The following is a 100,665-nucleotide window of genomic DNA, read 5'->3' as shown; positions in this document are numbered from 1 at the left end:
GCTTCGCCCCACCCGGGCGGGTGGGGCGAAGCCGGTCGAGCCGTCGGGACGGGGCGGCCGTCGCCCGGTCGGTCGCCTGCCGTGTCGGCCGTACGCCGGGCACCGTCGCGGCACTCGGCGTGGCCGGGCAGGTCGCGACCTCAGATCGTGGCCGTGTCGATCACGAACCGGTAGCGCACGTCGCTGTTCAGCACGCGCTCGTACGCCTCGTTGATCTCGGACGCGCCGATCAGCTCGATCTCCGCGCCGAAGCCGTGCTCGGCGCAGAAGTCCAGCATGTCCTGGGTCTCCTGGATGCCGCCGATACCGGAGCCCGAGAGGGACTTGCGGCCGCCGATCAGCGAGAAGAGGTTGACGGAGATCGGCTCCTCCGGGGCGCCGACGTTCACCAGCGCACCGTCCGTCTTCAGCAGGGCGAGGTAGGCCCCGAAGTCCAGCGGCGCGGACACCGTGGACAGGATGATGTCGAACGTGCCGGCCAGCTCGTCGAAGGTCTTCGGGTCGCTGGTGGCGTAGTAGTGGTCGGCGCCGAGCTTCAGCCCGTCCTCCTGCTTGCGCAGGGACTGCGAGAGCACGGTCACCTCCGCGCCGAGCGCGTGCGCGATCTTGACGCCCACGTGCCCGAGGCCGCCCATGCCGAGGACGGCGACCTTCTTGCCGGGTCCGGCGTTCCAGTGCTTCAGCGGGGAGTACGTGGTGATGCCGGCGCACAGCAGCGGTGCGGCCTCGTCCAGCGACAGGCCGTCGGGAATGCGGACGGTGTAGTTCTCGTCCACGACGATGTGCGTGGAGTAGCCGCCGTAGGTGGGGTCACCGTTCTTGTCCAGGGCGTTGTACGTGCCGGTGTTGCCCTTGGCGCAGTACTGCTCGAGGCCGGCCTTGCAGTTGTCGCACTCGCGGCAGGAGTCGACCAGGCAGCCGACGCCGACGCGGTCGCCCACGGCGAACCTGGTGACGCCGGGGCCGGTCTCGGTGACGATGCCGGCGATCTCGTGGCCGGGCACCATCGGGAATATGCCCTGGCCCCAGCCGTCGCGGGCCTGGTGGATGTCCGAGTGGCAGATGCCGGCGAACTTGATGTCGATCAGGACGTCGAACTCGCCGACCGCACGACGCTCGATGGTGGTGCGCTCCAGCGGAGCATTGGCGGCGGGTGCGGCGTACGCGGCGACAGTGGTCATGCGGGAGATCTCCTAAGGAGTGGTCCGGTGCCCGGCAGCCTTCGTCCGGGCACGTCGTCCAGCCTGCCCCAGCTCACGCGCCTCACCCAGACCACAGTTCTGCCTACGTCCAGTGGTCCTACTACCGGCGGGGACAGGATGCTGTGCGTACGACGATGGATACTGGGCTCATGGACGAGCAGCCCGCATTCGAGCATCGGCCCGCCGGCGGCGGCTCCGCCCCCGGTGACGGCACGGGGCAGGCCCTCGCACGCGCCGAGCTCAGCGAATTCCTGCGCACCCGGCGTGCCCGGCTGAAGCCGGAGGACGTGGGGCTGCCCGATTTCGGGCGGCACCGCCGGGTTCCGGGGCTGCGCCGCGAGGAGCTGGCCCAGCTGGCCGGAGTGTCCGTGGCGTACTACACACGTCTTGAGCAGGGCAACGGACGGAACGTGTCCGCGGAGGTACTGGACGCGATCGCGCGTGCGCTGCGGCTGACGGACGCCGAGCAGGCGCATCTCACCCACCTCGCGAAGCCCAAGCAACACCGGAAGAAGCCGTCGGCGCGGCAGCAGCGGGTGCGCGGGACGCTGTGCCGGCTGCTCGACACCATGGAGGGCGTCCCGGCGTACATCGTCGGGCGGCGTTCGGAGATCCTGGCCTGGAACCGGATGGCCGCGGCGGTCTTCGGCGACTGGTCGGAGCTGCCGCCGCAGGAGCGGAACTGGGCACGGATGGTGTTCCTGAAGCCCGAGTACCGCGAGCTCTTCGTGGAGTGGGACCAGAAGGCGACGGACATCGTCAGCTACCTGCGGATGGACGCGGGCTGCCATCCCGACGACCCGCGACTCTCCGCTCTCGTCGGTGAGCTCTCCGTGAAGAGCCAGGAGTTCCGGCGGCTGTGGGCCACCCATGACGTCAAGGAGAAGAGTCACGGCGTCAAGCGGCTGCACCACCCGCTGGTGGGTGAGCTGTCGCTCTCCTTCGAGACGTTCGCCCTGCCCGACGACGCCGAGCAGTCGGTGGTCGTGTATCACGCGGAGCCCGGTTCGGCTTCGGCGCAGGCGCTGCGGCTGCTCGCCAGCTGGGGTACGGACGCGACACGGGCGGGCGCGTCCGTACCCGGGAAGCAGTAGTGCCGGCTCACCGCACCGACGGCACGGCCGGGGAGCGGCCTGCCTACTTCGTGCCGAGGTAGTAGCTGACCTGCGGCGGCTGGTTGTACCCGGTGTTCTGGAGGGCTACGCCGAGCCGGTACACCGGGTCGTGCATCAGGGTCGGCAGCCGGAACTCGGTGGGGTGCGGAGTGGTGTGGAGCCGCAGCGCGGTGGAGTCGTCGTTGCGCCAGATCATCTCCTCACGCCAGTCGCCCAGGAGATCGGCGGAGAGCGACGGGTTGCCCTTGGTCCAGTTGTCGGAGCGGGCGCCCTGGTCGTACCAGATGCGGCTCAGCTCGGTGGATCCGGTGTACTTGAGGATCTGTCCGTAGCCGGAGCCCGCGGTACCCGACCAACGGTGGTCCAGCGGTTCCCGGTTGGCGTCGCCGTCCCACCAGATCCCCGAGTTGTACGAGGCCGCGCCGCCGAACGACGGCACGGCGTCGCTGATCTTCGTACCGGCGGCGGTGTACAGACCGCCGCCGCTGGACCAGCACTCGGTGCCCGGGTGCGCGTTCGTGAGGTCGGCGCAGATGCCCCGGCCGACGTCGGTGCCGGTCCGCGTGCCCCACAGGATCTGTCCGGTCCGCGCGTCGTGCATCTCGAACCCGTACGGCGGGTCCGTGTGCTCGTGCACGTTGAACGACTCCAGGCCCGGGCGTGCCGGGTCCAGGTCCCCGACATGCAGCGCGTCACCGTGCCCGAGCTTCGTGGTCCACAGGCCGCTGCCGTTGTCGTCCACGGCCATCGCGCCGTAGACCATCTCGTCGCGGCCGTCCGCGTCGACGTCGGCGACGGCCATTGGTTGCCCTGCTGGTCGTAGCTCTTGCCCGCGTTGGTCGACGAGTTGCTGTCGAACTTCCAGCGGCGGACCAGGTCGGTCCCGTTCCAGTCCCACGCGGCTATCACGATCCGCTCGTAGATCCCACGGCTGAAGATCATGCTGGGTGTGGATCCGTTGACGTACGCGGTGGCGGACAGCCAGCCCTCGCGGTGGCCCCAGGTGTCTCCCCAGTCGGCAACGGTTCCGCGGGCCGGTTCGAAGGGCACGGAGTCCATGACCCGGCCGGTCCTGCCGTTGAAGACCGACAGGAACTCGGGGCCGCTGAGCACGGCGCAGTTCTCGGCGAGTGTGAGGCGGTCGCGCTGCCGATGACCGTGCCCGCGGAGTCCTTCGACCCGTCGGACGTACGCACGGACATCTCGGCCGTGCCGTCGCCGTCGTAGTCGTACACCTGGAACGAGTCGTAGTGCGAGCCGCTGCGCACATTGGTGCCGAGGTTCACGCGGAGGTTGCTGTTCAAGAAGCCCTCGTCGCCGGGGCGACGACCACCCCGCAGCCGCCCTCATCCGCCCTTGTGCAGGCGGTCCTCGATCAGTGCGGCCTCTCCGGAGGTCAGCGCGTCGCCGGTGATCGTGACCCCCAGCGCCGTGGCCAGTGTCCGCCAGTGGATGTCGATCGTGGCCTCGACCAGGGTCGCGAACTCGTCGAGGGCGAGCCGGGCCCTGCGCCAGGCGACCGGCGCGGTGGCCGAGCCGATCAGCAACGCGGGCCACCAGTACAGACCGACGAGGAGATACGGGACCGTCCAGCCCGCCAGGACGCATGCCTCGTCGAAGCGCGCACGGGCGTGGCGGACAGGGGCGTGTCCCTCTTCGGGGACGAGCAGCCAGATCCGGGGCCATACGAGCGACGCGCTGAATCGGTACTGCCCGTGGACCCTGGCCTCGACCAGCCGAAGGCGGTCGCTCATCCAGGTCGGCCGCTGCGGCAGGTACGCCCGCACGGGTTCGATTCCGTGCCGGCTCGCCGCAGCCGTTGCCCGGTGGTGCCTGGCCCACCGGCCCCGGCGCGACTGCACCGACGGGGGCAGGAGGTGCCGTTTGCGCAGCCAGAAGCGTTGGACCAGACGTCCGGTGCCCCGGGCGGCGACGCCCGCGAGTCCGGCCGCGGCGACGGCGAGGGACGCCTCCACCACCCAGCGCACGGGGTGGCCCCGCAGCCGGGCCCACGTCCGTTCGGCTGCGGCAACCAGGGCGTCGGAGTCCAGCGCCTGGCCATGGCCGAGTGCCGCCGCACAGCCGACGACCCCGACCAGCAGCAGACCGGGGAGCAGCACCTCGGTGAACCACCGGGTGGCGATGCGTTTGCCCACCTCGGTGAGAAGGCCGAACATCACCGGGCCGGGGTCATCGGGATGTCGAGCGCGGCACAGGTGGGCGGATGTCCCTGCTCGTCACGGCTCGCCCTGCGGTCGCACCTGGCCTCCGGACAGCGGTATGTCCCGGCTCCGGTCGGCCTGACCGGGGACGGGCCGGGGAGCCCGGCCATGCCGGCTCCGGCGGGCTCCGACCAGGAGCGCCACGTGCCGAGTCCGTCCGTGCCCCGCCACTTCCGGTACGCCGTCAGCGCGGATCCGCCTGCGCGGACCCTGGCGACATCGCGTTCGAGACGGGCGCTCGCACCGGCCTCTTCAGCTTCCTCGCTGATCGCGGGAAGGTGCGCGCACCATGCCGCGAACGCCTCGTCCTCGGTCGGTTCCGACCCTTCCATCAAGCCCCCCGAGTCTGTGCTCACCAACGCCGGACCGGTCTCTCATTTTGCCCTAACGGGCTGTCCGGCGCGCGTAACATGAATGGGATGACCTTCCAACGGGGTGCAGCGGAAAGGGAGTTACGCAGCCGGATCGATCGGTACATGGCAGGCGAGAGACCGGAAGCCGTGTTCGATCCCGAGGCGGACGTACTCGCCTACCGACTGGCCGCGCACACCTCGGCCGGGTCGGCCGAATTCGGTGAGGTGGTACAGCTCCTCGGGCTGGTCCACCTGTGCAGCAACGGCATTCTGCGGCCGGGGGCGGAGCTGCCCGTCCTCCCGGAGACGGCCAGAATGCTGGTGCCCGTCTTCCGCTCCGCCCCGCACACCCTCCCGGTGCTCCTGCTGGTGACCGTCGAGCTGATCGCCGAACTGCCGCCGTACCGCAAGCCGGAGCAGTTGGCGGCGAAGGCGATCAACCTGATGAACCACGGCATCGCCGAAAATGACGTGCCGTCGGTGGCCGGTGCGATCAATCTCTTCCTGGACGCCGTGGCCGCCTCGCCCCTCGACCATCCCGATCGTGACGCCATGCTGACGGGGGCCTGCTCGGGCTGGCTCACGGTGTACCAGCTGACCGGCGATCCGTCCGCCGTCGATCATGCCGTGCGTACGGGCGAGGAGTCGTTCGCGGGGTTGCGGCGTCCGACCCGGGCCGAGCCGGCGACCAACCTCGGTATCGCGCTGCGTCTGCGTTTCGACCGCGACGGCGACCCTGCCGATCTGGACAGGGCGATCGAGCTGCTGGACGAGGGGCTTTCGTGCACACCTCCGGACCATGTCGATCTCGCCGTCCGGCACAACAACCTCGGAATCGCGCTGGGGACGCGGTTCAACCACTCCGGTCGCCGCCGGGATCTCGACCTGGCGGTCACCGCTCTCCGGCAGGCGGGCGACGCCCTCGGTCCGCATCGGCGGGAGCGACCGGGATTCCTGGGTGACCTCGCCTACTTCCACTGGGTTCGCTTCGAACAGACAGGTGACCGTACGGATCTGGAGGCGGCGGCCGAGCTGTTCGCAGTGGCCGTCACGTCGCGCGACGAGGGACTGAGGCAACGGGCACAGGCCTATCTGCGGGCGGCCCGCGACGAACTGGCGAAGCTGCCGTAGCAGCAGGACGGCCGGCAGAAGGGGTGGTGGAGGCGTAAGTGACCGGGTGCGATCAAGCCTGGTGGATCGGGCGCGCCGAGCACGCGTACGACCAAGCGCTGGGCTCGGGCGATCCGAACGATCTGGCCCAGGCGCTCTCCGTCCTGCGTCAGGCGCTCGCCGCAACGCCGTTGGAGCATCCGGACGGTGTGTGGTGCCGCTTGTCCCTGGCGACGGTGGAGACGTACGTCTTCAAGACGACCGCAGACCTTGCCGTGCTCAACGACGCGATCGTCCGGTTGGGCGAGCTGACGCGGGTGCTGCCCCGGGGGGACGTGGACCGCAGGGCCGCTCTGGTCAACCTCGCCTCCGCTCTGGCGGACCGGTACGGCTTCCTCACCGAGCCCGCCGATCTCCTGCGTGCGGTCGACGCGATCAAGGAGGCGCTGGTCACCCAGCCCCATGACGCGTTGCTGCTCACCAACTTGTGCATCCTGCTCCACGACCACTACCGGCGCACCTCGGACCCGGCCGACCTCGACGAGGCCATCGACACGGGTGAGCGCGCGGTCGACTTCGCTCCGCCCGGGGCCGGGTACCGCCACGCGGCACTGGGCAACCTCGGTACGGCGCGGCTGAGCCGGTACAGGCTCCGGGCGGACGTCGACGACATCGACGATCTCGAAGCCGCCATCGCCCTGCTGCGGCAGGCGATCGAGCCCTTGCCCCCTGACACGCTCGACCATGTCGTGCTCCTCGCCAAACTGGCCGAGGCCTGGCGTGATCGCTTCACGGCCCGGGGGGATCCGGCCGACCTCGACCGGGCGATCCACTCCTATCGGCTGGTCACCCGACGACAGTTGGCTCATCGTTCGGCGGACGCCCTCACCGGTCTGGGGAACTGTCTCGGCATCAGGGCTCGGGCCACCGGTTCCGCGCGGGATCTGGACGAGGCGATCGCGACGTGGCGGACCGCGGCCGCGACACCCGGCCAAGCGAGGATGCGCTTCATCGCCGCCGCACTCGCCGCGACGAATCTGAGTGAGCACGGCCGGCCGGCCGAGGCGGTGGAGGACTACGCGACCGCGGTCGGGCTGTTGCCCCTGCTCGCCTGGCGCGGCCTCGACCGCCCCACCCGTGAGAACCTGCTCGCGCAGTCCGCGGGCCTCGGGCCGGAGGCTGCCGCGTCCGCGATCGCGGCGGGGGAACCCGAGCGTGCGGTGGAGCTGCTGGAACAGGGGCGTTCGGTCCTCTGGGGGCAACTGCTGGACACCCGGACCGATCTCACCGCACTGCGCGAAGCGCATCCCGACATCGCCGCCCGGCTCGGCCGGCTGGCGGCCCAACTCGACACGCCGAGCGAGGACCCCGACGACCGCCGGCGTGTGGCCGACGCCTGGGACGTCCTCCTCGACCGCATCCGGACCCTCGACGGATTCAGTCTCTTCCTTCTCCCGACACCGTTCGAGCACCTGTCACGGGCAGCGGCACGCGGCCCCGTGGTGATCGTGAACGTCAGCCGGTTCCGATGTGACGCCCTCGTGGTCGGTGTCGACGGAGTCCGGGTGATCCCCTTGCCCGCCTTGACCTCCGAGGACGTGACCCGCCGTGCGTCCCAGTGTCTGGCGGCGGCCGAGCGGCTGACCCGTGAGGGCCACCGGGCCGCACGGCAGACGATATTCGCCTGCCTCGAGTGGCTGTGGGACGTCTGTGCGAGCGAGGTACTCGACGCACTCGGACACACGTCGCCGCCGCCCCTCCTCGAGGGTGACCGGCCGCGGATCTGGTGGTCGGCGACGGGGATGCTCACCTACCTGCCGCTGCACGCCGCCGGCTATCACGACCCCGACGACGAACGGCGCGGCGACACCGTGCTGGACCGGGTCATGTCGTCGTACACACCGAACCTGCGCGCCCTGGCCCACGCCCTGCGCCCCGACCCGGTGACGCCCGGTGCCGAAGGGCTGCTCGTCACCGCGGTCCCGACCGCACCGCCCTACGCCCCGGCAGTGAGTCCGCTGCCCACCGCGGCTGCCGAGGCCGATCTACTCAAGGCCCACTTCTCCGGCCCGTGCACCACGCTGATCGGTGCGGAGGCCACTCGGTCGTCGGTCGTCCGGGCCATGCGTACCCACCCGTACGTCCACTTCGCCTGCCACGGCGGGCAGGACCTGTCCGACCCGAGCAGCAACGCCCTCTATCTGTACGACGGCCCGCTGCGCCTCACCGACCTGATCACCCTCGATCTCGAACCGGCCAGGCTCGCGGTGCTCTCGGCCTGCGAGACCGCTCTCGGTGGCTACGTACTGCCCGACGAGGCGGTCCATCTCGGCGCCGCCTTCCATGTGATCGGGTACCGCCAGGTCGTCGCGACCCTTTGGTCGGTGAACGACCGCACGGCCCCGACGGTCGCTCTCGCGGTCTGCGAGAACCCGCGGAATGCCGCCGAAGCCGTCCATTGCACCACTCGTCACCTGCGTGATCAGCACCTGGACGATCCGATGGCCTGGGTGCCCTTCCTGCACATCGGCGCCTGAGGGCTGTCCCGGGTGCCGCCCTGTGGCCCACGCTCCTGGGCTGTCGCGCCCGGCCGGGGCAGTTGGGCGCGCCGTACCGCGCCGGATGACAGGGTGACGGCCACACCGAGGACGGCGAAGGCGCCGCAGCCGACGAACACCGGGGCGGCGCCCCAGGCTCCGATCGCGGCACCCACCAGCGGATAGCTGAGGGGCGCGAGCCCGACCATGGTGAGCATGACCACGGAGGTGACCCGGCCGAGATAGGCGGGGTCCGCCGCGGTCTGTACGAGGGTGTTGTTCAGGCTGCCGAAGAGGCCCGCGCTCAATCCGATGACCACGGCCAGCACCACGGCGATCGACAGGGTGGGAACCAGCGCGACGGTGGCCGCTCCCGCGCAGCAGACGAGCAGGGTCCCGGACAGCATGAGTCCGGCGCGCGGCAGCCAGCCCGCGACGGTGAGCAGCGCGGCGCTCGCCGCCGCTCCCGCGCCGAAGCCGCTGACGATGAAGCCGTAGCCCGAAGGCCCCCAGCCGCGTTCCGCGTTGAGCAGCACCATGCCGACGTTGAGAGTACCGATGAGGCCGAGCTCGCATACGGCACCCGCGGCGACGAGCGGGCCGATGAGCCGGTGGCGGCGGATGTAGCGCAGGCCGTCGAGGAGGTCCTCGCGTGCTGTGCCGGGTTCCGGTTGCTTCTCGGCGCGTGCCCCGAGGCCGGCGCGTGCCCCGAGGGGGCGCAGCCGTGTCGTCAGCAGGAGCGGCAGGGACACCGCGAAGAGGAGGCCGGCGACGGCGAAGGTGGCCGCCTCACCTCCGAGTCCCATGGCCAGGCCGCCGATGGGCGGTCCCGCGATCTGGCTGAGGCGCATGGACAGGGAACGCATCCCGGTGACGCGGGCAAGCTGGTCGGGGCCGGTGATCCTCGGCGGAAGGGCTCCGATCGCGGGTACGAACAGTGCGTCCACGACACCGAAGACGAGCGCCACCGCGACCAGGAGCCACAGGGCCGGAGCGGTCAGTGCGACGGCGGCGGCCACCGAGAGGATGAGGACGCAGCGCAGTGCGTCACGGCCGAGGATCACCCGGCGGGGGTCGACCCGGTCGGCCAGCACGCCCCCGCCGAGCATGAGTATCGCCCGGGGCAGCGCCCCGGCGGCCAGGACCAGGCCGACCTCGGTGGGGCCGGCCGCCTTCTGGGCCGACCAGGCGAGTGCGACGAAGTACACGCTGTCGCCCACGAGGGATGCGGTGTAGGCGGTGAGCCAGCGCAGCACGTTGCCGTCGCGATAGGCCGGCGTGGTGGCGCTTTCGGGCAGGTCTGTCTCTGCGGTGGTCATTGCGGGCTCCGGCAGGTCGGGAGTGGACGGCGTCAGGTGCGGAAGGGGAAGCCGTAGACGTGCACAGCCACGTGCTCGCTGCCTCGGTGCCGCCGGCCTCCGCGGAGGCCTGTCCGCGCTCCCGCCAGCGTCGGGACATCGCCGCGAACTCCTCGCTCATCTCGCTGAGTTCGGCGGCGGTCAGGTCGACCATCCACTCGGCGCTGAAGGCCGCGTCGGTCCACTCCTTGCCCCAGGCGGCCTACTCGTCCAGATAGGTGCGGGTACCACGCGACGCGGGTGTCGAACATGCTGCGGGCCACCGCGCCGACAGCCACGGCCCCCTCGGGTGTGTCCGCGAAGTCCGAGTCACGGAAGCCCCAGCCCTCCTCGGACGCCACCTGCCACCACCGCTCCCGGCCGTCGGTGCCCTGCCCGGCCGCCTCCGCCACGAAGCCGTGCTCGGCCAGCTTGCGCAGGTGGTAACTGACCAGCGACGGAGCCTTGTCGACCTGCTCGGCGAGTTGGGAGGCGGTCGCCGTCCCGGCGACGTACAGCAGTCGGTAGAGCTGCATCCACAGTGGGTTGGTGAATGCCTTCAGCCGGGACAGGTCGGTGATCTGATCGGGCTCACGCTTCGGTGCATGGCACTCAACGTAAGTGTGAAATTAAAATTGCGCAATATTCATTTCGTAAAACCTGGCGGCCCGTCACGGACTCGTGCAGGGGGCAGGACCTCGCGCAGCCGGCCGGAACCCGACACGGGACGTTCCGGGGCGGCTCAGGGTGCGGCGGCGACCGGTCGTGTCGTGGAGACTTGAGAGGCTGGACGGCGGCCGCTCCCGGTGGGGAGCCTCGCAGCCGGGATACGCGGAGCACGGCCCGAGTGCCCTCTCCTGCTGCAGCACCGGACCGATGCCGACGAGGAGGACCCGATCAGCACCCCCGGGATGGACCCGCTGGACCCTGCCGGCGTCGTGAACGCGAGGGAGACCCTCTTCGAACTCCTGGGCCGCTCCGGAGTCTTCCGTGACGAGGCCGAAACGCTGATCGCGCTCGTCGAGGCGGGCGCGATCGCGGACGCGCACAGCGAGGTCGCGAAGGTGGAGGACTTCCCCGACGAGGAGGAGCCGTACGCCGTCGGCCGGTACGACGGTGCCCGAGCCGTCGGCGACGAGCTCGCCCGCATCGCCGGGCGAGCCCTTGAGCGTTCCGTCGGACCGACGGAACCCGGCTCCGCGGGGGACGCGGCACGAGGTCATCACCCCGTCGGGCGGGTGGACGTGGAACGTGCGAAGGTCGCCGTGACGCCGCTCTCACTCGCCTTCAGCGATGCCTCGGACCTCGACCCCGAGGTGTCGGACGAGGTCCTCACCGCCGTGCTCGGCACGATGAGCGTCGTGGGACGGATCGGGTACGCGGGCCGCCTGGAACGGTTCACCGAGTCCCATAGGGATCGGCTGGCTCAGCTGTACGCACGTTACGGACCCCGGAGCCGCATCGCCGTCCACGGCCGCTACTCCCTCCTCCACTCCCCCACGAGCATCGCCGTACTCGAACGCCTCATCGCCGCACCGTCGGCGCTCCGGACGGAGTGGGAGCACGCGGAGCTGCCCCCGGCATGGCTGGAGGGACTCGCGACGGCCTGGCGCGCATCGGAGTCTCCAACACCGGGGTGACGCCTGACCGGCCCGCTCTCGGGCCTGGCCCGGAGGACAGCGCCGGACGTCGCCGCACGTCGCAGGCAGCCGTGCGCGGCCTGTCGGCGGCAGGGGCGGGCGCTCCGGACCTCGTCCGTACGCCGGTGCCCGCCCCTCGGCCACACGGTTCAGATCATGTCGGCCTGCTCCTGGGCTCCGTCCAGGAAGCCGCCCGACTGGTGCTGCCACAGCTTCGCGTACGCGCCCTCGGTCGCGAGCAGCTGCTCGTGCGTGCCCTGCTCGACGATCCGCCCGCGGTCCAGGACGACCAGCCGGTCCATGCCGGCGACCGTGCTGAGCCGGTGCGCCACCACCAGGGCCGTCCGCCCCTCCATGAGGGTCCACAGCGCCTTCTGGACGAGGACTTCGCTCTCCGAGTCCAGGGCACTGGTTGCCTCGTCGAGCAGCAGGATCGGCGCGTCGCGCAGAATCGCCCGGGCGAGGGCGACCCGCTGCCGCTGTCCGCCGGACAGCTTGACGCCCCGCTCGCCCACCATGGTATCGAAGCCGTCCGGCAGGGCGTCCGCGAACTCCGTGACATGAGCCGCCTCGGCCGCGCGCCGGATCTCGGCGTCGGTGGCGTCCGGCCGGGCGAACGCGATGTTGTCCCGCAGTGTGCGGTGGAACATCGCCGGGTCCTGCGGCACATAGGCGATCTGGCTGCGCAGATCCGCCTGGCGCAGTTTGCTGATGTCCTGCCCGCCGATCAGGATCCTGCCGTCGTCGATGTCCGTCATCCGCAGCAGCAGCCGGCTGAGCGTGGTCTTGCCACCACCGGACCGGCCGACGAGCCCGATCCTCGCGCCACTGCTCACCTCGAGATCGAGACGATCGAAGAGCGGCTTCCCGCCCGCGTGGGCGAAGGTCACCTTCTCGAAGCGGACATCGGCGGCCTTGGACAGCAGCGGCTCCGGCGACGGCGGGTCGAGCACGGTGGGCTGCGACAGCAGCAGTTCGGTGAACTGCCCGGCCTCCGTCATCGAGCTCTCCAGGCGACGGTAGATCTGGTTGAACTCGAACATGATCCGCGTTGCGTTGGTGTAGTACGTGAAGGCGACCACGACCGCCTCCACGCCGTGTCCGCCCCCGCCGAGGGTGACCGCGAGCAGCAGCCCCATGGCGTTGGTCAGCACGGACATCGGAGCGACCAGCGTGTCGATGCGCAGGTTGCCGTAGTCCCAGGACCGCAAGGTGAGCCGGCGCGACTCCGCGACACGGGACCGGTGCTCGGCGGCCTCGCGTTCCTCGGCGCCGAAGGCCCGGACCGTGTCCATGTTCATCAGGCTGTCGGCGACGTGACCGGACACCTGGGCGATCGCCTCCTCGCGCTGGTCGACGAGTCTCTGACGGCGGCGGATGAGGGGCATCACGCACAGCGCGGTCAGGGCGATCATCGCCAGGAGGCCTACGACGAGCAGCGGTTCGTAGCTCCAGAGCACGACCGACCCGAAGATCAGCGGCACGAAGCTGCCCACGACCGAGAAGGTCAGTGTGTCGATGAACTCCTCGAAGCGGGAGGCGAAGCTCAGCACCCGCTTGGTCAACGACCCGGCGAAGTTGTCGTGGAAGAACGTCGCGTCCTTGGCGAACAGCTCGTCCATGCCGATCACGTACAGGTGCTCGATGCCCCGGGCGTCGAGGCGGTTCAGGAAGTGCAGGCCGATGCGCCAGAACGCCTCGGCGAGCAGCAGGACGCCGGCGAAGCCGAGCACGTAGGGCATCAGCGAACCGAGGGTGGTGTCACCGCCGTCGGCGAGATGGCCCACGAGCTTCGCGACGATCAGCGGCGCGATGTAGTTGATGCCGATGTTGCCCAGTGCCGGCGACAGCATCGCGGGTGCCGTGAGCCATCGGTGCCGGGTCAGCTCCCTTCCGTAGTAGCGCAGCGCCAGGAGCACCGAACCCTTGCCCGGCGATTCCTCGTGTGCTTCGGTCAATCCCATTCCCACCCTGTACGTCGTGCGACGAGCCCGCTCCACGCGTCTTCGGAAAGGCGTCGGTGCGGTACCGGCCGCGGGGCGATTCGGTTCGGCCGCATGCCCTCGGCCGGATCGCGTTCCGACGGACAGGGCATGGCGGCGGAGCCCCCACTCGACTCGCGGTGACGTGTCCGCGCGAGTCGGGGGCCCAGGAACCGAAGTCTCCCGCGACGGCGTCCGGGCGGTCCACGCGTTTTTCTCGGCCACCGGCAGCGCCGCAAACGCGTCATCAGGCCGGGCAGATCGCCTCTGGCAGTCCCGAGGGCAGACCGCGGCGCTCCTCCCGGGTGAGGTCGTGGCCGACGACATCACACAGGTGGCGTTTCCATAGTTCGGGATCCAGATGGATCAGGTCCAGGCGGCCTCGGCCGCTGTTTCCCCCGAAGCCGCTTTCGGACCGGGTCCGCAGCAGCGTCCTGCCGTCCTTCGTGGCCGCCAGGAAGTACTGGTCCGCGGCGAAGCTGTACGTCTCGAAGTGGCTGGGATCCGGCAGTTGCTGGAAGCGCACGGTGTTTCCGGTGGCCAGGTAGAACTCGCCGTCGTTCCCTGTGAAGCTGAAGGAGAATCCGTCGCCGGTGAAGCTGTCGCTCCCGCCCAGCGGCCCGAGCGGGCCGACCACTTTGCTCGGCCGTTGCCCGGTGGCCGCCGACCACAGTTCCAGCATGCCGCCCGGTGCGAAGTACAGTCCCCGGGCCCCCGCTGCCCGCCCCAGCAAGGAGGCCGCGAACAACGCCGCCTCCGTCTTTCCGTCACCTGTGGGGGCCGTTACCAGCACCAGCCCAGGCCCGTGCTCTCCGACCATCGCGGGAAGATGCTCCGCGAGATCCCGCTGCAAGCTGTTCGCAGCGAACGGGAACATTTCACCGAACTCAACGATGGAGAACCGGGCCCGGCCCACCCGCGCCGCCCGCACCAGCCCCGGAGCAGCCTTCATCGCAGCATGCCAGTGGGCATCGACCTCCGCCGCCGTGCCCGACCAGCCAGGACCAGGCAGCCGCGGCTCGATCGCGGACGCCTGACTCGCCAGCCAGTCCGCCACCACCACCAGCCCGGACACCACCACGCCCAGGGCCGCCGGTAACCCACCCCGAGGAACGGCGTACGCACCCATCGCCCGACGCAGTTCCTCGAAATGCACCCGCCGCTGACCATCCCGACCATGCTTACCGAGACCGGGGTTGTAGTCGCTGGCCCGCGCCGCCTCCTTCGCCTTCAGCACCCCGCCGAAGAGGCCGTGATGGCCGCCCAGCAGCGCGACCTGATGGCTCACCGACTTGTGCACCAGGCGCTCGCCGCCCGGATACCCGGCCTCCTCGAAGAGTTGGTAGAGGGCCCAGTGGGAAGCGATCTCGTGGCGGAAACTCTTCTCGCCCTCGGCTCCCGGTGCGCAGACGTAGGCCGGGTCGTCGCGAACCGGCTTATAGCAGACAGGTACCTGGGCCTGGAACGGGGGAGTGATCTTGCCGATGTCATGCAGCCCGGCCCAGAACGAGACCACCATGCGCGCCTCTGCCACACTCAGGCCGAGTGCATCCGCAATGGCAGCCTTCGTCTCGTCCCCCAGAACGACGTCCCACAGCTCCCGGAACACTGCACCAGTGTCCAGGAGATGGCACATCACGGGATACGGCCGCGACAGCCCGCTCTCCTTACCCCACAGCCGAACATCCAGAAGGCAGTCCCCCGAGGCCCCCGCCTCGTCGCGCTTAATCATGAGCACAGAGATAGCACCCCCCACTGACAACAGCCCCAAATAGCCCAACTCGGCGCCGATTTGAGAGGCGCGCCTTACACTCGCTGCGCGACGACAACGAATTGAGATGCAATGCACGACGAGGCTCGGCAAAGAAACGGCAAAGCGGTCAGATAGGGCCAGGTCGTGAAGGGTGCTCTCCGCGCGAGCGACAGCATGGTCCACCTCGACCTCGACGCCAGAGGGATCGTCGGCCTGGTCGCCAAGCGCGGCGCCAGGACCTCGATCCAGGCCGACGGACGCTGGGTGGTGGAGCGCACGAACTCCTGGATGAACGACTTCGGCAAGCTCCGCCGCTGTACCGAACGGCGAAAGGCACCAGTCGAGTTCTTCATCGCCATGGCCAGTGCCATCATCACCGTCCGATGCCTGATCAGACGCGCGTGGATCGTCTATCGCTGGGACACCCGCCCTCGAAGCCCCCGCAGCCGATGACCACCGGCGGAAATGGCTAGCCCGACGCGTTCGCGACTGCCAGACTCGCTCCGTGCGGATGATCATCGAGGACATGGCCAACCGCCTGGCCGAGGTGCCGGGCGTAGTCGGAGTAATGCTCGGCGGCAGCCGGGCACGCGGAGAGCACCGGCCGGAATCAGACTGGGACCTCGGCGTCTACTACCGTGGCGGGCTCGACCTCGCCGCGTTGCGCGCGCTGGCCGGCCCCGATGTGGAGGTAGCCGGCCCAGGCGGCTGGGGACCTTGGGTCAACGGTGGTGCGTGGCTGCAGGCCGACGGCGTGGCGGTGGACTGGATCCTGCGGGACCTGGACCGGGTCGAGCAGGTGTGGGCGGACTGCCGCGAGGGCCGATATGAAGTGGGCGTGCAGGCGGGGCATCCGCTCGGATTCTGGTCACCCTGCTATGTGGGCGAGGTAGTGCTCGGTCAGGTACTGGCCGACTCGACCGGCGAGCTGACGGACCTTCGACGGCGGACCACGACCTACCCCGAGCGGTTGCGAGAGGCGTTGACGGCGGGAGCCTGGGAGGCGGAGTTCCTGGTCAGCGGCGCAGTAAAGGGTGCGGCGCGGGCGGACACGCTCTACGTCTCGCTTTGCCTGTCCCGGGCCGTCGGCATGCTGGTGCAGGCGATGTTCGCCGAGGATCGGCGTTGGTGCCTCAATGAGAAGGGCGCGCTGGCAGTCGCCGAGACACTGCCAGCCGCGCCAACCGACTTCGGCCCGCGAGTCCGCAGCTTGCTCGGGGCGTTCGGCCAGACTGCCGAGATGCTGGCGGCAACAGTGGCGGAGGCACGGGTACTGGTCGAGGAGACCCTCGCCGCACTGAGGAGCCGCGCCGAGTCGCAGCACACACCTTGAACCCAGGGCTCCCGCACGCCACGGAGGCAGCCCGGGACACGCGAAGACCTACTGGCGGGCGCTCTTACAGCACATCGACGTTCGCGCCAGAGAGCCGGTTCCGGCAGTCGAGCACATACGGCGCGTGCTCAAGGACCGTCTCATAGTCGAATTCCGCATGGTCCGTCAGCAGCGGATGCCGTCTATGACATGCGGGTCCGCCCCGCGCACCTCGGCACCGAGGTCGAGCAGTAGCTCAGCGACACGCGCAGACGGCGACTCGCGGGCGTCGGAGGTGTTGGCTTTGTAGGCCAGACCGAGCAGCAGGACACGAGATCCGCTGACGGCCATGCGCCGCATATTGAAGCCCTCCATGAGCCGCCGGACCACGTAGTCAGGCATGTGGTTGTTCACGTCGTTGGCGAGTTCCACAAACCGGAACGGGACGCCGGCCGTGCGTTCCACCTTCCACGACAGGAATGACGGGTCGATCGGCAGGCAATGTCCGCCGACGCCGGGGCCGGGGGTGAACCGCATGTAGCCGAAGGGCTTGGACGCGGCGGCGTCGATTGCCTCCCAGACGTTCACGCCGAGCGGCCGGGCGAGCATCGCCATCCGGTGGCCAGCAGCTCCAGGTCGCTGTGGGTCTGCGTGCGATCGTGGAATCCGCCAGGTAGGCGCCCTCCACGATCCGCCAGGTAGGCGCCCTCCACGCAGCGTATCGCGGCGGGCCTCGACCGCGAGAAGGGTCCTGCTTCTGCTTCTGGACCCCGACGGCGCCCGAGCACCCTGTACGACAGCGCGGAGGCAGTCGCTCGCCAAACACTGCGGCGATTGGACCGAACCAGGGAATCGCACAGCACCATGGGCTCCATCGACGTGATACTCAGCGGTCGCCGCGGAAACCTCCCAACAGGCGCCCACGCCTACCCAGTGGGCCGCGCCCTCGCCGCAGTAGGGCGGGTACCCCACGAAATTCTCATCTCCGCCGTAACTCGCTCCCCGATGGCTGCACCGGCGATCTGAGCAAGCCCCAGATCCTCTGCACCTTCTCGGCCAGGCGTACAGCCACTCCGTTCGAGGCAGACCCCGGGTGATCACAGAGCGTGGCAGCTCTGTGATCACCCAGCCTGTGCCTGTTTCGCGACGCGGCTCCCCACCGCGCCTATCTGCGCGGCCTCTTAGTTAGACACCGTGTAGCCCCGGCGACGAGCCGCGAGGTCGTCCCCGTGATGCGTCGCTCGATCGTGTTCGGCGGAGTCTTGGTCCCGGTACGTCACGAAAGAGACGAGCGCGCCCGCTGGGATCTGGCTGGGCTACGGGGCCGGGTTGTAGGACACGATCGCGTCCGCGCATGGGCCGTCGGCGAAAACGCTCAGCGCCTGGAGTTCCATTTCGTCCGCGGCGAGCTGCCATCGCAGCTTCGTCGCTACCCACTCCCCCACGTAACGGCACTGCGCGTCGGGGGGCTGGCGGCAACCAGGACGACGGGTCCTGATCCGGCTTCTGACGGTTCGTGCGTGCTGTCACCGCAACCAATGATGTTGCGGCGCCCTGGTCGTTCGCGCATGCCTCCCTCCGTACAGGTGCCCACTCCGAGGCGCCAGCTGACGGGGAGCTCATTCGAACCCTGCGGTATTCCTTCCGCTCCGGTGCGCCTGACCGGCCTTGGTGGAGGGGAGTCAGCGGCCGTCTCGTCGCCGCGCGTAACTCCATGCCGCACCGAGGTAGTGCTCCTCATCCGGGTAGGCGGGCTGCGGCGGGCCAAGTCGGCGGGCCCCTTGCACGCACCGTTCGTCGTCGTGGAGGGCGAGCCCGTACACCGCGATGACCTGGACGCGGCGGTCCTCGTCGTCCAGCAGAGCAGCCATGGCATCGGTGAGGACGGGATCGTGGTCCTTGCCATCAGCAAACGTGAGGCAGGCGTCCTGCCGCACCCCTGATTCCGGGTCGCGTATCGGCTCTCGCAGCGCCTTGCGAACGGCATCGGAGAAGGCAGGTGGCGAGGGCCAGGAACTGATCCGCGCGCCACCGCGCGCCGGACTTGGGTGTCATGGTGGCCGGCGTGGGGCAGGAGAGCCGCTTCTGCTCGGGGGTCGGAGTGTAGCCCTCGGAGGCGCGGTGGATGGCCCGGCCGGAGATGTACTGCAACGGCTGCTCGTGGTTGAGGAGGATCGCGATGGCCAGGGCGGCTCCGCCGTCGACCAGGTCGATGCCCAAGGTCACCTCGTCGCCCAAGGCCAGGACGTCGGCGAGGAGTTCGAACAGTTCGGGTTCGTCGTTGGCGACGCGTCGTGACAGCAGCCGACGGCCGCTCTCGTCGATCGCGGCGCAGTGGTGGTGAGTCTTGCCTGCGTCGATGCCCGCCCACATCGCGGCCATGGTGCCTCCCTGCGGTGCGGTGTACTGATGCCTCCCGACGGACGACTTCGCTGTCGATTCCCTACGGAGCGATCATTCGCAATTCCTAATTGGCAGCCGAGTCGTCGTGGGGCGTCGGGCGGCCAATCCGGGGAAGCCACAAGCGGCAGAAGCGTGAAAGCCACACCCGACGCCCCTGGGCGGGTCAACCATACGAAGGGCTCACCACGTCCCGCAGAACAACGTAGGGAAGCGTGACAGTTCCGCAAACGGATCCTGCCGGACAACATGATGAAACAGACTCATCCTCACGGCCTTCGTGCTGAGCGTTGTGTGTTCCTTGGTCGGATCACATGCTCAGCCGAAGACCGCCTGTGTGTACGGCAGTTACCACTCCGAGTGATCAAGTGCGAAGAGCCATTCGGACCCCGAGGTTAAAGATCAAGTTAGGGCGTGTCGCAGAACTCGGCGTCGACGATCTTGAGTATGGACTCCTGGCCCCAGCCCGCGTTGTAGTTGAAGGCGAGCTGGTGGCGGCCGTCCGCGGTGCTCAGCGCCATGGAGAGCCACCCGACCATGCCTCCGCCGTGGCCCCAGAGCGTCGTGCCGCAGCTCGTCTTGAGCCGGGTGAGCCCCAGGCCGTATGACATGCCCGGGGATTCCGGGGCGGACACGGTGGTCTTCATCGCCTTCAGCTGCTTCGGCGGCAGCAGCTTGCCGCGCAGCAGGGCGCTGTAGAAGCGGTTCAGATCGCCCGCGGTGGAGATGATGTCGCCGTCGGCCCAGCCCTGCGATCCGTTCATCTCGGTGATGTCGTCGATCCTGTCGGGCGCCGACTCGAACAGCTTCGCGTAGCCGCGGCTGCTGGGCCGGGGCAGGTGGACGCTGTTGCCGGGGTTCGAGGTGTTCTTCAGCCCCAGCGGCCCGATGATGCGGTCGCGGACCTCTTCCTCATACGTCCGCCCGCCGACCTTCTCGATGATCAACCCGGCCAGGACGTAATTGGTATTGGAGTACGAGTGCTTCTCGCCGGGCTCGAACATGGGCTTGTGGGAGAGCGCCAACCGCACGTGCTTCATGGGCGACACGGTGTCGTAGCGGTGTTTGAGGTAGCCCTCGAACGTGTACTTCTTGAGGTACTCCTCGTCGGCCAGGTAGTCGAACAGGCCGCTGGTGTGGTTGAGCAGCTGCCGGACGCGGATCTTGCGGCCGTCGTTGCCGTTGCCCCGTACGACACCGGGCAGTCGCCGCTCCACGGTGTCGTCGAGGTCGATTCTTCCCTCCGCCTCCATCTGGAGCAGGACGGTCGCCACGAACGACTTGGTGATGCTGCCGACGCGGAACTTGTCGTTCTTGCCGCGCGGCGCACCCGTCGTCAAGTCGCCCACGCCCGACGCCGCCTTCCAGACGCCGTGGCCGTCACGCGCCTGCGCCGTGATGCCGGGGATGCCCGACGCCACGGCATCGTCCATCGCGCGCTGCGTGGCCCGGTGCCCCGTCCCCGCCGCGGAGGCCGTGTCCGATACCGCCTGGGCGGGTGCTACAAAGGCGGTCGCCGCCATCGCGGCCGCCGCGATGCCCGCTCCGAAGGCCTTCGTGCTCTTGCGCAAAGCCATTCCGTGCTCCTTGCAGTCCTGTGCGCTGTCGTGTGCGGCCGCGCCCGTACGACTCGTCGCGGGAGGGCCGTGTGGGTACTAAGACCGCGCACAGGCCGAAGCGGTTGAGACGGATCGCGTCAGGTGCGGCCCAGACCCGCGTCGCGGGCCTGGGAGACGGCAGCCGCCCGGTGGGCCACCTGGAGCTTGGTGAAGATACGGCTCACGTGGTTGCGGACCGTGTTCTCCGAGAGCACCAACTCGCGTGCGATGCGCCGGTTGTCGAGGCCCCGGGCGACCATGTCGAGCACTTCACGCTCACGCTCCGTCAGGTCCGGGAAGGGCCGGGCCGACGCCGGCCCCCGGTCGCCGACGAGCAGCGCCCCGATGCGGCCGGCGATCTCGGGGCCGAAGACCGCACCGCCGAGCGCGACCGTGCGTACGGCGTTGAGCACCGCTTCCCGCCCGACGCCCTTGACGAGGTAACAGCGAGCCCCGGCACGCAGCGCCGCCAGCAGGCAACCGCCCGGGCTTCCCGGCGTCCAGGTCCATGTCCGCCACCGGCTTGGGGAGGACTCCTTGCGCATCGCGACCACGGGCCGGGCGGTGATCGCTCAGCACCGGCGTGCTCCGCGCGGGTCCGGCCAGACCGTCCGTGACGACGGGCATGTCATCGCACTGGAGCGGGCGGCGCTGGCCTCGTTCACCGACCGGGCCCCTTGCAAGACCAAGGTCCGCAGGCCGCCGTCGGCCGCTGCCCTTGCCGAGGCCGAGCACCTGCGCGGCCAGCCGGCCGCCGGGAATCCGGCAGAACGGGTCGTGGTCGATCTGTCCACCTATGCCGCCGTGGCCGACCGGTTGCGGAGTGCCCCCTCATCGAAGGAGGAGAGTCCGGAGTGAGTACGTCACCGATGCAGATGAGCGAAGCACGCCGTTTCCAGCGGCTGCGAGGTCATCTGTCCTATCTCAAACTCAACGACGCCGCCGAGGCCCTGAACCGGGTGCTGGACCAGGCCCGCACCGAGCGGATGTCCCTGACCGCCGCGCTGGAGCGGCTGCTGGAGATCGAGGTCGAGGCCACCGAGGGTCGCCGGCTTGCGGCTCAGGAACGGTTCGCCTGCCTGCCCGAGCCATGGACGCTGAATGACTTCGACTTCGTCGCCCAGCCGGGTGTCGATGAGAAACTCATCCGCGATCTGGCCACCCTGCGGTTCCTCGACGACGCCTCCAACGTGCTGTTCGTCGGGCCGCCGGGCGTCGGCAAGACCATGCTGTCCGTCGCGCTGGGGCGGGCCGCGGTCGATGCTGGGCACCGGGTCTAATCCACCACCGCTGCCGAGCTCGCGGCCGGGTGTCACAAGGCCGCGCTCGAGGGTCGCTGAAAGACGTGCATGCGGTTCTTCGCCGGCCCGAAGCTGCTGATCATTGACGAGCTCGGCTATCTGCCGCTGCCCGAGGACGGTGCGTCCGCGCTGTTCCAGGTGATCAACCAGCGGTATCTGAAGTCGTCCACGATCTTGACGAACAATGTCGGTATCGCCGACTGGGCCGGCGCCTTCGGGGCTGCCACCGTCGCGGCCGCGATGCTCGACCGGCTCCTGCACCGGGCCGCCGTCGCGGGCATCGACGGCCAAACCTATCGGCTCCGCGGCCACCAGAACCAGGAAGAGAACCTGAGCAAGGGAGTCAAAGCCCGTGTCTCACGAAATCGAATCCCCTGTCCCGGTCAACTGCCCAGTCTGTGAGCGGCAGTTCACCCCAAGCCCTCGGAAAATCTATTGCTCTCCCCGCTGCAAGGCCCGGGCCCACGGCCCGGGCCCGGCCGCCCCGGAACTTCATCTCTGTCCCGTCTGCGACGGGGAGCTCATGGCCAACCCCCGTCTGCGGCAGGTGTATTGCTCGCCAACATGCCGCAGCGATGCGGAGAAGCAACGCAACCACCAACGAGATGAACAACGTGCCCGACGCTTGAGCGAACAGCCTCGCAAGCTTCCCGCACCGCCCGCCATGACCCGACAGGACCCTCTCGTACCAGCTGCCCTGCGCAACTGCCCGCACTGCGATCAGCCGATCACCATCGTCGCCTTGCTGGCCACCCCCGAAGCCGCCCGCCCCACCATCGCCAACCGTGTCACGGAGGTCGCCCCGCTACGGCGACTTCAGTGAAATTCTGCTGACGGTCACCAACCACCGGGCCCGCCGACCTGACGGTCGGCGGGCCCACCACCGTCAGGCCCTCGATCGCAACTGGTCCAATTCGCTGCCGATCGCTTCCCGTAGCACGTCATGCTGCGGACCGAGCCTGAACTGCTCGTCACTCCATCGTTCACGCGGATAGAGCCACACCGGAGCACCCACCACAGCGGCCGGCTCCCACTCGAACCGCGGCCACACATGCGCATGCAAGAACGGGTCCGTGTTCCCCAGGATCTCCAGATTCACCCGCCGGAAAGCCGGGTCCAGCCGCCGACAGGCCCGCTCAACCGCTTCACCGAGCTGGTCCATGTCCGACAGGAACGACAGCCGCTTTGCCTTCGGTAGGTCGGACAGCCGCTGCACATCCGGTTCATCAACGAGAAGAACCGAGTATCCCGGCAGGAACTGAACGTCCCCGATCACTGCGAACCCCGACGTCAACCGCCGCAAGACGGTGGGGTTCTCACCCCGCAGAGCAGTCCGGATCCGGTCCAGCCGCCAATCATCAGTCATGGCCAGAACCTACACGCCGGTAAATCAAGGACCGCTCTTCGTTCTCCACCCTCCTCACATAGTTCAAGGGCTGAGCAGGTGGGGCGAGGAGCGGCCCCGGCCGTTTTCAAAGATCCCCATCAGCGGGGGTGGAAATTCGTCCAGGTCGAGGATGTCGCGGGCGGCGGCCGGGGCACGACCGGCACCGACTCCTACCGCCTCGCCAGCACCCGGGCACGAGCCGAGGAGCCTGCCAACGCTCGCTGACCTCGTGGAGGGCGGGGCTTCGTCGTCCAGCTGCTGACTACAGATGTGGTGTCACAGGCAGCCACCGGGGTGATACAGAGCGCGAGCCCGGGCAGTGTCGATGGGCTCGTGTTCAGGCAGACGCAGAAAGTGGTTCAACTGCCACGTCTGCGTGTTGCGGGCTTGCCCACTGGTGGTCGTCACCCACGGCGGATAGACGCGGAATGCCCGCTTCCCGCCGGATCCGTTCATTGCCACGATGTCCCGTTCGCAGAGCACGTCTCGCGGAAACACGAACTGTCCGAACCGTTGGCCCTCGCGAGTGCTGATGACGAAGAGGTCAACGGGATCTTCAGCGTCGAAGGGCTGGATCGGCCCGCTCGCGGACCTCTTCCACACAGTGACGAACTGACCGACTTTCGTCGGGGTTGTCTTGGCCACGCGGAACCTGACCGAGAAGTCATCCAGCGTGAACTCGCATGCCCCATACTCAGCACTCTCGGCTTCAGGCACCGGCTGTGAGCATGTGAACCCACTCGGGTCATACACCAGTTCCTTTGTCACCAACAGATCACCGGGAATCCCAGCCACACTCAGCCAAGGCCCAGGATCACCTGCGCCAAGCTCCGAAGAGACCTCACCGTTCATCGACATTCCTGCATCCTGCCACCGCTGGCCATCGAGCACATGACTGGCCCGGCCTGCTGGCCATCCTCATCGCAGCGCACCCAGACGACGAACACCATCGGGCGCTTCGCTCGCGTGCGGGTGCCGGCGGTGTTCGTTCTGCGGCAGCGGTTGCACCAGGACCTGGAGGAGTGACCTGGCGGCCTCGGCGCGCTGTCATAGGCGCACGACGATCAGGGCGATGTCGTCCCGGGCGCCGCCGGCCACGCCAAGGCGGCCCAGCAGGGCGTCGGCGAGGCGGTCGGGACTCAGGCGGACATGACCGGCGAGGGCGTCGGTGAGCCGTTGCAGGCCGACGTTGATGTCCTCGTCGCGGCGTTCGATGAGCCCGTCCGTGTACAGGACGAGTACGTCACCGGGGGTATAGGGCAGGGTGGCCTGGGGGCGGGGGACGTGTGCGGGGCGGGCGCCCAGCGGCGGGTCGGTGGCCTGGTCCAGCAGGTCGCAGGTGCCGTCGGGGTGCACCAGGACGGGCGGAGGGTGACCGGCACTGCTTTAGGCGATCCGCTGGTGGTGGGTGTCGATCACGGCCTGGACGGCGGTGGTGGCCAGCGCGCCCTCGACCGAGCGGGCGTACAGGCCGAGGACCTCCAACGACTTGGCCGGCTCGGCCAGGGCCCGGACGGCGGCGCTCAGCGCGCTGCGGAGCATGCCCATGACGGTGGCGGCCTCCAGGCCGTGGCCGACGACGTCGCCGACCGCGACGCCGAACGAGCCGTCGGGCAGATCCACGACGTCGTACCAGTCGCCGCAAACGTTCAGCGACCCGACCGCGGGCAGGTAGCGCACCGCGACGTTCCTGTGCCGTTCCAGGTCGGGCGAGTGCAGCATGGCCCCCTGCAAGGTGAGGGCGACCTGGCGTTCCCGGCGTGGGGACTGTCCTAAAGATTGCGTATGCCTCGGTGTGACCCGTCTGGCATGAGGTGTGGCCTCTGCCGGGAAGGATCACTGATGGGCATCAAGGACGAGCGCCCGCGCGAACATCGTACGTACGGGGCCGAGTTGGCAAGACTGGCCGAGCTGGACCGGGAGTTGGCGGAGCAGTTGGTGGCCCGGGCGCGGGCCGAGGGGCTGAACCTGGTCGGGGAGAACGGGCTGCTCAAGGGGCTGGTGAAGCTGGTCCTGGAGGGTGCGCTGGAGGCCGAGATGAGTGAGCATCTCGGCTATGAGAAGGGGGATTCGGCCGGTGCCGGGTCGGGTAACTCCCGTAACGGGACCTCGCGGAAGACGGTCCTCACCGACGTGGGGCCGGTGGAGCTGGAGGTGCCCCGGGACCGGGCCGGCGACTTTGCGCCGCAGATCGTGCCCAAACACACCCTACGGGTCCAGGGCTTCGACGCGGCGATCTTGTCGCTGCATGCCAAAGGGCTCACGACCGGCGAGATCCAGGCCCATCTGTCCGAGATCTACGACATGAAAGTCTCCCGCGACCTGATCTCGCGGGCCACTCACCAGGTCAGCGCGGAACTGGAGGCCTGGCGACAGCGGCCGCTGGACCGCGTCTACGCCGTCGTCATGATCGACGCCATCGTTGTGAAGATCAGGGATGGTGCGGTCGCCAACCGGCCTGTCTACGTGGCGGTCGGGATCAACCTGGAGGGCGAGCGGGACGTGCTGGGCATGTGGGTCGGCAAGGGCGGCGAGGGTGCCAAGACCTGGATGACCTGGCCTGGGGCATCTTGTCGGGGGTCCAGTCGACGACGTAGACGGTCAGTTTCGCCACGTCGTCGAAGGAGGCACCGACCTCGGCCGGGGCGGCGACGTTGAGGTAGCACTGCTCGACCTGAGCGGCGAGGTCGCCTTCCCCGACCGCAGGGGGCTTCGGCTCAGCGTGTCGGGGTGGCATGGGTGGGGAGGGGCTTGCCGAACATGGTGCAGGCTGCGGCGTTGACCAGGGCCTTGTTCGCGGTGGCGGCTGTGGGCAGCTTGATTCCGAAGTTGGTGGAGTTCAGGACTGTGACGCTCTGGCGGCCGGTGGGGTCGCTGTAGATCTCGCTGGAGTAGCCGGGGAGCCCGCCGGTATGGCCCCATACGGTCCCGCACGGCGTGCGTACCTCCATCAGGCCCAGCCCGTACCGGTCGCCCTGCGGGTCCGCGGGGTCCTGCGTGACGGTGGTGCGCATCTGCTTCATCTGGGCGGGGGCCAGCAGCTGGCCCGACATCAGGGCGGTCAGGAAGCGGTGCCACTCCTGAGCGGTGGAGACCATGCCGCCGGCAGCCCCGGTCCATGAGCTCACATCGATGCCGGTGGTGTTGACGTGGTCGTTTCGCTCCGGCCCGGCGAACCCGATGCCCTCGGGCGTGCCGGGGGCAGGAGCGGGGCGAGGTGCTCGGCATCGGGTTCGTAGCCGGTCACATGGTTCCGGCCGGCGCGCCAGCCCGCGCCGGTGGACAGGTAGGTGTACTTCATGCCCAGCGGCCGGGTGATCCGCTGCTCGATCAGGTCGGCGAGACGCTTCCCGGTGGCCTTCTCCAACACCAGGCCGAGGGCCGTGTAGTTGGCGTTGCTGTAGGAGAACTGCTGCCCGGGTGCGTTCTGCGCGCTGATCAGGGCCAGCAGGCGCTCGGGCGTCCACTCGCGCTGCTCGTGCCCGAGGAGGGAGGGCAGGAAGTCGGGGTGCAGGAGGAAGTCGTTGAGGCCGCTGGTGTGGTTCAGGAGCATCTTGACGGTGATCGCCTGACCGCCCGGGACGAGGCCGGGCAGCCACTTCTCGACCGGGTCGGCAAGATCGACGCTGCCCTCGGCGACCAGCTGCAGTACCAGGGTGGCCGTCAGGGTCTTGGTATTGGAACCCACCCGGAACTGGTCGTTCGCCTTGAGTATGTGGTCGGCCCTGGTCCAGGCGGCCTGCCGCGCGATCTCCACGGCCGGTCCCCTGCTCCGGTCGACCCGCACGATCACACCCAGGGACCCGGTGTCCGCGGCCCGCTGAGCCAGCTCGGCCAGCTCCTTCGCCCCCGGCTTCGTCTCAGTGCCCCGAACGGTGTTCACCGCCCCGGCCGGGGCGGCGGAAGCCGTGGCCGCGACCGTCCCCGTCACGGCAGCGGACAGCGTCCAAGCCAGTAACGCTCGAAGAGCCCGACGCCGCGACAGCGTGTGCGCACCCATGATGTGAACTCCCGAAACAAGGCGGTCCGAACGGAACCCGCCGATGAACAGCCGCCCGGTTCTCACCGGCCGCTGCCTGACAAGAAGAACTCTGTCGCCCGCGCATCAGGACAGCCATGAGGTAACCACCCAGTTCGCACCGGGGGTTAGCCCCCATGCACTTCGTCGACTCGTCCGCCTTGCGGGGCCGAGTCGAGGAGGGCTGAGGGGGCTGTCGGGCGCTTGGCTGCCTGGCCGGTGTCCGGCGGCTCCCGCCGATGCGCGGCGCCTTGTGCGGCTCCTCGCTGTGCCGCACGCCGCCTCCTGCGCTGCGGGAGGCGGTGTGCGGCAGCGAGACCCGCCTACTTGCTCTGCAGCTTCCCCATCGGGTGAGGGTCTTCCTCCAGCGCGGAGGGCGCCGCCTGCCAGCTTGCGTCCTCGGAGTAGAGGGCGCTGCGCAGGTAGGCCCGGCTGAGCTGCTGGATCATAGCGACTCGTTCGGGGCTCTCGTCCGTCGTTTCCGCGACGTCGTACCCGGGGACGCCGCCGAGCGAGTGCTCTGCCCCGAACAGCGTGAGCAGGCTCTTACTTCCCGGGCTGTGGAAGTAGGGGTCGGTGAACCAGTCCGGCCCCCTGGTGGACAGTGCGGACCGGTCATGGTCCCCGGCGACGATGAGCGCCGGCGTGGTCATGCCGTCGAAGGACGGGTTCATGAAGGGGAGGTTCTCGGCCGCGAATGCGGTCAGGTCGTCGCCGCCCCGGCCGGGCAGGGCGAGCAGCACACCCGCTATGACACGCGGGTCGGACAGGTCCTCGCCGGGAACGCCGTCGGAGTCGAGGACTCTCGCGCCCAGCAGCATGCTCACCGTCTGGCCCCCCCCAGGAGTGACCGGCCACAGCGATGCGACTGCGGTCGAGGCGCCCGCTGAGGCCCAGCACGCAGGATTCCAGAACCTCGAGCTCGTCGAGGACGCGCTGGACGTCCTCGACTCGCAAGCGCCAGATGTGCGGCGTGCGGGGGTCGTCGGCGGGGAGGGTGAGCGTCCTTGAGTCGAGATGGGTGGGCTGCATGACCACGAAGCCGCGGGCAGCCCAGAAGTCCGCCAGAGGGGCGTAGCCGTCCATCGACCAGCCGAAGCCGTGCGAGAAGACGATCACGGGCAGGTCGCTGCCGGTCGCGGGCTCGGACACGCGGACCTGTAGGTCCTCACCACGGCCAGGGGCGGCCAGGACGACCGGCTTTACGGACACGACCGCAGTGGGTGCACCCGCAGTCGTGTCGGCGATGTTCGAGTCGGGCATGGGAGTGCTCCGTTCAGCTTTCTTCACGGGTTGGCGAGGTGGTCCCGCGGTGGCGGCGCCGCATGCTGGGCTAGGTACTTGAGGGCATGCGTGTCTGGTCGCCGGGCGGCTGTACTGGCATCATGACGTAAGCGGAACATCGCTCCGCTTACAATACGGAACAGCGTTCCGCTTTGCAAGGTCAAGTTACGGACGGAGTGCCGCGGTGAACGACAACGGGCAGGGCGCGGGAAGCGCAGCCGGATCCAGGCGCAAGGACGCCCGGCGAAACCAGCAGACCCTGCTGGACGCGGCAGCCGCGGTCTTCGTCACCTCGGGCGTCGAAGCGCCGGTACGCGAGATCGCGGCCAAGGCCGGCGTCGGCATGGGCACGATCTACCGCCACTTCCCCACCCGGGCAGACCTCGTCATCGCCGTCTACCGCCACCAGGTCGACGCATGCGCCGAGGCCGGCCCGGCCCTGCTGGCAACCAGCCCGACCCCGCACGCCGCCCTCGGGCGGTGGGTCGACCTCTTCGTCGACTTCCTGGTCACCAAGCACGGCCTCGCTGCCGCGCTGCAGACGGACAGCACGGGCTTCGAAACGCTGCACGACTACTTCCTCGACCGTCTCCTGCCGGTGTGCACCCAGCTCCTCGACGCTGCCGCCGCGGACGGGGAGATCCAGCCCGACATCAACGCCTACCAACTCATGCGCGGCGTCGGAAACCTCTGCGTAGGCGCCGACAGCGACCCCCGCTACGACGCACGCCTACTGGTCGAACTCCTCATCGCAGGACTACGGCAACCGCGCTAACCATGACACCCGTGAATGGCTGTCCCCTCACGGCCAGCCAGGTGGCAGCGGGCTTTCCGACCTTCCGCATCACCGTCCACGAGGGGAACCGCCCGGCCCCAAGCTCCAACGGTGTTTCGGCTTTTGGCTTTCGGGCATGCGGCCGGGGGTTCGGCTGGTGGGTGATTCAGCAGACCGTCGTGCTGAAGGGCGCGAGTTCGGTGCTCGGCTTGCGGCGGGCCGGTTGCCGGGCGGCACGGTCGGATGCGGAGCCGGAAACGGCTCGGCGGGGGCGAACAGCTGCCTGGTCAACTACCACCATAAGCTGCCGGTGACCGCGATGTTCGGCTCCGGCACCCTGTCCTCCTCCGACGGCCGCCAGCGGTTCCCCGCCCGGGGCAAGTCGATCACCGCCCGGCACCTGAACAAGTACTTCGTGTCCGAGGGCATCTCCACCTGCACCCACGTCTCCGACCAGCACTCCACGTTCGGCACGACCGTCATCGTGGCCACGCACCGCGAGGCGCAATACGTGCTGGACGAGATCCTGGGCAACGCCACCGACCTGCCGATCACCGAACACGCCACGGGCACGCACGGCGTCACCCTCGTCAACTTCGGCCTGTCGACCGACCTGGTCGGCAAGCAGCTCTCGCCCCGTATCCGCGACCTGGGCAAGATCACGCTGTACCCGATGGGCGCCAAAAGCGACTACGGGGAGCGGTTCCCGAGAGCGGGGCCGCTGCTGACGAAGAGAACACGCTGCTGACGCAGCAGGTCCTCGCCGACCCGAAGTGGGCGGACAGGCTCACCGAGGTCGACCGGCGGGCACTGTCGAGTGGTCTCTCATGCCTCCTTAAGTGTGCCGGGCGGAGTGGAACTGGAGCCGAGGACGTTGTCGATGTAGGCCGCGAGCGAGGACCGCAGGCCCTCGGGTGTCATCTTCTGGTCGTCGATCAGGTGTGCAACGAGGTCGGCGCGGATGGCGGCCAGCAAGGCGTGGGCGGTGAAAGCCGCGTCGTGGACGCCGGGTACCTGATCCAGTGCCGCACACAGCGTTTCGTGCCACCAGCCGTAGTGCCCGGCCCGGTAGGGGCTGCTGAGCCCGGCGTCCTCCGCGGCCGACATGAGGTTGCGGTTCTCGATCTTGAATCGCAGTGCGGCGTCGAGTAGGTCCAGCACCCGCTGCCGCGGTGAAGACCCGGCCGTGTCCTGTGCCTCCCGCACGGCTTGCTGCAGGGGTTCGAAGCGGGAGGCGATCACGGCGCCGATCAGGCCGGCGCGGTCCCCGAAACGGCGGAAGAGGGTGCCCTTGCCCACGCCCGCGGCCGCGGCGATGTCGTCCATCGACACACTGTGGGGGCTGCTGCTGGCAGCGAAAAGGGCGTCGGCCGCAGCCAGGACGGCTTCTCGGTTGCGCAGGGCATCCGCGCGCTCCGTGCGCTGGGCCACAGGTCCTCCTTGGTCTTCGGCCGGTCCCGGCCCCCGGGAATGATATTCGGCTGGTTCGCGCGAGTGGCGGCTCGCACCCGGCTGCGCCGCGTAGGGGCGGCAGCCGCCCGGTCCGCGTGACGCACAACGCGTCAGATCGTGTCCTCGAGCCAGTCGAAGATACGTGCTACCGCCAGGCGGATGGCGCCCGGGTGGCGGTGGGCGTCGCCGCCTTCCTCCTCGGTGAAGCTCAGAAGGGTCTTGGGTGCGGTGAGGTGCCGGTAGAGCTTTGCGCGGATCGGATTCCTCGGTGGCGGCGCAGAACAGGTCGTCGGTCGCCTCGCAGACCAGCACAGGGCAGGTGATCTTCTTCGCGCTGCCGTCCTTGAAGCTGTAGCGGGCGTACTCCGCGAGGAACTCGCGGTCTGTCGAGGACTTGGTGACGTAGCGGCCGTGGTCGAAGGCCCAGCGCAGGATCAGGCTCCGCGCGCAGGCGTCGCCAAGCATGCGGTCCAGTTCCTCGTCGTGTTCGGCTGCCGCGCGCCGTACGGCGTCCTCGTGTGGCAGCGGGAGGTGCGCGGTCAGGGCGGATGCGGCGCCGAAGACGCCGTCGAGCGCGACGACGGCTGCCAGGCGCGGCTCGTAGGCGGCCGCGCGGCGCGCGAGGTAGCCGCCGAGACTGACGCCGAGCAGCGCGACGCGGGCCGGATCGACGCCCGGGTCCTGGGTGAGGAAGTCCAGGACGGGACCGACCGCGTTCCCCCAATCCGGCCGGAAAGCCGGCTCGGCCCGGTGGATGGCGGCAGGCCGCCCGGGGCCGTCGAACGTCAGGACGTGGTAGCCGCGTTCCTGTCCGCCGAGCGCGCCGAAAAAGTGCAGTTCCTCGGCGGCGCCGTCGAATCCGTTGCGCATCACCAGTGCCGGCCTCGGGCCTTCGCCCGCCGCCCGGTAGAAATCGCCGCGCAGCACGGTGCCCTCGTACGGGATCTCCACGTGACGTCGGGAAGGTGGGCGATGGCGTCGCGGAAGCAGGCGACGCCGCGCTCGTAGGCGTGGTCGATACGCGGGTCGTCGGGGCTTCCGTGGAGGAAGAACTCGGCCACCCGGTAGTAGCTGAAGGCGCGCAGCAGTCCGTCGCGTGCGCTGACGGGACGGCCCGCGCGCGCCTCCGTCTCCAGACGCTCGGCGGTGGACAGCCAGGCGTCGTGCCAGCCGTCGTAGTCGCCGGAAGTGACCCGGGAGGCGGTAGCGATGACTCGCCGACGTCCGAGCCCCCGTACGCGGCGAGGCCGAGGTTGCGCAGCGTCTCGAACCAGAACGGCGGATCGTCACGGAACATCAACTGCTCCACGACACCTCCCGTTCGACGAAGGCGCGGAACGTGCCCGGCGGGCACCCGGTGAGGCGCTCGACGGTGTCCGAGGTACGGTCCTCGGCGCCGCCGGCGATGGCGCGGTCCATGCCGGCCAGCATGGTGGCGAACTCCAGCGGTATCTCGGCCGCCCAGCGGTCGCGCAGCTGCTCGAAAGTCAGGTGCTGGTGGACGACGGGGCGGCCGGTGACCTCGGTGATGACCGCGGCGACGTCGTCGTAGCTCAGCGACTGCGGCCCGGTGAGGACCAAGTCGGTGTTGGGGGCCTTCTCATCGGTCAGCGCGCGTACGGCGACGGCGGCGATGTCCTCCGCGTCGATGAACCCGACGCGGCCGTCTCCCGAGGCCGTGAGGATGGCGCCGTCCTCGCGGATGCTGCGTGCGTGGGGGGTGAGGCCGGTGAAGTTCTGCATGAACCAGGAAGGCCGCAGCACCGCCCACTGCTCGAACAGGCCGGGCAGTTCCGCGTGCACCCGGCCCACCGCCGGACCGCCCGCGGGGATCGCCGAAGAGCTGAGCAGCACCACGCGGCGCATGTCTGCCGCACGGGCCTGGCGGAGGAAGGGCAGCATGACCGCGGCTGGGTCGGAGGAGCCGATGGGCGGGATGAGGTAGGCGCGATCGACGCCGTCCAGGGCCTCATCCCAGGTCGCGGGCTCGTTCCAGTCGAAGCGGACAGCCTCCGCACCCTCCACCGGGGTCGCGGTTCGGCCGGCGGCCTTGACGCGGTGGCCCACGGCGATCAGGCCGGCGGTGACGCGGCGGCCGGTGGTGCCGGTGGCCCCGATGACCAGGGCGGCGTTGGAGGTAGTCATCAGTTCGCTCCTACGAAGTCGGCGCCGGGCCGGGACACGGCGAGGGGGTTCCAGTAGTCGCGGTAGGAGGTAATGAGCCCGTCCTTGACCGTGACCACGGCGATGTAGGTCATGTCGAAGGGGCTGCCGGTCTCCACCAGGCGGCCGACCCCGCGCATCTCCACCACGACCGTCTCGGGGACGGTGGACTGGTGGATCTTCACGTCAGGGAAGTCGTGCACGTCGACGTGGTCGGGGTAGTGGCGCATGTAGTCGCCGACCGCGGCCTTGCCTTCGAGGCGCACGGGCCAGCCCTCGGGAGCGAAGGGGAACTCCAGGACGCCATTGTCGTCCCACAGTTCCACCCAGGTGGGGATGTCCTTCTCCAGCAGCAGCTGCAGACCGTGGCGGTACAGCTCCGCAGCAGTCATGGGGATAATCATGATCAAGGCTTCCGTTCTGCTCGAAGTCACAGCGACCCCGGTCCGTCGGGTAGGGCCGCTCGTCACGAGAAAGCGATCTCCGGTGATGGCGGCTCGTCACGGCAGGGCACTCGAATGAAAACGGACTGACAGTCCGCATGACCTGAAGCATACGGACTGCCAGTCCACTTAACAAGGTCGAGTGCGACTGTCCGCGATCGCCGCTCGCAGGTCGGCAGCACCATCGCACCACCGACGTCAGCAGCGCCGTGCGCCGCGGCTCCGGCGTGTGCTCCAGAATCGGCGCCGGAGCCCGGGGCTGAGACGCCCCGGACTACCCGACCTGTCGAGGTGACCGACAGCGGCGAGTCCTGCGGGGGTTGTCGTCAGGCGGCCCAGATCTGCTGTCCTGTGGCGTGGTAGAGGCGGAGGGATCCGTCGGTGCCGAGGACGAGCCAGCCGGGGTTCTTGTTGTTGGTGCCGGCTGCCCAGTTCGCGTGGCCGTCCTTGGCGTAGACGACGAGGTTGCGTCGGTCTGCAGTCTGAGTTGTGTGCCGCCGCGGAGAGCGTTGGCCCATACCGTTTGGCCGTTCTTGGTGAGGGTGAGCGCACCGCTGGTGAGGGTGAGCCGGTAGCTCCCGGCCTGGAGGTAGCTGCCTTCCTCTAGCGCGCCGCCCGTGCCGATGCGGTCCTTGCCGCACGTCGCCCTGAACCGTTCCGGGTCTGGTGGAGACTCTAGGTCTTGACTGTGACCTGGGGTTTCTTGTCGGTCAGGTGGTAGTTGGCTTCGTATTCTGCGGGTGGGAGGTGGCCTATCTCACCGTGCAGGCGTTGATGGTTGTACCAGTCGACCCACTCGGCGGTGGCCAGTTCGACGTCGGACAGGGTTCTCCAGGGCCTGCGGGGCCTGATCAGTTCGGTCTTGAACAGGCCGATCGTGGATTCCATCAGTGCGTTGCCGTAGGCGTCGCCGACCGATCCGATGGAGGCCGCGATGCCCTCCTGGTGCAGGTGCTCGGCGAGGGCGAACGAGGTGTATTGAGAGCCGGCATCGCTGTGGTGAACCAGCTCGCCGGGCTGGTGGCGGTTGCCTTCGCGGTCGCGCTGCCACAGTCCCATCTCGACAGCGGCCAGGACGAGTTCGGTGTGTTTGGTGGTGGCCGCGGACCAGCCGACGATGCGGCCGGAGAACGTGTCGACGACGAAGGCGACGTAGACGGTGCCGGCCCAGGCTGCGACGTGGGTGAAGTCTGCGACCCAGGTCCGGTTCGGGGCGTCGGCGACGAAGTCGTGCTCGACCAGGTCCGGGGCCCGATCGGCTGCCCGGTCCTGGACTGTGGTGACGACTCTCTTTCCGCGGACGGCGCCGGTGATGCCGAGTTCGCGCATCAGCCGTTCGACGGTGCAGCGGGCGACCTGGTGGCCGTGCCGGCGCAGGTGGTGCCAGATCTTGCGGGCCCCGTAGACGCGGTAATTGGCGTCGAACACCTCTTGGACCAGGGCCTTCAGTTCCGCGTCGCGCACGGTTGTCGGCGTACACCGGAATGTGCACCGGCCGGTACAGACGAACGTGCACAGGTTTGAGGAGATGCCGCGTGTCATACGGTGCTCGCGTTACGGCGTGCCGTTCTGCTCGGTCGGTGCCGCCAGGCGAAAGCCCACACCGATCGCCGCCAGATCTTGCTCGTAAGCGCCGTGTCGACGGGCGCATCGGGCCAGATCCCGGTCGTGGCGGAACGCCCCGCCTCGAGTGACGTGTGGATCGAATGCCCAGTCCTCGGTGTCCGGCACCTCGGTGGGAGCACCCGGATAGGGGGCGTAGAGGGTGGAGGTCCACTCGTCGGCATTGCCGGCCATGTCCAACACCCCGAAAGGGCTCGCGCCTTCTGGGAACGAGCCGACCGGCATCGTGGTGCCGATGCCCAGGTCCACCAGATTGGCCAGGCCGGTGCGGTACTGCGCGCCCCACGGGAACTCCCGGCCGTCGTCGCCACGGGCAGCGCGCTCCCATTCGTCCTCCGTGGGCAGCCGCACCTCAAGGCCGCCGAGCTGTTCCCCAAGCCACTGGCAGTAGGCCGTCGCCGCATCCCAGGTGACCCCGATGAGCGGATGGTCCGCCAGTGCCTGCGGGATCGGCCGGCCGGTGGCTGCCGCGAAGAGTGCCCACTGGCCGACCGTGACCTGGGTACGGGCGATCCGAAATGCCGGGAGATGGATCTCTGCTCGCGGGGCTTCCTTTTGGTACCACTCCACCGGCACCCCGGTGTCGGCATAGCGGTGGGCCACCTCCGCCACCTCGTCAATCGGCGTACCTCGACGCAGCAACCCGGACGGGACTTCAACCCAGTCCACCTGCTCGACATGCATGTTTCTCCTCAACTCGATCGGCTAGCCCTCATGATCACCTCGGTGGCCGGGGTGATCATCGGCCGATAGGCCTGCCTCGACAGCGACTTTGGAACCAGGACCTTGTGGCCGCCGCCCCGGCTGCGCTTCGACATGGCGAGCTGTGCACGTTCGCGCGTACCGGGCTGAGCATTTTCAGGTGAACGCCGACAACGGTTCGCGCGGAGGGCGGGCGGGCCTTGGCCGCTTAGTAGGTGGACGGGGCGATGCTGGTGCCGTGCCTGGTCAGCACGGAGCAGATCGGCTCGACGCCGCCGAAGCGTCCAGGTACTCGTCAACGAATGTCACGAGCGAAGATGTGGCCGGTCGAGCTCGGCCGCGAAGAAAGCCGAGGCCGCCTTGAGGATCCCGTTCGCCCGCCTGAGCTCAGCGACTTCCTTCTTCAGCGCCTTGACCTGGGCGGATTCCTCCGTTGTCGTCCCGAGCCGGGTCCCGGAGTCGATCTGCTCCCGGCGGACCCACTGGCGCACCGTCTCTGCTGTACCAACACCGAGTTTGCTCGCGACGGCCTTCATCGCGGCCCACTCGTTCGCGTAGTCGGGGCGCACCTCGGCGACCATGCGCACCGCACGACGTCGCAGCTCAGCGGGATATGGGGAGGGACGTGCCATGACTCGATCCTCTCAAAGAATCGAGTCTCCATTGAACCCGGAACGGTTCACCACGTCGATGTCCTCTGCCATCCAACCCAGGCATTTGACAACGAATCCAGTCGACTCAGCCGACGCAGGCGCCGTTATCCCACACTTGTGGGCGTTCCTCGGCAGGTCAGCCGGGCTCGCCGAGCGTCGGGCCGCTCATGCTCTGCAGTCATTTCGCCGAACTCGATCGAGTCAGGCCCGCGTAGCGGTGTGCCACTCCGCCGGGAAGCAGGTATTCGGCCAGCAGGTTGCCGGCGCGGCGAGATGGCAACCCCATGTCGTGCAGCAGTTCGTCCGCGCAGTGGATGTCGTAGGGGCCGAAGTCGTAGCCGCCGGAGCCTGGCAGTACCTGCTCCTGCCAGGCCAGGCGAGCGTCGGTGTCCTCCCGCATCTCCTGCTCGTCCGGGGTGGTGCGCAGCGTCGCCCGGAAATGGCTGGTCAGCCAGTGCGCGGTGAGTTCCACGCCCATGATGTTGTTGAAGACCTGCCGGAAACCGACGAACCCCAGCTGGTCGGCGCTGGGTGGCACGATGCCTCGGTAGAGCCGCAGCCGCCCGTCGGCATCGTGCACGCGCACGCTCGGGTCCAGGAACGGGAAGACTTTGTGGTGCCCCGTGGCGAACACGATGACATCCGCCGCCACTTCCTCGCCGGTCGCCAGTCGCAGCCCCCTGTCGGTATACGCCTCGACGGCACTGACCTTGGGGGCGATCAGGCCGCGGCGGACGGCCCGCGCGTAGCCGCGTGGCATCACTCCCGCGTGGGCCAGATGGAAGGGGAGCGCGTGAGCGGGCCGCAGCTGCCTCGGCAGCCGGTACAGCCCGGTGGAAAGCAGCATGTCGCGGGTGATGAGCCACCACAGAGCCCGCTTGACCCGCTCGTCGATGCGGTCGATCGGAGGGACGCAGGCCGGATCGTGGTAGCGGGGCAGGAGCGCCTCACCGAGCCGGGTGAACAGGATCCACTTGTAGCCGACAAGACCGAGCAGAAACCGCTCGGGGATCATCCAGTTCACCTTGCGCTGCACGATCGTGGCCGAGGCCGCCTCGCGTGCGGCGCGGGTGATCAGGTCCAATGCGGACTTGCCGCCGCCCACGACGACCACGCGCCGCCCGGCGAATGTCCCGGCCCGCACCTCGTTGGAGTGCAGCACGGTCCCAGGGAACAACTCACGCCCGGGCAGCTCGGGCAGTTGGGCATGATGATGAGCCCCACTGGCGACAACGACATAGTCGAATGTCTCGCGATGAACGTCCGCCGCCTTGTCCCCGGCGGGCCGGGAGTCGACCGACCAGCCGGAGGCGCCTACCCGCCCGGGCCCCTCCACCGGCCGGATGGAGATCACCTCGGTACCGGGCCGGACGCGGTCCAGTACACCGAAGGTCTCGGCGTAGTTCTCCAGGTAGCGTTGCGTGTCCACCGCGCTGGCGAAGTGCAAGCGGTTGGGCAGGTCCGCGAACTCGAAGAGGCGGAGCGCGGACTGGTTGGCCAGCCCGTCGTAGCAACCCTCTGATGACCAGATCCCGCCGACCTGCTGGTACTTGTCGAAGACCGTGACGTCGAAGCCGTTCTCCAGCAGCACCTTGGCGGTGACGATTCCCCCGGGGCCGGCCCCGACCACACACGCTCTCATCAACTGTCACTCCCCATGGGCGATCGCCGTGTCCAGCTCGCTCATCATCCCGGTTGCGGACCTCCATGCCCAGGGCGCCCTCCGATACCTGAGGCGTCAGAAGCTGAACGAGCACGGCAACACCCCAGGACACGACGTACGCGGTCAACGCCCACAGACGGAGACGACCGCGCGCATCACGGTGCGTCAGGAACGGGGACTCCATGTCCAGTTGTCCCTGCGGCAGTCGGCGACGCCCGGAGACCTCGACCCCTGCGTTGCTTTGCCACCCCCAATCCAGTCGATGCAGGTCAGCGCCGTCCGGCCGATTGACTTCGCTGTCAACGGACAGTCGAGTTGTCGTACATGGACGCGGTGCACTGGTGAAGTCGGCCCGGGGCGCGGTTCCGGTCTTTCGACCGGCCCGTTTCCCCGGAGCCGCTTCCCGAACCGGGCATGCGACTTGGCACCGCACCCGGCTCTCCACAAGCCCCGAAGGCTTCGTGGTGGCTTGCCCTCATCCCTCGGTCGGCCAGGGAGTCGGGATTGCTGCGCCCCGGTAGCGGTAGCGCGTGGTGCCTACCGTGAACAGGTCGTCGAACCTGCGATGAGGATCATCACGAGCCAGCAGCGCAGGCCGCAGCCCGCGGTCGACATCGGCGACTCGCTCAGGGCCCCCGCCCTGTCGCCCCACCCGCCCCAACGGATCTTCTCCGGCCTCGAGTTCGGACACACCCTTACGGACCGTCGTCTCGCTCGCCGCGGCCGCCCGCGCAACGGCCCGAATGCCTCCGTGCCCGAGCCCACGTGCCTCCGCGGCCATCAAAAGCCGCCGCTGCCGCTCGTCCAGATGCGGAAACAACACCGCGAACTTCACAGCAAGGTGGGCACGAGTCTCGTCCGGGATGCGCATACCACACCAACGAAGCCAAGGACGAGAAGCAACACCTTGATGATCTGCGAGCTCTTAGGTCCGCTTCCGGCGGCGGATGATGTGGTGGGCCACGGTCACGATGAGGAGAAGGGCCGCGGGGATGGCGTAGGGGAAGGCGGCCGAGGCGAGGCGTTGGGCGCGCAGGGCGGGCGTGATGCCCGCGACCCGGAGGGGTATGGCGAGGCTGTCGTTCGCCCGCACCCTGTCGTGCGCGGAGTAGGCGTCGCCGTGGATGACTTCCAGGCGGCCCGCAGCGCCCGGCACCTTCCGGTCGATCCGCAGCCTGATGTCCTCGTCCTCCACCCCCCAGGGGCAGGAGACCTGCCGGCCATTCGTCGAGCAGAGTGCTTCGCCCTCGTCCATCGGGACGCCGACCACCGTCGTGCCCTCGGGGGCGGTGAACCGCAGACCGTACTCCACGTGGTTGGTGACATCCGCCTTGGTGCCGTCCGGCCAGCGCTTCCGGACGCCGATCCCGACATCCACGGTCTCGCCCTCCGCTCCGTGGACGGCTGCGCCGACGGCCGCGAGGTCGAGGTGGGTGTCGACCGCGACCATGTCGTCGGGGTGCTCCTGGAAACGGCCGGTTACGCCCGTCTCCCGCACCCCGAGGGCCGGGTCCGTGTCGTGCCCGGCTCGCCAATCCTCATAGTGCGCCCAGTGCTTCTTCTGTGAACTGCCGGGGTTCAGGTCGGGGTCATCCGGTCCGCCGATTGCAAACGCCGAATAGGAGAAGTTGCTGTAGAGCACCCGCTTCGGTATCCGGAAAAGGAGCGGGTGGTCCAGGGAAACAGTTTCCTGCGGGCGCAATTCGCGCCCGAATTCGCATTGCACGGACGAGGGGTAGAGGTCTTCGTAGCTGCCGCAGTTCCGGTACGTTCGGGTGCGGCTCATCTTGACGCCCTCGCCCGATTCGACGCTTATACCGAAGCCGTTTTCGGCCCGTACGTTCCCGTCGTTCCGTACGGCGAGATTAAAGGGCATCGTGCCGCCGGGCTTCGGTCGCTGCTCACCGGCGCCCTGCCTGATGTCCTGCTTACGCACCGTGAGTCGGGGGACTCCGACGACTACGTCGGTCGTACGGCGGGCGACGGTGGAACCGGACGCCGGCCCGGACTTGCCAGCGTCCGCGGCGATGGTCACTCGCCCCCGGTCGCCGCTCTCGCTGCCCTTGGCCGCACGCAAATGGAACGGTGTCACCGACTTCGTCGCGCCGCCCGCGCTCCCCCGCTCACCCACCTCGTACAAGCAGTTGACCTGCGTCTTCTCGCGGTGACAGGCCTTACTGAGGTGACCGACGGCAGCTACGCCGGCCAGCCGCCCGATATCGATCCGCACCCTGACCCGACCGTGACCGGCCAAGGCCGCACGGCGGATCCCCACCGCGAAGCCGAATGCCTGATCGCCCGACCACTTTTCTTCCGCGCTGTGCCGTTCCGCCAGGAAGCGGGTGTGCTGCGGGCCGTCGAGGGTGACCGCGCCCCGCTCCTCGTCCGCCGCGGCCGGTACCGCCACCGGTCCGAGCAGAGCACCGAACGCGGTACCCATGACGATCCCCAGGGCACCGAGAGCACGATGTTGACGTCTATTTCTTTGCATCGCAGGCTAGGACTCCTGACGCGGACTCGCGGTTGCAACCCGCACAGATCAAAGTCAGCGACGGACCTGGATCTTGGCCCGGGGCCCCTGCTGCCGCCGGGCGAATGACGGCAAGTGTTCTGCACGCGGCCGTTACTGCCCGCCTCGCGGGGGTACTCCCGCGGCATGACCGATAAATGAACGTATCCGACAAGCAAGACGACCGAGCCGTCGGCGAGCTAAGGGTCCGTAAAGAATCAACACGTTGGTTTGCTCTCTGTCTTGAGGATCGCGCCGTGTGCGGTGGCGTGGACGAGGAGTCCTGCCAGGGTGTTGAGGTGTGCTGCTGGTGGCCGGGGCGTGTGTGCGTGCTGGTCCATCAGCCGTCGGATCTCGCTGGTGGTGTGGCGGATGGTGTCCTTGCTGACGGCGAAGAGGTGGGCCAGCACGGTGGGCGGCAGGGCGAGGTTTTGTTGCAGCACGGTGGCCAGGACCCGGTCGGCCAGGTCCAGTTTGGCTTTACGGCCGCCGCCTGGGGCCCGGCGCCGTTCACCGCCGTCGCGTCGTTTGGTGGCGTCCGGTTTCTGCAGCGCTTGCCAGCCGGCGGTCAGGGTCTCGGTCAGCTCGCTCAGTGCGATGCGGGTCATGCCAGTCAGGGCGGGATGTGCCAGAACATCGTGGTCGAAGGCCAGCACCGGCCCGGGGGTTGGCCCGGTGGGGTCCGCCGGGGCGGCGGGGCGGGGGTGGATGGTGTAGTTCCATTCGCCGTGGAAGGCGTGGCCGGTGACCGGCACTGCGTTTAGCTCGGTGTCGCTGATCTTCACGCCGGTGGGGTAGGTGCCGGTGTCGAGTTCGGCGTGGACGGTGAGGCCGGTGCGGGTGGTGGTCGCCGCGATGGACTGCACGACGACCTCGTGACTGTTCAGCGGTCTGCCGCGCCAGTTCATCGTGATCGCGGAGAACAGCCGGTGTTCCACCTTGTTCCACTTCGATGTGCCCGGCGGCATGTGGCAGACCGTGACGGCCAGGCCGGTCCGGGCTGCGAACGTAGCCAGTTCGGTCTTGAAGGCCCGGGTGCGGTATCCGTTGGAGCCGCCCGCGTCCGCGGTGATCAGCAGCCGGGTGGCCTGCGGGTAGTCGAGGCACCCACGCGCCTGCCACCAACGGCGGATCGACTCGACCGCGAAGGTGGCGGTGTCGTGATCGGTGCCGACGTTCACCCAGCCGGTGCCCGCCGCCAGGTCGTAGATGCCTTAGGGCAGGGCCTTGCCCAGCGCGTCACCGGGGAAGTCATGGACGTCGACCCGCACGGGTTCACCGGCCGGCCTCCATTGACGTCCCGCGTTCTTGAACTCCCCGACGATCTCCTTCTTTTTCGTGTCCACACTGACCACCGGCTCGCCGTCCGCCCGATGATCCTTGACCTGGTCGTTGATGTACCGGAACTGCGCGTCCCGGTCGGGGTGCTAAGCGCCCTCAAGGGTCTTGGCGTTGGCCTGCAGACTGAAACCGTTCTCCCGCAGCAGCCTCCCCACGGTCGGCGCTGAAGCGGCGTGCCCCTGCCGCGCCAGCTCCCCGGCCAGAGACCGCAGCGACCTGGTCGTCCACCGCAGCGGCGACATCGGATCGCCCCCGCCGGGCTTGCCGCAGAAACCGGTCTCACAATCACCGTGTTCCACCTGCCTCCGGGAACGTCGAAGTGGAACAAGATCGAGCACCCGCTCTTCTCCCACATCACCATGAACTGGCGCGGTCGCCCGCTGACGAGCCACGAAGTCATCGTCCAGTCCATCGCCGCGACCACTACCCGCACCGGGTTGCGCGTGAGGGCGCCCTCGACACCAACACCTATCCCACCGGGGTTCGTATTGGTGATGCGGAGATGGCGGCACTGCGGCTGACCCGGCATGTATTCCATGGCGGATGGAACTATGCGTCGGCTGGCTGATTCTCCGGTCGGTGGCCAGCCGGTGCTGATCGAACTGACAGTGCGGCGGTTGTACTGCGATAACACTGCAGCCTGAGAGGCTGGCGCCCGCGGGCGCCCCGGCGAGGCGAGCCCACCTGCCCACACCGCACTGCGACGCCTTGCCGTAAAGGCCAGCCGCTGATCAATCGACGCCGCCCACGCGCTCACTTTGAAGGCCGGCCAGAGCTGACCTCGGTGGGCTCGGGGCGACAGTGCGGGGGCTCGCAAAAGGGACCAGCGTCCTGTCCGCCAAGCCCGCAACCGGCATGACCCGCACCAGCGGCGCCCGCGGCGCCGGCTCCTTCTGTGGCCGACCAAACGGCGGCTCCGGCGGCCCGGCTGCCGCCGGCGCTTCACCTGAACCAGCGATACCGCCGCATCTGTTGTAGCGTCGACGAAACCGGCGCTGAGCTGCACAAAGATCCATCAGCTCGCCTCACGTCCAGTTCCTGTCCGAGAGAACCGCCTCTGCCCGGTGTGGCGCGAAGTGGTGCTGGCTGGCCATACAGCGGTGCTTCGGCCGTTAGGCACCCGGGTGGCCGACATGTACGAACGGCGCGGGGCGGGCAGAATTGCCTTGAGAGCCCCGTCCACCGGCGACTGAGTGCGCGCGGTCGGTTCGTGCGCGCCTGAAAAGGGGGCCTGGTGTCATCCGACCGGCCGGGGGAAGAGCATGCTCCTGGTCCGCTGTGGTCGGAGCCGGGCACCCTGCTGGAGCATGTGGCCGTGGCCGTGCTGGGCATCGATGACCACGATCGGATCTGCTACTGGGGGCCGGGCGCGCAGCGACTCTTCGGGTACGCGGCCGCGGACGTCCTGTCCAGGCCCGCCGCCGCCCTCTTTCCCGCAGCCCCGCAGGACGGTACGAGCGCGGCCGAGCGACTCGCGGAGCGCGGCCGGACCCTGGGCTACTGGCGGGTGAGGATGCCGGCCCTGCACCGGGACGGAACCGTCTTCGACTGTGGCTTCCGGGTCTTTCCCGTGACGGGCGAGCACGGCCGTTCCGTCATCGTGGGCCTGGCCAGCAGGGGCGACGAACTCGACCGGGTGAAGACCAACCTCGCCTTCCTCGACGCGCTCTTCGAGACGTGCCCCATCGGCCTCGTCATGCTCGACAAGGACCTGCGTTACGTCCACCTCAACCAGGCCCTCGCCGACATGGACGGCATCCCGATCCAGGACCACATCGGGCGGCCTATGACCGACATCATGATCACCTCGGACGGCGGCGAGTACCGGCGACTGCTGCGCGCCGTCGCCGACGAGGGCCGGCCCGTCGTGAGCGCCCTGGTCGGCCTCCGCACCCCCGGACACCCCGACCGTGACCAGGTACGTTCCGTGAGCTTCTTCCCCCTGAGCCAGGCCGGCGACACGCGGCCGGGACTGGGCGGGCTGCTCGTGGACGTCACCGATCGCGAGCAGGCGATCGTGGAAGCAACCGCCGCGCGGCAACGCCTGGCTCTCCTCGACCGGGCCTCCGCCCGGATCGGCACCACCCTGGACGTGAACGTCACCGCCCGTGAGCTGGTCGACGCGGCCGTTCCGGACTTCTCCGACGCGTCGGTCGTCGAGGTCGTGGAGTGGGCGGACGAGCGTGAGGTGTTCGACCCGGCTGCTCCGCTGATCACCCGCCGGATCGCCTCCGGAACCAGCCTGCCCCCTCCCGCCACCGAGCTCGTGAGCGGCCTGGCGAGGATCACCTACCCGCCGGGCTCCACGATCCACGAGATGATCCGCACGGGCGGCCCCGTGTGCGTCCCGGTCAACGACGAGTTCATGACACGCACCGTCATCCACCAGGCCCGCGCCCGACTGCTTCTCGAGAGCGGCCTGACCAGTCTGCTCCTCGCCCCCCTCATCGCGCGGGGCACGGTGCAGGGCATCGCCATGTTCGGCCGCTCCGCCGCCCGCCCCATCTTCACCGAACAAGACCTCAGCCTGGCCGGCGAACTCGCCTCCCGCGCCGCGCTCTGTCTGGACAACGCCCGCCTCTACAGCCGCGTCCAGGACATCGCACTCACCCTCCAACGCGCCCTGCTCCCCACCGCCCTGACGGCCGGCCCATGTGTGCGGATCGCCCACAGGTACCTGCCCGGCAGCCACATCAGCGAGGTCGGAGGCGACTGGTACGACGCAATCGAGCTGCCAAACGGCCGGGTGGCGCTCGTCGTGGGCGACGTGGTGGGACACGGCGTGCCGGCGGCCGCGGCGATGGGCAGACTGCGCATCACCGCCAAGGCCCTGGCCCGCCAGAACCTGGAACCGAACGCCGTTCTCAAGGAACTCGACGTGTGCGCACAGGAAGCCGGGATCGAGCTGGCGACCTGCCTCTACATCCGCTACGACCCGGCGACCGGCGAAGCCCGCATCGCGAACGCGGGCCACCCCCCACCTCTGGTCCGGCAGCCCGACGGCACGGTCGAGATCATCGACGAGGTCCTCGGGGTTCCCCTCGGCGTCGGCGGCTTCCCGTTCCGCACGACCGAGATCGAACTCCAGGAGAGCGCGACGCTGGCCCTGTACACCGACGGTCTCGTCGAAGCGGGTGGGGACATCAGCGAGGGCATCGAGGCGCTCCGATCCCAACTCGCCCGTGCCGCAGGGGGACTGGAAGCGACAGCGGAGGACATCCTGGCGAACATGCTGCCGTCCGCGCCCACTGACGACACAGTGATCGTCCTCGCCCAGGTAGGCCGGTCATCACCGCATCCGGCCGGGGCGAGCCCGAGTGATGGTTAATGAGTTCCCGGTCAGTCTGGCCGGTGCGGCACTGGCCATCCGCGCGGCGTGGCACCGCCGCAGCAAGCATCGGCTACCTTGATCCTCCGCCGGTCCCGAACGACGAGGCCGCCGAGACCTACGTTCGCCAGGCACGGCGAAGTGCATGAGGACCATGGCCCGGTCGCGGATGCCCATGAGGTTGTCGGGGCAGGCGGGCTGATGGCGGTGAGGTGGTCGACGAGCAGCGGTGGGGCCTGGCCTCGGCCTCGCTGCTCGCCGTTGGTCTCCATCTCCTTGACCAGCTGCTTGAGCCGGTTGCGGGCGAGGCGTGCGACGCCGTCCTCCGGCTTCACGCCGTGCTCGCTGCGGGCGGTGACGACTGTGCCGGTGATCCGCCGGTCGATGGTGGAGGGCGCGGTGTACGTCCCCTTCTTCCATCCGGGCCGGTTCCACAGCCACTCGGTGAACATCACCAGTGTGCCCGGGGTGACGGCGAGCAGCGGTACGCCGCTCTCGGCGCAGAACTGCGTCCAGCTCGCCCAGTCCTGGGCGTAGCCGCGGCGGGTGTTGGCCGGCCGTTTGTCCGCAACGACTTTCAGGGCCTGGTCGTCGATGTGGTCCAGGGCGGCTCGGGTCGCGGCGTCGTACGCGTCCGGCCGGACCGGCGCCGCCGGGGTGACGACCGGATTGACTGCTGTCTGGTGCTCTGCCACGTTCGCTCCGTACGCCGCTGATGGGCCCTTTTCTTGATCCCGGTTATGGGGAGCGGGAGCTTATCCGGCTTCAACAGCGCCGATCTTCGTTCCGATGTTCCTCTCGGCGCTGCGCGGGATGCCCCGATATGCGTGCACCGTGCGCACCGGCCGCGAGAAGGAGCCGGCATGACCACCGTCTCTCCGGACCCCGTGCCTACGCCGCGCCCGCCGGCCGATGAGCCGTTACTGAGTACCCACGCCGCCGTTGTCTTCGTGATGGCCGCGATCATCGGAGCCATCCCAGGGGTGCTCACCTACTTCATCAGCGGAAACGCAGCGGGCGCACTGCTCGCCGGACTGATCGGATTCGGATCCAGCGCCCTCGCTTTGCACAAGGTCATCGGCCCCTGACGCCCGTGCTGGAGCAGTGCGCCGACCTCGCCGGGCGCGAGCCCCGGCGGCTGCACGGCGCACCGCGTGTACGCCGACCGTGTCGGGACCGCCCGGATCGCGCCCGTCGTGTCAGTCCGCTCCGCAACGGGGTCTGAGGAACATCCGTGTCAGATCGTGCGCTAATCTCGCTGTTTCGGTTGGGGTGTTGAGGCGTCCGTGATCGTCAACTGTCGGCTGGCCGAGGTGTTTTCTCAGTTCGGGCATAGTCCAATCGCAGCAAGAGTGACAAGGACCCGGCGCAGTGGCTGCCGCCGGCCGCGTCCGCTCAGTGTGTCCATGCCTCCGACTGGTCGCCACCAAGCTCCGCTGGAGGCTCACCGCGGACGGCGACAGCGTCGTGAAGGACGAGGTCGCTCCCTAGGCGCACGGTTGGGGTCAAGCGCCCCACGGGTTGAAGGAGGAGTCGCCTCTCGGGGGCGGCTCCTCTTCTGTCTGGTGACCGGCTGTGAGCGGCGGGCCGGTTCTGGCGGTGCCTACTGGTTGGCGGTGACCGTGTGGGTTCAGTCGGCGCGGCGGTAGGCAGCCGCGGCTCCGGCGATGCCGGAGCCGTATCGGGTGCGGGCGCGGTCGAGGGCGGCTTCGAGGTCGCGGGCTCTGTCGTCCCGGGTGTCGAAGGTGAGCTGGTGGGTGGCGGTCTCGGCCGGCGTGAGTTGCTCGGCGCGGAGGGAGATGGCGCGCACGCGCGCTCGCTCCAGGGCAAGGAGTGTGAGGAGTTCGCGTCCGGTCGCGGCGAGGTCGAGGGTGTGTGCGGTGGGTTCGGCCAGCTTGCGGGTGCGGGTGGTCTGGCTCCGGTCGGCATGGGTGACGGTCAGAGTGAGTGCTCGGGTGACTTCCTTGGTGTCCCTGAGCTGGGCGCCGATCTGCTCGGTGAGCGCGAGGACGGTGCGGTGGTGCTGGTCGGTATCAAGTTCGTCGCGGTCGAAGCGGTGACTCGCGCTGATCGACTTGGCTGGCGCCTGGGGAACCACGGCGCGGTCGTCGATGCCCCGTGCCCGGTCGTTTCTTTGAAAGGGCCAGTTGATGCTCACCCGATAGTGCTGAGACGAACGCCCGCCGCCATGCCCGCGACAATGATCCACAGACGTTCTCGCCGGCCTGCTGCCCGGCCGCCCGGCCGACGACATCGCCCTACTCATCGCCCGCACCAAGGCATTGGACACCGACCGCGTCGCCACCTGGGAGATACCCGCGGAACCCGTCGCCGTCGCCCAAGCCCGAAAGGATGCCGTCGTCCAACTGGAGACCTGGGGACTGGTCGACGCCAGCTTCGTCACCGAGCTGGTCGTCAGCGAACTCGTCACCAACGCCATCCGATACGGCGACCCACCCATACGTCTGCGTCTGATCCACGACCGAAACCTCATCTGCGAAGTCTCCGACGCCAGTGGCACCGCTCCCCACATGCGTCGCGCCCGCACCTTCGACGGCCTCGCCCTGCTTGACCTCGACTGATACGGAGGCTGCCACTCGTCAGGACGGTGCGCGCAGCGCGTCCACCGGTTCCAGGCGGGCAGCGCGGAGTGACGGATATAGGCCGGCCAGGAGGCCTACGACGGCTCCGGCGACCGGGGCGCCCAGGGCCAGGTTCAGATCCAGGACCGGGGTCCACTCCTTGGCGACCGCCACACAGACCACGACGGTGATTCCCAGGGCCGCGCCTATGACGCCGCCGAGCAGACCGATGGTCGTGGACTCCAGCAGGAACTGTCCGGCCACCTGCCGGCGGGAGGCCCCCAGCGCGCGGCGCAGGCCGATCTCACCGACGCGTTCCATCACCGTCACCAGGGTCACGTTGGCGATACCTATGGCACCCACCACCAGCGAGACCAGGCCGAGGACGAGGAAGAGCCCGTTGACGTCGCTCTGCACGCCGTGGCGCGCCTTGGAGAGGTCGGGCGGGGCCAGGACCGTCAAGGCGTCCGGATGGCTTGGGGCCAGGGCGATCGGGGCCTGCCTGGCCACCTGCTGGGCAGCGCCGAGGGAGGTGTTCACCAGGACCCGGGTCACCTGGCTCAGATCCAGCCGGTCCGCCGCCGTGGTGGGCGGCAGGATCACCGCCGTGGACAGGCGCTGCTCGCGCTGGATGCCACCGAGGATTCCGATCACGGTGTAGGACTGTCCGGAGAGGAAGACCGCCGGACCGTCGTCCACCCGGCGGATGCCGAGCAGCCGGGCCGCCTGGTCGCCGAGCACCGCCACCCGGTCGTGGCGGGCGATGTTGCCGGTGTCGTAGAAGCGGCCGGCGGTCATCTTCCCCCGTACGGCGGCCGGGAGGCTCGGGGAAGCGGCGACCACCGCGAGGCTCTGGGCGGAGGTGTCCCCCGGGGACACCACGTCGTTCGCCCTCACCTGGACGTTGGCGGTCGCCTCGGAGTCGGCGACGGCGGCCACCGAGGTCACTCCGGCCAGCCGTGCTACGGCGTCGGGCCCGGACCAGCCGACCAGCGGGCCGGTGTCCGCGCCGGGCGGCGCCGCCGGTACCACCACGCTGACCGAGGTGGCGGTGAGCGCGTCGAACCGGCCGACGATCTGGTTGCCCGCGGTGGACGCGACGCCGATGGTGATGACCAGCGTGGTGATGCCCAGCACCGTGCCGAGGGTGGTCAGGGCCGAACGGACCGGGCGGGCCAGTACGCCGGCCAGCGCCTCCGTCCACAGGTCCCGGGGGTCCATCCAGGGACGGTCGATCCCCTTCGCCGTTGCCGCTCTCATACGGTCTCCTGGGTGAGCCGGCCGTCGGTGATCCTTACGCGCCTGTTGGCCCGGCGGCTGACGGACTCGTCGTGGGTGATCACCACCAGGGTCATGCCCTGCGCGCACAGTTCGTCGAAGAGTTCCAGCACGGAGAGGGTGTTCTCGCTGTCCAGGTTGCCGGTGGGCTCGTCGCAGAGCAGCAGCGCGGGGTCGCTCATCAGCGCACGGGCGATGGCCACCCGCTGGCGCTCGCCGCCGGAGAGCCGGTCGGGCCGGAAGCCGGAGCGGTGCCCGAGTCCCACCCGGTCCAGCGCCTCCCGGGCGCGGGCGAGCCGACTGCCGCGTCCGCGCCCGCGGCGGGGCCTGCGGTACGTCTCGGCCAGCATCACGTTCTCGTCCACCGTCCGGTACGGGAGGAGGTGGAAGGACTGGAAGACGAAACCGATGCGGCTGCCGCGCAGCGAGGTGCGTTCGAGATCGCCGAGGCCGGTGGTCTCCACTCCGTCCAGCCGGTACGACCCGGAGCTCGGCCGGTCCAGCAGGCCGAGCGTGTTGAGCAGGGTCGACTTCCCGGAGCCGGACGGTCCGACGATCGACAGGTGCTCGCCGCGCCGTACCGTCAGGTTCACTCCGCGCAGGGCGTGCACCGGCGGATCGGAGTCGAAGATCCGCGTCACGTCGGCCAGTTCGATGACGGTCATTCGCCCACCACGACCTGGTCGCCCTTGGCCAGCCTGCCACCGGCCGGCTTCACCTCGACGAGGCCGGCCGCCGACAGCCCGACCGTTATGGGCACGTCCACCGTTTTGCCGTCGCGCTGCACCCGCACCCGGGCCTTGCCGTCCGCGGCGGTGTGGATCGCGGCGATCGGTACGGCCAGTACGGCGCCGTCCGAGGCGCCGACCTTGATGGTCACCGTCACCGAGGCACCGGCCTGCCCGGCCAGCGCTCCCGGATCCGGCACCGCGATGCGCAGCTGCACCGGGGCGGACGGATCGCCCGCTCCCGAGGTCTCCGAGCCGGAGCCGGAGGAATCGGCGTCGGACGAATCGGCGCTGGACGAGCCGGAGCCGGAGGTGTCGCCGCCGGAGTCCGAGCCCTGCTCGCCGCCCTTTTCGCCGTCGCCCGTCGACGCCTGCGCCGCGTCGTCGCCGAGCGCGGCCACCGTGCCCTTCGCCTTCTTGCCGTCCGGCGCCTGCACCTCCACCGTCATGCCCTGCCGCAGCAGCGTGGCGTCCGCACCCGGAACGACCGCCTGGACGACGAGGTCGGAGCTGGTCACCGTACCGATCTGGCCGGACGGCGTGTCTCCCGCCCGCACCGTCACCTTGTCCAGCCGTACGGGCAGTTTCGGAAGGAACAGGGTCTCGCCGACCGGGACCCTCGTCCCGTACGTGGTCTGGAACGCGCTGAGCGCGGCGTTCGCCGTGTCCAGCCCCTGCTGCGCGGCCTTGAGCCGCAGCTTCTGGACTTCGGTGGTCTGCGTGCCGTCGTCCGACGAGGACGTGGCCTCGGCGTCGGCGTCGGTGCCACCGCTCCCGCCCTTCGCGGTCAGGAGTGCCTCCTGCGCGGCGAACACCGCCTGCTGAAGCTCCCCCAGCCGCTGCTGGTCCGCCGTGCTCGGCTGCTGCGCCTCGTACCCCTTGCTCTTGTACCAGCGGGTGACGGCCGACGCGGTTCCCTGGCGGAAGGTGCCGCTGATCGAGCCGGGGTCGAAGCCGAGCCGCCGCAGGGCCTGCTGAAGCTGCGTCACGTCGTCCCCGGAGGTGCCCGGCGCGATCGTGCGGTACATCGGCACCGATCCGCTGAGCACCAGCACCGGACGGCCGCTCACCGTCATCAGTACGTCGCCCTCCTTCAGCTTCGCCCCGGCGGTCGGCGCCTTGGTGACCCGTTGCTCAGCCGTCTCCCCCGCGGTGCCGTCCGCGCTTCCCGTCGTCCCGGAACCGACCGAGCCCGCCAGGGAGAGCGCCTGGGGCGAGCCGAACTCCAGCGAGCCCGTCGCCACCACGGTCGCGGTGAGGGTGCGCCGCTCGACCGCCACGGTCACCGGCCCGGCGTCCGGAGCCTGGTGTTCAGCGGCGACATCGGCCGGAGACTTCACGTGCGTGCCGGCGAACCAGCCGCCCGCACCGACCAGGACGACCGTGCAGACCAGCGCTCCCAGCTTGTTGCGGTTGCTGCCGCGGACGAGCCTCATCCCTTGCCGCCGGCGTAGGGGTGCTCCATGAGCTTGGGAAAGTACGCCGCCCGGAAGTCCTTTCCGCACTCCAGGTCCTTCAACGCGACGCTGATCTCGTTGGTGAGCAGCGGCAGGGCCTTGCTTTTGGTCATGTCCGCCGTGCCCTGCTGGGGCATCTTGCTGCTCTGGCCGAACAGGACGTCGTCCGCGATGCCGGTGGGCTGGGTCGTGGTCACCGTGATGCCCTCCTTGCGGAGGCAGGAGGCGTACGACTGGGCAAGCCGCACCAGCTCCGCGTCACCGTTGAGCGCCAGTCCCGCCTGGCGGTTCTTCTCCGCCTCGGCGGCGTCCTCCTTCTGCTGCTCGGCGGCGCTCTTGGCGGAGCCGTACACCTTGGCCTGGGCGTCCTTCATACAGCCGGCGGTCAGCCCGGAGTTCGCACCGTCGATCGCGTACTGGCCCATCGCCTGCGTGTAGGCCTTCTGCTGGGCGGGGGTGAGCTGGGCGACGTACCGGCTGTTGGGGCTCTCCTGGTCCTTCTGGCTCGCCTTGCTGTTCGGTGCCTTCGGGTCGTCGGGGTAGACGGCGCCCGCGTACAGACCGAATCCGTACTTCTTCCGGTACTCCTTGGCCAGCGCGTAGTCGGCTCCGCTGATTGCCTCGTCCTGCTCGCCGGAGCCCGCGCTGTCGACGTGCGGCGTGTACGTGAAGCCCTTCTTCTTCATGCAGGCGGCGATGGCGTTCTGCATGAGGTACTCCTTTTTGGTCTCCGGGTCCGCGTCCGCCGGAACGGCGAGGTCGCCGTTCGCCTGGCGCTTCGCCTTCTCGCCACCGGACGTCGCCGAGGCCTTCGCCGACGCTCCCGAGCCGCCTGTGTCACTCGAGCCGCCGCAGGCGGCGAGCAGGGGCAGCAGTCCCACCGCCAAGGTGGCGGTCAGCGAGTTACGGAGCATTTTGGGCATGGTCATGCCATCTCTCTGCTTTCAGAAGGAAATGATGAAGTGGGTCAGGGATGTTTTCGCAGGGCCTGCCGCCCCGGCCCTCCTACGAGCCGGACGCCGTGACCGCGCCGAACAGCCGGGAGTCGGTGGCGATCGCAGACAACTCGGCCTTTGACGGCACCGCTTCAGGTACCGACAAGCCGTCCTTGTTCAGATCGCCCGCGATCACCTCGACCGTCCAGCCTTCAGGCGTCAGATACGACACACCGAGGGCGTCCGAGGGCCTTGGGGTTCCGGTCGGTGCCGACGACGATCCGTCGGAGCCCATCACCTGGTACGACATGAGGTGGCCCCCCGAAGCCGCGGGCACCGTCTCGCAGAAGGTGCTGAAAAGCATCCACACTGAGACGACCGTGCGCCTGCCGCTGTTGGCGCATGTCGCCCCCTCAGTGGGCGAGAGCACCGGCGTCTGTGTCACCGTCCGCCTGATGGCCACATACAGGTCGGCCGCGCCCTTGTCCGAGGTCAGCCGGAAGTAGCGGCCCTGAACGCGCGGCGCGGCCGGATTCGACGACTGGACCGTGCCGGTCTCGGCCGGGACGATCGAACGCAACAGCTTCAGGGACGGATACCGGACCGCCGGCACCGTCGCGGCCGGCGGCGCAGCGCGGCCGTCGGCCAGGAACGCCTGGGTGACAGCGACCCCTCCGCCCATCAGCGTCGCCACCATCGCGGCGGAGCCCGCCGCCACGGCGATCCTGCGACGGCGGCGGATCCGGACGCCCTTCCTGATCGCGCCCGGCACCAGATCCGGCATCGGCGGCTCCGCCCCGACGCTCAGCCCGCCCAGCGCCTCGGCGAATCCTGCCTCGGCGCCGATGCCGCCGCCTTGGCCATCGCGGCTTCCACGACCGCCGTGACCGCCGCGGCTTCCGCCGTGGCCGCCGACGCCTCCGCCCACGTTGCTCTCGTCCGTCATGCTCACCACTCCGCCGTCAGATAGCCACTACGGTGCGACGCCGCCGCCGCCAGGGGCGTGTCGCCCAGGATGCGGCGCAGTGCCGCCAGTCCCCGCGAGGTCTGGGACTTCACCGTGCCGGTGCTGCATCCCAGCGCCGCCGCGGTCTCCTCCACGCTCTGGTCCTCCCAGAACCGCAGGACCAGGACGGCCCGGCTGCGCGCGGGCACCTGCCGCAGCGCGTCCAGCAGCGTCAGCCGCAGCTCCGGGTCCTGCGCGGGGGCGACCACGTCGTACTCGTACGCCCCCGGCCGCTCCCACCAGCGGCGCCGTCGCGTCTCGTCCACGAAGGTCCGGTACAGCACCTTGCGGGCGTAGGCGTCCGGGGAATCCGTCCGCCGCACCCGGCGCCACACCGCGTACAGCTTCGCCAGCGAGGTCTGCGTGAGGTCCTCGGCCAAGTGCCAGTCGCCGCACAGCAGGTAGGCCGCCCTGCGAAGCTGCGCCTGGCGGCTGCGCGCGAACTCGTCGAACGTGATGTTCTCGTCGTCCGACGGGTGCGGCGCCGGTCTTGGCTCGAACAGGCTCACAGTCCACCTCCACCGGTCGTGGGAACGCAGCACGCCGGGATCATGGGGAATCCGGCAGTCACGGGCCCGGAGCCGAGCGGTGAGAAGTGCGTCATGCATTCTGAACGGGACGGGCCGCCCGTCAGGTTGTCAGAGATCCGAAAAACTTTTTCGGGCGGCCCCACCGCATGCCCGCCTGCCTGTCTGCCCGGCTACCGGCCGATGAGGTAGGCGCGTTGGATCGTCTGGACCAGCGTGTTTCCGGCCCGGTCCGTCAGCTTGGCCCGGAGCGAGACACTGCGGGCACCCGCCGGGTGCTTCAGCGACAGCCGCTTGCCGTCGACGGCCTTGACCGTCTTCCAGGTCCTGCCCTCGTCGTACGACACCTGGAAGGCGAGCTTCTTGAGCTGCCGGCCGTGGGCGGCGCCTTCGACGGTGAAGGGCACGTCGAACGTCCGGCCCGCCGCCGCCTTCGCCCTGCCGGACAGGCTCAGCTCGGGGGAGAAACGGACCGTCGACAGCGGGAGCGCGGTCGACTTGTTCTCGGAGGTCTGAGCGGAACGGAAGGTCCACTTCGCCGTGACGCGGGAGCTGAGCGGCGAGACGGAGGCGGCACGCGAGGCGTCCAGGGTCAGCTCGTACGCGCTGTCCCCCGCCGGAACGGCGTACGAGGCGGTGCCATCGGTCGGCGAGAAGTCGCTGGGGATCTCCTTGCCGTCGGCCCGCAGCAAGCTCTCCAGCACGGTGTGGTCGCTCACACCCCAGTGCCCGGAGCCGTCGCCGAACAGCGGCAGGAAGGCCTCGATGACGTTGCCGTGCCGCTCGGCGCCGGGGTTGCCCTTGCTCGGCAGCGCGTCGCTCGCCCACAGCATCGGACCGAAGACGCCGGTGTTGAACCGCTCGCTGTAGTTCTTGCCCGCCCCATAGGTTCGGGGCCTTGCGACCAGCAGGGTGTCCCAGGACTTGGAGCCGTCCTCGGCCGTGGCCAGCTGGAACATGGTGTACGTCCACTTGATGCCGTTGGCGAGGACGTAGTCGGTGGTGCGCAGCGGCAGTTTCGTCTCCGGGACGCTGAAGCTCGGGGCCGTCCCGCCGTCACGGGTGGCAGGCACGGCGTCGGCCTCCGCGACCCTGCCCTTGACGGGTGCCCCGGCCTCGAAGGCGACCTTGGCGAGCTGTTCCTTCTTGACCTTGGTCGTGAAGCCGCCCAGCGAACCCGTGCGGTCCCAGGCCAGCCGGTAGTTCACGGCCGGCCGGCCCTTGGTCTCCCGCCTCCAGGTGCCCGAGTACTGGGCGAACGCCTGGTCCGCGGGCAGTTGCGCGCCGAGCTGCCCGACGCGCAGGCTCGCGAAGTTCGGAACCAGGTACTGCAGGGAGGCACCGGGAAGCCCGGCGGCCCGGTCGAAGCCGACCACGACCGTCGCGCTGGTGTTCACGGCGGCGGTGTCCGGCAGGGTGACCTTCACCGGCTTGGCCTTGCGCGCGTCGATGCTGACCTTCGTGTCCCGGTCCAGGCGCAGCTTGGGCTGCATCAGCACGGCGTGCCTGGCGGAGGTGTAGGCGGGGTGGATGACGCCGCTGATCGAGTAGTCGCCCTTGGGTAGCCGCACCGTGACCGTGCCGTCCTCCGCGTCGGAGAACTCGCCGGCGAAGTCGTTGTCGAAGCCCGTGACCTGGGTGGCCGCGTCGCCGGTCGGCTTGCCGTCCTCGTCGAGGTGGGTGAGCGTCAGGTCGTACGACTCGATCTCGCGCTCCACGCCGACGGCGGTGCGCACCTTGACCTTGCCGTCCGCCGACGTGGCGGTCACCGCACCGCCGAACGAGCCGTCGGCCGTACCGACGCGGGTGTCCGCCGTGACGTCGGCCGTCGCTGTGCCGCCCGCGGGGACGGTGAGCTGATCGGTCGAGAGGCCGAACATGCCCTGGGGGGCCGGTTTCCCGTCCACCGCCAGGGCGTCCACAGACAGCTTCAGGGTGACGGGCTGCGTCCCGAGGTTGCGGTACGTCAGCTTCTTCGTCACCGGCTTGTCGTCGGCGTGCGGCCACTGCTGCAGACCGAAGCCGATCGGGCCCTGCTCCGTGATGACGCTCTGCCCGATCGCCCGCGCCACGTCGGTGCGGCCGGTGCCCTGCTGGTACGAGCTGTACGCGCCCGGCTTCGTGGAGCCGGTCAGCACCGCCTTGATCCGCTCCCCGTCCCAGCCCGGGTGCTGTTGGGCCAGGATGGCGGCGGCCCCGGCGACATGCGGGGTCGCCATGGACGTGCCGCTGATGGTGAGGTAGCCGGGTATGCCGGAGGGGAAGTCCCTCACCAGCGTACTGTCCGCTGCCGCGGCGGCCGTGATGGCGACGCCCGGCGCGGTCAGGTCGGGCTTGACCCCGCCGTCGCCGGAACGCGGGCCGCGGCTGGAGAACTTGGCGAGCTGGTCGGACTTGTCCACCGCGCCGACGGTCAGCGCGGATTCGGCGCTGCCCGGCGAGCCGACCGTCTTCTCCCCGTACTCGCCCTCGTTCCCGGAGGCGATGACGAACAGGGTGTCCGACTCGGCGGAGAGCCGGTTGACGGTTTCCTCCAGCGGGTCGACGCCTGGATTGTCGAAGCCGCCGAGGCTGAGGTTGACGATGTCGGCGCCCTGCGCCACCGCCCACTCCATGCCCGCCATGATCTCGGAGTCGCTGCCGCTGCCACTGTCGTCCAGGACCTTGCCGTCCAGGATCCTCGCGCCGGGCGCGACCCCCTTGTACTTGCCGCCGGACTTGGCCCCCGTGCCGGCCACCGTCGACGCCACATGGGTGCCGTGGCCGACCCGGTCGACGTTGTCGGCGGACGCGGAGAAGTTCTTCTCCGCGATCTCCTGGCCCGCGAGGTCGGGGTGGGTCTGGTCGACGCCGGTGTCCAGCACGGCGACCTTGACGCCCTTCCCGTCGAACCCGGTCTGCCAGGCGGTCGGCGCGCCGATCTGCTTGACGCTCTGGTCGAGGCTCGCCGTGCGCCTGCCGTCCAGCCACACCTTCTCCACCGCCTGCGCGGCGGCCGAGTCCGCCGTACTCCGGGCGCCGCCGGAGCCGGTGACGGTGTCCCAGAACGCGGTGCCGCTGTTCTTGCGGATGCGCATCGCCTTGCCGTTGACGGTGGGCAGCGCCCGGCCGAGCCGTGTCCCGGCCCCGGAGAACGCGCTCATCGCGGGAGCCTTTTGGCCCTGGAACGTGACGATCAGCGGCAGGTCGGACCGGCCCGCGTCGTCATAGCCGTACTCCACCAGCTGGGTCACGTCGAACAGCCGCGCGTCCAGCTTGCCCCGCGCCAACAGCAACTGCGCGTCACCGGGCACCACATGCGTATGCCCGTCGATCTTCCGGACCGAGAACGTCATGCCCTCGCGCCCCTCGGCCCGCTCTATTCGCGTGACCGCGCCGACGGCGTCCACCAGAACCCGGTCGCCGGTGACCAGCGTCACCGTCTTCACGGCCTTCCCCGCCTCGGCACCGCCCGCCCCCTGCGCCACGGCCCCGAAGGTCCCGCCCAACGCTCCGTCGAGGGACGCGGCGCCGGCCACCCCGCCCGGCAGTCCACCCAACAGAACCGCGGCGGACACCACTCCCACCGCCGCGAACACACGCCTTCGTCTTCCACGCATATGCAACTGCGCTCCCCTGATGCTCGGAATCGGGTGGGCCGTTCAACTGCGCCTGGCCAAGTGCGCCGGGCGGCCCGTCCCGCCCTGAACGCATCGACCAGCGCTCCGGGTTGTCAGAGCGCCGGAAGTTGTTGATCCCGGAGATCGCCTACGGGGCGGCACGACCTGGGCCAGGTGGCCCGTACCGCGCGGCATCCGGTGCGTGGCTCAACCGCTGAAGGAAGGCCCGGGCGTCCGCCCCACCATCAGGCCCGCCAGAGCTGCCCGCGACGAGACCCCCGTCTTGCGGTCGACCCGGGAGATGGGGGTCTCGACCGTGCGGCGGCTCAGGCAGAGCCGGTCGGCGATCGCCGGGCTGGTGAGGCCATCGGCGACGAGGTCGGCGATCTCCCGTTCGCGGGCGGTCAGTTCGGCGAGTCGGCGCACGGGACCGTCGGCGGCGTCGGCCACCGCCGGGCCGACCGCCTCGGCCAGCCCGGCCAGCATCCCGCTGCCCCCGGCGGCGGCGAGCCGCTGCCCGCGGTGCCAGGCGGCGTGCCCGCGCCGCGGACCGTCCGGGTCCGCCGCCAGCAGGGGGGCGCCTAGCGGTGGTTTGTTAGACCGGGGAGTAGAGATCAAGTGGGTGTCCTGCGCCGACGGCGTCGATCAGTGCTTGGAGTTCGGGTGGCGGGGGTGCGTTGGTCCAGGCTCGCCAGCAGCGTTGGAGGGTGGTCCAGGGGTCGAGCCAGGCCCGGACGGCGCGGATCGCCTTGGGCCAGCTGGCTGGATGGGGCTGGTGGGTTTCGCTTGGGCGAACCAGGTGTCCCAGCAGAACGAGAACGCGCAGGTGACCAGGGTCTGGTGGCGGCGGATCGCGGTGTCGGAACGGACCTGGAAGTCAGCCCACCCCAGTTCGTCCTTGACCTGCTTGTAGCTCTGTTCGATCCAGTGTCGGATGCCATAGATCCGTACGACTTCGTGCAGGTCGGCGGCGGGTTCGGGGCTGTCGGCCTCGCGGGGGCTGCCGGGGCGGAGCAGGTCGGTGGCCAGGTACCAGGTGGCCTGCGCGGGCAGTGTGTCCGGGTCCGCTGTGGCCACGACCAGGCGGACGTTTCCGTCGGGTCCCCACCAGCCGAGGTGGGCCTCGGCGGCCCACCAGGTCTCGGTGTGCCCGTCGCGGAAGGTCCGCTCGACGGCGGCCCAGTCGCCTGGGTGCTCGGTATCCGTCCAGGTCAGGGCACGGGCGGCGTCGGCGGGGGTGTAGGCGTCCTTGCCGTAGGCCCAGGTGCCGTGGCTCGGCTCGAGGGCCATGACGAACGGCAGTCACGCCGCGGCGAGTTGTCTGCGGAAGCCGTCCTGGTCGCCGTAGGCGCAGTCGGCGGCCACGGCTCGGAAGGTCGCTCCGGTGGCCTTGGCTGTGCGGGCCAGTTCGGCGGCGATCTGCAGCTTCGTGCGGAAACCGGGGTCGCTCTTGCCCTTGGGGAAGTGATGGGCGGGGGTGTAGGGGTCCGAACTCGTCCATGCAGAAGACGACTTCGGGTTCGCCGTCCTCGGGTATGACCTCGCCGTCGGCGATCGCGTAGAGGTGCTCGACGCGGGCCTTCTTGGCCGCGTAGTCCGGATCGCGGGAGGTCTTCCACGTCTTCAGGCGTTGAAAGGAGACGCCTTCCTCGCGGAGCAGGATGCGCAGGCCCTCGTGGCTGATGTCGTCGACCACCCCCTCGGCGACCAGGAAGTCCGCCAGCTTGGTCAGACTCCAGGTCGAGAACGGCAGGTCGTGCTCGGTCGGCTTGGACTTGGCGATCTTCTTGATCTCGCGGCGCTCGGGCAGCGTGAATGTCTTCGGGCGGCCGCCGGAGTACTTCGGATACAGCGAGTCGAAGCCGTCCGTGTTGAAGTTGTGGATCACGTCTCTGACCCGGTCGTCACTGGTGAACGGCACCTCGGCGATCCTCGCCACCGGCATGCCCTGCGCGGACAGCAGCACCATCTGGGCCCGCCGCCACGTCACCACCGACCCGGTGCCCCTGCGGATGATCCGCAGCAGCCGCTGACCCTCGTCGTCATCGATCTCACGAACCTGTACACGTCCAGCCACGTGATCATTCTGGCCCGGCCCGCCGCGCAGGGAACCACCCACACGGCGGACTGTCACGAGGCAAACGTTGTCAGCGCTCGGGTCAGTTCGGCGTCGTACTGATCGGCGTCGAAGTGAAAGGCCGGAGGGCGCGCCACATCAACCGGCACCTGCCAGTCGGACCACTCCACGATCCCGCCGTGACGCTGCACGAACACGGACAGGTAGCCACAGCATCCACCCGTGCACTTGGGCTCACCCAGCACTACACGTCGTCCCTCGCCGGTCGCCCAGAGAGGACCCGGGCCATCAGCGGGCAGTGCCTCCTCCGCAAACGGGCCGCGGCCTCCCTCTCCGATCGCCGCTGCCACCACTTCCTCGCCATCGATCCGGAAAGACAACTGGGCAGCCCATCGGGAGCCCGGTGGCAACACACTGACCTCAAGCCGATTGAACACCCAAGCACCCTACGTGAGTACCGGCCGCCACAGTTCCGTTCCCACGACCGGATGCGGGCGTCTGGCCGACTACCAGTCGACCTCCGAGGAGGCGAACGTTGCCTGATGCGGCACTAGCGTGCTCAGTCACAGACGTCTGGGACTGAGCTCCCCGCCTGGCGAATCGGCGGGGTCCTTCACTTCTGAGCACCCTGGCTGTCAGTCGCCGCGGGCATCTGCGGCCGCCCTGGCCTCTTGGGTAGCCCCTGCCCGCGACCGAGGCGGCGCCATCTTGGCCAGGCAAGGCTGGATAGGCGGTACGACGAGCCCCGCCCTGCCGTCACTGGCACGGTGCGGCCAGGCCGTTTCGCCTCCTCGCCTTCCGGGGTCGCCGATTCGCTCCCTGACCGGCTGCGTTCCCTAACTAGCAGTTCTCACAAGGGAGTTGACTTCTCACGAGACGGGCCCAATCCTGTGAGAAATAGAACTTCTCACGACGGAGGGGCCATGTCGGAAACCGAAGGAACACCTCGCGTACTTCGCATCAGCTTCGAGTTCCACGTACCGCGTACGTTGAAGGGCGTCAACATCCGCGGTGCCGACGTTGACAAGGCACTGAATACGATGGCTGACCGCATCATCGGGTTGGCCGAAAGCCTGTTCCCCTGGTCCAACAAGGTGACGGTCCGCAAGGAGTGGCTCTACAACTGGACCGACTACACGGACACTTTCGATCTCCCGCCGACCGATAAGAACAGCCCGAAGTAGGGCCGTACCGCGTGGTCGAGGCCCCTCCGAGCATGGACGAGTTTCCGTTGCGACCGGGCAACGCGTGCGCGTCGCCTGCTTGGAATCGGATGAGCTCTGAGCGTCCTATCCGTCGATCGCTGCCCGACAGGACGCTCAGCCACAGCGTCTCGGCAGGTGGGCCAACCACGTCTGAGTACGTGGCACCCGAGATCTGAGTAGCTGGGCGGCTGTGCGGCGCCGACCGTCTGGGTTGGATGAGGGCATGAACGACGTATCCACTTCCGCCCCGCCTCTCCCGGTCCAGTCCGAGTCGCCGACCGACCGAACACGGCTGTGGGCCGCCGTCGCCGCCCTCCTGTTCGTTCCGGCGGCCGTAGTCACCGGAATCCTGACGCTGGCCTCGGAGCAGGCCTCCCGGTGTGTGACCTACGGCGAGCAGTGCGCCCCGGGGCTGCCCGGCTGGCTGTTCGAGTGGAGCGCCGGCCTCGGGGCGGTGGCGCTCCTCGTCGCACTGGCGGCGCCGGCCGTGCGGGTGCGCCAGGCGGCGCTCGCTGTCCAGGTTCTCGCGGAGGCCACCGCGCTGGTGGTCATCCTCAGCCACGCATGATGCTGCCGGGAGCAGGCGTGAGCGCATCCGCCCGCTCCGGCGCCGAGTCCCGGCGTCCGGCCGAAGGGCGAACGTGGGGCGGATCGCCGTAGGAGTGAGAAGGGGCACCTCTCGCACCCGTCGAGCCGATGCTGGCCCGCTCCGTGACCGCGCTGCCGCGCGCCGGATCGAGGCCGCCGCTGTTCGAGCAGAAAGCGGGCGGTTCTCCAGACACTCAGATGTGTCTCACCTACTGGTGCCGTCGTTTCAGGAGCCTGTGCGCGAGGGTGGCCACGGAAGTTTGGGCGCGTTCTTCGTCGTACACATGACGATATGCAACCCGTTCCAGGTGAAGGCGATCGGTACGTTGCGCGGGGTTCCGTCCTTGGCGACGTAGGCCAGGCGGGTCACGTCACGGGCCAGCAGCTCCTGGCTGATCGGGCGGTTCAGAACCTCGATGATCTCGTTCGGCTGCATGGTTCGGTTTCTCCTTCTCAGCGCAGTTGCTCGGCCAGTCCGACGATGATGCCCTCCGGGCCGCGGAGGTAGCAGAGCAGATAGCTGTCCTCGAACCGGGCGATCTCGCCGACGAGTTCGGCGCCGTGAGGGCGCAGGCGGGCAACGCTGTCCTCGATGTCGTCGACGGCGAACATGACGCGGTGCGTGCCCAGAATGTTGTGCGGCCGGTTGCGCGGCCCGGCGCTGATCACCGCGGGGCTGCGGTACTTCGCCAGCTCGAGCCGGCTGTGACCGTCCGGGGTCCGGACCATCGCGATGTCACAGCGGACGCCGTCGAGTCCGGTGCACTGGTCGGCGAAGAGGCCCTCGACCTCCGCCCTGCCCTCCAGCTCCATACCGAGTTCCACGAAGAACGCGATGGCGGCATCCATGTCCTCGACGACGATGCCGACGTTGTCCATCCGCTGAATCGCCATGCTGGTTTCTCCTTCTTCCTCGTGCGGCCGGTGGTGGCCGCTGATGTCCCTGGGACGGAGCCGGTGGCACGTTCTCGACATCCTCAGACCGCCGAACTCCGAAAAATCTGGATCGCGCCTCAGCACCGCTACAGCAGACCCGCGAGCCAGGCGCCACCACCGAGGGTGAGTGCGGCGCAGGTGGCCGCTCCCATGAAGACGATCAGCCGCAGCGTGCCGTCCCCGCTTTTCAATGCTCCCTCGACGATTCGCAGCGTGCGCGCTTGAGCATTGCGCCTCCCCCCGGCGGGCCCGAGCATCCGTGGACGGGAATGCAGATCAGCGCTGGATGGGGCTCTGGGAACAAGCTCCGGTACGTCACCGTCCAGCCGAACCTCGTCGCCGAGGTACGCGCTGACACAGCGGTAGACCGCGGCCGGCACGGCACCCAGTGCGCTACCTGCGTATTCGGGATGACCTCACCCCTGGCGACATCGCGGCGGCGGGGTGACCGATGCGTCGGCGCCTGATGTCTCATGAGACATCAGGAAGTCTGGAGAACGATGGTTACCGCACCCTGGTCTTCGCCCGCCCGACGCCATGCATCCAGTCCAGGCGTGGCACGGACCTACGGCCGGCGTTTTCGTGCGGGCGGATACGCCTTTCTAGAAGGGTTCGGCGGACCGCAGGAGGTCGTGCGGAAGGTAGGGGGATTCGACGCGGATCGCCCAACCGCGGCGACGGGCGTGGCAGGCCAGGGCGAGGATGTCGAGGTTGACGGAGGCGTCCGGATCGTCGGCACGGTCGGCGACCCGGTAGTAGTCGCGGTGGGCTTCGAGTGCGTCGGCGAGAGCCAGGTTGAAGCTCTCCTCGTCGCCGTCCACCAGTTGCGACAGCAGCACGGCCGGCGGCATGGCGAAGCCCCAGTCCTTGGCCCTCTCGGCCTGCTCCAACGCCCGCTGCGCGGCCGCTTCGGGATCGGCGCCCTTCAGGTAGGCGTGGAGGGCTTCGCGGTACGCGCTGAAGGCGGAGCCGTCCGGGCGGGCGAAGACGGGGCCGGTCAGGACGAGAGGGGCGAGGTCCTCACGTGCGCCGGTGATCAGGGCGAAGGCGACGGCCCGCTGCCAGTTGCCGGCGCCGATCTCCTCGCCCCGGTCGGCCGGGTAGCGGAGCGTGCGGCCGTCGACGCTCACCTCGGCCTGGGTGCCCGGCTCCGCGAGGCCGATGTGGAACAGTGCCGCCCCCATCTGGGAGGCCAGCCTGAGGGGCGCGAGCTGTGTCGCGGTGACACCGCCGGGGTCGCCCGCGCGCCACTTGAAGAGGCGCTCCTGGTCACCCATGACACTGCCGAGCCGCCAGACGGCGGGAGCTTCTCCGCCGACCGGGGTGAACGCCTCCTGGAGGTGTTCCTCGTACATGGCCGTGACCCGCGCGTCCACGATCCGCTCGCAGGCAGGCCGGTCCACCACCAGCGGGCCCGCGGCGAGCGCGGCGACCGCGTCCGGCCGCCTCTTCCGACCGAACCCCGCGACCCGGGGGCCCCGCGTCTCGAAGCCAGTGACCAGCGCGTGCGGCAGGTACTCGGTGTGGACGGCGGGCGTCCAGCCCAGAGTCCGGTAGGCGAACGCGGCAAGGGCGATGGGGACGAGTGGCAGAAGGGTCTTGGGGGAGGCCGCCGGGCCTTGCGCGGCGGCGTACCCGGCCAGGAGGCCGGCCAGCGCGGCGTCGAAGGCCTCCCGGTCCTCGGAGGCCAGGGCGCGCAGCGTGCGCAACGCGGCGCTGTCCGGGCGGTCCAGGAGGGGCTCGCCGCTCTCGTTGGCGCGGGTACGGACGCGGTCCAGGGACGCGTCGACGGCCGTGAGCTTGGCCTGCGCGCTCGGCGGGTACTCCTCGTCGTCGCCGGTGTCGTCCAGGATCACGGCCATCAGTCCCGTGGCGAGCTCCCCGGCGGGCGTGCCCTGCGCCTGCACGGCGAACTTCTCTCGGGCGAAGTGGAAGGCCTCGCCGTGGAACGTCGCCTTGTCCCTGAGGACTGTCAGGCAGAGCGCGTCGATCCACTCCCCGGGCGTGACGCTCTCCTCGGGGGCGTCCTCACCCGGGTCATACCTCATGCCGAAGTTCACGTAGTCCAGGAAGACCTGGAAGCTGCAGTGCGGGTGGTACGCGGCGTAGGCGACTGCGCCGGCCGCGGCCTCCGAGGCGTCCTTCAGCGCGGCCCGGGCCTCCGCCGTACCGAGGTCGGGTGCCTCGACGGAGAGCGCCCCCAGGTAGTCGAGGAACTCCTCGGCGATGGACTGCCACTCGTAGGTGGCGATACGTCCGGCCTTCGACATGGACCGCACCTGGCCCCCGATGCGGTTGGTGAAGTCCTCACGTGCCGCCGACACGACGGCCCCGCCCACCTGGTGACGCTCTATTCGCACTGCCGAACTCCTTGATCGAATCTCCACGACAGCCTAGATGATCGATTCCAAGGGGTCAGTGATCGTAGGCGGTCAGTGAGCGCAGGGGCTGGCCGGTGTGGTCGTTGTGCCAGATCGCGGCGGTCAGCGCGAGGATTCGCTGCATGACGCGGGCGATGACACCGCCTGGTGTGCGCCCTCGGTGCTGCTCGAGGTCGAGCTGGCCCTTGAAGGTTTCGTTGACCGACTCGATGACCTGCCGCAGTGGCTTGAACAGCGGTGCGCCGGGTCGTTCCGGCTCGCCTTTGCGGGCCGGCCGCAGCAGCCCGATACTCTGTTCGGCCAGTTGGTGTTCGAACTCGCGGCCGAAGTAGTTTTTGTCGCCGATCAGCGTCTGTCCGGGCCGGTCGGCGACGAGGTCGGCGAGCAGGTCCAGCAGGGTCTCGCGTTCGTCGGCGCTTGACAGTCTCGCGGGAGCGTCCGCATTCCACCGGCGTGGAGTCCACGATCCACACGTCGTCGCTCCAGACGGAGTGTCCGTGGCCAGTAGTCGGGTGACCCGCCGAAGAAGCTCGGCGGCCTTGCGCAGACGCTTGTTGTAGCCGGGCTGTTTGGGCAGGTAGGGGAAGAGATGCCGCAGGTGGGAGCGGGCGTGACGGAGCCACCTGGCCTCGGAGGTGAAGCCCAGCATGGCCTGCATCACCGCGAGCGTGACCAGCTCGGCATCGGCCAACTGCGGAGTAATCCCGACCGCCGGACGCCAGGGTGCGAGATGCGGCGAGTCCTTCAGCAGGTCGTCGGTCTTCACGTAAATTGCGGTCGCGAGGGAGTCCAACTCTGTCTTCACACACTGACGTTGGGCTCCCTCGCCTCATGCGCGCAGCCGATCTGTAGGTTCTCGCGGTTCGTGTCCTATTCAGAGGCTGTGAGCTGCGGCTGGCCCCGGTGTCTCACGCCGTGTCCAAGCCAGCCAGTCTCACGGTTGCGTCCGAATCCCCGGACCGGCCACGAGGAGCAGGCGGCCGGCCCGCAGGAGGCCATCCACCGGACATCGCCCCTCTCCCTGGAATCTGACGTCCGAGCCTGGGTAAAGCCAGTGGAACGAGAACTCGACCCCGTTCACCTGGACCGAAACAGCCGATGAGATCCTCGACTCCCTCGCCCGCTCCTGCCAACGGATCTCCGGCGCAGGAGACCAGTAGGACCCTGTCAGGTCGCTCCGGCTCTTGAGTTTTGGATGGTGGTGGGCGGTGACGCTACGGGGCCGCCCCGTGCGGCCGTAGTCGCACGAGGCTGCCCGGGCGCTTCAGCTGAGTTGTGCCTCAGCGAAAAGCGGCGATGCTACGGGCGACCCAGTTGTTGAAGGGGCGCGGAGCGCGACCGAGGACTCGTTCCACGTCCGAGCTGATCCGCAGTTCGGCGGGGTTCGGGGCGGAGATGATGTCCAGGGTGTCGTCGGCGAGCTCCGGCGGCACGAACTGGGTCATCGCGGCTTTGGCCTCCTCGCGGGTGAGTTCGTGGAACCGCACCGGCGAGCCGAGCGCGGCGGCGATGGCCTCCGACTGCTGACGGGGCGTGATCACCTCGGGCCCGGTCAGCTCGAAGATTCCGCCGGTGTGCCGGTCGTCCAGCAGGCAGGCCGCCGCGACCTCGGCGATGTCCGCCGGGTCGACGATCGGAACCCCGACATCGCCGAAGGGTGCGGCGACCGTCCCTTGCGTGCGGACGGACTCCGCCCACGCCAAGGCGTTGGAGGCGAAGCCGCCCGGTCGTAGGACGGCCCAGTCCAGGCCGGACTCTCTCAACGCGTCCTCCACCGCGCGCATCGCGATCCGCGACGGGCCGAGCGGCCGGGTCGCCACGCCCTGCGAAGACAGCAGGACGACTCGGCGGACCCCGCTGGCAGCAGCCAGGTCGATAATGTCGGTCGGCCTGGCTTCGGGGGCGTGCAGGTCGCCGGACAGCAGGAGGAACAGCGCCTTCGCCCCGTCCAAAGCGGGGGTGAGGCTCTGCGGCTCGGCCAAGTCAGCCGGCACGTGCCGGACCCCGTCCGGCATTGCCGCCGCGTGCCGTGACACCGCCGTCACCTGCTCGCCCGCCTTGGCCAGGGCCTGCGTCAAAGGCTGGCCCACATTCCCGGTAGCCCCGGTCACCACGATCATGTTCAGCTCCTAGTCCGTTGTGCACTGCGGCAATTGACGCTAGGAGGCAGGCTTACTTTTCGTAAGAACATACCCAGAGGTAAGCTCCGGACATGAGGGAAGGTGCGCAGCTGACGCAGGCCGAGGCGGGCAATCGGTATGAGGTGTTTCACACCGACTGCCCTGCGCGCGACATGGTCGACCACGTGACCAGCAAGTGGGGTATCTGGGTGCTGATCTCCTTGCGGAGCACCGACCTTCGGTTTTACGAGCTGCGCGACAGCATCCAGGGCATCAGCGAGAAGATGCTCACTCAGACACTGCGCGCACTGGTCCAGGACGACCTGGTCTGGCGGAAGGTCGAGCCGACGACGCCACCCCAAGTCACCTACGGGCTGACTGAGTTCGGCCAGGACGTCGGTGCGCCGCTGACGGACCTGTTCGACCGGATCACACAGCGGCTGGCAGCCAGCGGGGCGTCTGCCACGGAGCGGCTGAGCGCAACAGGTCAAGCGAAGCAGCTGACCACCCCCGGCCCTCAACAGCTTCATCATCTCGACGACGAACACTGACCGTGACAGCAGAAAGGTTCATGCGTACCCCCAGCACGGACCAGTGGCAGAAAGGCCGCGCCACCAAGACACTGTCCATGGAGGACCTGTCCCACGTGTGGCTCACTCCAACGAGTGACCAGGCTGCCCAGCCAGTCTCAGTTCCGTGGCCGATCGGCCACGGAATGGCCACCGGCCGTGAGATTCGGCCAGCCAATCCGAGATCCCACACGATCCCTTGGAATCGATCATCTAGGCGCAAGGGCTGACAGGCCAGCGGCTGCCGGACACTCGGTAGTGGCCGGGCCACGGGGCAGGCCTCGTGACCGGGCGTCAGCGGCGGATGGTGTTTGGACGGTCATGCCGCGCTGGGCGTGCCGCTGGGGGCGGACCGGCATGCACGGCACCCACTCGCCTGCACCAGCCACGCTGCTGGTCCTCCTGAGCGGCACCGCGAGCGGGCGAGCGGGACGCGAAGAGCGTAGGAGTGGAAGAGTGCACCTCTCACCGCCGGTCGAACCGATGCTGGCCCGCTCCGTCACAGCCCTGCCGTCACCCTGGGCCAGGCCCGCGCTGTTGTGCGGCGGTTCGGTCGACTGCGGGAAGTCGTCGTACTTCCGTACCAGCCGCCACAGCCCGAAGGAGTTGACGCCCAGCATCTGCTGGACTTCCGCCCTGGACAGGTAGCTGTCACTCACGCCCATACCGTTGCTCCTCACCGTCCCAGGGCCGAGATGGCCCAGGCCAGATCATGGGACGGACCGGGCAAGCGGCACGCCAGAGCGGTTGGACGCCGACGGCGTCACGGCGACGCTCGCCTCGGGCGAGAAGGTGCGCAGCAAGTACCTTGTCGGTGCCGACGGCGGCGCCAGCGCAGTCCGCAAGGCCACAGGTCTCGGCTTCGTAGGAGAGACTGACGCCTCCGACCGTACGCTCATCATCGACTGCACGATCGACGGTCTGCCCCGCGACCGGTGGCACATCTGGCCGCGCGCCTCCGCAGGAGCATGTCCCCTGCCGCATTCCGACCAGTTCCAGGTGATGATCAGGCTGAGTCCGGACGACACACCGGACCTCGACGAAGCCGCGCTGGCCGGCCGGTTCCACCGGCTGACCGGCCTGCGGCTGCGTGACATCACCTGGACCTCGGTGTTCCGGCCCAACGTCCGGCTCGTGGAGCACTATTGCGCGGCTCGGGCCCTTCTGGCAGGTGACGCCGCCCATGTGCACCACTCCGGCCGGCGCGCAAGGCCTCAACACCGGCGTACAGGACGCGTACAACCTCGGCTGGAAACTCGCCCAGGTCATGGCCGGCGCACCGGACAGCCTCCTGGACACCTGCGAGGCCGAGCGGCAGCCGATCGCCGCACGCGTGCTCGGCAAGTCCAGCGAACTGTACGCACACCTCAGCCGGCACCGTGTCTCCGGGCTCAAGCGCGGCGACGAGGAACGTCAGCTCAGCCTTTCCTACCACTGCGGACCGCTCGCCCCCGGCCACTCACCGACCACCAAAACGCTGCGCGTGGGCGACCGGGCGCCGGACGCGCCGTGCTCCGGACGGGGGGCCCGGCGCCTCTTCGATGTCTACAAAGGACCACACTTCACACTCCTGGCCTTCGGCGCCGACGCCACCGAGTCGCTGCCCGAGCTCACGTGGCCCACCTCGGGAGCCGAACTGCGCCGTTACGGCGTCCGCAGCGGGCGCCACACCGAAGACGCCGACGTTCTCACCGACACCACGGGCCAGATGAACAGCATCTACGGCATCACCGGTGAGACGCTCGTCCTCGTCCGGCCCGACGGATACATCGCAAGCATCGTCACATCGGACTGGACAACTGCCTTTACGGCCGCAGCCAACGCGTTCACGCCGAGGTGACCCAGCACGCCCCCCCCGCGCCAAGGCGCGTGATGGTCAACAACATGAGCCGAGAACTCACCGGAGAGTCCACCCCAGCCTGGCGAATCGAAGGACCGCACCGGCCTGCCGGTGACGCAGTACGCGCCGGCGCCCCTCTCCCGGACGCAGTTCAGCCGGGCCGGTCGCTCGCTGTCGGCTGTCGAGACCTGCCCAGGCGCCGGGAGTCTCCGGCCGTCCCGCGAACGCACGACGCCCGAGGCATGGCCGTGCTCCGCGCCGGTCGGCGTGTACCGCCCCTGCGCGAGTTCCGCATGCTCCCCATACACCGTGGGAACCACGCCCGGGTCCGAGTGGTGGGTGAAGCCCAGCAGCCCTACCCGTTGAGGAACTCCGCGCACCTGTAGGGCCCCAGTGCGGCGCCTTCGGACGGGCGCAGGGTGACCTCCACCTCGTCGGTTCTGACCTTCGGGTCCAGTACGGACTGGGCGCGTGCCAGCGTGCACACCAGTTGCCCCGTGCCCTGGTCACGCCCCGACTCCGGGTAGGGGCCCTCCAGGCGCACCGTGACGCGGGTGCCCTCTCCGGTCACCGAGTAGGCGCCGAGGTGGACCAGAGAGGTGAGCCCGTCGCGCTGCTCGGCGGGCGGAGGTTCCTGGGCCAGCAGTTTGACCACCGCGTTGAGGTCCTTGATCTCCCTGTCGAGCAGAGGCACCGCGCGCAGCCCGCCGGCGGACGCGTAGTAGAGCCGCATGCCGCGTGTCAGCCCGGATGCGGGCTCGCCCGCGCCTATCACTCCGGTCGGCTGGACGCCGCAGCCCACCAGAGCGATCACCAGCGCGGCGGCCGCACACCCCTGTCGGGCCTTCACCGGTCACCTTCTTCCGTACGCCGCAGGGGCAGTCGCAGGGTGAACAGGGCGCCGCCGTGCGGTCCGTCGGCCGCCTCGATCGTGCCGGCGTGCAGTCGTGCGTTCTCCAGCGCGATCGCCGTGCCGAGGCCGCTGCCCTGGCCGCTGTCGTCGGTGGCGCCGCGCGTGCGGGCCGCGTCCGCCTTGTAGAACCGGTCGAAGACCCGCCCCCTCGCCTCCGGCGGCAGGCCCGGGCCGTGGTCGGCGACGGAGAGGGTCACCCACTCGCCGCCCGTCGCGAGGGTCACAGTGACAGGTGGGGCTCCGTGTCTCAGCGCGTTGCCCACCAGGTTGGCGACGATCACGTCGATGCGGCGCCGGTCGACCACCGCCCGCAGGCCCTCGGGGAGGTGCGTCCGCACCCTGTCCGTCCAGCCGCGCAGCGCCAGTGACGCGCGTACGGTGTCGGCGAGGTCCGTCTCGGCGGCGTTCAGCCGTACCGCCTTGGCGTCGAAGCGGGAGATCTCCATCAGGTCCTCGACCAGCCGGGACAGCCGTGCCGTCTCCGCGCCGACGGTACGGGCCGCCCGAGCCGCGTCCGCCGGCAGTTGGTCGGCGTCCTCCTCCAGGACGGTCGCCACCATCGTCATCGCCGCGAGGGGTGTGCGCAGTTCGTGCGACACGTCCGCGACGAAGCGGCGTGCCTTCGCCTCCTGCTCGCGCAGTTCCGCGTCCGATGCCTGGAGGGCGTCAGCGGTCTCGTTGAACGTCCTTGCCAGGTCTGCCAGTTCGTCGTGACCGGAGACGGAGACCCGGCTGCCGAGGTCTCCGGCCGCGAGTTGCAGGGTTGCCCGGCCCAGCTTCCGTACCGGACGAAGGACCGTCCGCGCGGCCAGCAAGGCCAGGACGGCGGCCAGCAGGACGACCGGCGCGATGCCTGTCCGTACGGAGTCGAGCAGGGCGGCGGTGTCGTCCCGCTCGGCCCGCAGGTCCGCGATCGCGAAGACCTCCAGGCCGGAGGCGCTGCGGTCTCCGTCGGCGAACCTGACCGGCGTCCCGAGGACCAGGTAGGGCTCGCCCCTCCACTGCACCCGCTGGAACATGGCGCCGTTGCCCGTCATGACGGAGGTGCGCATCTCGACGGTGATCCGGGCCTCCGTGTCGGCCGCGGGATCGGAGGCGGCGGACAGGTCCTGGTAGCGGACCACCACGCTCTTTCCCCCGATGCCGTCCGACACACGGGCCGCGAAGCGGGACAGCGACTGCTGGTCGGGCGGTACGTCGAAGTCGGCGGCCTCCGCGCCGACCCGCTCCCGGAAATCGTTCACGGCGGCGTTCTGTGCGCGCTGGAGGACGGCGGTCCGGGCGTCCCGGTAGGCGAGGGCGGTCGCGGTCACGGCGCTGATGAGGGCGACGACGACGACGGTGACGACGAGCCGGAGACGCAGTCCGCCGATGAGCCGCCGGGAGCCCCGCTTCGGGGCGGCGCCGCGGGGGTCCGTACGGTTCACAGGGGCCCGAAGCGGTAGCCGAAGCCCCGCACCGTCTGTACGTACCTCGGCTTCGCCGGTATGTCCTCGAGTTTGGCCCGCAGGCGTCCGACCGCCGCGTCCACCAGCCGGGAGTCGCCGAGGAAGGTGTGGTCCCAGACGGTTTCGAGGAGCTGCTCCCGGCTGAAGACCCGGCGCGGGGAGGCCGAAAGCTCCAGCAGCAGCCGCAGTTCGATGGGTGGCAGCGGGACCGGTGTGCCGTTCTTGGTGACGGTCAGTCCGGCGCGGTCGATCACCAGTCCTGCGAGGTCCGCGTCCGTCCCCCGCGTCTGCGCGGACGGTTCGGCGCGGCGCAGGGCGGCCCGGATGCGGGCCTCCAGGACGGGTGCGGTGACCGGTTTGACGACGTAGTCGTCGGCGCCCGCCTCCAGGCCGGTCACGATGTCCTGGTCGTCGCCGCGCGCGGTGAGCATGATGACCGGCAGGGTCGCCGAGCGGGCGCGGATGCGGCGGCACACCTCGAAGCCGTCCATGCCGGGCAGCATCAGGTCCAGTACGGCCAGTTCGACCCGTGCGCCCAGTCCCCCGGCGAGCAGGGCGAGGGCCTGCTCGCCGGTGGCGGCGGTGTCCACGCCGTACCCGTGCCGACGCAGCACGAGCTCCATTCCGTCCCGTACGGACGCGTCGTCCTCAATGAGCAGTACATGCGGCATGGGGCCGATTATGAGCATGCCCGGGCCGTTTCCGCCTACTCCGAACGGGGGTGGACGCGCAGGTCGGAGGCATTGTTACGTTCCCATCATGTAGCCATGGACGGGCCATCATCCGCATCGGCGAGCGTGAGGCGCATGAGCTTCCTCAGGACCGACCCCCGCCCCACCGCCCGTCTGCGCATGGCGGCTCTCGTGGCCGTGCCCGTCCTCGCCTTCTCCGTCGCCTGCGGCGGCGGTGACGACAGCGCCGGTGGAACGACGAAGAACGAAGCGATCGCCGACGTACCGGACGCGCCGTCGGCGAGCGCCACGAAGGACGCGAGCCGACCGAGCGCCCCGTCCACCGGCACGAGCGCCTTCTACGACGCCCAGGTGGCGTTCGTCCGGTGCATGCGCGCCAAGGGCGGATACAAGGACTTCCCCGACCCCAAGCTGAGCGGTTACCTCGACTGGACGAAGATCAACGAGATCGGGTCCCAGCCCGGCCGCAACGCCGGCATCAAGGCCGGAAGGAACAATGTCTGTGTCCCGGAGCTCCAGGCCGCGATGGCGGTCGAACCCGAGCGCGACCAGCAGAAGGCGTACGAGTCGATGCTCGCGCACGCCACGTGCATGCGGGACAACGGTGTCTCCCGGTTCACGAATCCGACGATGTCCGGCGGCAACGCGATCCCCGGCGGGGACCCGAACCCGGGCTCCCCGGCCATCGACCCGCAATCGCCGTCGTACAAGCAGGCCGAAAAGGCGTGCAAGTCGAAGCTGATCGACAGTGTGGACGGCATGCAGTGAAGCGCCGTACCACCTTCCTCACGCTCGGCGCGGTGACCGTCGCCACCGCGGCCACCGGAGGAGTCCTGTTCCTCGACGGCGGCGGCGACGCGGGCGCCTCCGGTCGGGACGACGCCCTGCCGCCCGCCACCGCGGCCGTCGTGCGCACCGACCTCGTGCAGTCCAGGACCGTCGACGGCAGGATCGACTTCGCGCAACGCCGCGCGGTGAAGTCCGCCGTCGAGGGCACGATCACGGTGGCCGCCTCCGAGGGCCGGACCCTCATCCGCGGCCAGGCGCTGTACGAGCTGAACGACAAGCCCGTCACCCTGCTCTACGGGCCCGTCCCGATGTTCCGCGACATGAGGACCGGCGACAAGGGCAGCGACGTCCTCCAACTGGAGCGCAACCTGCGCGACTTGGGGTACGGGGCGTCGCTGTACGTCGACACCCGGTACGACAAGGACACCGAGGCCGCCGTCAGGCAATGGCAGAAGTCCCTCAACCGTGAGCCCACCGGCACGGTCGGGCGGGGCGAGGTCGTCTTCCAGCCGGGGCAGGTCAAGGTCGTCTCGGCCGACGCGGCGCTCGCCGACCAGGTGGGCCCCGACGGCCCGGTCCTCACCATCGCGTCCACCAAGCCGGTCGTCCTGGCCCAGCTCGACCAGAGCGACGGGGCTCTCACCTCGAAGAACACCAAGGTGGAGGTCACTCTGCCGAGCGGCAGGAAGGTGGCCGGCAGGGTCGTGGGAACGGTCCGCCCGGAGACGGACGCCTCGGGAGCCGATGCGGCGCAGGACGGCATCATCGTGGAAGTCGTACTCGACGGAGGGGCGGGCGCCGCGTCCGGGGAGGACGCGAAGGCGTCGGCGAGCGTGCAGTTCGTCAGCGAGGCGCGCAAGGGCGTCCTCGCGGTCCCCGTCGAGGCGATCGTCGCTTTGCGCGGCGAGAACGGCGGCTACGGCCTTCAGATCGTCCGGGGCGCCACCTCGAAGATGGTGCGGGTGGAGACGGGCATGACCGCCGACGGGCAGATCGAGGTGTCGGGCCCGGACGTGCGCGAAGGTCTGAGGGTCGGAGTGGCGGCGTCATGACACCGGCTCCGGTGATCGAACTGCGGGGTGCCACCAAGTCGTACCCCGGCGGCGTCCACGCCCTGCGAGGCGTGGACCTCACGGTGCAGGAAGGCGAACTGATGGCTATCGTCGGCCCGTCCGGCTCCGGCAAGTCCACGATGCTCAACATCATGGGCACACTCGACAAGCCCACCACGGGCACCGTCCGGGTCGCCGGATACGACGTGTCCGGGCTCTCCGACTCCCGGCTCTCGGCGCTGCGCGCACGCCACATCGGCTTCGTGTTCCAGCACTTCCACCTGTCGGCGGGGCGCGACGCGGTGGACAACGTCGCCGACGGGCTGCTGTACGCGGGCGTCGCACTCGGGGAACGGCGCAGGCGCGCCCGTGAAGCACTCGCCAAGGTCCGTCTGGACCATCGCTGCTCGCACACGCCGAACGAACTGTCCGGCGGCGAGAAACAGCGTGTGGCCATCGCCCGCGCCCTGGTGGGAGACCCCCGGCTGCTGCTGGCGGACGAACCTACCGGTGCGCTGGACACCATGTCCGGCGACCTCGTCATGGAGCTGCTGCACGAGCTGAACGCGTCCGGCACCACGATCTGCGTGATCACCCACGACATCGGGATCGCGGACTCGCTGCCGCGCCGGGTCCGCTTCAGGGACGGCGAGATCGTCTCGGACTCGGGCGACAACTCCCCTACAGGAGAGGGCACTGCATGAAACACGATCTCAAGCCCTCTGTTCTCTCCCCCGGCGACGTCCTCCGCGTCGGTGCGGTCGGCCTTCGCGCCCGCCGCGCGCGCGTGGTGCTCTCGGCGCTCGGCATCGCCATCGGCATCGCGACCATGGTGGCGGTGGTCGGTCTGTCCGAGTCGAGCCGCGCCGACCTGATGGCCCGACTCGACCGCCTCGGCACCAATCTCCTCACCGCCGAGGCGGGCGAGGACGCCGAGGGCAAACCCTCCGAACTGCCCAAAAGCGCCGTCGCGATGGTCGAGCGCATCGGTCCGGTCCAGCACGCAACGGCCACCGCCGACGTCGACGCCCGCATCCGCCGCAGCGATGTGGTCCCCGAGGAGCGCACCGCCGGTGTCACCACCCAGGCGGCCGGCACCGACCTGCTGGACGCGCTCGGCGGCGAGGTCGACCGGGGCATCTGGCTGAACCGTGCCAACGAGCGCCTCCCGGTGACCGTCCTCGGCGCGGTGGCGGCGGACCGCCTCGGGATCACCCGCACCGGCGAGACGATCATGATGAACGAGATGCGCGTGGTCGTCGTCGGCATCCTCGAACCGCTCGAACTGGTCCCCACCCTGGACCGGGTGGCTATGGTCGGATTCCCCACGGCGGAGCGCTACTTCGGCTTCGACGGGCACCCCACCACCATCTTCGAGCGTTCCACGGATGCCTCGGTGGAGGACGTACAGGCGATCCTGGCCCGCACCATCAGCCCCGGCAACGCGTCGGGCGTCAAGGTCTCCCGTCCCTCCGACGCGCTGGCCGCCAAGGCCGCCACCGACGAGGGACTGACGACCCTCATGCTCGGTCTCGGGGCCGTGGCCCTGCTGGTCGGCGGGGTGGGCGTCGCCAACACCATGGTCATCTCCGTCCTGGAACGCCGCCAGGAGATCGGCCTGCGCCGCTCTCTGGGTGCGACCCGGGGCTCGATCCGGCTCCAGTTCCTGACCGAGTCGCTACTGCTGTCGGCGCTGGGAGGGGTGACGGGCGCGTCGCTGGGGACGGCGGCGACGTACGGCTTCGCGCGGGTGCAGGGATGGACGGCGGTGGTTCCGCTCTGGTCCCTGGGCGGCGGACTGGCCGCCACCCTTCTGATCGGCGTGGTCGCGGGCCTCTATCCGGCGATCCGCGCCTCCCGTCTCCACCCGACGGTGGCTCTGCACGCGACGTGATGCGGCGACGTGGGGCGGGTCCGGTGATGGGCAGTGCGCTGCATCAACTCAGTGTCCGTGAAACGGGACGTCAGAGCCACTGGGCTTGATCCGCTTTGACGGACATTCGAGATCAGGGGTTCAGCCCCGGGAGGATGTCCATCATGGAGAGCATGGGGAAGAAGCCTCGCCGCCCTCGCCGTTCGTTCACGCCGGAGTTCAAGGCCGAGATCGTAGGGCTGTGCCGACGGGGTGACCGCTCGGTCGGGCAGGTCGCCAAAGACTTCGAACTGACCGAGACCGCGGTGCGGGACTGGGTGAAGCAGGCCGAGGTCGACGCGGGCGAGCGCAACGGGCTGACCAGCAGCGAGCGTGAGGAACTGGCTGCGTTGCGGCGGGAGAACCGCCGGCTGCGCAAGGATGTCGATATCCTCAAGCGGGCCACAGCTTTCTTCGCGAAGGAGACCCGGTGACGGTGCACCCGTTCATCGAGGCGGAGAAGCGGGCAGGTCACAGCGTCAAACGGGCCTGTGAGCTGATGAAGGTCTCCCGGACCGCCTTCTATGCCCGTCGTACCGGCCTGCCCGGCCCCCGTGCAGTGCGGGACGCCGAGCTGACCGAACGGATTATCGAGGTCCATGCGAGATCGCGCGGAACTTACGGGGCCCCGCGCGTGCATGCCGTGCTCAAGCGCGAGGCGGCCGGGTGCGGCCGCCGTCGTGTCGCACGACTGATGCAGGCCGCCGGACTGCAGGGCCGGCACCGCAGACGACGGCATCTGACCACGATCCCCGATCCCAGGGCTGCCCTCCGTCCCGACCTCATCGTCCGGGACTTCCAGCCCGACCGCACCGGGCTCGATGCCCGCTGGTGCGGCGACATCACGTGTGTCCCGACCGAGGAGGGATGGCTCTATCTGGCCACGGTCATCGACATCGCCTCCCGACGCGTGGTCGGCTGGGCAACCGCCGATCACCTGCGAACCGAGCTGGTGGCAGACGCACTGAAAGCCGCCTGCCGGCAACGTCGACCCACCCAAGCTGTGATCTTCCATTCGGATCGCTGCTGCCAATACACCAGCCAGCAATTCGCTTCTCTGGCAGGCGAGTTCGGCGTTCGACTGTCGGTTGGCCGTACCGGTCAGTGCTGGGACAACGCGCTCGCCAAGTCGTTCTTCTCGACCATCAAACGCGAACTGCTCGGCACCTCCGCCTGGCCCAGCCGGGCAGCCGCCCGCACCGCGATCTTCGATTTCATCGAGGGCTGGTACAACTTGCACCGACTGCACAGCAGCCTCGGCTACCTCAGCCCCGCCGAGTACGAGACCGCACTCGCAGCCTGACCACCACACCAATGGTGTCCGTCAAAGCGGAACAAGCTCAACGGCAACGTGATCCGGCTATCCGACCACAGTAGATGGCCCGCAGCTGAGCCGAAGCGCGTTAGTTGTCACCAAGGCAGCCTTACTGTCACCAAGATCGACGACTCAGTTCCGATCGCTGCGATTAGTCGCGATAGATGCCACCGGATCGAAGGGGACTGACACCAACGGCCGATGATCACCGCTTCGGGTACGACCGAGCGCCAGTGAGTCCTTTGGTCGGCTGGTTGACCTCGAGGTGTGGGCCCGAATGCTGTGGACTGTTCGGCCGAATCGGTGGCATCGTCAGCGATCGTGACGGAGCATGGTTTCCTGGCGTTGGCGCCGCAATACACCACGACATCCGAGCTGCTCTCGAGGTCGGCGCATCGGCGGGGGATGGATGTAGAAGTACTTCCCGCCCATGGCGGTGCGGGCACCGCCATGGGGAGGCGTGGTGGCCACTACTATGGCGGGCCCGCTTTCGCGGCACGGGTCGTGGATGCCCTTGAGGTCGCGCTCTTGGAGCCATCTGACGACTGGCTGGCCACATTGCCCTACGAGTACACCGGACGGCGCATCGCCATGGCGACCCTGGGCGAGGCGCGCCGTCTGTTCCGGCCGGCGTTCGTCAAGCCGCCGAGTGACAAAAGCTTCCCGGCCGCCGTCTACGCCAGCGGTTGTTGCCTCCCGACAGGGACGGAGCTGTCACTGGACGTGCCGGTACAGATCAGCGACGTGGTGACCTGGGCAGCGGAGTTTCGCCTGTACCTCCTGGACGGCGAGGTCCGTACGGGTTCGCAGTACGCCACCTTCGGCCGTCTCGACGCCGAGCGGCTGGACGGGCACCGCCATGAAGTCGCTGTCCTGGAGTTCGCGGACGATCTCCTTGCCATGTGCGGCGGTGGCCTGCCCAGCGCGGTGGTGGTGGACATCGGGCTCCTGGCCACACCTGAGCACGGCGCCGCCGACCAGTGGGCGGTGGTCGAGGCGAACATGGCGTGGTTCAGCAGTTGCTATGCCGCAGATTCTGACCGGGTCCTGGACGTCGTCCTGCGCTCAGCTGGTCCGCGGACACAGATGGCGGAGCGAGACCGCCGGTTCTGCCAGAACATCGAGGACGCTCACCTGACCGGCTGAAATGCCGGCGTGATCAGTGACAACAACCGTGCCGACCCGACGATCGGTGCCGAGTGCCGTGCCGATCTGGTGACAACTACTGCGCTCCACTTCGGCACACGACTGCAGCGCAACTGCAGCGGGAACTAGGCGTTTTCACGCGCTGAGATCTGCGATTCTCCTCGTGACCTCTGGAAACGACGACAGGAAGGACGCGGGGATGAGCGGAAGCGGGGGCGGGGCGCCGTGGAATCCATACAGAGGAGGACAACCGCCGGAACCTGGTTCGCCAGCGGGCTCGTGGCCGCCGGGTCCAGCGCGCCCGCTGACCTTCGGACGTCTCTTCAATCCGATCGCTGTGGGGCGTGTGGTGTTCACGCCGTCCCGGCCGGACCGTGTGAACGACCCGGTAGTGAAGAGGGTGCAGGTCTTGCGGACGGTCGTCGGCCTGGTCGCTGTCACGTGGATGCTGTTGTCCTACGGGCTGGCGTCAGACACCGACTCCGTGGTGGACGACCGCTTCGACCAGATCCGTACCACCCTCATTGTGCTGGGGGTGACGTTCCCGGTCGCCGTCGCCGCCTTCATCGCGGCGGCCCGCCCACCCAACCGGCGCCTGTTCTTGCGCCGCGTGGGTAAGCCCGCCGGGGCGCTGCTCGCGTTGGTCGTCACGCTCGCTGTGCCAAGACTGATCACGGGGCTGGGTTACGTGGACGAGGAAACGAACTGGACGGCATCGGCAGGGCGGGTGGCGCTGCTGTTCGCCCTAGGCGCCTTCATGTTGTGGCTCGCCCCCTTTGGTCTCTACGGCATCGCGCAGTCACTCGTGCACGTCTTCCGGACAGCAGACCTCCACGAGACGGTTCCACCGCTGCTCGCGACGCTGCTCGTTTGGGAAGTCGCCCTCTTCGACGTATTCCGGGGTGCCTACGACGGTGTGCCGTTCGGAGTGTGGGTGGCCTTCATCCTGGGAGCCCCGCTGACCGTCACCGCCGTGGCGATGTGGGAGCTGCGGCGGCTGCGTACGCGGCACGGCATCACCCTGCGTGCAGCACTGCTTCGCTGAACCGTCGCGACGGAGGGGTTGCCCTTTGGATCTGCTGCTCCCGGCCGCCGTCCAACCCGTACCTGTGCAGTAGCGATCATACGGTCCGCTGCCGCAAAGCCCTGACCTGCGTACTTAACCTTCGATGAGACGAACTGCAATCCGCCAGTCTTCGGTGAGATTCACTCAAGGTTCGGTGCGACAGGACAGCTGCGACTTGGAAGACGCTGTGACTGATTCTGTCCCGTCTCTGTCGATCTGGTCCCTGTCTCAAGTGATCTGGTCCGATTCGCTCGTCGTGTCAGATGATCTGGTTCGCCGCGAGCAGTGGAGAGGCGGTGGACAAAGATCGCGCGTGCGTCAGACCCCATGACCGCATCGGATCCCAAGGCTGACCTTCACTTTTACTTGCAGTCCGCCCCTGATGCCCTGCTGTGGAAGCTCGAAGGGCTCTCGCGTCGGTGATCTTCTTGGGGACGCCCGGCCTGGCCTCGTCGCACAGGACACTGGGCCGGTGTCCTCATCCGCCCGCGGCGGGCTCTGCAGAAAGGGCCCTGCCGCGGGCCGGACGACGGTTGACGGGCTCTGCCGGGTGGGAATGCCGGGCGGCCGCCCGCGCCATACGCTCGGCATATGTCCGATTTCATCTCCGCAGGCGCGTCAGCCGAGGACCTTCCAGCACCGACCGAGGGCCTGCTGCTCACGCACTTCCTCACGGTCGGCGACGTCCCTCGCTCGCGGGCGTTCTACGCCGATGTGCTGGGCGGGCAGGTGGTGCTGGACGAGAACCCCTGCATCATCAAGGTCGCCAACAGCTGGATCATCATGAACCCCGGCGGCGGGCCCACCGACGACAAACCCGATGTCGTCCTGCGCACCCCGGAGGACCCCCACACCGTCTCCAGCTTCCTGAACGTACGGGTGGCGAACATCCACGGGTTCTATGCGGCGGCCCGCGCCAGGGGAGCCGAGTTCCTCACCCCGCCCATCGACCGGCGCGCCGAGCTGCGCTGCTATATGCGCGATCCGGACGGCTACCTCATCGAGGTCGGACAGGCCACGGGCCTGCTGAAGGGCATCCTGGCACGCACCGGCACCGAAACTGACCGCTGAACGGCGCCTCACGAGAGAGGCATCCCTCATGGCACACCAGCAGATCCCAGGTCTCGATCCGACCGCGACGCCCAGCGGAACCGGGTGCGTGGAGTGCATGGCGGGGGACGGACCGGGGTGGTGGTTCCACCTGCGGCGCTGCGCCGCCTGCGGGCACATCGGATGCTGCGACTCCTCGCCCGCGCAGCATGGCACGAAACACGCGCGCGAGGCCGGACACCCCCTGCTGACCAGCTTCGAACCGGATGAGGACTGGTTCTGGAACATCGAGACCGATCAGTACTACGAGGGGCCGGAGCTGGCCCCGCCCACCGCGCACCCGGCCTCGAAGTCCACTCCGGGCCCTTGGGACAAGGTCCCTGGGGACTGGGAGCGACAGCTCCACTGACCGCTCTCGATCGTTGGACTCTCCGGTCCGGGAGTCAGATCTGCCGGACCGGGTCCGTGATGCCTCCGGGGCACGCGAGCGCCGCGATGTCCCATCCGGCGCGTCCGGCCCCGGCCCGGTAGGCGCTTTCGTAGAAGGCGAGGACGGCGGCACCGGGATCGGTCTCGACGCGGGCCGCGTCGTAGCGCAGCACGGCCAGGTGGCTGTCGCCGTGCGCGACCCACCTCGCGGAGGCGGGGCTGAGCGGCTCCCCGGCCAGGCCAGCGGGCTCGGGGGCGGTGTAGGAGTAGAAGGCGGGCTCGGTGAAGGTGTCGTCGCCGAACCAGAAGCCGAAGCTGATCACTTCCCGGGAGTACGCCTCACGGGTAACGGGGTCGGCCTGCCGGGGCTGGTCGATCCGTCGCCCGGAGAATCGGCTGTGGGCGATGTCGAAGGTGTGCCAGAAGTGGTGCACCGGACTGTTCTTTCCCGAGTAGCCCGCCGCGAACTCCTCCAGCACGGACGCCACCTGGCTCAGGACCCTCCAGTAGCGATTGGCGGCCACGGGATCGTAGGTCGCGTGCTCGGTGTCCTCGGCGAACGGCCGGCCGGCGTCGGGCAGGTCGAAGGGCCTGGGAATGGCGATGTCCACCCGGACCCCCAGCGCGGCCAGAGCGGCCAGGGTCGCGTCGTGGAAGGACGCGACGGACTGGCCCGGAAGCGGGAAGGACCGCTCTTCGCCGTCCAGCGTCGCGACGACGAGCCGGTGGTCGACGAAGTCGAAGTCGATCGTGAAGATCGGATTCCCGTCGATCTGACCCATCGGACGCGTGGTGATGCCGCGCCCCGTGACATGAAACGGGACGTTCCACCAGTGGTTGCACCGGGCGCTCGCCGCCAGGCGGATCTTGCCGACGATCTGCGCGAAGCGGTGCAACGTCTCCTTGGTATCCCGCCACTCCATCAGCGGCATCGGTGGGAACAGCTCCATCACGCTCCCATGATGACCCAGCGGGCGGCGTCCGGCACCCGCGCCGGGGGGCCGGAGGGAGCGGTTCAGTCCTCGGCCACCAGAGTCGGCGTGGACGCGTGCAGCACCTCGCCGCGGAAGAGGGCCGGGCTGCAGCGCTGCATGACCAGCATCAGCACGAGGCCAGGCCCACGGCGATGACGAAGACCGAGCCGACGCCCGCGACCGAGCTGCCGCTGCCGTAGGCCGGGTCCCCTTCAGGCTCTGGAGGAAAACGGCACTCAGCATCAGCCCGCCGATGCCCGGGAGCATGCCCTTGACGAGCAGGTCACGGCCGGAGGCGGTGAGGTCGCGGCGGAAGCACCAGACGCAGGCGATGGCGGTGATTCTTCATGGACGCCCAGCGGCATCGGCTCCTGGGCGAGTTCTTCGACGCGCGAGAGCAGCCCTACGTCCTGGCCGACATCTTCAGGGACTACCAGTCGTGGCTGACGAACCAGGCGTGGTATCAGTTCGAAACGGCAGAGCCGGACCAGATCAACTGAGACAACATCCGGGATCCTCTCACCCAAGACCAGATCAACCGAGATTCCGAGCATCCCCACGTCTCAACTGATCTGGTCGCGGCAGGTCACAGAGCTGAGCCGGTGCCAGATCGTTTGAGACGGGACACCTGGGCTGGCCAACTACGAAGCTCAGTTCACAGCGGGACCCGCCGTCTCGGCATAGCCGAATTACTTGATGCTTGACGGGGATGGGGTGCCCAGAGCGCGGGGCGACCGCACAGACGTGCTCAATTGTTCCCAGGGCAGGCAGAGAGGGCGAAGTCCGGCTTCCCTGTGGTGCCGACACTCGGCTCAGCGGAGGAAGATCTTCCCGTGAGCCAACCCCTGCCGCGGCTGCCGAAGCCTAAGTTCTCTGTGATCCATGTCGAGGTCATCCGAGGGCGCCCCAAACCACGGCGCTCACGGTGCCAACCGGCTTCTGGCGGGTGTGGTGTCACGCAACAGATGACAACGGATGGTCCAAAGCCGCGCGTGCACACGCCTCGAACTCACGAATCCGCTCCCAAGTTACGTCGGACAACCCGGCGACGTCGGTCGGGCCGTCGCGGAGCAAGGACTGTACGGAACGAGAGACCGCCAGGGGGTGCCTCGGTGGGTACACGCCGGTCGCGCATGCCCAGGCGGTCATCGCGCGCACCGCCTGGTGAGCGGCACGGGCCACATCCTCGGGGCCCTCCACCAGGACCAGCGCCAGCGCCTTGCTCGTGGCTGGTCGCATCTCATCGACTCGCCTGCACAGCTCCGCCGCTTCTGGACCGGGGTGGTCGAGCATCCGGGCGGCGCGCCCTGGCTTTATCGAGCAGTTGTGGGTTCTGGCACACATTCCGTGAGGGCAGTGGTCAGGAGGGCGGGGAATCGGTGTCGTCCCACTTCCAGCCAGTTTGAGGGAACTGCTCTAGGAAGGCGGAGAGGGAGGTTGCCTGATGGATAGCGGATGACCAGTCCTCCGCGGAGACATCGAGTGTCACCAGAGGCGGGGTGTCCTGGCGAAAGTCATAGACAAGCAGCTCGCGGCTTCCGTCCCCACCGATGACGACGGCGCCGGGGAAGCGCTTCTGGAACTCACCAGCCTCATTGATGCCGATGAGCTCGGCCAGCGCGTCGATCACCAAGAAGTCGTCAGCTGGAAGAACGAACTGACTCAGACTCCCTGTAGTGCCCAGAAAGTCCCGGTAGTCCTGGGGAAAGCGGACTCCGAAGTGGTGCTCGACCTGCGCGATCTGGTCGTCGTTCGAACTCATGAAGCAGTTCTATCAAGAGCAACGCCCGCCTGGTGGCGGTCGCCTTGTGCCGCGGTGAGGAGGACACGCTTGCGGAGCAGGGGGAGCTTGGCCCGGCCGAACATCTGGCGTTTGATCATCTTGATGTGGTTGACGCGGCCCTCGACAGGGCCGGAGTTCCAGCGGGTACTCAGGCCCTGGACGACAGCGTCCCAGTCCTTCTCCAGACCGGTAGCGAACGCGTGCAGCCGGGGCAGGTCCGCAGTGCGGGTGGCGGTGATCCAGTCCTTGAGGTGCTGGCCGGATCGGGTTTGTAGGATCTCCGCGAAACCGCGGACGTGCGTGTGAAGGGCCTTCAGCTCCGGGCAGTGGGCAAGGATCGCGGCAAACTGCTCACCTTCCCCGTCGCTCAGGCGCTCAGGGTGTCGCATCATCCAGCCGGTGACCTGCCGGATGCCCGGTGGTGCGGGTGGGACGACGCGTATGCGGCGCCGCCGCCTGGGCCGCAGATAGTCGCTGATGATCTGGTAGCTGCCGCGGTAACCGAGGGCTTGGAGCTCAGTATGCAGCTGGATGGCGTTGGTGTGCCCTTCGGCCCAGCGCTTGTCCAGGTGAGCTTTGTAGGGGTCGAGCTGGCTGGGGCGGGGCTGGTGCCGTCCGCTCAGCAACTGTTCGGGGGCTGCTGCTCGGGCGTTGCGGCGGACGGTGTTGCCGCCCATGTGCAGTTCTCTGGCGATCTCCCGGATGCCGTGTCCCTGGGCCAATAGGGCATGGATGGTCGCGTGCCGCTCTCGGATGCGGGCTTCGATCGGCGACATCGCCTTCGTTGCATCCGTGCTGTCGCATTCGCTCGCCGGGCTATCAGGGCTGGTGACAGCTGTCTTGAGGCAGTTGCTGTGGAGTCGGATGGTGGCTTCGGCGGCGGTGCCGAGGTTCTGCCAGAGGTGGAACCGGTCGGCCACCTGGACCGCGTTCGGGGCGCCGGTGCGAGCGCCATCGGCGTAGGAGCCGGCTCGGTCACGGCAGATGATCTCGGCGCCGGGGTGTTCGCGTAGCCAGCTGGCGAGGGTCGAGGCGTCGCGGCCGGGGAGCAGGTCGAGAGGTTGGCGGGTCTCGCAGTCGATGAGAACGGTGCCGTAGTGGTGTCCGCGGCGAGTGGCGAAGTCGTCGACGCCCAGCACCTTGGGAACGGCCCAGAGCGGGTCAGGCATGGCCATGATCGCCCGTAGGAGTGTTGCCCGGCTCACCCTCGACTGCAGGGCAGCAGCAAGACGGGCCCCGGCCCGGCCGGCGAGGGCAACCGCAACGACCGCCAGGAGACGACGCGAAGCAGGAGTCCGTCTCCCGTACCTGAACGTCAGCCCCGTGACCTGCTCGACGAACGTACGACGCCCGCACTGGTCGTTGTCGCAGTACAGCCGCCGCACGGTCAGTTCGATCAGCACCGGTTGGTCACCGACCGGAGTGTCGGCCAGCCGACGCTCGTAGCGGCTGTGCACATGACTCGACGGAAGCGCACAGTCCGGGCAGGAAACGCTGCGATCGAGGGTTCTCGCAACGATGTGCACCACACCGCACTCCGTGAACACCCGCTCCACCAGAGCCGCTCTGAAGTGTGGAAACAGCACCGCTATGAGGTCATCACACCGCACCACGGTCCCAGATGACGCCACGTCACCGTGGCAGAACGCCGCTGATTGTCCTCACGGAATGTGTGTCAGAACCGAAGTAGTTCTGGCTCACTTTCCGTGGAGCAGACGGATGAGGCGATCGGTGTCCGCGACGGGACTCTGCTGCCCAAGTCCAGTCGGTCGCGATCCGGGCGAAGGTTCGATGATGGGTTCGTGGTGACAGATGCCGAGTGGGCTCGGATTCGCGGGGGCCTGCGCTTCGGGCAGGTCTTCGAGGGCACAGTCGTGAACGTTCCTCGACCCGGTGCCATCGGATCTTCGTGGACATCGGTCTGAGCGTCGGAGGCTTTGTCGACGTCCTGTTGCTGCCGGAACAGAGTGAAGATTGGCCAGCGGAAGGCACTGTTGGGGAGTTCGAGATCTGGTGGGCCGACAGCCGCCAGCAGATCCGGCTGAACCTTCCGATTCTCGGTATCTGCGTAACGATTTTGCAGACTTAGTTGAACGCTTCCGTCCCGGTTGGTTGTTCCGACGTGGGCTGTCCCGTTCGTGACCCCGGGCTCCCGTCCCTCGATGAGTTGCAGGCCCTACTTCGATCTGATGGACCGTCGGCCAACTCCCCGTGAGGTTTTGGTGAGTGGCCGACTGTCTTGGCGAGAGCTAGCTAGCGTGTGGCGAGCCGCTCCAGCAGGGCGGCGCTCCGTGCCAGCAACGCCCGCTCCTCATCCGTGAGTTCGGCTTCGATGGCCTGCGCGAGCCAACCGGCCCTCCGGCCGCGCTCCGCTTCGAGCGCGTCCCGGCCCGCGTCCGACAGCTCGACCAGCGACTTGCGGCCGTCCGTGGGGTGCGCCCGGCGCGTGATCAGGTTCTGTTCTATGAGCAGCCCCACCGCCCGGGCCATCGACTGGGGGCGTACGCGCTGATCGGCGGCGAGGTCGCTGGTGGTCATGGCGCCGTCGCGGTCGAGTGCACCGAGCACGGCGACCTGGCCCAGCGGGATGCGGCCCTCGTGTTTGACGCGTCGGGTGAGCTTGCTCATCGCGGTGCGCAGTTCGGCGGCGATGGCGGCGGCTTCCGAGGTGGGCATAGGGCACTTTACCCCGTTGGTCAGCAAAGCTGTGCACCTGACCTGCACAGCAATGCTGTACAGCAAAACTGAGCAGCATTGCTGTATGGTTTGGCGTTGTCGGGCTCAGCGCCAGCGTTGTCGCAGCCGGGGCCACGGCACACGACAACGGGAAGGAACTCCCATGTCTGTCAAGGCAGTCGGAACCGTCAACGCCGCCATCGAGACCGTCACCGCCCGCCGGATCATCGACAGCCGGGGCAACCCCACGGTCGAGGTCGACGTCGTCCTGGCGGACGGGTCCCTGGGGCGCGCAGCTGTCCCCTCCGGCGCCTCCACCGGTGCCCGAGAGGCCGTGGAACTGCGCGACGGAGACTCCGCGCGCTGGCACGGCAAGGGCGTCGACCGCGCGGTGGCGCACGTCAACGGGGAGATCGCGGCGTCCGTGCGCGGCCGGGACGCGGCGGACCAGGCGGGTCTCGACGCCGCGCTGGTCGCCCTCGACGGCACCGCCACGAAGTCTCGGCTCGGCGCCAACGCGATCCTCGGCGTCTCCCTCGCCGCCGCCAAGGCCGCCGCGGCGGCCCACCGCCAGCCCCTCTACCGCTACCTCGGCGGCGCCGACGCCCACCTCCTGCCGCTGCCGATGATGAACATCGTCAACGGCGGCGCCCACGCCGACAATCCGCTGGATTTCCAGGAGTTCATGATCGCGCCCGTGGGCGCGGACACCTTCGCCGAAGCCGTCCGCATGGGCAGCGAGGTCTTCCACACCCTGCGCCGCGATCTGCTGGCCGCCGGGCACTCCACGGGCGTCGGCGACGAGGGTGGCTTCGCGCCCGCGCTGCGTACCGCTGAGGAGGCGCTCGACTTCGTGATGACCGCCATCGAGCGCACCGGTTACCGCCCCGGCACGGACATCGGCCTGGTCATGGACCCGGCGTCGTCGGAGTTCTTCCGCGACGGGGTGTACGACTACGCGGGCGAGGGGGTGCGCCGCACCCCCTCCGAGCACGCCGACTACCTGGCCAAGCTCATCGACGCCTACCCGGTCGTCTCCATCGAGGACCCGATGGCGGAGAACGACCTGGACGGCTGGCGCGAGCTGACCGCCCGCGTCGGCGACCGCTGTCAGCTCACCGGCGACGACGTGTTCTGCACCAACGAGACGCTGCTGCGCGAGGGCATCCGCACCGGCGTCGGCAACTCGGTCCTGATCAAGGTCAATCAGATCGGGACCCTGACCGAGGCGCTGGCCGCGGTGGCCACGGCCCACCAGGCGGGCTGGACGGCTGTCATGTCGCACCGCTCGGGCGAGACGGAGGACACCACCATCGCGGATCTGGCGGTGGCGACCGGCTGCGGTCAGATCAAGACCGGCTCGCTCTCCCGCTCCGACCGCACGGCGAAGTACAACCAACTGATCCGGATCGAAGAGGAGTTGGGCGACTCGGCGCGCTTCGCGGGCCGCTCCGCACTGAGCTGAACCGGATTCCGTAGCGGCCCTGAAGCGGTTCCACGCGACGAAGATCGTCCACTGTTCGCGCTCCAACGCGGCCAGGGTCTCGTCCACAGGCCACACGAAGTACTCATCCGGGGCAACGGAGAAGTCCACGTCGTGGCACTGGAAGTAGTGAGGTACCCCATCGACGTCGACAGCCGCCGTCCTCTTCCGCGACGGCAGGCACCGCGCGCCCGAGGAACCCGCCCGCACACCCTGGCCGGTGGCGCTCACTCTCACCGCCGCCACGGCCCTCGGGCTGCTCCTCGGGTTCGCGCCCCAGCTCGTCCTGTCCATCGCCGGCGGTTAGCCGCGCACGTGCAGCCCGAAACCCGTGCGGTCCGCCGGCTCCAGTCCCTCCTTCAGGTGCAGCGAGGGGATCTCGTAGTCACCGAAGTTCTGCCGCCGGAACGCGATCGGCTCGGTCGACTCCAGGGTGAGCAGGCGCTGCTCCCAGGCCTTGGCGACGTCCGAGTAGTCCTCGCCGGTCATCCGGTCGGTGCCGTACAGCACGAACGGCGGGAGCACCTCGATGCCCGGGTAGTAGAGGATGCCGTGGTGGATCGGGAACAGCAGATCGTCGATGGGGCCGTTGATCCCGCGAGCGGCGTAATGCGACTCCGGGCCGCCGGCGGTCACCGACAGCAGAGCCTTCCTGCCCGCGAGGGTGCCTTCGCCGAAGCGCTCGCCGTACCTGGTGTCGCTGTGCTCGCCGACGCCGTACGCGAAGTGGTAGGTGAACACCCGGTCCACCCAGCCTTTGAGGATCGCGGGCATCGTGTACCACCACAGCGGGAACTGGAAGATGATCGTGTCGGCCCACAGCAGCTTCTCCTGCTCGGCGAGGACGTCCGGGGTGAGCGTCCCGGCGTCGAAGGCCCGGCCCGAGTCCAGGGCGACCTTCAGCGGACTTGAGGCGTCGGGGCCGTAGTCCGCGGCGTCCACGACCGCCTTCCAGTTCATCGCGTACAGATCGCTCACCCGTACCTCGTGCCCGGCGGTCTCCAATGTGGACACCGCGAGGTCCTTCAGCGAGCTGTTGAGCGACTTCGGCTCCGGGTGGGCGTAGACGATCAGCGTCTTCATGGGAACTCCTTCGGATCGGGTGCCTTCGATTCTGGGCGCCGCGGCGCCCGGCGTTCAGGGGCGCCTCTTCCATCGGACGGGACTTCCTGGTAATGGCAGGACCACCTTCACGGGCAGCACCGAGGCCATACTGGGGGCATGGACGATCTTGCGGGCTTCCTGCGGACCCGGCGTTCCCGGGTCGACCCGGCAGCCGTCGGCATCCCCACCGACAGCCGCCGCCGGGTCGAAGGGCTGCGCCGCGAAGAGGTCGCGCACCTGTCCGGAGTCAGCGTCGACTACTACGTACGCCTGGAGCAGGGCCGCTCGAACCAGCCCTCCGAGCAGGTCCTCGACGCGCTCGCCCGCGTCCTCGGCCTCGACGAGACCGAACGCGGGCACCTCTACCGGCTCGCCCGGCAGCGCCGCCGCCGCGCGAAGGCGCCGGGCGGGCGGGTCCGGCCGGAGCTGCTGCGCGTCCTCGACCTCACCGACGCACCCGCGCTGATCATGGACCACCGCCTGGACGTGCTCACCGGGAACCGCCTCGCCGGGCTCCTCTACGGCCGGCCGATGCCGGGCCTGAACACCGCCCGGCACATCTTCCTCGAGGAGGCCGAGCGCGGCCTATACGCGGACTGGGAGAAATGCACCCTCGACGTGGTCGGGCACCTACGCCTGGCGGCCGGCAAATACCCCGAGGACCCCCGCCTGGCCTCGCTCATCGGCGAGCTGGCGATGGGCAGCGAGCGCTTCCGCCGCCTCTGGGCCCGCGCGGACGTGCGCGCCCGCACACATGGACGCAAGGCGTACCGGCACCCGCTGGTCGGACTACTGGAACTGCACCAGGAGAACTTCGCACTACCGGACGAGTCAGGCATGGAGCTGCTGGTGCTGTCCGCGGCCCCCGGCAGCCCCTCCGAGGACGGGCTGCGTCTGCTCGCGGGCCTGGGCGCGGACAGCGGTGACGCGCATCCCACAGTGAACGCTCAGGTCCGCGAGTAACTCAACGACGACCACCCACCGCCGGGAGCGCCTCAACACTGAAGGCTTTCCGGTCCCCGGCCTACTTTGCGGCTGGTGAATCGTTTCTTACCCACACCCCAAGACGAACTCGCTACTGTGCTTGGCGGTCGGCCTCCCTTGGGGTCGTAGACCCGCGGTGGAGTCGGCCGCGCCTGACGCGGTCGGAATGGCGCCGGCCGAGGATCTCGACGGGCAGGTCACTCAGCAGGTGGTCGATGCGGGGTGCGTCGTATCCGGCGTCCAGCACGACCAGGAGCTTGGGATCGCCGGCTTCCACTGGCTGGCGGCGACGAGCCGCTCGACGACCTCCCGGATCTGGACCGTGGTCACCGCAGCGACATCGGCTCCCGGCTCCCGGCGGACCGCGTCCAACACCGCCGTCCGAGAGGTGCGACCGCGCTGGCGCCTGCCAACAGACCACTGTCACTCGCCCGTGCGCTCCGCGGGCGTGTCGATGTACTTGTCCAGCAAGCCGTTGATGAACTCCACCCCCCAAGGCGTGTGTGTGCGGAGAGGTCGGAAGGTGACTCGCCGAACCACAAAACGGCCTCTGGGTTGCGCCTGGCCCCATCGAGCCACATGCGTATCCTGCGGAGTCGCCCTCCACTCAGCCGGACAACAGCCTGCTGCACATGTCCACACTCGACGCCCACGTAGAGATCAAGAAGTGACAAGGCGCTCGCAACCTCGTCGTCCGCAAACGTTGCGCTACAGAGCTGACGTGTTACAGATGACGCGGCCATGGCTGAAGATCAAGGTCACCGCGGAGCGGAGCTTCGCCTGGACGAGAGTGTGGCGTCGAGGTAGTCCGTCCAGACGTGCGTGACGCCGGTCTGGTCGCCATGCCCAGTCGTCTCGACCCGGCAGTACGTGGTGTCCGAGTCGGTCTTCTGGCACTGACTGGCGGCAGACGCCGGCCGACAAGGGTGAACAGGTCGGTCAGTTCGCCCTCGACCGGTGCCAGGAATCGGGCAAGAGCCGCTGCTTCGGCGGGCGGTCGGAGCTGCACCCGTTCGTGCCATCCCGCGTACGAGTGCCGCTCGGGTCGCTGCAGAACCCGCAGACTCTGCTGCGTCTCCGCGAGTGGGCCCCGTTCCGTCAGCCGAATCCGGACGAGGTCGTCCGGGGTGCATCGCACGCGCAGCATCGTCCCCCTGGCCCGGATGCCACCCAGTAGCGTGCGCCTGGACCAGGCCGCATACGACCAGACGTCCTCACCGAGGTCGCCGGCGACGATCCCGTGATCTGGCGGAGGCTGTGACGAGGGCCGCTGACCGTTGGCCCGCCCGGTTCGAGGTCAGGGGCCGAGGACGTCCCGCAATTGGGCGCGTCCCGTGATGCCGAGCTTCGGGAAGATCTTGTGCAGGTGGAAGCCGATGGTGCGAGGGGACAGATAGAGCCGGGCGCCTATGTCCCGGTTCGTCAGTCCCTCCGCGGCCAGTTGGGCGATCTGCAGCTCCTGCGGCGTCAGGCCGGCCACGGCCTCCGGGGCGGCGGAGGCCGCCACGGTCACGCCGGCCGCGCGGAGTTCGGCGGTGGCGCGCTCGATCCACGGGCGGGCGTCGAGCCGTTCGAAGACCTCCAGGGCGGTGGCGAGCAGGGGGCGTGCCTCCGCGGCCCGTCGGCGGCGTCGCAGCCACTCGGCGAAGTCCAGTTGTGTGAGGGCGCGTTCGAAGGGCCAGCGCGCGCCCGCGGGGTCGGCGAGCGCCGAAAGGAAGTGCGGCTCGGCGTCGTCGGGCCGGCTCAGCAGGGCCGTGGCACGGTGCACGATCGCGTCCAGGCGGCTGGAGCGGGGCGTGCCCAGGTGGTCCTCGACGGCTCGGAGCACGGCGCGCGCGTCGTCCGCCCGGCCGACGCGCACGGCGGCCGCGGCGAGGTCGGCGAGGTAGTAGTGCGAAGCGTGGTGGTGCAGGGGGACGGGAGGGGAATCCTGCGTGAAGACGCGGCGGAGGTGCTCGTACGCCGCCCTGTGGTCGCCTTCCGCGAGCGCCGCCATGCCGAGCGCCTGGCAGTGACGGACGTACAGACTGCGGGACTTGCTCAGCTCGATGTCGCGGACGGCCTCGGCGGCCCGCTCCCGCGCGCCGGTGTGGTCGCCGCGGACGGCACGCAACGTGGCCTGGAGGATCGGTGCCCCCACGGCGACGTTCTCCGCCCCCGCTTCCGCGGCCAGGCAGTAGGCATCCTCGGCCGCGGACCCGGCTGCCGTCCATGCTCCGCTGTCGAACAGGGCGAGGGCGAGAGCCTGGGTGACCGTGCAGTTGGTGCCAGCCGTGGCGGCCGGGCGAAAGTGGTCCATGGCCCGGCCGAGAAGACGTACGGACAGGTCGGTCTCGTCGAGGATCCAGGCGGTGGCGCCGAGCATGGTGAGGTCGCCGAGCGTGGTGGGATCCGAGACCGGGCCTTCCCACGAGGGGCGCGCCACGTCGCGCAGGCGCTTCAGTGCCTTCTCCCGCTCCGTGAAGGGGCGGGCGACCGCCTCTGCCCACAGCCTGTCGCTCCGGTCCGGCTGCAGGGGGATCAGGTCACCGACGCGCTGGAGTTCGGCGCGGTAGACGGGGTCACCGGAGTTGTAGGCCGGGGTCGCCGCCGTTCCCAGCGCGTCCAGCGCCAGGACGGGAGCCGCGGTGGCCATGGATTCGGCCACGGGCAGCAGGAATCCGAGCGCCTCCTCATGGCGGAGGGTGACGGACAGCGACCAACCGCCGCACAGGGACGCCTCGGCGAGCAGTTGGGGATCGTGCGTCAGGGTGCCCACACGGACCGCGATCTCGCCGACCCACTGGGGGTATCCGGCGAACATGGCGGAGACGGCGGCGGCGAGCAGGCGTCCGGCGCGACGCTCCGCGTCCGGGGTGAGTTCGGCCGCTCGTTCCAGCGCGGTGGCCGCGGCCGCGTATCCGCCGCGCCGCCGGGAGCGCTCGGCACTCTCCGCCAGGGCGTCGGCGACCTCCTGGTCCGGCCCGAAAGCGGCCGCGGCGAGGTGCCAGGCCCGACGGTCGGGTTCGTGTGCGAGCGCGGCGGCGAGTGCGAGATGGGCCTCACGGCGGTCGGCGAAGGAGGCGGCCTGGTGGATCGCGAAGCGGATCAGCGGATGGCGCAGTCGGACGTCGCCGTTCTCGACCCGTACGAGCCCTGCCTCCTCGGCGGGCCGCCAGACCTCGGGATCGTCCAGGCCCGGGACAGCGTGCAGGACATCGGAGAGCCGGTCCGTGCCGGCGGCTGCCGCCAGGAGCAGCGCATGCCGGGTCTCCGGCGGAAGGCCGGGCAGGTCGGCTGCGAACAGTCGCTCGAGCCGGGTAGTGAGAGGGAGGGCGTCGATCGCACCGGGCCTCTGGAGGCCCGGCCCCTTGGCGAACGCCCGAGCGAGTTCGATGAGTGCGAGCGGGTTCCCGGCGGCCTGTTCGATGATCTGGGCCCGGGCCTTGCCTCGCGGCGGATGCGGTTGCTCGTCCAGCAGAAGGCCCGCCTCCGCCCGGTCGAGGGGGCCGGTCGGCAGATGGGGAAAGTCGCGGTCGAAGCGCGCCGGCACCGACTCGTCCCGTGCCGCGAGCAGCAGGGCCATCCGTTCGCCCTCGAGACGCCTGGCGACGAACGCCAGCACGTCCAGTGAGCCGACGTCCAGCCATTGGGCGTCGTCGACGACGATGAGCAGGGGCCGTTCCGTCGCCGCCTCCGAGAGGAGGGTGAGCACGCCGGATCTGATCACGAGCGGCTCCGGGATCTGCTGTCCGTCGCCGTCGTCCGTGCCGAATGCGTGCCGTAGGGCATCGCGCTGACGCGTCGGCAGCCGGTCGATGTCTCGGAGAACGGGGCGCAGCAGTTGGTGCACTCCCGCGAAGTCGAGGCCTTGCTCGCCCTCGCAGCCACGTACGCGGAGTACTCGCCGGCCTCGTGCCGCGGCCACGTCGGCGGCGTGGTCCAGCAGGGTGCTCTTGCCGGCGCCCGGCTGACCGGTCAGCACGAGCACCTTCGAGCCGGGGCCGTCCGCGGCGTCGACGAGTCTGCCGATCCACTCCCGTTCGCGAGCCCTGCCCCGGATGCCCCGCGTGCGTGCCTCTACGGCGCCGACGTCCATGCTCTCCCTTGTCCCGCCCCCACGGCCGCCCCGGACCGCCCAGTGGACGGGGTCAGCCGTGAAATACCTGTTCACAGCGTTGGCGCCATCATGCCAGGCGCTCTTCCGCCATGACTGGTCACATGACAGAAGCGGCCTGTTCGCCCTCCTGGCAGCATCCCCTCAGGGGCGGGAAGAAAGCCGCCTCGCACGAGAAGTCGGAGTGCGATGACGGAGTTCGAAGCGGGACGCGCGGCTGTGCCGATCGGCCGTGAGGAGGAAATCGACCGGATCCTGCGGTGCCTTGATGTGCGTTCCGGTGCGCAGGGTCTGCTCGTGCTCGGGGAGACCGGCACCGGCAGGTCCCTGCTGCTGCGATTCGCCGAGGAGTCGGCTGCGGCGCGCGGGTCCCGGGTCCTGTCGGCGCGGGGCTGGGGCGGGGAGGAACCGGCGCCCTTCGCCTCGCTGTACCGGCTGCTTCTGCCGGTGTTGGACGTGCCGGGCATGTTTCCGAAGGACCGGTGGCCGGTGCTGCGTACCGCATTCGAGCCGGGTGCGGGAGCCGGGCCGCAGGAACGACGTGCGCTGTGTGCCGTCACGCTGGCACTCCTGACCCGCCTCGCCCGGACGAACCCGCTGCTGGTGGCGGTGCACGACGCCCAGGACTGCGACGACGCCTCCTTGGATGTCTTGTTCTCCGTACGGCGGCAGCTCACGGACCAGGCGGTGACCATGCTGTTCACCGCACACGGCGAAGGTCCCCCGTCCGGAGTCCCGGCGGATCTTCCCGTCCTGAGGCTCGGGCCGTTGTCCCCTGGGGCAGCAGCCCGGCTGCTGGACGCGCAGCCCGACGCGCCTCGGGGGCGGCTCCGGCTGGACCTGCTCCGGCAGGCGGAGGGTAATCCGCTGGCGATCGTCGACCTGCACCGGGCCTCACGCGTCGGTGCCGGGTCGGGTTCCGCCCCGCAGGTGTTCGCGTCGCGTCTGGATGTTCTCCCGGAGGACACGCAGCGCGCGTTGTTCTACGCCTCGGCCGCGCTGCGGGAGGAGGAACTCCGCATCGTGATGGCCGCCTTGGGCACCGACGACCTCACCGTGTGGACCCCGGCGGAGGAGGCCGGCCTGATCGGCATCGCCGACGGCCGCCTCGCGTTCGGTCACCCGCTGGTGCGTGCGGCGGCTTTCCACCGGCAGCCCGCGAAGCTGCGGCAGCGGGCTCACCGGGACCTGGCGGCGGCAGCGGGCCAGAGTCCGGCGTACCGGGCCTGGCATCTGGCCGCTGCCGCGATCGGCCCCGACGAGGTGGTGGCCTCGGCCCTGGAGCGGGCGACTGCCGTCCACGCCGCGCGCGCGGGAGACCACTTTGCCTCGGCGGAGGCACTGGAGCAGGCGGCACGGCTCAGCGGGAACGACCTGGACCGGGCCCGCCGCCTCGCCGCGGCCATGACGGCGGCGAGCACTCTCGGGGATCCGGAGTGGGTGCGCGACCTGTACGCGGAGTTCTCCCGGGTCGACCGCGACCCGGACCTGCGATGCACCGCGGCCTGTGCCATGGCCGCCGCGCTGTCGCTGCTCTCGTTCCAGCGGGAAGCCTTCGGGCTCCTGCTGGACATGTGGCGGCACTCTCCCCCACGCACCGCTACCACCTCGTTCGCGCTCACGGCGCTCGCGGCGGCGATCACCCACCAGTCCGGTCTGCCTGAGCATCGCAAGGAGTTGCCGCGCCTGCTCGACCACGCACGCCGACTGGCCCGGGCGACACCCGGGTCGGGGGACGACGGTGACGAGCACTCCGGGCGCGTCACACCCGCCGGACGCACCGAACCCGTGGGCCCGTGCGAGTTCCCCAGGCTCACCGGGCCCGGAGTCCTGGCGGCCCTGGAAGCCTATGTGTCGGTCGGTCTCGATGCCGACGCCCACGGCGGCAGCACGGCCCGCCGGGTGCCCGTCCCGCCGTCCGGACCGCTCGACGGACCGCTCGACGGACCGCTCGACGGACCGATTCCACCGACCCGGCTGCTGACCCACGCCTCGGTGGCGTACTACACCGACGAGTCGGAGCAGTGCGCGGAGATGTACCGGCAGGCGAGCACGCTGCACGGCGCCCGCGGGGCGTGGGGCTCGCGGGTGTGGACGCTTGCGAACCACGTGGACACCCTCATCGCCATGGGCCGATGGCCGCAGGCCCAGGCCCTGATCGAAGAAGGGCGCTCCGACGCGGTCGTCCACCGGTTGCCCCGTGTCGACATGGACCTCGAGGCGCTGGAGGTGACTCTGCGCGCACTGCGCGGCGACAGCCTGCCGGACATCCCGTTCACCAGCCCCCACTGGCGCTCCGTCAACCTCGCCGAGAACCACGCCACTCGGGCCAGAATGCTGCGCGCCAGCGGCCTCCACGCGCTGGCCCTGGGGGACGCCGAGCGCGCGTTCCGCCACTTCAGGTCCCTGTTCGGCGAAGACGGATCGCCGCTCGTCCCCTTCCTGTCTCCACGCTCCGTCGGCGAACTGGCCGCCGCCGCACAGCGCGTCGGCCGGAAGGAGGAGGCGGCACGCGTCCTCGGCGCGCTGCGGGCGGGCCTGGGCGAGAGGCCGACCACCCGCATGACGCTCCTGATGCACCACGCGACGGCGCTTGTCGACGAGGTAGCGGACCCCGAGCACCACTTCCGGCTGGGTCTGGTCAACCCCGAGGGCGACACCTGGCCGATGGAACGGGCACAGGCCCGTCTGCACTACGCGATCTGGCTACGCAGGCGCCGGAGGCCCCTGGAGGCCCGCGCCCAGCTGACCGCGGTCCTCGAGGTGGCGGCCCGGCTCGACGCCCGGGCGCTCGCGGACGCGGCCCGCGGCGAGCTGCGCGCGACGGGTGTCGCCGACGCCTCCGCTTCCACCTCGGCCGAGCGGCTGACTGAGCTGACCGCCCAGCAGCAACAGATAGCGCGGCTCGCCGCGGTCGGCCTGTCGAACCGCGAGATCGGCGATCGGCTGTTCCTGTCGCCGCGTACGGTGGGCTCGCACCTCTACAACGTCTATCCCAAGCTCGGCATCAGCAGCCGCCATCAACTTCGTGACCTCCTGCACGATGTCTGACGTGCGAACGACCACCACCCAGAGGGGCCCGAGCGAGAGGCGAACGAATGCGGCCGGAGCCTGACCGGGAGGCGCGCGCCGAGCAGCCGCGGCCGGTGATCCTCGATCCTCTGGTGCAGCGGCTCGTCGACGCCTCGGCGACACCGCCCTTCCTCCACGAGCTGGAACCGGAGACCGCGCGCCAGGCGTTGCAAGAGGCCCAGGGCGATCGGATCGACGACTTCGACGTGGACGCCACCTTCCATGCGGCGCCCGTGGGGCCCACCGGTCTGGTGGGCTTCTGGGTCTTCCGGCCGACCGGTGTCACGGGCCGGCCCCCGACCATGCTCTACCTCCACGGGGGCCGCTGGATGCTGGGCGACGCGCAGACACACGCATGGCTCGTCAGCGAGCTGGTGCGCGAAGCCGGTGTCGCGGCCGTCGTTCCCGAGTACAGCCGCACGCCCGAGAGTCGCTATCCGGTCGCCCTCGAAGAGTGCTACGCCCTGCTGACCTGGACGGTCGGACAGGCCGAGCCGCTCGGACTCGACACCGACCGGCTCGCGGTCGCCGGCGACTGCGCCGGGGCCACCCTCGCCACGGCGCTCACGCTGCTGGCGCGGGAGCGCGGGGGTCCGGAAATCCGCGCCCAGCTGCTGTACTACCCACTGACCGACGCCCGTTGTGACAGCCCGTCGCAACGGCTCTTCGCCACGGGATATCAGCTCACCCGGGGTGCCGTCCGGTCCTACTGGCGGGAGTACGTGGTCGATCCCCGCCAGCGGGACGAGCCGACCGCGGCCCCGCTGCGTGCGAGTACGGCCGCGCTGGCGGGGCTGCCGCCGGCGCTGGTCGTGACGGCGGAGGCCGACGTCACCCGGGACGAAGCGGAGGAGTACGCGGCCCGGCTACGCCGGGCCGGTGTCGCCGCGACCGCGGCGCGATTCCAGGGCACGGTCCACGACTTCGTGTCGTTGACCGCTCTGCGCAACAGCCCGCCGACACTTGCGGCGGTGCGGCTCGGCGGCAGGTTCCTGCGCGCTCGCCTGAGGTGAGGGCGGCCGAGGAAGGCCGAGGGCGCCGGGCGCGTCCCTGCCGACGCACCCGGCGGGGACCGGCCCGGCGCGCCGTCGCAGGAACCTGAGCGGGAGTACTGAACACAGCACCAGTCGGGTGACTGATGGCACCGACGGCAGGCGGTCCGAGACTGGACGCGGGAGACAGTCGCGTCCCGTCGGAGGTCCCGTGAGCCTCGTGTGAGGCACAGCCGTCGTGCCCGGCCGTCGTATGACGTCCTCGTCGCACCGCCGCCCTCACAACAGCCCGCCCCTCCGCCGTCGGTCCGCGGCGTCCCCGAGCCACGCGAGAACCGGCTTCGCACCGGTCGCCGGCGCACGTTCCGCTGTTCCGGCGCTCTCCAGGGAGCGTCCGCACGACCATGACGAGGGGTCATGATGTCCGTCGTACTCTCCATCCTGCCGCTCCCCCCGTCCGAGCGGGCCGACTACTGGCAGAGCATTGTCTCCGACACGTTGGTTCCCATGGACGTCACGCTGCGCGAGCGCGAGCCCGCGGTGGGGACGATCACCGTCGACACACTCGGCCCCCTCCAGATCTCGGTGGTCGAGGGCGGCCCTGCGAGCGTGTCGCGCCACGCCTCCCTGATCTCCAGGGGCGGAGGGGAGTACCTGACCGTCACGCTCCAGCACCAGGGAACCGGGCGGCTCACCCAGGACGGGCGCCAGGCCCTGGTTCGCCCGGGCACTTTCACCTGCTCCGACGCCGGTCGGCCCTACGGCAGGGAACAGCCGGACAGTTTCCGATTCACGTCGATCCGGTTGCCGAAGGAGGTGCTGGCCGTGACGGACACCGAACTGCGGGCGATCACAGGGACCGTCTTCGACAGCCACTGCGGCACGTCCGGAGTGGTCGCCGGCCATCTTCAGTGTCTGGCGGACCGGGCCGCCGGATTCGACCCGTACACAGGCCGGCAACTGGCGATGACCGCCGTCGATCTGCTGACGGTTCTGGTGCGCGAGCGGCAGGGGCTGCTGAACCCCCACGCGTCGGAACTGGCCCGCGGGATGCTGGCCCGCATCAAGGAGTACATCCTGCGACACCTGGCCGATCCAGGTCTCTGTCCGGAGATGATCGCGTACGCGCACCACATGTCCGTCCGGTATCTACACAAGCTCTTCCAGTCGGACGGGACCACGGTGAGCCGTTGGATCCATCGCGAGCGCCTGGAGAGGTGCCGACGGGAGCTGTCCAGCCAGTCGAGGACCGCGCCCGCCGTCTCTGCGGTGGCCCAGCGCTGGGGCTTCGTGAACCCGTCCCACTTCAGTCGCGCCTTTCGCACCGCGTACGGGATTTCGCCCCGGGAATGGCAGTCGAGCACGCGTCACGTGTGAACCGAGGCGGTTCTCGCCCGGCGTCACCGTAGCAACCGGCCGACCGCCTCGCGCGGGCGTGCCGACCCCGCCCCGAGGGGTGGGATCGGCACGGGCTCCGGGCCGGGGCTCGGGTCAGTGGGCGGTGGAGCGGACCGCGTCCTGGATCAGTTCGGCCACGGCCTTCGGCTGGGCGAGCATGACCAGGTGCGAGGAGTCGACCTCGACGGTGGTCATGCCGGCGCGCTCGTAGCCGTAGCGCTCCACATCGGGGTTGATGGTCCGGTCGGAGGAGGCGACCAGGCCCCATGACGGCTTGCTCTTCCACGCCGCGACCGGCGCCGCCTCACTGAAGGCCCGTGCGGCCAGGGGCCGCTGGGAGACGGCGAGCACGGCGGCGAACTCGGGGTCGACGTCCGCGGCAAAGATGGCGGGGAACTTCCCGACCTCCACCGAGACGTCGGTGCCGGTCTCCTCGGACCCCGCCACGGGGAACGGCGTGTAGACGAGCGCGTCGGCGAGGCCGGAGTCGGGGAAGCGTCCCTGCAGCTCGCCGAGGCTCTCGCCCTCCTCCAAGGCGTATCCGGCCAGGTAGACCAGTGCACGGACGTTGTCCTCCGTGCCGGCGAGGGTGATGACGGCGCCGCCGTAGGAGTGCCCCACGAGGATCACGGGGCCGTCTACGGCACGTATCACCGAGGCGATGTACGCGGCGTCGTCGACGAGGCTTCGGTTGGGCACCGCCGGAGCCACCACCTCCAGGCCGGCGGCGGTCAGTTCGGGGATGACACGGGCGTAGCTGGAGGCGTCGGCGAAGGCGCCGTGGACCAGCACGACGGTGGGGCGGACGGATCGGGACATGCGAGAACTCCTCGGTGCGTGGGTAGCGGTGTGGAAGGCGGAATCGTCGTGCTTCAGAGGCCGAACCGTGCGCGGCGCGCCTCGGGCACCAGGTCGGCGTACTCGGGGTGCTTGCCGATCCACCCCCGGATGAAAGGGCAGTACGGCAGGACGTGCAGCCCGCGTGCGCGGGCGTCGTCGAGGGCTCCCTGGGCGAGCAGCCCGCCCAGGCCCCGGCCCGCGAACCGGGGATCGGTCTCGGTGTGGATGAAGGCGATCTCGTCCTCCGAGAGGAAGTACTCGGCGAAGCCCGCGGTCTCGGTGCCGTCGTCTCCGGCGAGGATCTCGTACCGGGACTTCTCGGGGCGGTCCACCACCTGCGGTTCCATGGGTGCTCCTGTGCGGTTGTGGAAATCGTGGGTCGGCCTGTGGGTGTTCAGAGCGTGCGGCGCACGCCCGCCT

At 69.3% G+C, this 100,665-nt stretch carries 80 protein-coding genes and 23 pseudogenes (1 of these 103 cut by a window edge); 39 read left to right on the top strand and 64 right to left on the bottom strand.

Going from position 1 to position 100,665, the window contains the following annotated elements; genetic code table 11:
- Positions 1–140: 140 nt before the first annotated feature.
- Positions 141–1,181 (bottom strand): NAD(P)-dependent alcohol dehydrogenase, encoded by a 1,041-nt coding sequence (locus ACFT7S_RS08095; protein WP_382728513.1) that lies wholly within the window; start codon positions 1,179–1,181, stop codon positions 141–143.
- 170 nt (positions 1,182–1,351) lie between these two features.
- Here ACFT7S_RS08095 and ACFT7S_RS08090 point away from each other — a divergent pair, with 170 nt between their 5' ends.
- Positions 1,352–2,296: a helix-turn-helix domain-containing protein gene (locus tag ACFT7S_RS08090; protein ID WP_382728510.1), complete on the top strand. Its 945-nt coding sequence runs from the start codon at positions 1,352–1,354 to the stop codon at positions 2,294–2,296.
- A gap of 43 nt (positions 2,297–2,339) precedes the next feature.
- Here ACFT7S_RS08090 and ACFT7S_RS08085 read toward each other — a convergent pair.
- The 4 genes and pseudogenes from ACFT7S_RS08085 to ACFT7S_RS08070 all read right to left on the bottom strand — a co-directional run bounded on the left by ACFT7S_RS08085 (position 2,340) and on the right by ACFT7S_RS08070 (position 4,871).
- A pseudogene (locus ACFT7S_RS08085) lies at positions 2,340–3,430 on the bottom strand (hypothetical protein).
- Between the two features lie 26 nt (positions 3,431–3,456).
- Positions 3,457–3,603: pseudogene (locus ACFT7S_RS08080) on the bottom strand (hypothetical protein); the annotation flags it as partial.
- 60 nt (positions 3,604–3,663) lie between these two features.
- Positions 3,664–4,497, bottom strand: a complete 834-nt coding sequence (locus ACFT7S_RS08075) for a hypothetical protein (protein ID WP_382728508.1) — start codon at positions 4,495–4,497, stop codon at positions 3,664–3,666.
- On the bottom strand, positions 4,494–4,871 hold the full coding sequence (locus ACFT7S_RS08070) for a hypothetical protein (RefSeq protein WP_382728505.1): 378 nt from the start codon (positions 4,869–4,871) through the stop codon (positions 4,494–4,496). Before ACFT7S_RS08070 ends, ACFT7S_RS08075 begins: the two co-directional genes overlap by 4 nt.
- A gap of 144 nt (positions 4,872–5,015) precedes the next feature.
- Here ACFT7S_RS08070 and ACFT7S_RS08065 point away from each other — a divergent pair, with 144 nt between their 5' ends.
- Both ACFT7S_RS08065 and ACFT7S_RS08060 read left to right on the top strand, forming a co-directional pair.
- Complete coding sequence (locus ACFT7S_RS08065) at positions 5,016–6,023, top strand: hypothetical protein (protein ID WP_382728502.1); 1,008 nt, start codon at positions 5,016–5,018, stop codon at positions 6,021–6,023.
- Positions 6,024–6,061: 38 nt separating this feature from the next.
- Positions 6,062–8,539 carry a CHAT domain-containing protein gene (locus ACFT7S_RS08060; protein WP_382728499.1) on the top strand — a complete coding sequence of 826 codons (2,478 nt, stop codon included), beginning with the start codon at positions 6,062–6,064 and terminating at the stop codon, positions 8,537–8,539.
- Here the strand turns inward: ACFT7S_RS08060 and ACFT7S_RS08055 are convergent.
- Both ACFT7S_RS08055 and ACFT7S_RS08050 read right to left on the bottom strand, forming a co-directional pair.
- On the bottom strand, positions 8,485–9,858 hold the full coding sequence (locus ACFT7S_RS08055; RefSeq protein WP_382728496.1) for an MFS transporter: 1,374 nt from the start codon (positions 9,856–9,858) through the stop codon (positions 8,485–8,487). The two genes, ACFT7S_RS08060 and ACFT7S_RS08055, sit on opposite strands and share 55 nt — an antisense overlap.
- A 32-nt stretch (positions 9,859–9,890) precedes the next feature.
- Positions 9,891–10,412 (bottom strand): annotated as a pseudogene (locus ACFT7S_RS08050) (winged helix-turn-helix domain-containing protein).
- A gap of 270 nt (positions 10,413–10,682) precedes the next feature.
- Here ACFT7S_RS08050 and ACFT7S_RS08045 point away from each other — a divergent pair.
- Complete coding sequence (locus ACFT7S_RS08045) at positions 10,683–11,516, top strand: hypothetical protein (protein ID WP_382728494.1); 834 nt, start codon at positions 10,683–10,685, stop codon at positions 11,514–11,516.
- Between the two features lie 149 nt (positions 11,517–11,665).
- Here ACFT7S_RS08045 and ACFT7S_RS08040 read toward each other — a convergent pair whose 3' ends face one another.
- A complete protein-coding gene (locus ACFT7S_RS08040) occupies positions 11,666–13,480 on the bottom strand; it encodes an ABC transporter ATP-binding protein (RefSeq protein WP_382728491.1) in 1,815 nt (604 codons plus the stop codon).
- A gap of 265 nt (positions 13,481–13,745) precedes the next feature.
- Complete coding sequence (locus tag ACFT7S_RS08035; RefSeq protein WP_382728488.1) at positions 13,746–15,230, bottom strand: CRISPR-associated endonuclease Cas3''; 1,485 nt, start codon at positions 15,228–15,230, stop codon at positions 13,746–13,748.
- 267 nt (positions 15,231–15,497) lie between these two features.
- On the opposite strand from ACFT7S_RS08035, the pseudogene ACFT7S_RS08030 reads away from it, so the two are divergent.
- Together ACFT7S_RS08030 and ACFT7S_RS08025 are read left to right on the top strand one after the other, a co-directional pair.
- Positions 15,498–15,704, top strand: a pseudogene (locus ACFT7S_RS08030) (IS5/IS1182 family transposase); the annotation flags it as partial.
- 58 nt (positions 15,705–15,762) lie between these two features.
- Entirely contained in the window at positions 15,763–16,584 is an 822-nt protein-coding gene (locus ACFT7S_RS08025; RefSeq protein WP_382728571.1) for a DUF4037 domain-containing protein, read from the top strand.
- A 64-nt stretch (positions 16,585–16,648) separates the two neighbouring features.
- On the opposite strand, the pseudogene ACFT7S_RS08020 reads toward ACFT7S_RS08025, so the two are convergent.
- From ACFT7S_RS08020 to ACFT7S_RS07995, 6 genes and pseudogenes are all read right to left on the bottom strand, one after another.
- Positions 16,649–17,184, bottom strand: a pseudogene (locus ACFT7S_RS08020) (UDP binding domain-containing protein); the annotation flags it as partial.
- A 695-nt stretch (positions 17,185–17,879) separates the two neighbouring features.
- A pseudogene (locus ACFT7S_RS08015) lies at positions 17,880–18,171 on the bottom strand (HNH endonuclease); the annotation flags it as partial.
- 74 nt (positions 18,172–18,245) lie between these two features.
- The gene (locus tag ACFT7S_RS08010; protein WP_382728485.1) at positions 18,246–18,434 is read right to left on the bottom strand and encodes a hypothetical protein; all 189 of its coding nucleotides are present in this window, start codon (positions 18,432–18,434) and stop codon (positions 18,246–18,248) included.
- Positions 18,435–18,468: 34 nt separating this feature from the next.
- Positions 18,469–18,945, bottom strand: coding sequence for a transposase (locus tag ACFT7S_RS08005; RefSeq protein ID WP_382728482.1), 477 nt, complete (start codon positions 18,943–18,945; stop codon positions 18,469–18,471).
- A 425-nt stretch (positions 18,946–19,370) separates the two neighbouring features.
- A complete protein-coding gene (locus ACFT7S_RS08000) occupies positions 19,371–20,540 on the bottom strand; it encodes a serine hydrolase domain-containing protein (RefSeq protein WP_382728480.1) in 1,170 nt (389 codons plus the stop codon).
- Between the two features lie 119 nt (positions 20,541–20,659).
- Entirely contained in the window at positions 20,660–21,106 is a 447-nt protein-coding gene (locus ACFT7S_RS07995) for a DNA-binding response regulator (RefSeq protein WP_382728477.1), read from the bottom strand.
- Between ACFT7S_RS07995 and ACFT7S_RS07990 the strand changes: the two genes are divergently transcribed.
- From ACFT7S_RS07990 to ACFT7S_RS07980, 3 genes and pseudogenes are all read left to right on the top strand, one after another.
- Complete coding sequence (locus tag ACFT7S_RS07990; protein WP_382728476.1) at positions 21,099–21,419, top strand: hypothetical protein; 321 nt, start codon at positions 21,099–21,101, stop codon at positions 21,417–21,419. The two genes, ACFT7S_RS07995 and ACFT7S_RS07990, sit on opposite strands and share 8 nt — an antisense overlap.
- A gap of 11 nt (positions 21,420–21,430) precedes the next feature.
- Positions 21,431–22,264 (top strand): annotated as a pseudogene (gene istB, locus ACFT7S_RS07985) (IS21-like element helper ATPase IstB).
- A 223-nt stretch (positions 22,265–22,487) separates the two neighbouring features.
- Complete coding sequence (locus tag ACFT7S_RS07980) at positions 22,488–22,685, top strand: hypothetical protein (RefSeq protein ID WP_382728474.1); 198 nt, start codon at positions 22,488–22,490, stop codon at positions 22,683–22,685.
- Positions 22,686–22,748: 63 nt separating this feature from the next.
- Here ACFT7S_RS07980 and ACFT7S_RS07975 read toward each other — a convergent pair whose 3' ends face one another.
- From ACFT7S_RS07975 to ACFT7S_RS07965, 3 genes and pseudogenes are all read right to left on the bottom strand, one after another.
- A complete protein-coding gene (locus ACFT7S_RS07975) occupies positions 22,749–23,228 on the bottom strand; it encodes a diadenosine tetraphosphate hydrolase (RefSeq protein WP_382728471.1) in 480 nt (159 codons plus the stop codon).
- Between the two features lie 297 nt (positions 23,229–23,525).
- On the bottom strand, positions 23,526–24,101 hold the full coding sequence (locus ACFT7S_RS07970; RefSeq protein ID WP_382728469.1) for a MepB family protein: 576 nt from the start codon (positions 24,099–24,101) through the stop codon (positions 23,526–23,528).
- Between the two features lie 195 nt (positions 24,102–24,296).
- Positions 24,297–25,010, bottom strand: a pseudogene (locus ACFT7S_RS07965) (PP2C family protein-serine/threonine phosphatase); the annotation flags it as partial.
- A 24-nt stretch (positions 25,011–25,034) separates the two neighbouring features.
- On the opposite strand from ACFT7S_RS07965, the pseudogene ACFT7S_RS07960 reads away from it, so the two are divergent.
- Positions 25,035–25,793, top strand: a pseudogene (locus ACFT7S_RS07960) (transposase); the annotation flags it as partial.
- A gap of 19 nt (positions 25,794–25,812) precedes the next feature.
- Here the strand turns inward: ACFT7S_RS07960 and ACFT7S_RS07955 are convergent.
- From ACFT7S_RS07955 to ACFT7S_RS07945, 3 pseudogenes are all read right to left on the bottom strand, one after another.
- Positions 25,813–25,950, bottom strand: a pseudogene (locus ACFT7S_RS07955) (RidA family protein); the annotation flags it as partial.
- A gap of 16 nt (positions 25,951–25,966) precedes the next feature.
- A pseudogene (locus tag ACFT7S_RS07950) lies at positions 25,967–27,249 on the bottom strand (serine hydrolase domain-containing protein).
- A gap of 341 nt (positions 27,250–27,590) precedes the next feature.
- Positions 27,591–28,530 (bottom strand): annotated as a pseudogene (locus tag ACFT7S_RS07945) (alpha/beta hydrolase family protein).
- 205 nt (positions 28,531–28,735) lie between these two features.
- Here ACFT7S_RS07945 and ACFT7S_RS07940 point away from each other — a divergent pair.
- Entirely contained in the window at positions 28,736–29,326 is a 591-nt protein-coding gene (locus tag ACFT7S_RS07940; protein ID WP_382728466.1) for a TetR/AcrR family transcriptional regulator, read from the top strand.
- 157 nt (positions 29,327–29,483) lie between these two features.
- Positions 29,484–30,074 carry a Tn3 family transposase gene (locus ACFT7S_RS07935; RefSeq protein WP_382728463.1) on the top strand — a complete coding sequence of 197 codons (591 nt, stop codon included), beginning with the start codon at positions 29,484–29,486 and terminating at the stop codon, positions 30,072–30,074.
- 77 nt (positions 30,075–30,151) lie between these two features.
- Here ACFT7S_RS07935 and ACFT7S_RS07930 read toward each other — a convergent pair whose 3' ends face one another.
- The 11 genes and pseudogenes from ACFT7S_RS07930 to ACFT7S_RS07880 all read right to left on the bottom strand — a co-directional run.
- Positions 30,152–31,729, bottom strand: coding sequence for a TetR family transcriptional regulator (locus tag ACFT7S_RS07930; protein WP_382728460.1), 1,578 nt, complete (start codon positions 31,727–31,729; stop codon positions 30,152–30,154).
- Between the two features lie 345 nt (positions 31,730–32,074).
- A complete protein-coding gene (locus ACFT7S_RS07925; protein WP_382728457.1) occupies positions 32,075–32,923 on the bottom strand; it encodes an NmrA family NAD(P)-binding protein in 849 nt (282 codons plus the stop codon).
- Positions 32,923–33,333, bottom strand: a complete 411-nt coding sequence (locus ACFT7S_RS07920) for a nuclear transport factor 2 family protein (RefSeq protein WP_382728454.1) — start codon at positions 33,331–33,333, stop codon at positions 32,923–32,925. The genes ACFT7S_RS07925 and ACFT7S_RS07920 overlap by 1 nt, the downstream gene beginning before the upstream one ends.
- A 377-nt stretch (positions 33,334–33,710) precedes the next feature.
- On the bottom strand, positions 33,711–33,902 hold the full coding sequence (locus ACFT7S_RS07915) for a hypothetical protein (RefSeq protein WP_382728451.1): 192 nt from the start codon (positions 33,900–33,902) through the stop codon (positions 33,711–33,713).
- Between the two features lie 157 nt (positions 33,903–34,059).
- Complete coding sequence (locus ACFT7S_RS07910) at positions 34,060–34,848, bottom strand: IS3 family transposase (RefSeq protein WP_382728449.1); 789 nt, start codon at positions 34,846–34,848, stop codon at positions 34,060–34,062.
- 90 nt (positions 34,849–34,938) lie between these two features.
- Positions 34,939–35,691, bottom strand: a complete 753-nt coding sequence (locus ACFT7S_RS07905; protein WP_382728446.1) for a formylglycine-generating enzyme family protein — start codon at positions 35,689–35,691, stop codon at positions 34,939–34,941.
- A gap of 229 nt (positions 35,692–35,920) precedes the next feature.
- Positions 35,921–36,341 (bottom strand): annotated as a pseudogene (locus ACFT7S_RS07900) (IS3 family transposase); the annotation flags it as partial.
- Positions 36,342–36,540: 199 nt separating this feature from the next.
- Complete coding sequence (locus tag ACFT7S_RS07895; protein WP_382728443.1) at positions 36,541–38,004, bottom strand: flavin-containing monooxygenase; 1,464 nt, start codon at positions 38,002–38,004, stop codon at positions 36,541–36,543.
- 547 nt (positions 38,005–38,551) lie between these two features.
- Positions 38,552–38,896 (bottom strand): annotated as a pseudogene (locus ACFT7S_RS07890) (ISAzo13 family transposase); the annotation flags it as partial.
- Between the two features lie 54 nt (positions 38,897–38,950).
- Positions 38,951–40,465: a hypothetical protein gene (locus ACFT7S_RS07885; protein WP_382728440.1), complete on the bottom strand. Its 1,515-nt coding sequence runs from the start codon at positions 40,463–40,465 to the stop codon at positions 38,951–38,953.
- Positions 40,466–41,232: 767 nt separating this feature from the next.
- Positions 41,233–42,126, bottom strand: a pseudogene (locus ACFT7S_RS07880) (ISAzo13 family transposase); the annotation flags it as partial.
- A 3-nt stretch (positions 42,127–42,129) separates the two neighbouring features.
- Here ACFT7S_RS07880 and ACFT7S_RS07875 point away from each other — a divergent pair.
- A pseudogene (locus ACFT7S_RS07875) lies at positions 42,130–42,443 on the top strand (ISAzo13 family transposase); the annotation flags it as partial.
- Between the two features lie 666 nt (positions 42,444–43,109).
- The gene (locus ACFT7S_RS07870) at positions 43,110–45,203 is read left to right on the top strand and encodes a SpoIIE family protein phosphatase (protein ID WP_382728438.1); all 2,094 of its coding nucleotides are present in this window, start codon (positions 43,110–43,112) and stop codon (positions 45,201–45,203) included.
- Between the two features lie 11 nt (positions 45,204–45,214).
- Here the strand turns inward: ACFT7S_RS07870 and ACFT7S_RS07865 are convergent, their stop codons facing one another.
- Positions 45,215–45,898, bottom strand: a complete 684-nt coding sequence (locus ACFT7S_RS07865) for a hypothetical protein (protein WP_382728437.1) — start codon at positions 45,896–45,898, stop codon at positions 45,215–45,217.
- A gap of 168 nt (positions 45,899–46,066) precedes the next feature.
- Here ACFT7S_RS07865 and ACFT7S_RS07860 point away from each other — a divergent pair, with 168 nt between their 5' ends.
- Positions 46,067–46,291 carry a hypothetical protein gene (locus ACFT7S_RS07860; protein WP_382728434.1) on the top strand — a complete coding sequence of 75 codons (225 nt, stop codon included), beginning with the start codon at positions 46,067–46,069 and terminating at the stop codon, positions 46,289–46,291.
- Between the two features lie 542 nt (positions 46,292–46,833).
- On the opposite strand, the gene ACFT7S_RS07855 is transcribed toward ACFT7S_RS07860, so the two are convergent.
- Positions 46,834–47,361 carry a hypothetical protein gene (locus tag ACFT7S_RS07855; RefSeq protein ID WP_382728432.1) on the bottom strand — a complete coding sequence of 176 codons (528 nt, stop codon included), beginning with the start codon at positions 47,359–47,361 and terminating at the stop codon, positions 46,834–46,836.
- Positions 47,362–47,416: 55 nt separating this feature from the next.
- On the opposite strand from ACFT7S_RS07855, the pseudogene ACFT7S_RS07850 reads away from it, so the two are divergent.
- A pseudogene (locus ACFT7S_RS07850) lies at positions 47,417–47,758 on the top strand (ATP-binding protein); the annotation flags it as partial.
- Positions 47,759–47,803: 45 nt separating this feature from the next.
- On the opposite strand, the gene ACFT7S_RS07845 reads toward ACFT7S_RS07850, so the two are convergent.
- The 11 genes and pseudogenes from ACFT7S_RS07845 to ACFT7S_RS07795 all read right to left on the bottom strand — a co-directional run bounded on the left by ACFT7S_RS07845 (position 47,804) and on the right by ACFT7S_RS07795 (position 59,829).
- Positions 47,804–49,045: an ABC transporter permease gene (locus tag ACFT7S_RS07845; protein WP_382728430.1), complete on the bottom strand. Its 1,242-nt coding sequence runs from the start codon at positions 49,043–49,045 to the stop codon at positions 47,804–47,806.
- Positions 49,042–49,728 (bottom strand): ABC transporter ATP-binding protein, encoded by a 687-nt coding sequence (locus ACFT7S_RS07840; protein WP_382728427.1) that lies wholly within the window; start codon positions 49,726–49,728, stop codon positions 49,042–49,044. Before ACFT7S_RS07840 ends, ACFT7S_RS07845 begins: the two co-directional genes overlap by 4 nt.
- A complete protein-coding gene (locus tag ACFT7S_RS07835; protein WP_382728424.1) occupies positions 49,725–51,227 on the bottom strand; it encodes a peptidoglycan-binding protein in 1,503 nt (500 codons plus the stop codon). Before ACFT7S_RS07835 ends, ACFT7S_RS07840 begins: the two co-directional genes overlap by 4 nt.
- Positions 51,224–52,177, bottom strand: coding sequence for a hypothetical protein (locus tag ACFT7S_RS07830; RefSeq protein ID WP_382728421.1), 954 nt, complete (start codon positions 52,175–52,177; stop codon positions 51,224–51,226). Before ACFT7S_RS07830 ends, ACFT7S_RS07835 begins: the two co-directional genes overlap by 4 nt.
- Positions 52,178–52,253: 76 nt before the next feature.
- Entirely contained in the window at positions 52,254–53,129 is an 876-nt protein-coding gene (locus ACFT7S_RS07825) for a hypothetical protein (RefSeq protein WP_382728419.1), read from the bottom strand.
- A 2-nt stretch (positions 53,130–53,131) separates the two neighbouring features.
- Positions 53,132–53,698 carry a SigE family RNA polymerase sigma factor gene (locus ACFT7S_RS07820; RefSeq protein WP_382728417.1) on the bottom strand — a complete coding sequence of 189 codons (567 nt, stop codon included), beginning with the start codon at positions 53,696–53,698 and terminating at the stop codon, positions 53,132–53,134.
- 191 nt (positions 53,699–53,889) lie between these two features.
- A complete protein-coding gene (locus tag ACFT7S_RS07815) occupies positions 53,890–57,273 on the bottom strand; it encodes a S8 family serine peptidase (protein WP_382728414.1) in 3,384 nt (1,127 codons plus the stop codon).
- Positions 57,274–57,522: 249 nt separating this feature from the next.
- Positions 57,523–57,933, bottom strand: coding sequence for a LuxR C-terminal-related transcriptional regulator (locus ACFT7S_RS07810; protein ID WP_382728411.1), 411 nt, complete (start codon positions 57,931–57,933; stop codon positions 57,523–57,525).
- Between the two features lie 27 nt (positions 57,934–57,960).
- Positions 57,961–58,605, bottom strand: coding sequence for a hypothetical protein (locus ACFT7S_RS07805; RefSeq protein WP_382728585.1), 645 nt, complete (start codon positions 58,603–58,605; stop codon positions 57,961–57,963).
- A 190-nt stretch (positions 58,606–58,795) separates the two neighbouring features.
- Positions 58,796–59,392, bottom strand: a pseudogene (locus tag ACFT7S_RS07800) (transposase); the annotation flags it as partial.
- A gap of 53 nt (positions 59,393–59,445) precedes the next feature.
- Entirely contained in the window at positions 59,446–59,829 is a 384-nt protein-coding gene (locus ACFT7S_RS07795) for a hypothetical protein (RefSeq protein ID WP_382728409.1), read from the bottom strand.
- A 486-nt stretch (positions 59,830–60,315) separates the two neighbouring features.
- Between ACFT7S_RS07795 and ACFT7S_RS07790 the strand changes: the two genes are divergently transcribed.
- Complete coding sequence (locus tag ACFT7S_RS07790; RefSeq protein WP_261716316.1) at positions 60,316–60,576, top strand: hypothetical protein; 261 nt, start codon at positions 60,316–60,318, stop codon at positions 60,574–60,576.
- A gap of 244 nt (positions 60,577–60,820) precedes the next feature.
- The gene (locus ACFT7S_RS07785) at positions 60,821–61,165 is read left to right on the top strand and encodes a hypothetical protein (protein WP_382728406.1); all 345 of its coding nucleotides are present in this window, start codon (positions 60,821–60,823) and stop codon (positions 61,163–61,165) included.
- Positions 61,166–61,438: 273 nt separating this feature from the next.
- On the opposite strand, the pseudogene ACFT7S_RS07780 reads toward ACFT7S_RS07785, so the two are convergent.
- From ACFT7S_RS07780 to ACFT7S_RS07760, 5 genes and pseudogenes are all read right to left on the bottom strand, one after another.
- Positions 61,439–61,621: pseudogene (locus ACFT7S_RS07780) on the bottom strand (pyridoxamine 5-phosphate oxidase); the annotation flags it as partial.
- Between the two features lie 17 nt (positions 61,622–61,638).
- A complete protein-coding gene (locus tag ACFT7S_RS07775; protein ID WP_382728404.1) occupies positions 61,639–62,079 on the bottom strand; it encodes a VOC family protein in 441 nt (146 codons plus the stop codon).
- A gap of 644 nt (positions 62,080–62,723) precedes the next feature.
- Complete coding sequence (locus tag ACFT7S_RS07770) at positions 62,724–64,460, bottom strand: Imm49 family immunity protein (protein ID WP_382728568.1); 1,737 nt, start codon at positions 64,458–64,460, stop codon at positions 62,724–62,726.
- A 76-nt stretch (positions 64,461–64,536) separates the two neighbouring features.
- Positions 64,537–65,307: pseudogene (locus tag ACFT7S_RS07765) on the bottom strand (IS982 family transposase).
- A gap of 475 nt (positions 65,308–65,782) precedes the next feature.
- On the bottom strand, positions 65,783–66,622 hold the full coding sequence (locus ACFT7S_RS07760; RefSeq protein ID WP_382728402.1) for an SDR family oxidoreductase: 840 nt from the start codon (positions 66,620–66,622) through the stop codon (positions 65,783–65,785).
- 92 nt (positions 66,623–66,714) lie between these two features.
- Between ACFT7S_RS07760 and ACFT7S_RS07755 the strand changes: the two genes are divergently transcribed.
- The 4 genes and pseudogenes from ACFT7S_RS07755 to ACFT7S_RS07740 all read left to right on the top strand — a co-directional run bounded on the left by ACFT7S_RS07755 (position 66,715) and on the right by ACFT7S_RS07740 (position 69,031).
- Positions 66,715–67,173 carry a winged helix-turn-helix transcriptional regulator gene (locus tag ACFT7S_RS07755; protein WP_382728399.1) on the top strand — a complete coding sequence of 153 codons (459 nt, stop codon included), beginning with the start codon at positions 66,715–66,717 and terminating at the stop codon, positions 67,171–67,173.
- Positions 67,174–67,647: 474 nt separating this feature from the next.
- On the top strand, positions 67,648–67,839 hold the full coding sequence (locus ACFT7S_RS07750; protein ID WP_382728396.1) for a hypothetical protein: 192 nt from the start codon (positions 67,648–67,650) through the stop codon (positions 67,837–67,839).
- A 144-nt stretch (positions 67,840–67,983) separates the two neighbouring features.
- Positions 67,984–68,322: pseudogene (locus ACFT7S_RS07745) on the top strand (FAD-dependent monooxygenase); the annotation flags it as partial.
- 52 nt (positions 68,323–68,374) lie between these two features.
- Positions 68,375–69,031 carry an FAD-dependent monooxygenase gene (locus ACFT7S_RS07740; RefSeq protein ID WP_382728393.1) on the top strand — a complete coding sequence of 219 codons (657 nt, stop codon included), beginning with the start codon at positions 68,375–68,377 and terminating at the stop codon, positions 69,029–69,031.
- Positions 69,032–69,386: 355 nt separating this feature from the next.
- Here the strand turns inward: ACFT7S_RS07740 and ACFT7S_RS07735 are convergent, their stop codons facing one another.
- From ACFT7S_RS07735 to ACFT7S_RS07725, 3 genes are read right to left on the bottom strand one after another with little or no spacing between them, the layout of a single operon-like run.
- Entirely contained in the window at positions 69,387–69,881 is a 495-nt protein-coding gene (locus ACFT7S_RS07735; protein WP_382728390.1) for a hypothetical protein, read from the bottom strand.
- Positions 69,878–71,371, bottom strand: coding sequence for an ATP-binding protein (locus tag ACFT7S_RS07730; protein ID WP_382728387.1), 1,494 nt, complete (start codon positions 71,369–71,371; stop codon positions 69,878–69,880). The genes ACFT7S_RS07735 and ACFT7S_RS07730 overlap by 4 nt, the downstream gene beginning before the upstream one ends.
- Positions 71,368–72,063, bottom strand: coding sequence for a response regulator (locus ACFT7S_RS07725; RefSeq protein WP_382728384.1), 696 nt, complete (start codon positions 72,061–72,063; stop codon positions 71,368–71,370). The genes ACFT7S_RS07730 and ACFT7S_RS07725 overlap by 4 nt, the downstream gene beginning before the upstream one ends.
- 135 nt (positions 72,064–72,198) lie before the next feature.
- On the opposite strand from ACFT7S_RS07725, the gene ACFT7S_RS07720 reads away from it, so the two are divergent.
- The 10 genes from ACFT7S_RS07720 (at position 72,199) to ACFT7S_RS07675 (ending at position 80,823) form a co-directional block, all read left to right on the top strand.
- A complete protein-coding gene (locus ACFT7S_RS07720; protein WP_382728381.1) occupies positions 72,199–72,852 on the top strand; it encodes a hypothetical protein in 654 nt (217 codons plus the stop codon).
- Positions 72,849–73,925 carry a peptidoglycan-binding protein gene (locus tag ACFT7S_RS07715; protein WP_382728379.1) on the top strand — a complete coding sequence of 359 codons (1,077 nt, stop codon included), beginning with the start codon at positions 72,849–72,851 and terminating at the stop codon, positions 73,923–73,925. Before ACFT7S_RS07720 ends, ACFT7S_RS07715 begins: the two co-directional genes overlap by 4 nt.
- Entirely contained in the window at positions 73,922–74,629 is a 708-nt protein-coding gene (locus ACFT7S_RS07710; RefSeq protein ID WP_382728376.1) for an ABC transporter ATP-binding protein, read from the top strand. Before ACFT7S_RS07715 ends, ACFT7S_RS07710 begins: the two co-directional genes overlap by 4 nt.
- Positions 74,626–75,819, top strand: a complete 1,194-nt coding sequence (locus ACFT7S_RS07705) for an ABC transporter permease (protein ID WP_382728373.1) — start codon at positions 74,626–74,628, stop codon at positions 75,817–75,819. The genes ACFT7S_RS07710 and ACFT7S_RS07705 overlap by 4 nt, the downstream gene beginning before the upstream one ends.
- Positions 75,820–75,953: 134 nt before the next feature.
- Positions 75,954–76,271 carry a transposase gene (locus ACFT7S_RS07700; protein WP_382728370.1) on the top strand — a complete coding sequence of 106 codons (318 nt, stop codon included), beginning with the start codon at positions 75,954–75,956 and terminating at the stop codon, positions 76,269–76,271.
- A 65-nt stretch (positions 76,272–76,336) separates the two neighbouring features.
- The gene (locus tag ACFT7S_RS07695) at positions 76,337–77,140 is read left to right on the top strand and encodes an IS3 family transposase (protein WP_382728367.1); all 804 of its coding nucleotides are present in this window, start codon (positions 76,337–76,339) and stop codon (positions 77,138–77,140) included.
- Positions 77,141–77,557: 417 nt separating this feature from the next.
- Positions 77,558–78,298: an ATP-grasp domain-containing protein gene (locus tag ACFT7S_RS07690; RefSeq protein ID WP_382728565.1), complete on the top strand. Its 741-nt coding sequence runs from the start codon at positions 77,558–77,560 to the stop codon at positions 78,296–78,298.
- Between the two features lie 400 nt (positions 78,299–78,698).
- A complete protein-coding gene (locus ACFT7S_RS07685) occupies positions 78,699–79,343 on the top strand; it encodes a hypothetical protein (protein ID WP_382728562.1) in 645 nt (214 codons plus the stop codon).
- A 612-nt stretch (positions 79,344–79,955) separates the two neighbouring features.
- Positions 79,956–80,435: a VOC family protein gene (locus tag ACFT7S_RS07680; protein WP_382728364.1), complete on the top strand. Its 480-nt coding sequence runs from the start codon at positions 79,956–79,958 to the stop codon at positions 80,433–80,435.
- Positions 80,436–80,463: 28 nt separating this feature from the next.
- A complete protein-coding gene (locus ACFT7S_RS07675; protein WP_382728361.1) occupies positions 80,464–80,823 on the top strand; it encodes a UBP-type zinc finger domain-containing protein in 360 nt (119 codons plus the stop codon).
- Positions 80,824–80,857: 34 nt separating this feature from the next.
- On the opposite strand, the gene ACFT7S_RS07670 is transcribed toward ACFT7S_RS07675, so the two are convergent.
- Together ACFT7S_RS07670 and ACFT7S_RS07665 are read right to left on the bottom strand one after the other, a co-directional pair.
- Positions 80,858–81,793, bottom strand: coding sequence for a DUF5996 family protein (locus ACFT7S_RS07670; protein WP_382728560.1), 936 nt, complete (start codon positions 81,791–81,793; stop codon positions 80,858–80,860).
- A gap of 65 nt (positions 81,794–81,858) precedes the next feature.
- Positions 81,859–82,159: pseudogene (locus ACFT7S_RS07665) on the bottom strand (amino acid transporter); the annotation flags it as partial.
- 5 nt (positions 82,160–82,164) lie between these two features.
- Between ACFT7S_RS07665 and ACFT7S_RS07660 the strand changes: the two are divergent.
- Positions 82,165–82,317 (top strand): hypothetical protein, encoded by a 153-nt coding sequence (locus ACFT7S_RS07660; protein WP_382728358.1) that lies wholly within the window; start codon positions 82,165–82,167, stop codon positions 82,315–82,317.
- Positions 82,318–83,177: 860 nt separating this feature from the next.
- Here the strand turns inward: ACFT7S_RS07660 and ACFT7S_RS07655 are convergent.
- Positions 83,178–83,579, bottom strand: coding sequence for an SMI1/KNR4 family protein (locus ACFT7S_RS07655; RefSeq protein ID WP_382728355.1), 402 nt, complete (start codon positions 83,577–83,579; stop codon positions 83,178–83,180).
- Entirely contained in the window at positions 83,576–85,129 is a 1,554-nt protein-coding gene (locus tag ACFT7S_RS07650) for an ISL3 family transposase (protein ID WP_382728353.1), read from the bottom strand. Before ACFT7S_RS07650 ends, ACFT7S_RS07655 begins: the two co-directional genes overlap by 4 nt.
- A 380-nt stretch (positions 85,130–85,509) precedes the next feature.
- On the opposite strand from ACFT7S_RS07650, the gene ACFT7S_RS07645 reads away from it, so the two are divergent.
- Entirely contained in the window at positions 85,510–85,689 is a 180-nt protein-coding gene (locus ACFT7S_RS07645) for a hypothetical protein (RefSeq protein ID WP_382728350.1), read from the top strand.
- A gap of 164 nt (positions 85,690–85,853) precedes the next feature.
- On the opposite strand, the gene ACFT7S_RS07640 is transcribed toward ACFT7S_RS07645, so the two are convergent.
- Positions 85,854–86,276 carry a MarR family winged helix-turn-helix transcriptional regulator gene (locus ACFT7S_RS07640; RefSeq protein WP_382728347.1) on the bottom strand — a complete coding sequence of 141 codons (423 nt, stop codon included), beginning with the start codon at positions 86,274–86,276 and terminating at the stop codon, positions 85,854–85,856.
- A 163-nt stretch (positions 86,277–86,439) separates the two neighbouring features.
- Between ACFT7S_RS07640 and eno the strand changes: the two genes are divergently transcribed.
- Positions 86,440–87,741 carry a phosphopyruvate hydratase gene (gene eno / locus ACFT7S_RS07635; RefSeq protein ID WP_382728344.1) on the top strand — a complete coding sequence of 434 codons (1,302 nt, stop codon included), beginning with the start codon at positions 86,440–86,442 and terminating at the stop codon, positions 87,739–87,741.
- 321 nt (positions 87,742–88,062) lie between these two features.
- Here eno and ACFT7S_RS07630 read toward each other — a convergent pair whose 3' ends face one another.
- On the bottom strand, positions 88,063–88,842 hold the full coding sequence (locus ACFT7S_RS07630; protein WP_382728341.1) for an NAD(P)H-dependent oxidoreductase: 780 nt from the start codon (positions 88,840–88,842) through the stop codon (positions 88,063–88,065).
- A gap of 138 nt (positions 88,843–88,980) precedes the next feature.
- Here ACFT7S_RS07630 and ACFT7S_RS07625 point away from each other — a divergent pair, with 138 nt between their 5' ends.
- Positions 88,981–89,826: a helix-turn-helix transcriptional regulator gene (locus ACFT7S_RS07625; protein WP_382728339.1), complete on the top strand. Its 846-nt coding sequence runs from the start codon at positions 88,981–88,983 to the stop codon at positions 89,824–89,826.
- 96 nt (positions 89,827–89,922) lie between these two features.
- Here the strand turns inward: ACFT7S_RS07625 and ACFT7S_RS07620 are convergent.
- Together ACFT7S_RS07620 and ACFT7S_RS07615 are read right to left on the bottom strand one after the other, a co-directional pair.
- Positions 89,923–90,246 (bottom strand): annotated as a pseudogene (locus tag ACFT7S_RS07620) (transposase); the annotation flags it as partial.
- 898 nt (positions 90,247–91,144) lie between these two features.
- Positions 91,145–93,925: an AAA family ATPase gene (locus ACFT7S_RS07615; protein ID WP_382728337.1), complete on the bottom strand. Its 2,781-nt coding sequence runs from the start codon at positions 93,923–93,925 to the stop codon at positions 91,145–91,147.
- 207 nt (positions 93,926–94,132) lie between these two features.
- Here ACFT7S_RS07615 and ACFT7S_RS07610 point away from each other — a divergent pair, with 207 nt between their 5' ends.
- From ACFT7S_RS07610 to ACFT7S_RS07600, 3 genes are all read left to right on the top strand, one after another.
- Positions 94,133–96,994, top strand: a complete 2,862-nt coding sequence (locus tag ACFT7S_RS07610; RefSeq protein ID WP_382728334.1) for an AAA family ATPase — start codon at positions 94,133–94,135, stop codon at positions 96,992–96,994.
- Between the two features lie 47 nt (positions 96,995–97,041).
- Positions 97,042–98,028 carry an alpha/beta hydrolase gene (locus ACFT7S_RS07605; RefSeq protein ID WP_382728331.1) on the top strand — a complete coding sequence of 329 codons (987 nt, stop codon included), beginning with the start codon at positions 97,042–97,044 and terminating at the stop codon, positions 98,026–98,028.
- Positions 98,029–98,424: 396 nt separating this feature from the next.
- Positions 98,425–99,384, top strand: a complete 960-nt coding sequence (locus ACFT7S_RS07600; protein ID WP_382728328.1) for a helix-turn-helix domain-containing protein — start codon at positions 98,425–98,427, stop codon at positions 99,382–99,384.
- A 114-nt stretch (positions 99,385–99,498) separates the two neighbouring features.
- Here ACFT7S_RS07600 and ACFT7S_RS07595 read toward each other — a convergent pair whose 3' ends face one another.
- The 3 genes in view from ACFT7S_RS07595 to ACFT7S_RS07585 are tightly spaced (at most 53 nt apart) and all read right to left on the bottom strand, a layout consistent with a single transcriptional unit that may run on beyond the window.
- Entirely contained in the window at positions 99,499–100,224 is a 726-nt protein-coding gene (locus tag ACFT7S_RS07595; protein ID WP_382728325.1) for an alpha/beta fold hydrolase, read from the bottom strand.
- A 53-nt stretch (positions 100,225–100,277) separates the two neighbouring features.
- Positions 100,278–100,592 (bottom strand): GNAT family N-acetyltransferase, encoded by a 315-nt coding sequence (locus ACFT7S_RS07590; protein WP_382728322.1) that lies wholly within the window; start codon positions 100,590–100,592, stop codon positions 100,278–100,280.
- A 47-nt stretch (positions 100,593–100,639) separates the two neighbouring features.
- Positions 100,640–100,665, bottom strand: partial view of an acetate uptake transporter family protein gene (locus ACFT7S_RS07585; RefSeq protein ID WP_382728320.1) — the 3' portion only. 715 nt of this gene lie beyond the right edge of the window; the window shows 26 of its 741 coding nt (coding positions 716–741); the start codon falls outside the window, past its right edge; it ends in the stop codon at positions 100,640–100,642.

It is taken from the genome of Streptomyces sp. NPDC057136 (assembly GCF_042670885.1).
Lineage (GTDB): Bacteria > Actinomycetota > Actinomycetes > Streptomycetales > Streptomycetaceae > Streptomyces.
This window is presented reverse-complemented; position numbering and strand designations above follow the sequence as displayed.

Bases quoted from the DNA above. Each gene is read 5' to 3' on its own strand.
- ACFT7S_RS07805 (WP_382728585.1), bottom strand. From the start codon at position 58,605: ATGGCCCTCGAGCCGAGCCACGGCACCTGGGCCTACGGCAAGGACGCC.
- ACFT7S_RS07785 (WP_382728406.1), top strand. From the start codon at position 60,821: ATGAACGACGTATCCACTTCCGCCCCGCCTCTCCCGGTCCAGTCCGAG.
- ACFT7S_RS07600 (WP_382728328.1), top strand. From the start codon at position 98,425: ATGATGTCCGTCGTACTCTCCATCCTGCCGCTCCCCCCGTCCGAGCGG.
- ACFT7S_RS07975 (WP_382728471.1), bottom strand. From the start codon at position 23,228: ATGACTGATGATTGGCGGCTGGACCGGATCCGGACTGCTCTGCGGGGT.
- ACFT7S_RS07705 (WP_382728373.1), top strand. From the start codon at position 74,626: ATGAAACACGATCTCAAGCCCTCTGTTCTCTCCCCCGGCGACGTCCTC.
- ACFT7S_RS07605 (WP_382728331.1), top strand. From the start codon at position 97,042: ATGCGGCCGGAGCCTGACCGGGAGGCGCGCGCCGAGCAGCCGCGGCCG.
- ACFT7S_RS07905 (WP_382728446.1), bottom strand. From the start codon at position 35,691: ATGCATGTCGAGCAGGTGGACTGGGTTGAAGTCCCGTCCGGGTTGCTG.
- ACFT7S_RS07920 (WP_382728454.1), bottom strand. From the start codon at position 33,333: ATGACTGCTGCGGAGCTGTACCGCCACGGTCTGCAGCTGCTGCTGGAG.
- ACFT7S_RS07995 (WP_382728477.1), bottom strand. From the start codon at position 21,106: ATGCGCAAGGAGTCCTCCCCAAGCCGGTGGCGGACATGGACCTGGACG.
- ACFT7S_RS07670 (WP_382728560.1), bottom strand. From the start codon at position 81,793: ATGGAGCTGTTCCCACCGATGCCGCTGATGGAGTGGCGGGATACCAAG.
- ACFT7S_RS07615 (WP_382728337.1), bottom strand. From the start codon at position 93,925: ATGGACGTCGGCGCCGTAGAGGCACGCACGCGGGGCATCCGGGGCAGG.
- ACFT7S_RS07860 (WP_382728434.1), top strand. From the start codon at position 46,067: ATGACCACCGTCTCTCCGGACCCCGTGCCTACGCCGCGCCCGCCGGCC.
- ACFT7S_RS08025 (WP_382728571.1), top strand. From the start codon at position 15,763: ATGATCATCGAGGACATGGCCAACCGCCTGGCCGAGGTGCCGGGCGTA.
- eno (WP_382728344.1), top strand. From the start codon at position 86,440: ATGTCTGTCAAGGCAGTCGGAACCGTCAACGCCGCCATCGAGACCGTC.
- ACFT7S_RS08010 (WP_382728485.1), bottom strand. From the start codon at position 18,434: ATGGCTGCTCTGCTGGACGACGAGGACCGCCGCGTCCAGGTCATCGCG.
- ACFT7S_RS07830 (WP_382728421.1), bottom strand. From the start codon at position 52,177: ATGACCATGCCCAAAATGCTCCGTAACTCGCTGACCGCCACCTTGGCG.
- ACFT7S_RS07690 (WP_382728565.1), top strand. From the start codon at position 77,558: ATGGATGTAGAAGTACTTCCCGCCCATGGCGGTGCGGGCACCGCCATG.
- ACFT7S_RS07775 (WP_382728404.1), bottom strand. From the start codon at position 62,079: ATGGCGATTCAGCGGATGGACAACGTCGGCATCGTCGTCGAGGACATG.
- ACFT7S_RS08090 (WP_382728510.1), top strand. From the start codon at position 1,352: ATGGACGAGCAGCCCGCATTCGAGCATCGGCCCGCCGGCGGCGGCTCC.
- ACFT7S_RS07590 (WP_382728322.1), bottom strand. From the start codon at position 100,592: ATGGAACCGCAGGTGGTGGACCGCCCCGAGAAGTCCCGGTACGAGATC.
- ACFT7S_RS07695 (WP_382728367.1), top strand. From the start codon at position 76,337: ATGAAGGTCTCCCGGACCGCCTTCTATGCCCGTCGTACCGGCCTGCCC.
- ACFT7S_RS07845 (WP_382728430.1), bottom strand. From the start codon at position 49,045: ATGAGAGCGGCAACGGCGAAGGGGATCGACCGTCCCTGGATGGACCCC.
- ACFT7S_RS07625 (WP_382728339.1), top strand. From the start codon at position 88,981: ATGGACGATCTTGCGGGCTTCCTGCGGACCCGGCGTTCCCGGGTCGAC.
- ACFT7S_RS07640 (WP_382728347.1), bottom strand. From the start codon at position 86,276: ATGCCCACCTCGGAAGCCGCCGCCATCGCCGCCGAACTGCGCACCGCG.
- ACFT7S_RS07610 (WP_382728334.1), top strand. From the start codon at position 94,133: ATGACGGAGTTCGAAGCGGGACGCGCGGCTGTGCCGATCGGCCGTGAG.
- ACFT7S_RS08035 (WP_382728488.1), bottom strand. From the start codon at position 15,230: ATGATTAAGCGCGACGAGGCGGGGGCCTCGGGGGACTGCCTTCTGGAT.
- ACFT7S_RS08040 (WP_382728491.1), bottom strand. From the start codon at position 13,480: ATGGGATTGACCGAAGCACACGAGGAATCGCCGGGCAAGGGTTCGGTG.
- ACFT7S_RS07630 (WP_382728341.1), bottom strand. From the start codon at position 88,842: ATGAAGACGCTGATCGTCTACGCCCACCCGGAGCCGAAGTCGCTCAAC.
- ACFT7S_RS08065 (WP_382728502.1), top strand. From the start codon at position 5,016: ATGGCAGGCGAGAGACCGGAAGCCGTGTTCGATCCCGAGGCGGACGTA.
- ACFT7S_RS07655 (WP_382728355.1), bottom strand. From the start codon at position 83,579: ATGAGTTCGAACGACGACCAGATCGCGCAGGTCGAGCACCACTTCGGA.
- ACFT7S_RS08055 (WP_382728496.1), bottom strand. From the start codon at position 9,858: ATGACCACCGCAGAGACAGACCTGCCCGAAAGCGCCACCACGCCGGCC.
- ACFT7S_RS07970 (WP_382728469.1), bottom strand. From the start codon at position 24,101: ATGAACGGTGAGGTCTCTTCGGAGCTTGGCGCAGGTGATCCTGGGCCT.
- ACFT7S_RS08070 (WP_382728505.1), bottom strand. From the start codon at position 4,871: ATGGAAGGGTCGGAACCGACCGAGGACGAGGCGTTCGCGGCATGGTGC.
- ACFT7S_RS07680 (WP_382728364.1), top strand. From the start codon at position 79,956: ATGTCCGATTTCATCTCCGCAGGCGCGTCAGCCGAGGACCTTCCAGCA.
- ACFT7S_RS07725 (WP_382728384.1), bottom strand. From the start codon at position 72,063: ATGCCGCATGTACTGCTCATTGAGGACGACGCGTCCGTACGGGACGGA.
- ACFT7S_RS07595 (WP_382728325.1), bottom strand. From the start codon at position 100,224: ATGTCCCGATCCGTCCGCCCCACCGTCGTGCTGGTCCACGGCGCCTTC.
- ACFT7S_RS07825 (WP_382728419.1), bottom strand. From the start codon at position 53,129: ATGACGGACGAGAGCAACGTGGGCGGAGGCGTCGGCGGCCACGGCGGA.
- ACFT7S_RS08000 (WP_382728480.1), bottom strand. From the start codon at position 20,540: ATGGCTTTGCGCAAGAGCACGAAGGCCTTCGGAGCGGGCATCGCGGCG.
- ACFT7S_RS07895 (WP_382728443.1), bottom strand. From the start codon at position 38,004: ATGAGAGCGTGTGTGGTCGGGGCCGGCCCCGGGGGAATCGTCACCGCC.
- ACFT7S_RS07790 (WP_261716316.1), top strand. From the start codon at position 60,316: ATGTCGGAAACCGAAGGAACACCTCGCGTACTTCGCATCAGCTTCGAG.
- ACFT7S_RS08095 (WP_382728513.1), bottom strand. From the start codon at position 1,181: ATGACCACTGTCGCCGCGTACGCCGCACCCGCCGCCAATGCTCCGCTG.
- ACFT7S_RS07840 (WP_382728427.1), bottom strand. From the start codon at position 49,728: ATGACCGTCATCGAACTGGCCGACGTGACGCGGATCTTCGACTCCGAT.
- ACFT7S_RS07720 (WP_382728381.1), top strand. From the start codon at position 72,199: ATGAGCTTCCTCAGGACCGACCCCCGCCCCACCGCCCGTCTGCGCATG.
- ACFT7S_RS07660 (WP_382728358.1), top strand. From the start codon at position 82,165: ATGGACGCCCAGCGGCATCGGCTCCTGGGCGAGTTCTTCGACGCGCGA.
- ACFT7S_RS07740 (WP_382728393.1), top strand. From the start codon at position 68,375: ATGTGCACCACTCCGGCCGGCGCGCAAGGCCTCAACACCGGCGTACAG.
- ACFT7S_RS07675 (WP_382728361.1), top strand. From the start codon at position 80,464: ATGGCACACCAGCAGATCCCAGGTCTCGATCCGACCGCGACGCCCAGC.
- ACFT7S_RS07760 (WP_382728402.1), bottom strand. From the start codon at position 66,622: ATGATCGTGGTGACCGGGGCTACCGGGAATGTGGGCCAGCCTTTGACG.
- ACFT7S_RS07915 (WP_382728451.1), bottom strand. From the start codon at position 33,902: ATGGGCCAACGCTCTCCGCGGCGGCACACAACTCAGACTGCAGACCGA.
- ACFT7S_RS07700 (WP_382728370.1), top strand. From the start codon at position 75,954: ATGTCCATCATGGAGAGCATGGGGAAGAAGCCTCGCCGCCCTCGCCGT.
- ACFT7S_RS07710 (WP_382728376.1), top strand. From the start codon at position 73,922: ATGACACCGGCTCCGGTGATCGAACTGCGGGGTGCCACCAAGTCGTAC.
- ACFT7S_RS07925 (WP_382728457.1), bottom strand. From the start codon at position 32,923: ATGACTACCTCCAACGCCGCCCTGGTCATCGGGGCCACCGGCACCACC.
- ACFT7S_RS08005 (WP_382728482.1), bottom strand. From the start codon at position 18,945: ATGGCCGCGATGTGGGCGGGCATCGACGCAGGCAAGACTCACCACCAC.
- ACFT7S_RS07755 (WP_382728399.1), top strand. From the start codon at position 66,715: ATGAGGGAAGGTGCGCAGCTGACGCAGGCCGAGGCGGGCAATCGGTAT.
- ACFT7S_RS07885 (WP_382728440.1), bottom strand. From the start codon at position 40,465: ATGGGTACCGCGTTCGGTGCTCTGCTCGGACCGGTGGCGGTACCGGCC.
- ACFT7S_RS07835 (WP_382728424.1), bottom strand. From the start codon at position 51,227: ATGAGGCTCGTCCGCGGCAGCAACCGCAACAAGCTGGGAGCGCTGGTC.